The 86,282-nt window shown below is 39.7% G+C and carries 63 protein-coding genes and 1 riboswitch; of the genes, 29 read left to right on the forward strand and 34 right to left on the reverse strand.

Going from position 1 to position 86,282, the window contains the following annotated elements:
* Positions 1-381 precede the first annotated feature (381 nt).
* The 6 genes from ACFSKL_RS17630 (at position 382) to ACFSKL_RS17655 (ending at position 10,350) form a co-directional block, all read left to right on the forward strand.
* The gene (locus tag ACFSKL_RS17630) at positions 382-1,371 is read left to right on the forward strand and encodes a hypothetical protein (RefSeq protein WP_376887831.1); all 990 of its coding nucleotides are present in this window, start codon (positions 382-384) and stop codon (positions 1,369-1,371) included.
* Between the two features lie 93 nt (positions 1,372-1,464).
* Positions 1,465-4,014: a DNA gyrase subunit A gene (gene gyrA / locus ACFSKL_RS17635; RefSeq protein ID WP_376887834.1), complete on the forward strand. Its 2,550-nt coding sequence runs from the start codon at positions 1,465-1,467 to the stop codon at positions 4,012-4,014.
* A gap of 13 nt (positions 4,015-4,027) precedes the next feature.
* Positions 4,028-5,236: a tetratricopeptide repeat protein gene (locus ACFSKL_RS17640; RefSeq protein ID WP_376887836.1), complete on the forward strand. Its 1,209-nt coding sequence runs from the start codon at positions 4,028-4,030 to the stop codon at positions 5,234-5,236.
* 177 nt (positions 5,237-5,413) lie between these two features.
* Positions 5,414-7,873, forward strand: coding sequence for a PIG-L family deacetylase (locus ACFSKL_RS17645; protein WP_376887837.1), 2,460 nt, complete (start codon positions 5,414-5,416; stop codon positions 7,871-7,873).
* A gap of 87 nt (positions 7,874-7,960) precedes the next feature.
* Entirely contained in the window at positions 7,961-9,664 is a 1,704-nt protein-coding gene (locus ACFSKL_RS17650; protein ID WP_376887839.1) for a sodium:solute symporter family protein, read from the forward strand.
* Positions 9,665-9,912: 248 nt separating this feature from the next.
* The gene (locus tag ACFSKL_RS17655) at positions 9,913-10,350 is read left to right on the forward strand and encodes a DUF4221 family protein (RefSeq protein WP_376887842.1); all 438 of its coding nucleotides are present in this window, start codon (positions 9,913-9,915) and stop codon (positions 10,348-10,350) included.
* Positions 10,351-10,592: 242 nt separating this feature from the next.
* Here ACFSKL_RS17655 and ACFSKL_RS17660 read toward each other — a convergent pair whose 3' ends face one another.
* From ACFSKL_RS17660 to ACFSKL_RS17670, 3 genes are all read right to left on the reverse strand, one after another.
* Positions 10,593-11,933, reverse strand: coding sequence for a RagB/SusD family nutrient uptake outer membrane protein (locus ACFSKL_RS17660; RefSeq protein WP_376887843.1), 1,341 nt, complete (start codon positions 11,931-11,933; stop codon positions 10,593-10,595).
* Positions 11,934-11,945: 12 nt separating this feature from the next.
* The gene (locus ACFSKL_RS17665) at positions 11,946-14,942 is read right to left on the reverse strand and encodes a SusC/RagA family TonB-linked outer membrane protein (RefSeq protein ID WP_376887845.1); all 2,997 of its coding nucleotides are present in this window, start codon (positions 14,940-14,942) and stop codon (positions 11,946-11,948) included.
* 509 nt (positions 14,943-15,451) lie between these two features.
* Positions 15,452-16,801: a M20/M25/M40 family metallo-hydrolase gene (locus ACFSKL_RS17670; protein ID WP_376887846.1), complete on the reverse strand. Its 1,350-nt coding sequence runs from the start codon at positions 16,799-16,801 to the stop codon at positions 15,452-15,454.
* A gap of 68 nt (positions 16,802-16,869) precedes the next feature.
* Here ACFSKL_RS17670 and ACFSKL_RS17675 point away from each other — a divergent pair, with 68 nt between their 5' ends.
* The 5 genes from ACFSKL_RS17675 (at position 16,870) to ACFSKL_RS17695 (ending at position 21,780) form a co-directional block, all read left to right on the forward strand.
* Positions 16,870-17,385, forward strand: a complete 516-nt coding sequence (locus tag ACFSKL_RS17675) for a DinB family protein (protein ID WP_376887847.1) — start codon at positions 16,870-16,872, stop codon at positions 17,383-17,385.
* A 153-nt stretch (positions 17,386-17,538) separates the two neighbouring features.
* The gene (locus ACFSKL_RS17680; protein ID WP_376887849.1) at positions 17,539-19,206 is read left to right on the forward strand and encodes a DUF6909 family protein; all 1,668 of its coding nucleotides are present in this window, start codon (positions 17,539-17,541) and stop codon (positions 19,204-19,206) included.
* Between the two features lie 188 nt (positions 19,207-19,394).
* Complete coding sequence (locus ACFSKL_RS17685; protein WP_376887851.1) at positions 19,395-19,973, forward strand: YceI family protein; 579 nt, start codon at positions 19,395-19,397, stop codon at positions 19,971-19,973.
* Positions 19,974-19,980: 7 nt separating this feature from the next.
* Positions 19,981-21,246 carry a hypothetical protein gene (locus tag ACFSKL_RS17690; protein WP_376887853.1) on the forward strand — a complete coding sequence of 422 codons (1,266 nt, stop codon included), beginning with the start codon at positions 19,981-19,983 and terminating at the stop codon, positions 21,244-21,246.
* A 12-nt stretch (positions 21,247-21,258) separates the two neighbouring features.
* Positions 21,259-21,780, forward strand: a complete 522-nt coding sequence (locus tag ACFSKL_RS17695) for a hypothetical protein (RefSeq protein WP_376887855.1) — start codon at positions 21,259-21,261, stop codon at positions 21,778-21,780.
* A 153-nt stretch (positions 21,781-21,933) separates the two neighbouring features.
* On the opposite strand, the gene argH is transcribed toward ACFSKL_RS17695, so the two are convergent.
* The 8 genes from argH to ACFSKL_RS17735 all read right to left on the reverse strand — a co-directional run bounded on the left by argH (position 21,934) and on the right by ACFSKL_RS17735 (position 30,765).
* Positions 21,934-23,274 carry an argininosuccinate lyase gene (gene argH / locus ACFSKL_RS17700; RefSeq protein ID WP_376887857.1) on the reverse strand — a complete coding sequence of 447 codons (1,341 nt, stop codon included), beginning with the start codon at positions 23,272-23,274 and terminating at the stop codon, positions 21,934-21,936.
* A gap of 154 nt (positions 23,275-23,428) precedes the next feature.
* Complete coding sequence (locus tag ACFSKL_RS17705; RefSeq protein ID WP_376887859.1) at positions 23,429-24,529, reverse strand: M20 family metallo-hydrolase; 1,101 nt, start codon at positions 24,527-24,529, stop codon at positions 23,429-23,431.
* Positions 24,530-24,865: 336 nt separating this feature from the next.
* The gene (gene argB, locus ACFSKL_RS17710) at positions 24,866-25,666 is read right to left on the reverse strand and encodes an acetylglutamate kinase (RefSeq protein ID WP_376887862.1); all 801 of its coding nucleotides are present in this window, start codon (positions 25,664-25,666) and stop codon (positions 24,866-24,868) included.
* A gap of 24 nt (positions 25,667-25,690) precedes the next feature.
* Positions 25,691-26,635: a Rossmann-fold NAD(P)-binding domain-containing protein gene (locus ACFSKL_RS17715; RefSeq protein WP_376887864.1), complete on the reverse strand. Its 945-nt coding sequence runs from the start codon at positions 26,633-26,635 to the stop codon at positions 25,691-25,693.
* A 119-nt stretch (positions 26,636-26,754) separates the two neighbouring features.
* Entirely contained in the window at positions 26,755-27,885 is a 1,131-nt protein-coding gene (locus ACFSKL_RS17720) for an aspartate aminotransferase family protein (RefSeq protein ID WP_376887866.1), read from the reverse strand.
* A 10-nt stretch (positions 27,886-27,895) separates the two neighbouring features.
* Entirely contained in the window at positions 27,896-28,861 is a 966-nt protein-coding gene (argC, locus tag ACFSKL_RS17725; protein WP_376887869.1) for an N-acetyl-gamma-glutamyl-phosphate reductase, read from the reverse strand.
* Complete coding sequence (locus tag ACFSKL_RS17730; protein ID WP_376887870.1) at positions 28,851-30,050, reverse strand: argininosuccinate synthase; 1,200 nt, start codon at positions 30,048-30,050, stop codon at positions 28,851-28,853. The genes argC and ACFSKL_RS17730 overlap by 11 nt, the downstream gene beginning before the upstream one ends.
* 34 nt (positions 30,051-30,084) lie before the next feature.
* Entirely contained in the window at positions 30,085-30,765 is a 681-nt protein-coding gene (locus ACFSKL_RS17735) for a GNAT family N-acetyltransferase (protein ID WP_376887872.1), read from the reverse strand.
* A 369-nt stretch (positions 30,766-31,134) separates the two neighbouring features.
* Between ACFSKL_RS17735 and ACFSKL_RS17740 the strand changes: the two genes are divergently transcribed.
* The 5 genes from ACFSKL_RS17740 (at position 31,135) to ACFSKL_RS17760 (ending at position 37,310) form a co-directional block, all read left to right on the forward strand.
* A complete protein-coding gene (locus ACFSKL_RS17740) occupies positions 31,135-32,208 on the forward strand; it encodes a Fic family protein (RefSeq protein ID WP_376887874.1) in 1,074 nt (357 codons plus the stop codon).
* A gap of 371 nt (positions 32,209-32,579) precedes the next feature.
* Positions 32,580-33,290: a DsbA family oxidoreductase gene (locus tag ACFSKL_RS17745; protein WP_376887875.1), complete on the forward strand. Its 711-nt coding sequence runs from the start codon at positions 32,580-32,582 to the stop codon at positions 33,288-33,290.
* A 278-nt stretch (positions 33,291-33,568) separates the two neighbouring features.
* Positions 33,569-33,765, forward strand: a riboswitch (cobalamin riboswitch).
* A 247-nt stretch (positions 33,766-34,012) separates the two neighbouring features.
* Positions 34,013-36,349, forward strand: coding sequence for a 5-methyltetrahydropteroyltriglutamate--homocysteine S-methyltransferase (metE, locus tag ACFSKL_RS17750; protein ID WP_376887877.1), 2,337 nt, complete (start codon positions 34,013-34,015; stop codon positions 36,347-36,349).
* 107 nt (positions 36,350-36,456) lie between these two features.
* Entirely contained in the window at positions 36,457-36,930 is a 474-nt protein-coding gene (locus tag ACFSKL_RS17755) for a PAS domain-containing protein (protein WP_376887879.1), read from the forward strand.
* Positions 36,927-37,310, forward strand: a complete 384-nt coding sequence (locus ACFSKL_RS17760; RefSeq protein WP_376887882.1) for an acyl-CoA thioesterase — start codon at positions 36,927-36,929, stop codon at positions 37,308-37,310. Before ACFSKL_RS17755 ends, ACFSKL_RS17760 begins: the two co-directional genes overlap by 4 nt.
* Before the next feature lie 69 nt (positions 37,311-37,379).
* Here the strand turns inward: ACFSKL_RS17760 and ACFSKL_RS17765 are convergent, their stop codons facing one another.
* Both ACFSKL_RS17765 and ACFSKL_RS17770 read right to left on the reverse strand, forming a co-directional pair.
* On the reverse strand, positions 37,380-38,291 hold the full coding sequence (locus ACFSKL_RS17765; RefSeq protein ID WP_376887884.1) for an SMP-30/gluconolactonase/LRE family protein: 912 nt from the start codon (positions 38,289-38,291) through the stop codon (positions 37,380-37,382).
* 646 nt (positions 38,292-38,937) lie between these two features.
* Positions 38,938-39,834, reverse strand: a complete 897-nt coding sequence (locus tag ACFSKL_RS17770) for a TolB family protein (RefSeq protein WP_376887886.1) — start codon at positions 39,832-39,834, stop codon at positions 38,938-38,940.
* 366 nt (positions 39,835-40,200) lie between these two features.
* Here ACFSKL_RS17770 and ACFSKL_RS17775 point away from each other — a divergent pair, with 366 nt between their 5' ends.
* The 3 genes from ACFSKL_RS17775 to ACFSKL_RS17785 are packed head-to-tail and all read left to right on the forward strand — an operon-like array spanning position 40,201 to position 41,828.
* The gene (locus ACFSKL_RS17775; RefSeq protein WP_376887889.1) at positions 40,201-40,506 is read left to right on the forward strand and encodes a DUF2752 domain-containing protein; all 306 of its coding nucleotides are present in this window, start codon (positions 40,201-40,203) and stop codon (positions 40,504-40,506) included.
* Positions 40,499-40,885 carry a TM2 domain-containing protein gene (locus ACFSKL_RS17780; RefSeq protein ID WP_376887891.1) on the forward strand — a complete coding sequence of 129 codons (387 nt, stop codon included), beginning with the start codon at positions 40,499-40,501 and terminating at the stop codon, positions 40,883-40,885. Before ACFSKL_RS17775 ends, ACFSKL_RS17780 begins: the two co-directional genes overlap by 8 nt.
* Positions 40,878-41,828 (forward strand): DUF4097 family beta strand repeat-containing protein, encoded by a 951-nt coding sequence (locus tag ACFSKL_RS17785; RefSeq protein ID WP_376887894.1) that lies wholly within the window; start codon positions 40,878-40,880, stop codon positions 41,826-41,828. The genes ACFSKL_RS17780 and ACFSKL_RS17785 overlap by 8 nt, the downstream gene beginning before the upstream one ends.
* A gap of 140 nt (positions 41,829-41,968) precedes the next feature.
* Here the strand turns inward: ACFSKL_RS17785 and msrB are convergent, their stop codons facing one another.
* The 4 genes from msrB to ACFSKL_RS17805 all read right to left on the reverse strand — a co-directional run bounded on the left by msrB (position 41,969) and on the right by ACFSKL_RS17805 (position 47,153).
* Complete coding sequence (gene msrB, locus ACFSKL_RS17790) at positions 41,969-42,373, reverse strand: peptide-methionine (R)-S-oxide reductase MsrB (protein WP_376887897.1); 405 nt, start codon at positions 42,371-42,373, stop codon at positions 41,969-41,971.
* A gap of 52 nt (positions 42,374-42,425) precedes the next feature.
* Entirely contained in the window at positions 42,426-44,831 is a 2,406-nt protein-coding gene (locus ACFSKL_RS17795; RefSeq protein ID WP_376887899.1) for a penicillin acylase family protein, read from the reverse strand.
* Between the two features lie 161 nt (positions 44,832-44,992).
* Entirely contained in the window at positions 44,993-46,174 is a 1,182-nt protein-coding gene (locus ACFSKL_RS17800) for an aspartate aminotransferase family protein (protein ID WP_376887901.1), read from the reverse strand.
* A gap of 82 nt (positions 46,175-46,256) precedes the next feature.
* On the reverse strand, positions 46,257-47,153 hold the full coding sequence (locus ACFSKL_RS17805) for an RsmD family RNA methyltransferase (RefSeq protein ID WP_376887903.1): 897 nt from the start codon (positions 47,151-47,153) through the stop codon (positions 46,257-46,259).
* Positions 47,154-47,465: 312 nt separating this feature from the next.
* On the opposite strand from ACFSKL_RS17805, the gene ACFSKL_RS17810 reads away from it, so the two are divergent.
* From ACFSKL_RS17810 to ppk1, 5 genes are all read left to right on the forward strand, one after another.
* The gene (locus tag ACFSKL_RS17810) at positions 47,466-48,281 is read left to right on the forward strand and encodes a 1-acyl-sn-glycerol-3-phosphate acyltransferase (protein WP_376887905.1); all 816 of its coding nucleotides are present in this window, start codon (positions 47,466-47,468) and stop codon (positions 48,279-48,281) included.
* A gap of 12 nt (positions 48,282-48,293) precedes the next feature.
* Entirely contained in the window at positions 48,294-49,247 is a 954-nt protein-coding gene (locus ACFSKL_RS17815) for a GNAT family N-acetyltransferase (protein WP_376887907.1), read from the forward strand.
* Positions 49,248-49,410: 163 nt separating this feature from the next.
* Entirely contained in the window at positions 49,411-49,776 is a 366-nt protein-coding gene (locus ACFSKL_RS17820; RefSeq protein WP_376887910.1) for a CoA-binding protein, read from the forward strand.
* A gap of 195 nt (positions 49,777-49,971) precedes the next feature.
* Entirely contained in the window at positions 49,972-51,933 is a 1,962-nt protein-coding gene (gene gyrB, locus ACFSKL_RS17825; protein ID WP_376887911.1) for a DNA topoisomerase (ATP-hydrolyzing) subunit B, read from the forward strand.
* A 168-nt stretch (positions 51,934-52,101) separates the two neighbouring features.
* The gene (gene ppk1 / locus ACFSKL_RS17830; protein WP_376887912.1) at positions 52,102-54,222 is read left to right on the forward strand and encodes a polyphosphate kinase 1; all 2,121 of its coding nucleotides are present in this window, start codon (positions 52,102-52,104) and stop codon (positions 54,220-54,222) included.
* A gap of 318 nt (positions 54,223-54,540) precedes the next feature.
* Here ppk1 and ACFSKL_RS17835 read toward each other — a convergent pair whose 3' ends face one another.
* From ACFSKL_RS17835 to ACFSKL_RS17885, 11 genes are all read right to left on the reverse strand, one after another.
* The gene (locus ACFSKL_RS17835) at positions 54,541-55,302 is read right to left on the reverse strand and encodes a creatininase family protein (RefSeq protein ID WP_376887914.1); all 762 of its coding nucleotides are present in this window, start codon (positions 55,300-55,302) and stop codon (positions 54,541-54,543) included.
* Between the two features lie 181 nt (positions 55,303-55,483).
* The gene (locus ACFSKL_RS17840; RefSeq protein WP_376887916.1) at positions 55,484-57,616 is read right to left on the reverse strand and encodes a protein-disulfide reductase DsbD family protein; all 2,133 of its coding nucleotides are present in this window, start codon (positions 57,614-57,616) and stop codon (positions 55,484-55,486) included.
* Between the two features lie 83 nt (positions 57,617-57,699).
* Positions 57,700-59,082, reverse strand: a complete 1,383-nt coding sequence (locus ACFSKL_RS17845; RefSeq protein WP_376887919.1) for a TlpA family protein disulfide reductase — start codon at positions 59,080-59,082, stop codon at positions 57,700-57,702.
* Between the two features lie 12 nt (positions 59,083-59,094).
* On the reverse strand, positions 59,095-60,600 hold the full coding sequence (locus ACFSKL_RS17850) for an aspartyl protease family protein (RefSeq protein WP_376887922.1): 1,506 nt from the start codon (positions 60,598-60,600) through the stop codon (positions 59,095-59,097).
* Positions 60,597-61,808 carry a thioredoxin family protein gene (locus ACFSKL_RS17855; RefSeq protein WP_376887923.1) on the reverse strand — a complete coding sequence of 404 codons (1,212 nt, stop codon included), beginning with the start codon at positions 61,806-61,808 and terminating at the stop codon, positions 60,597-60,599. Before ACFSKL_RS17855 ends, ACFSKL_RS17850 begins: the two co-directional genes overlap by 4 nt.
* Before the next feature lie 114 nt (positions 61,809-61,922).
* Positions 61,923-63,434: a PKD-like family lipoprotein gene (locus ACFSKL_RS17860; protein ID WP_376887925.1), complete on the reverse strand. Its 1,512-nt coding sequence runs from the start codon at positions 63,432-63,434 to the stop codon at positions 61,923-61,925.
* Between the two features lie 19 nt (positions 63,435-63,453).
* Positions 63,454-64,212, reverse strand: a complete 759-nt coding sequence (locus ACFSKL_RS17865; RefSeq protein ID WP_376887926.1) for a DUF4843 domain-containing protein — start codon at positions 64,210-64,212, stop codon at positions 63,454-63,456.
* A 13-nt stretch (positions 64,213-64,225) separates the two neighbouring features.
* Entirely contained in the window at positions 64,226-65,689 is a 1,464-nt protein-coding gene (locus ACFSKL_RS17870) for a RagB/SusD family nutrient uptake outer membrane protein (RefSeq protein ID WP_376887929.1), read from the reverse strand.
* 11 nt (positions 65,690-65,700) lie between these two features.
* On the reverse strand, positions 65,701-69,087 hold the full coding sequence (locus tag ACFSKL_RS17875) for a SusC/RagA family TonB-linked outer membrane protein (protein WP_376887932.1): 3,387 nt from the start codon (positions 69,085-69,087) through the stop codon (positions 65,701-65,703).
* A gap of 80 nt (positions 69,088-69,167) precedes the next feature.
* Entirely contained in the window at positions 69,168-70,301 is a 1,134-nt protein-coding gene (locus ACFSKL_RS17880; RefSeq protein ID WP_376887934.1) for a FecR family protein, read from the reverse strand.
* A gap of 79 nt (positions 70,302-70,380) precedes the next feature.
* Positions 70,381-70,953, reverse strand: a complete 573-nt coding sequence (locus ACFSKL_RS17885; RefSeq protein ID WP_376887935.1) for an RNA polymerase sigma factor — start codon at positions 70,951-70,953, stop codon at positions 70,381-70,383.
* Between the two features lie 609 nt (positions 70,954-71,562).
* On the opposite strand from ACFSKL_RS17885, the gene ACFSKL_RS17890 reads away from it, so the two are divergent.
* Positions 71,563-72,063 carry a hypothetical protein gene (locus ACFSKL_RS17890; protein WP_376887938.1) on the forward strand — a complete coding sequence of 167 codons (501 nt, stop codon included), beginning with the start codon at positions 71,563-71,565 and terminating at the stop codon, positions 72,061-72,063.
* 11 nt (positions 72,064-72,074) lie between these two features.
* Positions 72,075-73,448, forward strand: coding sequence for a DUF5723 family protein (locus ACFSKL_RS17895; RefSeq protein ID WP_376887941.1), 1,374 nt, complete (start codon positions 72,075-72,077; stop codon positions 73,446-73,448).
* Positions 73,449-73,606: 158 nt separating this feature from the next.
* Here the strand turns inward: ACFSKL_RS17895 and ACFSKL_RS17900 are convergent, their stop codons facing one another.
* The 5 genes from ACFSKL_RS17900 to ACFSKL_RS17920 all read right to left on the reverse strand — a co-directional run bounded on the left by ACFSKL_RS17900 (position 73,607) and on the right by ACFSKL_RS17920 (position 79,897).
* Positions 73,607-74,197, reverse strand: a complete 591-nt coding sequence (locus ACFSKL_RS17900; protein ID WP_376887944.1) for a response regulator — start codon at positions 74,195-74,197, stop codon at positions 73,607-73,609.
* A gap of 3 nt (positions 74,198-74,200) precedes the next feature.
* Positions 74,201-77,371 (reverse strand): ligand-binding sensor domain-containing protein, encoded by a 3,171-nt coding sequence (locus ACFSKL_RS17905; protein WP_376887946.1) that lies wholly within the window; start codon positions 77,369-77,371, stop codon positions 74,201-74,203.
* A gap of 74 nt (positions 77,372-77,445) precedes the next feature.
* Positions 77,446-77,814, reverse strand: coding sequence for a DUF4260 domain-containing protein (locus ACFSKL_RS17910; RefSeq protein ID WP_376887949.1), 369 nt, complete (start codon positions 77,812-77,814; stop codon positions 77,446-77,448).
* 392 nt (positions 77,815-78,206) lie between these two features.
* Complete coding sequence (locus tag ACFSKL_RS17915; protein ID WP_376887951.1) at positions 78,207-79,193, reverse strand: bestrophin family protein; 987 nt, start codon at positions 79,191-79,193, stop codon at positions 78,207-78,209.
* Positions 79,194-79,228: 35 nt separating this feature from the next.
* Entirely contained in the window at positions 79,229-79,897 is a 669-nt protein-coding gene (locus ACFSKL_RS17920; protein ID WP_376887954.1) for a potassium channel family protein, read from the reverse strand.
* Positions 79,898-80,360: 463 nt separating this feature from the next.
* Between ACFSKL_RS17920 and ACFSKL_RS17925 the strand changes: the two genes are divergently transcribed.
* From ACFSKL_RS17925 to ACFSKL_RS17935, 3 genes are all read left to right on the forward strand, one after another.
* Positions 80,361-82,754, forward strand: a complete 2,394-nt coding sequence (locus ACFSKL_RS17925; RefSeq protein WP_376887956.1) for an ABC transporter permease — start codon at positions 80,361-80,363, stop codon at positions 82,752-82,754.
* 189 nt (positions 82,755-82,943) lie between these two features.
* Positions 82,944-84,173, forward strand: coding sequence for an ankyrin repeat domain-containing protein (locus ACFSKL_RS17930; RefSeq protein WP_376887959.1), 1,230 nt, complete (start codon positions 82,944-82,946; stop codon positions 84,171-84,173).
* A gap of 103 nt (positions 84,174-84,276) precedes the next feature.
* Positions 84,277-85,626 (forward strand): ankyrin repeat domain-containing protein, encoded by a 1,350-nt coding sequence (locus ACFSKL_RS17935; RefSeq protein WP_376887961.1) that lies wholly within the window; start codon positions 84,277-84,279, stop codon positions 85,624-85,626.
* Positions 85,627-85,866: 240 nt separating this feature from the next.
* On the opposite strand, the gene ACFSKL_RS17940 is transcribed toward ACFSKL_RS17935, so the two are convergent.
* Positions 85,867-86,103 (reverse strand): hypothetical protein, encoded by a 237-nt coding sequence (locus ACFSKL_RS17940; protein ID WP_376887963.1) that lies wholly within the window; start codon positions 86,101-86,103, stop codon positions 85,867-85,869.
* Between the last annotated feature and the right edge of the window lie 179 nt (positions 86,104-86,282).

Here is an 86,282-nt window from a genome sequence, read left to right on the forward strand (position 1 = left end):
ATAAATTTTTGAGCGATAGCTTAGGCTATCCCTCAAAAATTTGCCATGTAACTGGATATTTTTATAGATTTTGACTTAGTGATAACAATCGAACTCAGGTTAGTAGGATATTTTGAAAATAGACTGGGGACATCCTATTCTGGAAATGTTTGATAGGGCAATAGATTGTTGGATGTACGATTTGATTTATTTGGCTACGAAGAGACGCACAAGTGTGAACTGTTGTCCACGTCAAAGGCGCACAAGCTGTTGAGGATTATCCGAAATTTAATAAAGACTCTACTTAACTAAGGAGGAACATTGCGGATACTCATATTTGATAAATTCGAATATCTTCTACCTTTGCATATATGCGTTCTACTCACCAATTTTAGTAAATCTATGAATCTGAAGTCGATAATATTTACATCAACAGTTATTTTGTTGGCCACCATAGAGCTACAAGCCCAGCAGGATGATATTTTTGGTATAGATACCAAAGCCAAGAGAGGAAGGATGAGTGAAAGCAATGTGGGGAATATTTTTAGACAAGGTATCAGTAATTTCAGTTTTGAATTTTCGACTGGAGGGAGTTATCTGCAAAATGAAATGGTTTTTTCCTCCATTGCACCGAATGAATATCCAATTAGCCAATTCCAAAATTTGGACAATACGAGAGAGATCCCTGCAAATGAAATCCAGAATTTCAAAGGAGATGGCCTTGGTGTACCAGTAAATTTGGGCGCAAAACTTAATCTGTTTGACATTTTTGTAATCGGAGGGGGCTATGGTAGGGAGTTTGGAAACATGAATAATTTGGAAGGGGCAGATTTTAGATTTGATTTCGACAAGAGCGCTTACACCATTGATAAATTTTATGGTACCTTGGGATTGGTCTTGTATGATGCCAAAAAAAGAGTGAGTTTTCTGAAATGGAGATACCGGAAATACGCTTCCCAGAATGTGTACATGCAATCGGAGAAGAACCAACGTATGAGGCAGAATTATCCTTGGCGGTTTATTTTGGAGGGGGAATATGGAAGTTTGATTGTCCGCAATTCTCCTGATGAAAGAATGGCGACGAACAACGAACCATATTACGGGGTGGCATTTAGGTTGGAAAGGCAATTTTCGGAATATGCTCGATTTTTTGTGAAAACAGGTGCTGAGTTTAGGAATTTCACATTTATGGGCTCCAATATTGAAGAGTTTCAAAATATTAAACAAACTGTATATGGTGCGCAGTTGGGACTTTCCATAAGTCTACCAGGCACCAAAAGATGTAAAGTAGAAGGTTGTGGAGTGGTAATGAAGCACTTACATAATGGAGTTGAGTATAGGGGAAGCTCTATTTTCAACCTACAAAACAGGAAGGTGGGTCAATGGTATTAAAACTTATTCAAATTCACTCTTTTTGAGTGTAAAATCGTATTTCAAAACCGTTTTCTTTTTATTATCTTGCAAGCTTATTGAGAATAGATAAATATGGCTCAAGGAGAAAGAGAGAATATCATACCGATTAACATTGAAGACGAAATGCGTGGAGCCTACATCGATTATTCGATGTCGGTTATTGTTTCCAGAGCACTTCCAGATGTCCGCGACGGACTAAAGCCTGTTCACAGAAGAATACTCTTCGGAATGCAAGAACTGGGCGTTTTACACAACAAATCCTTTAAAAAATCAGCTAGGATCGTTGGTGAGGTACTTGGTAAGTATCACCCACACGGTGACTCTGCTGTATATGAAACAATGGTTCGTATGGCCCAACCATGGTCTTTGAGATATCCTTTGGTGGATGGTCAAGGTAACTTTGGTTCTGTGGATGGAGATAATCCAGCTGCGATGCGTTATACAGAAGCAAGATTGAAAAGAATCGCCGAAGAGCTTTTGATTGACATCAATAAGGAAACTGTTGACTTTCAATTGAACTTTGATGATTCCTTGAAGGAACCAGTTGTATTGCCTGCTAAAATTCCCGCACTCCTATTAAATGGTGCATCTGGGATTGCCGTAGGCATGGCTACCAATATGGCTCCACACAATCTCGGAGAAATTGTAGATGGTATTACAGCCTATATTGACAATAGAGACATTACTATCTCGGAGTTAATGGAGTTTATTGTTGCACCGGATTTCCCGACAGGAGGGATCATCTATGGTTACAATGGTGTAAAAGCTGCTTTTGAGACGGGTAGAGGAAGGATCATCGTAAGAGGTAAAGCTGGAATAGAGACCAAAGACAGTGGCAAGGAGATGATCATCATCTCAGAGATTCCATATTTGGTGAACAAAGCCAATATGATCGAAAAGACTGCCCAGTTGATTACCGAGAAAAAAATAGACGGTATTTCTGCTATCAGAGATGAATCTGATAGACAGGGTATGAGAATTGTTTATGAACTGAAGAGAGATGCCATATCCAATGTGGTCTTGAATAATCTTTATAAACAAACTCAGTTACAGACCTCATTTTCAGTCAATAATGTGGCTCTGGTTAAAGGTAGACCTTATACCTTGAATCTAAAAGACATGATTGTGCATTACGTCAATCACCGTCATGAAGTGGTCATCAGAAGGACTGAGTATGAGTTAAGGGAAGCAGAAAAAAGAGCCCATATATTGTTGGGTTATCTGATCGCTTTGGATAATCTTGACGAAGTAATTTCATTGATCAGAAGTTCAAGAGATCCTGAGACTGCCAGAAATGGTTTGATGGAGCGTTTTGAATTGAGTGAGATTCAGGCAAGGGCTATTTTGGATATGAGACTTCAGCGCCTTACAGGCATGGAGAGGGAAAAGATCCAGGAAGAGTACGATCAGATCATGCTCTTGATAGAGGAGTTGAAAGAGATCCTTGCCAATGAGGACAAGAGGATGCAGATCATCAAGGATGAGCTTGCAGAAATGAAGCAGAGGTATGCCGATGATAGGAGAACTGAGATTGAGCATAATGCGGAAGATTTCAGCTATGAGGATATGATACCAAATGAGGAAGTTGTGATCACAGTTTCCCATGAAGGATATATCAAAAGAACTGCATTGACCGAGTATAGAACGCAGAGTAGAGGTGGGGTTGGATCAAGAGGTGCAACTACGAAGAACGATGATTGGACAGAATACCTATTCACCGCATCTACCCATAATTATCTTTTGATCTTTACAGATCTAGGAAAGCTGTTCTGGTTGAAGACCTATGCGATACCGGAAGGTTCCAAAGCTTCGAAAGGCAGGCCAATCCAAAACTTGATCAATATAACGTCGGAAGATAGAATCAGGTCGATTATACAAGTTGGGGATTTGGGAGATGAGGATTATATAAACAATAATTTCCTCGTGATGGTTACCAAAAAGGGGATCATCAAGAAAACTACATTGGAGCAGTATTCCAGACCGAGAACCAATGGTATTATAGCCTTGAATATCAGGGATGAAGACCAATTGATGCAGGTGGAGATGACCAATGGAGATTCCCATATCATTATTGCTGCAGGATCAGGTAGGGCTATCCATTTCCATGAATCTACCGTAAGGCCTATGGGAAGGACAGCGACTGGTGTAAAGGCAATTAAGTTAAGTGATGTTAATGACCACGTAATTGGCATGGTATGTGCCTCAAGGGAGGATGCAACCCTATTGGTCGTATCAGAAAAGGGATACGGCAAGCGTTCTGAGCTTGATGCATATAGAATTACAAACAGAGGTGGCAAAGGTGTCAAAGCCATGAATGTCACCGAAAAAACAGGAAGCCTTGTAGCAATCAAAGAGGTTGTAGATTCCGACGATTTGATGATCATCAACAAGTCTGGGATTACGATCAGAACCCCAGTTTCAAACCTTAGGGTCATGGGGAGGGCTACCCAAGGTGTCCGATTGATTAAACTTGGAGAAAATGATGAAATTTCTTCAGTGGAAAAAATCAAAAAAGATGAAGATGCTGAGGAAGAAATAGGCTTGATTGCCCCGGAAGAAGGAGCTGATCAAGGTAATGTTTCTGATTCAGAAGACAATGTAACCGAAGAACCAAACAATTAGAAAAAAGAACAAAATGAAAAAGTTAATCTTATCATTAGCATTAGTAGGTTTTGTCACAGTGAGCTTTGCCCAGAAAAAAGTGGTGAAATCAGCTGAAAGAAACTACAAAAAAGGCGAGTTGACTACCGCATTGTCTGAAGTGGAAGACGCTTTAGCCGATCCCGAAACAAAAGATGATCCCGCGACATCCTTACTTAAAGGACAAATTCAAACAAAAATGTTTGATGCAGGTGACGAAAATGAAATGTCTACAGTCGAAGTAGGAAGAGATGCATTTGGCACTTTTTCGAAGACAATGGAAATGATCGACAATGACAAAAACAGTAAAGTAGGTAAAGACCTTTGGAAAGATGATGTTCCCGGAATGCCTGAGAACTTAAGGCCATTTGGTATTGAGACCTTGAAAAATTCAGCTTTTGCAAAAGCAATTGCCACTTATGAAGAAGATAATCTTGAGATGGCATATGAGTATTTTGCATTGGCAAGTGATATCAGCCCGACTGATACAACGATGAATTTCAATGCGGGATATTTGGCAAATCAGCTTGATAAAACTGACGAAGCTAAAATCTACTTTAACAGGTTGTTAGAAATCGAAGAATACAATAAGTTAAATACCTATTACTTCTTAATTCAAATTGCAAGTGCGATCGATAAGGATCCTGAAGAGGCTTATAGATTGGTAAAACTTGCCAAAGAGGAAGATCCAACAGATAAGACTTTGGCTGAGTTTGAAATTCAGTTTTTGTTGCAATTGGATAAAATGGACGAGGCAATGACTTCCGTTGTTGATGCTTTGAAAAATGACCCTGAAAACACAGGTATCCTATTGAGATATGGATATTTGTTGGAGCAGTCAGGTGATTTGGATGGTGCATTGGTACAATACAAGAAGTCAGTTGATGCTGATCCGGATTTCTTTGAAGGTAACTACTATGCAGGAGCGATCTATATCGAAAAAGCAAGGGCAATTCTAGCGGAAGTTGGTGGATTGTCAGATTCTGAGTGGGAAGAAAAATCCGATGCAATGAATAAGGAAGCAGAGGATCTATACAAGGAGTCTGTACCTTATTTCACCAAAGCATCAGAATTGAAACCTGATTCAACTGAGATATTGGAAACTTTATTCCAGATTCATACAAGATTGGACAACAAAGAAGAGGCTGAAAAGTACAATCAAAAGTTGATCTCAATTCTTGGAGAAGACTGGATGGAAGGTTAATTTTCATTTGTTTGTAATATAAAAAAGCTACCTGTCGGGTAGCTTTTTTTTTGTCTATATTGTTTCTCAAATGCTACTGATTATTAGTTTGGGATGTTTAAAAAACCCTTTGGTAAAAAAACATTTTTATTTGAATGAAACATCCTCTAAATTTTAGCTTCCAAATAATAGAACCATATGTTGAAACGCACAATTTTCTTAACCATATTCTTTGGCTTTTTATTTCTACAAGTTTTTGCCCAAAACCCATCTTCAAAGCTTTATCATGATTTATTGACTTTAAAGGAAACCAAAAGGATTCTATTTGTGGCAGCTCATCCAGATGATGAAAATACAAGGTTGATATCTTATCTGGCAAATGCCGAACATGCCCAAGTTGCTTATCTCTCACTTACCAGAGGTGATGGGGGGCAGAATTTGATCGGTAAGGAGTTGGGAATAGAATTGGGTTTGATTAGGACCCACGAACTGTTGAAGGCACGTGAGACTGATGGTGGTAGGCAGTTTTTTTCCAGGGCATTGGACTTTGGGTTCAGCAAAAACCCCGATGAAACACTGAATAACTGGGACAGGGAGAAATTACTCTCAGATGTCGTATGGATCGTCAGAAATTTTCAGCCGGATATCATTATCAATAGATTCAATACAATTCCAGGAACGACCCATGGACACCATACAACTTCTGCGATCCTTTCTTCAGAAGCATTTGAAATTTCGGGGGATGAAAATTTTTTCCAAGAGCAATTGAAATTGACCAATACTTGGAATGCAAAGCGACTTTTTTGGAATGCATACAACTGGGGAGGGCAGTATGAGGCTGAAGAAGGTAAAACCTATCACATATTCCCTGTTGGTGATTACAATCCATTGCTAGGGACAACATACTCCCAGATTGCGGCAAATAGCCGGACAATGCACAAATCCCAGGGTTTTGGATCGACCTCACAAATTGGCGCTGGCAATGATTTTATAGAATTGATCAAAGGTGAAGGTTTTAACGAAAGTCCCTTTGAAGGAATTCCAAATAGATGGTTACAAATAGAAAATGGTGATGAAATTGAAAAGTCGATAGTGAAAGCTATAGAAGAGTTTGATTTTATAAATCCAGAAAAAAACCTTCAAAACTTGTTAAATATCAAGGGTAAGCTGGCTGATGTAACTAGTGAGGAATCATGGTTTTTGGAAAAGAAGGTTATGATGGATGATTTGATCTTATCTTCCCTTGGAGTAAAGGCTGAATTTATAATCAAAAAGGAAATAGGATATCCTGGAGAAGAGTTAGATGCAGAATTGATCTTTAATAATCCATCCAATGCAGCAATTAGTTTAAAGGAGTTGAGAAACGTTTTTTTGCAGATTCCTTTAAACAAAAAAGCTTTTGAGAATAAGCCTGTCAATCAGGTTATGAAACTTCAAGTCCCTAAAGACTTTCCAATTTCACAACCTTTTTGGTTGGAAAACCCAATTGAAAACAGCTTGTTTGGGATCAAAAAACCAAAGCAAATTGGTCCGCCTATCAATGGATCATCGATAGGTGTTAATTTGTTTTTGGATATAGAAGGACAAGAATTATTGTTGAATCTTCCGTTAATTTATAAATATAATGACCAGGTGGATGGTGAAATCAAACAGCCATTCACATTGGTGCCAGAAGTGAATGTCAATATTGACAAGAAGAATGTATTTCTCGTAAAAGGGGCAAATCCGGAATTGACCATTGAGGTTTCATTTAAGAATAAAGTCATGGAAGGAGAGTTGGTTATGGATGGTTTGGATAAAAGTCAGTATGAGGTGTTAGCTGTAGAAAATGATGATAAAAGGAAAAAGAAGATTTATACTGTCAAGATTAAAGATTCAGATGTGGAGAAATTGGTAGTTTTGGCTTCATTTAAGACTAAAGATGGTCGTATTTTCTACCAAGACACCAAAAGGATCATCTACAAACATATTCCAAACTTAACTTATTTCATCAATGCATCCTTTGATTTGATCAAAATGGACATTGTGATGAGTGGTCAAAAAATCGGCTATATCAATGGTGCTGGAGATGATGTACCCGAAGTCTTGAAAAATTTGGGATATGAGGTAGCTTTCCTTGAGAATGGTGATTTGAGCAAACGCAAATTTGATGAGTTTAAGACCATCATCATCGGAATAAGGGCTTTCAATACAAACCAGAATTTAGCCGACAACGTTGACCAATTGATGGCATATATCGAGGATGGTGGAAATGTAATCGTGCAATACAATACATCCTCACCACTTTTGACCAGGGAATTGGGACCATTTCCTTTTTCGATTTCGAGAGATCGGGTGACAGTGGAAGGTTCAGCGGTTACTGCTGATTTCAAACACCCCGTATTGAGTTATCCCAATCAGATTACATCGAAGGATTTTGATGGTTGGGTACAGGAGCGGGGACTTTACTTCACCTCAGATTGGGATTCCAACTACACAACCCCTTTTGTAATGCAGGATCCGGGAGAAAACCCAAGCAGTGGTTCTTTGCTGTTTGCAAGATATGGAAAAGGGACTTATACCTATTCGGGAATATCATGGTTCAGACAGTTGCCGGCAGGTGTGCCTGGGGCGATCAAGATTTTTGTCAACCTAATCGAGCAATCAAATGGAAAATAAAATCAATTGGAGTAATTGGTATATTGGCTTGATTGTCACCTTGTTTGTCTTGATTGGATTGTTTTACTGGTTAACCAAGGCTTTTTCATGAGCAATCTGGATTGGTTTGTATTGTTTGGGACACTTGTCTTGATAGTTGGCTATGGGGTGTATAAAACCTATGGTCCAAAGAGCATGGATACTTATCTCCGGGGAGATAATGATATGAATTGGTGGACAATCGGTCTTTCCATCATGGCGACCCAGGCATCTGCCATTACTTTTCTCAGTACTCCAGGACAAGCTTATGAAGATGGGATGCGTTTTATACAGTTCTATTTTGGGCTTCCTGTTGCGATGATTATTTTATCGGTCACCTTCATTCCGATCTATTATCGGCTGAAGGTATATACAGCCTATGAATTTTTGGAAAACAGGTTTGATTTGAAGACCAGGACTTTGGCAGCTTTGCTATTCCTTACACAAAGGGGGTTGGCTGCCGGAATTACAATCTATGCTCCCTCTATAATCCTATCCACGCTTTTGGGCTGGAATTTGACCTGGACCAATATTTTCATAGGAACCTTGGTGATCATCTATACAGTATCTGGCGGTACCAAAGCTGTGTCAATTACCCAAAAACAGCAGATGATGGTGATGATGGGAGGGATGATCCTAGCTGGGATTTTGGTCATCAATATGCTTCCTGTCAAGTTTACTGAAGCATTGCATGTAGCCGGAAAAATGGAACGTTTAAATATTGTCAATTTTGATTTCAATTGGTCGGATCGCTACAATTTTTGGTCTGGAATGACGGCAGCATTATTCCTCTTTCTTTCCTACTTTGGAACTGACCAATCACAAGTCCAAAGATACCTGACAGGAAAATCCTTGTCGGAAAGTAGGATGGGACTGATCATGAATGGTTTGTTGAAAGTACCTATGCAGTTTGTGATACTTTTTATTGGTGTAATGGTATTTGTTTTTTACCAGTTTTTTCAACCACCGGTGGTGTTCAATAAGGTACAGACCGAAAAACTTGAAGCTTCAGAATTTAGGGAAGATTTTATCAGTCTGGAAAATCAATTTGCCAAAACATTTGAAGAAAAATCGGGAAGTATTGAGAGCTTACTCGAAGCGGTTAGGGAAAACAATGAACCAGGTATTGAAAAAGCCAAAGCAGAGATGCATGCTGGGTTTGCCAAGCAAGAGCAAATCCGGAATGATGTAAAAGCATTGATCGTAAAAAATGATGCAGGAGCAGAGACTCGGGATACGGATTATATATTTATGAGATTTGTGATGGATTACCTGCCGAAGGGAATCATAGGACTCTTGTTTGCGGTAATTTTTTCTGCCGCCATGTCATCTACCGCTTCTGAGTTGAATGCTTTGGGATCCACATCTACTGTTGATATTTACAAAAGATCTTTGAATAAAAAAGGATCTGATCGCCATTATATGCTATCCTCAAAATGGTTGACGGCATTTTGGGGGGTGTTTGCCATTCTTTTTGCCACTTATGCCACCCTCTTTGAGAACCTTATCCAAGCAGTCAACCTATTGGGATCCCTGTTTTATGGGACTATTTTGGGTATTTTCTTGGTGGGATTTTACATGAAATGGATCAGGGGAAACGCCGTTTTCATAGCAGCATTACTGGCTGAAGCAGTTATCCTGATCATCCATTGGCACAATGGAGAATCATTGTTTGGTGTAAGCATTGACATCGGGTATTTGTGGTACAATGCCATCGGATGTCTATTGGTAATGCTGTTTGCAGCTTTAATTCAAATGTTGAGATGGAAGTAATCTAACCTGGATACTGGATATTGTAAATTAATTGGGTTTAAGAGTTAAAGTTCTAAAGTATGAGTTGAAAGAAATCATTAACTTACATGCAGAGCTTTTGAGAATTCACCACATGGTAATGAATGAATTCATCAATTAGACTGAAAAGAAGATGTTCTGGTCAAAGACTGTTCGATAGATTGGTTTTTGCTGCCATCTACCCAATAGATGAAACAAGACAGTTAGACATTTAAAATAATTGCAAAAATATGAAACAATTTTTCGTCCTTTTCATAGGGTTTGGCTTAATCGTAGCATGTAATGGTAAACCAAAAAATGAGTCGTTTCCAAAAGGTTTGCAATTAGTACAAACAGGAGAATATACGATACCAATCGATTTGGAAACTTCGAATTCCAATTTATTGGCATATATAGACACTTGGGATAGCAAGGATTATCTACATTTTGTGAATCCGAAAAATAACACCTATTATTTTTATGACTTTAAGGCTAAATCAATAGTGGACAAAATTCCAATTGAAAGAGAAGGTCCCAATGGAATAGATGAAGTTTGGTCAACCCAGGCGATTTCCCTAGATACTTTGATAAGTGCTTTCTATAAAGGGTTATTTTTCCTAAATGAGAATAGTCGAACTCAGGTTATTAAGTTTGGCTGTTATGAAAAACATCCAAGCTATAACGGTTGATATAGCAAATCATATCCCAAATTATTTTACATGGGATATGATTTGCTAATTTTTTTTTCGTTTCTGTCTGTGAGTTCACGTTAGGAATCAAGAATCCAATCGTCTACTAGGCTACTGCGCACGAGTGTCAACGGATGACAATCAATGGAATGGATAGATCCTTTGTTGAAGATGTTTTATAGGGCTACCGGCAAAGAAGCGGATACCCATGCTCTAATTTATATATAAGTGAAATAGTGATTTCAATAACCAGGATTTTGTATGAGTTTATCGTTGAGGTCAAGTTCCAATTGGGGGATAGGAAACAAATAGCGGTTAGGGTCTGGCACTTCCAGGATATCTGCAGCGGCACCTGTTCTGCAATGGTCAAACCAGGTTTCAAATTCAAACATCAATTCCTTTCTACGTTCTTGCTGTATTAGCGCAATCAATTCTCCCTGGCTACCAACGAAGTCAGTTTCCAATCCAGCTCTGGTACGGATGGCACTCACTGCATTTATTCCTTCCTGAAGGTTGTCAGAGGCCACTGCTTCTGCATATATCAGGTAAACTTCTGCCAGTCTGATGATTGGGACATTCTGGGTTGGTGGGTTGAAGGTTCTGTATTTTCCGACATAGAAATTGATGTTTCCCGAGTTGTCCTCAGCTTCTCGAATGGTAAAGTCCCTTCTGGTGTCCTCCTCGTCAAATAATTCTCTGGCAGCATCTGATGCAAAAAATTCTTGCCGGGAAGAAGGATTTGCATTTTGGACAAAAGTATTGGGTACTTGCTCGTCAAATTGCAGCTCAAAGATTGATTCCTCGGAGTTTTCTATTGTCCATATATGAGAATAGTTTTGCAACAATTGAAACTGTCCTGATTGGATTACTTCATCCGCAAGATTTGCAGCATCCTGCATATTCCCCAAGTAAAGATGTACTTTGGCCAAGAGGCTCTTTGCACTCAAACCATTCGCCCTGCCTTTACTGCTTACATAGTTGTCAGGTAAATCAGTAGCCATCTCTAGGTCTGACACAATTTGGTCATAAACCATACTGGAAAGATCCCTCGGTACTTTGATATCTTCTGATGTGGTTCGGGGAGTGGTTGGTTCTGTGATCAGGGGAACATCACCCCAGGCACGCACGAGGTTGAAGTAGACCAATGCCCGAATGAAGTGTGCTTCCTTTACCATATTTTGCAGGTTTTCATTATTTGCATACTCCTCTATATTTGGGGCATAGGCAATGATATTGTTACAGGCATTGACTGTTTCATAGGAAGCTGTCCAGATATTCAGTGCCCAAGGGTTGTCAATTCGGATATTGAAGTTTTGGTATTCCAAATATTCTGGGAAATTACTGATATGGCGCATATGTCCCGCGGCAAATTCTGGTACGACTATAAATGCCTGTCCATATAGATTACTGCTTGTAAGAGTCCGATAGGCACCGATTACGGCAGCCTGGGTTGTAGCTTCATCCGTAAAAAAAGTTTCCTGATTCAGTTGATCCAAAGGTGAACGGTCGATAAAGTCTCCGCAAGATGAAAGGATGATCATCAGCAAGATCATCCATGTAGAAGTGTTGCCTATATTTTTCATGATGATTGGAAATTAGAAAGTTAGATTGATACCTCCGGTGAATATTCTCGGTTGAGGATAGTTGCTATGATCTGTGCCATAGGCGATACCATCACTGGATAATGCATTGATTTCTGGGTCAAAGCCACTGTACTTGGTAAATACAAAAGCATTTTGGACGGTTGCATAAATTCTTAAGTTGGCAATCTTCCATCTCTCCAAAAGTGTTGCGGGAAGTGTGTATCCTAATGTGATGTTCCGTATTCTGAAGAAGCTCCCATCTTCCACCCAACGGGTGGATGTGGCTGCATTGTCAAAACTTCCCGGTGAAGGTCTTGGTACATCTGTTATGTCTCCAGGCTGTCTCCACCTTCGTGTCCAAGCTACATCTCCATTGCTGCTTAGGTTGGTCCCTGACAAGCGGTAGAAAGCTGTGTAATTGTACAAATCAACTCCACCTACAAACTGCCCCATAACGCTGAGGTCAAAATTTTTGTAGAAAAAGTCATTGGTAATCCCTCCAAAAAGGCGGGGGTGGGGGTTACCGATTATCTGCCTGTCCTCCTCTCTGTTAGGAGGTCCTAATGTTCCATCGTTTTGAAGGAAATCTATCATCCCTGTTTCGGGATTTACTCCCTGTGCAACCCATCCATAGAAACTCCCCAAAGGATGACCTACTCGTGCCAAATTGAAATTACCAATACCTCCAAGAAGATCCCCCTCAGGCAGTTCGGTGACTTTGTTTTGGTTGAATGTCATATTTAGGCTGGTGTTCCAGATGAACTTACCGGTCAGGTTGCGTGAGCTGATCTCAAATTCAAAGCCTTTGTTCTGTATGGCACCGGCATTGCGGAATGCCGTGGAGTATCCTGAAGTTCTAGGCAATTGGACCATGATCAACAGATCCCGCGTATCTTTGATATAATAATCAGCCAATAAGCTGATGCGATCATTGAATATGGACAAGTCAAGACCTATATTGAATTGCTCAGTTGTTTCCCAACTTAAGTTGCCATCCCCGTATACGTTGGGTCTAAACCCAGGTAAGTTGTCATAATTGAACCCCCCGGAATACAATATTTGGTTGACATAGTTGGGGATTTCCTGGTTTCCGGTTAGTCCCCAGGAAGTTCTGAGCTTAAGATCGCTCAAGAATTGCTTGTTGGCTAAAAAATCCTCTTGCCCAAGTCTCCATGCAAAAGCAAATGAAGGGAAATTGCCATACTTATTTTGGACTCCAAAACGACTAGATCCATCTATTCTGAAATTGGCAGTAAATAAGTATTTGTCCTTCAGTGAATAGTTGATCCTACTAAAGTAGGAAACAATGCTCCATTCTTGAGCACTGGCATTGGCGCCTGAGATCACTCCCCCTGCGCTGATCAAGTCTATTTCGTTAAAGGGGAAATTACTCCTTCTGGCATCGGTGAATGAAAAACGCGAACCCTGGAAGGATAATCCAAAAAGTGCATCAAGGCTACTGTTGCCCCAGCTTTTTTCATATTGGAGTATGTTCTCGTTCAGCCATAACTGATCCCTGCTGATCCTACTGGCGCCAAGACCAATACCTTGGTTGTAACGGACTCCATTGGGTGGTAAGAAAAAACTATCCTCAATGTTGGATATGTCAGCCCCAAAGTTGGTTCGAAAGCTAAGTCCTTTTCCAAAATCGTATCTAGCCCCCACATTGGTCAGTAGGCGAAGTGTCTCAGCGGTATTGGTAGGAAGTGTCAGCCATGCAAATGGGTTTTCCCTGGAAGTCACCTGTGGGTCGAATGCAAAACTGCCTGATTCATTGTAGATAGGTAAAGTTGGAGGTGCTACCAGGCCACTTCTGATCACCGCCTCACGGCTGTTTTCTTCTTGAATACGACGGTTGAAGGCACGAGTCAAATTGATGTTGGTATTAAAACTAAGCCTCTCACTATGCTGATGGTCCAAGTTTAACCTAAAACTGATCCTGTCAAATCCAGAGTTAAGGATCGTACCTTGCTGGTTGAAATAACCAACGGAAGCATAGTATTGTGTTTTATCACTTCCCCCAGTCGCAGAAACCTCATAATTGGAGATTGGTGCTGTTCTGAAAACTTCCTCTTGCCAGTCTGTTTGGATTCCTGTATTGAGCAGTATAGGATTGATACTTCCGCCACTTGGATTGTAACTCCACAGGTCTTGGATATAATCTACGTATTGCTCTGAGTTCATAAGAGACAATCTCCTCTCCCTTGGTACCTGAGAAACTCCTTGATAGATGTTCAGGTTTATCTTGCTCTCATTGGCCCTTCCTCTTTTAGTCGTGACCAATACCACCCCATTGGATGCCCTGGCACCATAGATTGCTGTAGCAGCAGCATCTTTCAGTACTTCAACAGAGGCAATATCATTGGGATTGATGGATGCGAGGATATTGATCCCTTGATCAGCACCTCCAAAGTTGAAATCTTGTCCCCCGACAAAATTTGTGGTGCTGTTTACCGGAACACCATCTATCACGTAAAGCGGTTCGGAACTTGCATTGATAGAAGTGGTTCCCCTAACCCTGATCGAGATACCACCTCCCGGAGTTCCTGAGTTTTGTGTAACTTGGACACCACCAGCTTTCCCCTGGATTGCCTGTGAAAGCGATGGTAATGGATCCCTTTCAAGGGATTCGCTCCCAATGGTAGACACTGCACTGGTCAATCGTTTTCGATCCATTGTGCCGTAACCTATCACGACTACTTCATCCAGTTCTTCTTGGGTTTCACTCAGTATTATCTCAAAAAAACTTTGGTTGCCAACCTTTATTTCTTTGGTTGTCATTCCCAAAAATGAAATTTCAAGAATGCTGTTGCTGTTAGGAACTTCTATAGTAAAGTTGCCTTCCGCATCTGAAACTACGCCATTGGTAGTCCCCTTGACCAGTACGCTGGCGCCGGGTACGGGAAGTCCATCAACTGATGAAGTGATGTTTCCTTTTACCGAAATACCTTGCGAAAAAAGCCAAGTTGATTGTAAAATGCAGAAAATTAATATGGTAATCTTTTTCATTTCGAGCTTAGTTTTTTGGTCTATTCATATTTAAGGATATAAAAATTTTCAATATAGCTGTTCTGGCAAAGGTTTTACCAAAGTAATGTAAATTTGTATATTATACATTAAATATTTAAATAATTATATTTTATAGTTTTATTGCTATATATAGTATTGCTGTGTACATAACAAGTAATGGGTTGATTAAGTCGCAATGTGTCAAAAAATACACAGAATGATGACTACACAGACATTTTTCCCCAATCTGTGTAAACCTTCTCTTTCAACATGTTATCAGCGTAAGTTTGGATCAGGGTGAAGACTTGGAGGAAGTGATGAAATTTATTGCGTATAGAGTTTGAGTGATTGAAATAATTTGAAAAAATATTAGGCTCAGGCATGGGGGCAGTTTCTCCCCATGCCAAAAAGCAGACAAGTTTCTCAATTTGTTAGCATGAAAAACCGCCTTTATCCATTGAAGAGACCATTTTTAGAATTGCAAAACGGTGAAAAGCAAATTGGAATTATCACCTTGTAATAGGCTGCGGAAATACCGCCAAACTCTCATGACCATTCTCGCCAACTGCTTGGACTGCAAAGAAGTAATTGTCCTTTGAATATGGAATGGTGAGCGTATTTTCTTCAGTGAATATTTTCTTTGTCCACATAGGGTCACTTGTTTCACGAATCAACACATAATATCCTTTAGCCTTTCCAGTCTTAGGAGCATCCCATCTTAAGGTTGAGGTATTGCTTAATCTCCTGACATCGATACCAACCATTTGTGGTTCAGATGGGGAAGATGCCAAGTATGCCAAAGATGCCAAATTGATTCCGGTAATTTTCCGCATGTATTCGAAATCCATAAATTCAGGAAGATCGCCATATTGAATACCTTCTTCTTCACGCACATTCTCGTGTTGGGCATAGTAGTTTTCATTCATTTCGCAGACCCTAATCGCTGTAAATCCCTCTCTGGCGAATGGAGTATGGTCTCCGCCTCTCAAAAACCGATCGTTTCTGTAAATGAGTTTTACTTCAATCTGATCGACATATCGCTCACCGATTTCTTTCATAAATCTTGCGAGCTGTCTTGACTTGCTATCGTTTTCACTATTGGTATATCTTCTGATAGCAGCCATCTGGTCGGTTTCAGCCATTGGAATTCCTTCGGAAAAAATCCTAACCCTGGTATTGTCACTGATATCTGTTTGGGAGGAACGGCTATTTCCGATCATATCGTTGTTGAGGGTTGCGACCAAACTCCAGTTTTCAGCTTTTGCTTTTTTGGCTAGATACTCAGCTCCTTTTAGCCCTTGTTCCTCACCACTTACCACTACAAACTTGATTGTAGCAGGGTAGGATTTTTTGGACATGATTTTCACCAATTCGATAATTGCCGCTACACCAGAACCATCATCATTTGCACCCGGTGCATCGATTTCTGTATCCATTATATCCAAAGCCCTGCTATCAATGTGTGCCATGATGATGAAAATCCTATCATCATTGGGGTCTGTGCCTTTCAAGGTAGCAATCACATTTCCGAGCTCACTATCGGTAGGAACCCGTCTGTTATCCGCCTGAATGGTGAAAAAATCAATTTCAGAAGACAACCTTCCTCCGGCTTCTTTTTCGAAGGATTTAAAATGTTTGAGGACATAGTTTTGTGAAGCGAAAATCCCTCTATCCTCAGATTTTTGACTCAATGTATGCCTGGTTTTAAAGCCAGCCAAGTCTCTTACGTATTGTTCAAGGCTGGATGCTGATATTTCAGAGATCATTTTTTCTATTTCCGAATCCCTGTTTACAATTTGTGTTTGGGCAGAAAGCGATGCAACGATGAAATAAACGAATATTGGTAATAATTTTCTCATTTTGACATTTGGAGATTTTGAAACCATTAAATTTACATCAATACAATCCATATAAAAACAAATATTACATGAACGAAAGTATATTCCCCAATGAAAGTGAGTATGCCCCTTATTACCATACTTACATCAGCAAAATCAAAAATGAAGACCTCACCAAACTTTTGTTGAACCAGATCGAAGAGGTCCGCAGGTATTTTGAAGCCAAAGGTGAAGAGAAAAGCCTATTGGCTTATGAAGAAGGGAAATGGACCGGAAAAGAAGTACTGGGCCATATGATAGATACAGACAGGGTGATGACATTTAGGGCATTGTGTTTTGCCAGGGGAGAGAAAGCTATATTGCCTGGATTTGACCAAGACGAGTATGTGGCCAATTCGGGTTCAAATGAAGTGCCTTTGAATAATCTTTTGGAAGATTTTGAAATGTCGAGATATGCTTTGGTCTCTCTATTCAAAACCCTTCCCCAAAGTGCCTATACTAGGTTAGGGAATGCCAATGGCTATGATGTAACTGTCAGGGCATTGTTCCACATCATTGCCGGTCATACGGAGCATCATTTAAGAATATTGAAGGAGAGGTATTGATAGGATTCGAAAACTGATCCTGCATTTAAGCTTTACTCAACCCTCTCCCTAATTTTATCTATAATTTTGACCTGTTCGGAAAATTAAATTGATGTAAATCAGAAAAAATATATTATATTTGCTGAATTTATCTAATACAAAAATTTGAAAAATATGAAAAGAACAAGAGCACAAGAATCACGGGCAGCCATTGAAAGGCTATATATTACGATGCGTCATTTGTTTATGAGAGGTACATATAAGCCTATGGGTGTATCAGGTGAATCTCTTGTCAGCTCACTTTTGGTTCTAAGTCCAGAGATTTATGGACTGGTCATTGATGAAGAAAAAATTGAATTGGATGGTTTGCTGTATGTCATGGAAAGACTGCCAAAGGGAATTGAAGAATGTCGCTTTGTAAGGTTGATCAGTAGGGAGGGATATGAGAACTCTGATTTTATGACTTTGGTGCCAAGCAGAAGAAAGAGGAACTGCTACAGAGTGGACAATGATCAGATGTATGTGGAAATGACCCGTGGAAAATCTGATATTTATGATATCTTAACACACTTGACATTCCTGTACATCGAGTCGGAAAAAATCAGGGCGAACAGCACAGACCATAAAGGAAGAATCAATTTGAATTGGGAAATGCTTTCAAAAATCGTAGAAAAAGAAAGCAGGGGGGAAGATTTTGACCAAGAGGCAGCTTGTTCCTATTTGAGCCATATCACTGGGCGTACATTTGATGAAACAAACCATGCCATCCAAAAGTTTGCGGCTTCTTCGAATTCAAATAGTTTGTTCTCGATAGTATACCATTTGGGAAAACTATCCATTGATGAATTTTTGCATGAGAAAGATCGGGAAATCTCATTTTCCGCCACATTGAGGGAGAGGGTTGGACACCATGTTTATGGTGAATTGTGGGCTACACGAATCAAAAGTGTGTTGGACGATCAGGGTTTGCTTGAGAGACCTATACACATCATCTCTGCCAATCTCCATAGTATTGTCAATACAATTTTTGGCCACCAAGCACTTGGTTTGAAGAGCTATGAAGAAATTGAGAAAGTTGCAATGGATATCAGTGTCAATGATAAGAAGCACAGAGGCAAAGAAATCCAAGCATTTGCAAACAAAAATGGTTTTATAGACTTACCGGATTTGTCAGGCACAAATATCGGAGCCCAAATAATTGATACTGCCCAGATGGGTAAGGACACTATTATTCCGGGTATCAAAATCCCGAAAGAGGATAAACACAAACCTGTGATAGTAGTGATGGATTATGCTTTTGGAGAACAGGCATATGAATGCTTTGACGAACTCCTGAAACCTTATGAGAAAGATGGGAAATCCATTCCTTTGGATGTTGTATCTGCTTCCATTATGGGAAAAGCTGGGATATTGGAGGGAAATAAAGGTGATATCATGATCCCCAATAGCCATGTGTTCGAAGGAACTGCAGATAACTATCCATTCAAGAATGAACTGAAAAAGGCTGATTTCGAAGGTTTTGGACTAGGTGTTTATGAAGGACCTATGATTACGGTATTGGGAACATCATTGCAAAACAAAGATGTCTTGAGGTACTTCATGGAATCTTCTTGGAAAGCTGCTGGATTGGAGATGGAAGGTGCACATTATCAAAAAGCAATACAATCAGCAAGTAAAATAAGAAACAGTATCCGGAAAAATGTAAAAGTGCTTTATGCGTATTATGCATCCGATAATCCATTGGAAACAGGAAGCACTTTGGCTTCTGGAGCCCTTGGAATGGAAGGTGTAAGGCCAACTTATTTGATTACCTATAAAATACTTGAGAAGATATTCTCATAGAGTTTTATTGGTTTGCCGAATATTAAAAAGAAACCTGATGCGTAAGTATCAGGTTTCTTAGTTTTTAAGTGGATTTTATTTGTGATACTTTTTTGTAGTGTTGAAAATCATCAATAAAACTGACTTTGCTCATGTTTTAGGGAGCTATCCAAGCATACCTTTGATTCATCAACAAACACCCAACTATCATGAAAACAAATAGCTTTTCTATTCTAAAAATCACAATGCTTGCAGCTTTGGTTTTTCTGAACCTCACTGCATATGGACAAACAAACTACACCCTTTCGAGCAATCCAGAACTGAAGGTGACGGGGACATCCACACTTCATGATTGGGATATGAAGTCTTCTACAGCTACTGGAAAGGCACAGATTTCACTTGAGAACGGAAAGATTGATAAGATTACAAATGTAAGTATCACAATGCCTGCAGAAAGTATAAAAAGTGGAAAAGGCGGTATGGACAAAAATGCATATGCTGCCTTGAACACGAAAAATCACAAAGAAGTAAAATTCAACTTAAAAGAGCTTGTAGCAAAAGGCTCAAGTTATGAAGCAAGCGGAGACTTTATAATCGCTGGAGTAACCAAATCGGCAAAATTTCCAGTCACAGCTACAGTTTCAGGTGATAAAATAACAGTCAAAGGAAAACATGATTTCAAATTGACAGATTACAGCATCGATCCGCCAACAGCTTTGATGGGAACGGTAAAAACCGGAGACGAAGTAAGTATCCATTTCAATGTAACATTCCAACCTACTAAATAATAAAGTAATGAAAAAGCAAATTTTAACGCTGATTGCTATTGCAGGTTTATCAGTAACCGCAATGGCCCAAGGACTCCAAAGGGATATGCAATATTGGAGATCATATGACCAAAGAGGTATCAATGTATTCGAAACCGGAAAAGTCGATTCCGTAGGATACGATGGGATCAAGGTAAGGGTAGGAGGTCACTTCACCCAACAGTTTCAAAGCTTAAGCCATAGCAATGCGACAGGTTCACCAGAATTGATTGAAATCGGAAGGGGAACAAATTTGGCGACCGCAAACCTTAACATCGATGTGGCATTGGCCGATGGTGTAAGATTGAACTTGGTCACTTACCTATCTTCCAGACACCATCCAGAAACTTGGGTAAAAGGAGGATTCCTGCAAGTAGACAAATTGAGTTTCTTGAATGTTGGAAACACTGATTGGTTTGACAAATACCTGACCGTAAGGGTAGGCCACATGGAAATCAACTATGGTGATGCCCACTTTAGAAGATCTGACAATGGTAACGCCATGTACAATCCTTTCATTGGAAACTACATCATGGATGCATTTACTACCGAGGTAGGTGGTGAAGTTTTCTACCAAAACAACGGCTTCTTGGCCATGGTGGGTGTAACGGGCGGTGAAATCCAAGGTGGTATCACAAGACCGGACGATAGAAAAATGAATTTCCTAGGGAAATTGGGATATGATAAATACCTGACGGATGATGTAAGGGTAAGATTGACAGGTTCCATTTACACTACCAAAGGGTCTGCAAGAAATACATTATATGCTGGAGACAGAGCTGGATCAAGATATTACTTGGTAATGGATCCCGTTGGAGCAAGTACTGCTGCAAACTTTACTTCAGGTAGATTCAGCCCCAATCAAACTGATAATATCACAGCGATGGTCTTGAATCCATTTGTGAAAATCAAAGGCTTGGAGCTGTTCGGTAACTTTGAGCAATCCAAAGGAAAAGCTGCCAACGAGCAAACAGATAGAAAGTGGAACCAAATCGGTGCTGATGCTGTCTACAGAATCGGTGTCAAAGAAAATGTGTATCTGGCTGCCAGATATAACAAAGTAAGCGGAGAGTTGACTGGTGGTCAAGACGTGAGCATCGATAGAGTCCAAATAGGTGGTGGATGGTTTGTAACCAAAAACATCCTCGCAAAACTTGAATATGTAAACCAAAACTACAATGACTTTGTAGCGGGGGATATCCGAAATGGTGGCAAATTCAACGGTCTAATGATCGAAGGTGTCATAGGATTCTAACCAAACATAACCATGCGTGTCCTTATCATTCTTGTTCTAATATTTAGTTACCCAACTTCAAGGGAAAAGCAGCTCGTGATCACAGAGAAAGTAATCTCTGTATCTGGACAAACTTCCCTAGGTGGATTCACTTGTAACTATACGAACGAGAGTTTTAAGGACACGCTTTTTATCAATAGTTCAAAAAGCGGCAATCCTATCGTATTTGACATTCCTATTCAGGATTTTGGATGTGGCAATTTTTTGTTGAATAAGGATTTTAGGAAAACAATCAAGGCTGAAAAATATCCCCATGCCAAGGTTACTGTCAATAATCTCCGGGAAAATGGGAGTGATTATACCTGTGATGTAAGCGTCAATTTGGTAGGGAAAAAATTGGAATATAAGTCACTTCACCTTAAAACCTCCAAAGACCAGCTCACAGGAAATATCTCTATCAACTTCGATGAATTGGATCTAAGCCCCCCAAATAAACTGGGAGGCTTGATCAAAGTCGAAGAGCAACTGAATCTGGAAATCAAGCTTGGTTATTAGAAAGTACGGCTATCTGCAAATATGGCAACAAGATCTTTTGCAGGTGTTTTAATTCGGATGATTGTTATTGGTTATCAGTCGATCAGTTATTGGTATAAAATGCAAAAGATTGTTTGAACACGGGTATAAGGAGAATAAAATAACCCCGGATTGTTAAGGGATATTAATCAGACTCTCCAATGCCAAATCAACATTTTCAAATTCAAACTTGGCGATAGCCTTGTCCATTTTGGCTTTGATTTCTTTGGTGCAAAGATTCCCAATGCTTCCCTCGTGGGTATGGTTTACCTTTTCCTGATTGGGAGCAAAATCATCCTTTTCAATATCCAAGCCTACTTTTTTATAGGCATCCCTGAATGGCAATCCCTGCAATACCAATTCATTGACCACTTCCACGGAAAACACATGCTTGTAGAAGGTATCTTGAAGGACTTGTTCTTTGACCTTGATTTCCTTGAGCATAAATGTTGTCATTTTGATGCAATCAAGGGTCATCTCTACTCCAGGGAAAATAGCCTCTTTCAACAACTGTAGATCCCGATGGTAACCTGTCGTCAGATTCGTCAATAATAGGGTAACAGTATTGGGGATCGATTGGATTTGGTTGCTTTTTGCCCTGATCAATTCAAAGACATCAGGGTTTTTCTTGTGTGGCATGATGCTACTTCCAGTAGTCAATTCATCCGGAAAAGTAATAAAGCCAAAATGCTGGTTCATATAGATGCAAACATCTGCAGCCAACTTGTTCAATGTCCCGGCTATTCCTGAAATCGCAAAAGCGATTGTTTTTTCTGTTTTTCCCCTGCTGTTCTGGGCATTGATCACATTGTGGTGCAAATCCTCAAAACCAAGTAAGTTGGTAGTGAGTGTTCTGTCAAGGGGAAAGGAAGATCCATATCCGGCTGCTGATCCCAATGGGTTTTTGTTTGAAAGCTTGTATGCTGCCTGCAACAAATCCAAGTCTTCGGTGAGACTCTCGGCAAATGAACCAAACCACAAGCCAAATGAAGATGGCATTGCCAATTGGGTGTGGGTATAGCCAGGCATAAGATTATGTTGATGCTTTTCAGACAAGCTCTGGAGTAAGGTGAACAATTCCTGGACTTCCTCTACCAATTCCCTGATCACAGCTCTGTAGTAAAGCTTCAAATCTACCAAAACCTGATCGTTTCTAGAGCGACCGCTGTGTAGTTTTTTTCCTACATCACCAAACCTTTGCGTGAGCAAAAATTCTACTTGGGAATGTACATCTTCTACACCTTCTTCGATCTGAAATTCACCTTTTTCTATTTCCAGATAGATTTCCTTTAATCCTTTTCTCAAAATAGATAGGTCTTCGGAAGTCAACAATCCTATTTTCTCCAACATCATGGCATGTGCCATCGATCCCAAAACATCAAAAGGAGCCAAAAGAATATCAAACTCAGGGTCTCTTCCGATTGTAAATGATTCAACTTCTTTTTTGCTGGTTTTATCTTTTTGCCAAAGTTTCATAATTGGTTTTTGCTTCTAAAATTAAATATGGGAATTTGATTCAATGCCGTTTAGTCAAGAGACGAGACCCGTCAGGTTTAAAACTTTTAATGACCTTTCTTGCCAAATAAGATCCCTGTCAGGTTTTTTATTAAAAAAACCTGACAAGTCTTATCTAAATGACATTGGATTTTGATTCATCAAAGATATAGGAATTCAGTAAATTAATGTACCCCTTGATTCCTGAATGGATTTCTTCCAAATAGATAAATTCATCGGGTGTATGTGATCTTGCAGAATCTCCCGGACCGATCTTTATAGACGGATATGGGATCAAAGCTTGATCGGATAGGGTAGGGCTTCCGTATTGAATAAGGTTCAATTTGTTGGCGGTTTGTAGTATTTTGTGTCCATCAGGTACCCTGGAGGAGTTCAGCCGCATTGATCTTGGGGTAAGTTCAGCTTTCAGTACTGTGTTGAGCTCGTCCAAGGCCTCTGTCAAGGTATAGCTGTCGGTAACTCTTACATCCAAAGTATAGGTACAGGTATCTGGCACTACATTGTGTTGAGAACCAGCTTGTATGATGGTTGCTGACACCTTTGTATTGCCAAGAAAAGGGGATTTTCGCTCAAATTGATAGTTTTTGACTGTATCCAAGTCTTCCAATGCTTTATAGATGGCATTTTCTCCCTCATCTCTTGCAGCATGTCCAGCCCTTCCTCTGATTACGGCATCTATGACCATCAGCCCTTTTTCGGCGACAGCCATCTGCATCAATGTAGGTTCACCTACTATGGCCAGTTCTATTTTTGGTAGATGGTTGATGATGCTTTCTATCCCGTTTTTCCCTGAAATCTCTTCTTCTGCGCTTGCTACCAGGATGATGTTGTAGGGAAGTTTTTGGGAATAATAATGGATAAAAGTGAGTATCAAACTTACCAAACAACCTCCCGCATCATTGCTTCCCAAACCAAACAATTTACCTTCTTCTATACTGGCATCGAATGGGTTTTTGGTATAGCCGGAATTTGGCTTGACTGTGTCATGATGGGAATTCAACAAAATAGATGGCTTACTGTCTTCAAAATATTTGTTGTAGGCAATAATGTTATTTCCAATCCTTTGGGAGGCTATTTGATGAATATCGAGGAATGTAGCTATCGTGTCGGCAGTTGCAGATTCCTCTTTGCTGAAGGAAGGGATTTTTATCAAATCCTGTAGCAAAGAAATGGCTTTGCTGGTGTAATCATTATTGGTTAGAATATCTGATTCCATGAATTTTTGTATCTAATCTGTGTACAGAATTGCTGTAGACATTGCTGCTGTCGGCTAGTTAAGTTTCTCTAGTTTTGTTTAATGTATCAATCTGGGGAAAAATCCCTCGCCTTTAGTTGAAGAATTTAGTTTATTTTTCTTTGTGAACTTGGTGTTTTTACTTGGTGATCATTGTGGTAAGAATTATAACCACAAACACTAAGTTTTTTACAAAGAACACTAAGTCTCAGATTCACTTTAGTCGCCTTTAGGCGAAGCCAAACCTATCGGTTTTTAGCCGATAGTAGTTTAGTCTAAAATAGAGATTGTTGTGTTTAATTAATTGAAAATCAATAATTAATACAAATCATATCTGTGCTTTTCAATATTTGTTCCAGAGACTTTTCCTTTGGCTGCCAAGAGGAGATTTTCGGCTTTTCCTATCCATACTTGATTGACTCCTTGGTTCAATGCGGCAAAGGCATTGTCTAGTTTTGGGATCATTCCTGAGTGGATCACATTCTCTTTTCTCAACTCGGCATATATATCTTCATTGATAAGCGGTACGATAGAATCGTCATTTTTCTCATCGATCAATACACCTGCTTTATTGAAGCAATAGTAAAGGTTTACCTTGTGTTTTCCTGACAGTGCCACTGCCAATTCGGAGGAGATGCTATCTGCATTTGTGTTGAGCAATTGCCCCTTTTTGTCGTGTGTGATTGCACAGACTACTGGGATGATATCTCCATCCAAAAGTGATGTGATCAATTCTGTATTCACTTCTTTGATATCCCCTACAAAACCATAATCGATGGTTTTTACAGGCCTTTTCTTTGATCTGATGAGGTTTCCGTCTGCACCTGTCATACCCAAAGCGTTTTGCTTTAGTTTTTGGAGTTTTGCGACGATCTGTTTATTGATCAATCCAGCGTAAACCATGGTGACGATATCGAGGGTGTCTTTATCCGTGATCCTTCTTCCATCGACCATTTCCGGCATGACTCCCATGCTTTCCCCGAATTTGGAAGCTAAGATGCCTCCTCCGTGGATCAGGATTTTCTTTCCCGGGATTCTTGAAAACAAATAAAGGAATTCATCTAATTTTTCGGGAAAGTCGATGACATTTCCTCCAATTTTGATTATGCTGATATTCATGGTTGTGGTAGGTTTGAGCTAAAATTATCCGATTATTTTACTGAGGACTGCTTGGGCGGCATATATCCTGTTCTCAGCCTGTTTTTGTACCAGGCTTCTGTTTCCATCCAAAATTTCATCTGATAGTTCTACATTTCTCCGAACCGGGAGGCAGTGCATCACTTTCGCATTTGGGGCATTTTGGAAATGCTTTTCTGTCAACATCCAAGAAGGGTCGGTAGTATGTATTTTGCCATAATCATTGAAAGAAGACCAGTTTTTGACATAGACAAAATCAGCATCAGAAAGTGCTTTTTCCTGGTTGTATTCTATTTTGGCACCATTGGTGAACATAGGATCCAAATCATAACCCACCGGATGTGTGATGGTCAGGTCATGGCCACAGCCAATTGCCCATTCAGCAAATGAATTGGCTACTGCATGTGGAATAGCTTTGATATGGGGAGCCCAAGTGAGGACTACTTTTGGTTTTTTGCCCGCAATAATATTTTCCTGGATGGTAATCATATCTGCCAAGCTTTGGAGTGGATGCCTGATGGCACTTTCTAGGCTGATTACCGGTACTCCGGAATATTTGATGAATTGGTTGAATACAAAATCATCTGTATCCTCTTGCTTGTTGGATAATGTAGGAAATGCCCGAATCGCCAACACATCAAAATAAGTACCCAACACAGCAGCAGCGTCTTTGATATGCTCTACTGTGCCTTTGTTCATGATGGCTCCTTCTTTCATCTCCAAAGCCCAACCTTCCTTGTCCATATTCATGACAATTGGCTCCATTCCCAAATTAAGTGCTGCAATTTGGGTACTTGCCCTGGTACGCAATGATGGATTGAGGAAAATACAGCCCACTTTTTTTCCCAGACCTTTAGAAATGTGCTGTCTGGGGTCTGATTTGTAATCTAAAGCCTCTGTAATAAGTTGGTCAGCAAGACTTTTATTTTCAAATTGAGTAAAATGCTTCATGAATTTTTAGGTTATTGAAGGTCTTTACTTCAAATAACTTTTATGGATTTGTAATGAGTATTTTAAAAGAAGAAAGAACCTTAATAGTAAGATTCCTTCTTTAGCTTATTAAAATTTATTTAATTCAAAATCTTCTTCAAACTGTTCAAAAACGAAGATAAGTGATTAATTTCAATATTTAATGGTGGAAGCAAACGAATTGTATGTTTTCCAGCAGAACTTCCTGTAAATATTTTGTATTTGCTCACCAATTCGGAACGTATAGGTCCAGCCTCCCTGTCCAAGTCAACCCCAATCATCAAACCTTTTCCACGTACTTCTGTTACGCCTTCCATTTTGGACAAATTTTCAATCAAATATTCTCCTGATGCCAACGCTTTGTCCATCAACTTCTCAAATTCAATGATCTCCAAAACAGCCAAACCTGCTGCGCAAGCCAGGTGGTTTCCTCCAAAAGTGGTGCCCAAAAGCCCATAGCTAGCTTTGAAGTCTGGATGGATAAGAACACCTCCGATAGGATAGCCATTTCCCATGCCTTTTGCCATGGTGATGAGATCGGGAATGAGCCCGTCGACCCATTGGTGTGCAAAGAACTTGCCTGTTCTTCCATAGCCGGATTGTACTTCATCGAGAATCAATTTTGCCCCAAATTGCTTACACAATCCAGAAAGCTGTAACAGGAATTGCGGATCTGGAACCTGGATTCCACCTACACCTTGGATTCCCTCAATGATCACACCTGCGATGTTCCCATTTTCGAATTGTTTTTTGACAGCTTCGATATTATTCCAAGGGAGGATGTGCACATCAGACCTTTGGTTGTTTGGGGCAACGATTTTGGGATTGTCAGTCAAGGCTACAGCACCTGAAGTCCTGCCGTGAAATGCACCTGAAAATGATATAAATCCTGATTTTCCAGTTGCGAATGAAGCCAATTTCAATGCATTTTCATTGGCTTCTGCACCTGAATTGCAAAGGAATAGATTGAAATCCGGGTATCCGGACAATTCACCAAGTTTTGTCGCCAGCTTCTTTTGGATTGGAATATGTACAGAATTGGAATAGAAGGAAATCTGATCCAATTGGTCTTTGATACGCTGGTTGTAGTGAGGATGGGAATGGCCAACAGAAATCACTGCGTGGCCACCATATAAATCCAAATATTCTACGCCATTTTCATCCCAAAGCGTAGCTCCCTGAGCTTTGGTTGGGGTGACATCTATTAATGGGTAAACATCAAATAAGTTCATCTTTTCGAATTTAGAATGCTATACTTTTAAGTTTTAGCCCTGTATTTTCTTCCAAACCAAAGGCTATGTTGAAGTTCTGAACCGCTTGGCCAGAAGCACCTTTCAGAAGATTGTCAATGGTTGAGTATATGACCAGCTGCCCATTTTCTTTTTGGAGATGGATGATACACTTGTTGGTGTTGACAGCTTGCTTTAGATCAATATCCTTTCTGGATACATGGGTAAATGGAGCGTTTTCATAATAAGCTTCGTAGGCTTGATATGCTTCATCGATACTTCCTTCAAATGGAAAGTAAGCTGTAATCCATATTCCCCTTGGGAAATTCCCCCTGTATGGTACAAACAGCAGTTCTGAATCGAAATTCTGTTGGATTTGACCAAAGGTCTGTTTGATCTCCTTGAGGTGTTGATGTGTGAATAGCTTATAAACAGACGTGTTGTTATTTCTGTAACTGAAATGGGAAGTTTCTGCCAATTTTTTTCCAGCTCCGGTACTGCCTGTGATTCCGGAAATATGGACTGGATTTTGGATCCAATTATTGCTCACGGCAGGGGCAAGGGCAAGCTGGATCCCTGTAGCAAAGCAGCCTGGGTTTGCGATTTTCTTTGCTGCCTTTATTTTTTCCTTGTAGATTTCTGGAAGACCATAGACAAAACCATTGCTTTCATCCCTGAAATCAGTACTCAAATCGATGATAACTGTATCCTCCGAAAATTTGTTTTCTTCCAAGAATCCCTTTGTCTCACCATGTGGTAAACCCAGGAAAACGGCTTCTATTCCTTCTGTTATCACTTTATCAGTGAAGATCAGATCTGTATCTCCTATCAAATCAGGGTGTGTCTCAACGGCTCGTTTCCCTTTTTGGCTGTTGCTGTGGATATAAACCAATTCTACATTCGGGTGATGAACCAATAGTCTGAGCAGTTCTCCACCTGTATACCCGGCTGCACCTATGATTGCTGCTTTAATTTTCATCGTCGCTTTTGTTTACTTGATGGAAAATAGCAGTCTGGTTACCCAATATTCTTGTGAATCCTTTTACATCTTCAGCTGTATATCCTTTGTTCATTTCACCATAGCTTCCGAATTTAGAAGCCATCAAATCATGTTCGGATTCAATACCAATCAGCTGGAATCTAAATGGATGCAACGATACTTTGACCGTACCTGTAACAAACTCTTGGGTATCTGCCAAGAATGCCTCTAGGTTACGCATCACTGGATCTAGGTAGTGACCTTCGTGGAGGTGGTTGCCATAGAATTCCGAAATCTGGTTTTTCCAGAAAGTCTGCCATTTGGTAAGCGTATGCTTTTCCAATAACTGATGTGACTTGATGATGATCAAAGGCGCCGCAGCTTCGAATCCAACCCGTCCTTTGATACCAATAATTGTATCACCTACATGGATGTCCCTTCCAATTCCATAAGGAGCAGCAAGTTCATTGACCTTCAGGATCGCATCTACAGGATTTTCAAACAATTCACCATTGACACCCTTCAATTCGCCTTTTTCAAAAATAAGCGTTATTTCTTCTGGATTTGTCTTTGATGCAGGGGTAGGCCATGCAGTTTCTGGCAATGTTTGACTGGATGTCAATGTTTCCTTTCCTCCTACAGAAGTACCCCAAATTCCTTTATTGATGCTATATGCGGCTTTTTCGAAGTTCATGGAAACTCCATGCTTCTTGAGGTATTCGATTTCTGCTTCCCTGCTGAGCTTAAGATCTCTGATTGGGGTGATGATTTCAATATCGGGAATGATGGTTTGAAAAATCATATCAAACCTCACTTGGTCATTTCCTGCTCCGGTACTTCCGTGTGCCACGCATTTGGCGTTGATTTTTTTTGCATACTCCGCCAATGTTTTGGCTTGGAGGATTCTTTCAGCCGAAACTGAAAGGGGATAGGTCTGGTTTTTTAAAACATTTCCGAAAACAAGGAATTTGATTACTTCCTGATAATAGACTTTTGTCACATCAAGGATTGTAAATGACGAAATCCCAAGGCTATTCGCTCTTTTTTCGGTTTCGCTTAGTTCTTCAGGGGAGAATCCACCTGTATTGATCAATACGGCGTGTACTTCATATCCAAGGTCTTTGGAGAGGTGAAGAGCGCAAAAAGTTGTGTCCAATCCTCCGCTGTAAGCTAATACTACTTTTTTCATTTTTAGGTTGTTTTAAAAGCCTTTGGCTCTAGGTTTAAAATAAGCTAATGGTTTTATCTTTAGTTTTTTTGATATTGAGCATGACATATTTTTTCAGTCTTGTCCAACGCTCAAATAGTTTGAGGTTTTTTTTGAAGTCATTTCTCAATGCAATCTCTTCATGCTCTACTTTCTTTACTTTGGGTTCATAAAGCATGGCGGTGCAAAGACAGTTTTGACGGTTTTTACTCTGTAGGATTTCAAAATTGACACAGCTTTGGCAGCCTTTCCAGAATTGTTCGTCATCTGTAAGGTCGGAGTAGGAAACTGGGATGTAACCAAGTTCGGAGTTGATTTTCATCACGGCAGCGCCAGTTGTGAGTCCAAATATTTTGGATTCGGGGTATTTTGTTCTGCTAAGCTTGAAGATTTCCTTTTTGATCATTCTTGCCAACCCAAATTTCCGAAATTTAGGGGCTACAATCAATCCTGAATTTGCCACGTATTTTCCATGGCCCCAGGCTTCAATATAGCAGAATCCTGCCCATTCCCCATCGGTAGTGGTAGCTATGACGGCTTTTCCCTCCATCATCTTAGTGACGATGTATTCTGGGGATCTTTTGGCGATTCCGGTGCCTCGGGCTTTGGCAGACTGCTCCATTTCGTCAGTGATTGCTTCTGCAAAGGCTGTGTGATCCTGTGTGGCAGGTTTGATTATAAAAGAGTAATTGTCCATTTGGTTTGATGGGAATAGACAGAGTAAAGACTCTTAGGTTAAGATTTAAGTGGTAAGGTAGTAATGTAAACTGGTGTAGGTCGCCCACATAGGGCACCAAAAATTATACAAGGGACACTGCCCTAAAGCTGTTCCTAAATTCTCTAAGTGGAGCTAAAAATAACATAGCATACTGACCCAAATATTTTGGGTTCGTTTCGGGAAAAGTCGCTATGTTGTTTTGTTTTTTCATTTCTTGCTTATTGCGGAACAAAGGTTATAAGTATTCAAATAAAATGCAAGGTTTTGTATCAATAATTTAAAATTTGAAGAATATTTTTAATCCTGAATAAAATGACTAAATTTGTCAACAAATAAAATGTCAACAAAATGGAAACCTTGGCAAAAATGCTTTCGGAAGCAAGGAAGCAAAAGGAAATGGTCATAAGAGAAGTATCCCAAGAATGTGGGATAGATGCCGCATTGATTTCCAAATTTGAAAAAGGGCATAGAATTCCCAAAGAAGAAAATTTGGTAGCATTGGCTAGGGTCTTGGATTTACCGTTGGCTACACTACGGAAGACATGGTTGGCGGAGAAAATCTATCAAATACTGGAGTATGAAGAGCATGCCCACGAAGTGTTGGAATTGGCGGAATCCAGGGTGGAATATTTGACAAGTAAGCAAGCTTTGGCGATTGAGGCATTGAGTCCTGAAATAACCGAAAAGCTTGAAGTCTTGGATCAGTTAAAAGAAGCATGGTTTCACAAAAAGCCCTTGAACCAAACCCAACTTCATAAGTTGAAAGAGTACTTCAATATAGCCTATACATTTGAGAGCAACAGGATTGAAGGAAATACTTTGACATTGCAAGAGACACATTTGGTGGTCAATGAAGGTATTACGATAGGGGGAAAGTCCATGCGTGAGCATTTGGAGGCAGTCAACCACTCCGAGGCGATTGATTATATAGAGGGATTGGTAAAAAGTGAGATTGATTTCAGCAAGAGAGTCTTGTTGGATCTCCATTATCTGATTCTAAAAGGCATTGATAAGGATAATGCAGGTAGGTATAGAAAAGTACCTGTCAGGATATCTGGCAGCAGCCATGTGCCACCTCAGCCATATCTATTGGAGAAGTTGATGGAGGAGTATTTTATCCATTACGAAAACAATAAAAACAAACTCCATCCGGTGATATTGGCTACTGAGATGCACGAGCGCTTGGTAAGTATCCATCCATTTATAGATGGTAATGGCCGGACAAGTAGATTGGTAATGAACCTTTTGCTTATGAAGCATGGATTTTCTTTGGCTAATCTCAAGGGGGATCTGAATTCCAAGTTGCAATATTATAAAGCGTTGGAAGAAGTCCAGGTAAACAACAATCCAGAGGTGTTTTATCACTTGGTGATTGATGCAGTCCGGAGTTCTCTCGAAAGTCATTTGGAAATGGCAGGTTAGCGGGTGTCTTTTTATGGTTTTTCTTCCGAATAAGACACCTGTTCATATTTTAATAACCTGGCAGGTCTCAAATAAACTGCTTTGAATTCTCATGCGTATTTTGGGTTACATCACATTTTCTTACGGTTTGTGAAACCCTACTTGATAAGGCAAGCACTTTTAGAAAATAAAAACCAATAACAAGATAATTGCCATAATAACAGCCACTACTGTATAAACAGGGTTTCTACGCGGAAATTCAAAAGCACATATTGGGCAAAAAACCGCATTTTTATCTACTTCCATAGCACAGGAAGGGCATTCCTTTGTTTTCATGTTCGGGAACTCTCGTGAGTTAAAATTGATTAACAGTACAAGTAAATTAAAATATTATGAAAATAGAAATATGGTCAGATATCATGTGTCCTTTTTGTTATATAGGCAAAAGGAGACTGGAAGCTGCATTGGAGGATTTTGAGTATAAGGATCATGTTAAGATTGAGTGGAAAAGCTTTCTCTTGAACCCTGATATGAAAACAGACCCATCGAAATCTACTTTGGAGTATTTGTCGGAAACCAAAGGCTGGTCCATGGAGCAAACCCAGCAAATCACAAATCAGGTAGTGGAAATGGCTGAGCAGGAAGGGCTGGTTTACCACATGGACAAAACAGTAGTCGCCAATGCCAAAAATGCCCATCGCTTATTGCAACTTTCCAAAACTTTGGGGAAAGGTGATGCAATGAAAGAGAGGTTGTTGAAGGCTTATTTCACCGAAGGGAAGAATATAGATGATATGGAGACCTTACTATCCTTGGCTACAGAAGTGGGGCTTGAGAGGGATCGTGTATTGGCTTGTTTGGAATCTGATGAGTTTACTGATAAGGTAGAAAAGGATATACAGGAATCCCGCCAAATCGGCGTCAGGGGAGTCCCATTCTTTGTGTTGGACAGGAAATTTGGGATATCGGGTGCACAGCCAAAAGAAACGTTTGAAGAGACCCTCAACAAAGCGTGGAGTGATTTTGTCAAAGAAAATCCAATCCTGGAATTTGCCAAAGGAGTGGATGGAGCTGCATGTGATATTGATGGGAACTGTGATTAATCCGGCTTTGCCATTTAGTATTTGAGAGCGAAACCTGATCGGTATTTAATGTTTCACACTGGGGGAAAATCCCTTGCCTTTCAGATTTTCATAGTTGAACAGAATTTAGAAATAGTTGGCAAATAAAAATACAGCTCAAACAGAATTATATTCTGTGATTGTTCTGAATCAATCTATAAGCTGGCTAAATTTAGGAAGTTTGATTTAAATCTTAGCCAAACTGCTAGGAGGTAATGGGTTTTTGCTAGTTTTGCAGGATTGAAGTTCTTTACTATAATTCTACATCATCCGGAATTGGTTATGCTTAGCTGTGTATTAAAAGGGAATCGTGTGTAAATCACGAACTGTCGCGCAACTGTAAGTAACATTCCAAAGGTTTTTATCCCAGTATGTCCACTGTTCTTTGAAGTAAAGAATGGGAAGGATGGTAAAAGCTGTTACAAGTCAGGAGACCTGCCTATTTCGATATGACGATGCTTTCGCGAATTGAAGCTTTTAGTCAAGTGTGATTCAAATTCCATCAATGTCTTTTTGGCATTTCATAGGTCTTTGATCCAAAGTGATTTACCGATTTTGGTTTTTCATTCAAAGGAAAAGTATGCCTGATTCGTCACGTTGTATGTTTCCAGCACTTTTCTATCTTCTTCTTTCCCAAAAGCATTCTTGATTTATTGTGATGAGCTTTTAACCTATTTATTTCAAACAAATAAAGTTAAAAGACCATGCAAACGCATAATCTTGGCTATCCGCGAATTGGTAGTCAGCGAGAATTGAAAAAGTCCTGTGAAAACTATTGGGCAGGCAAAATCACCAGGCAGGAGCTGTTTCATAAAGGAAATGAAATCAAGCTGGCAAACTGGACATTACAGAAAGAAAGCGGGATAGATTTGATTCCATCCAATGATTTTTCCTACTATGACCAGGTTTTGGATATGGCTTTCAGTGTTGGGGTAATCCCGGAGCGATACCATTCGGTGATTTTTGATAAAAACAACTCAGAGATAGATCTTTATTTTGCGATGGCTAGGGGATACCAAGCCAATGGATTGGATATCAAAGCTATGGAAATGACAAAGTGGTTTGATACCAACTACCACTATATTGTTCCAGAGTTTAAGAAAAATCAAGAGTTCAAGCTTTTTTCTTCGAAAATAGTGCAGGAGTTTGCGGAAGCCAAACTGGCTGGTTTCAAAACCAAACCTGTTATTTTGGGACCTGTGTCATTTCTTTTGTTGGGAAAAGAAAAAGAAGAGGGGTTTGAGAGAATAGATTTACTTAGAAACCTACTCCCTGTTTATTTCCAAATAATAGATAAACTTATTGAGCATGGGGTAGAATGGATTCAGTTTGATGAGCCATTTTTGGCAATGGATCTTTCTGCAAAGGAAAAAGAAGCCTTCCAGAGTGTATATTCCCAAATCAGAAAGAGATATCCTCACCTGAAAACAATGGTGGCGTCATATTTTGGGGGATTGCTTGATAATCTGAGCATTGCCACCTCACTTCCAATCTGCTGTCTTCACGTTGATTTGGTTCGTTGTCCAGATCAGTTGGAGGATTTATTGGTAAACAAACCTGCGAATCTTTCCATTTCATTGGGTGTGGTCGATGGGAGAAATATTTGGAAAAACGATTACAAAAAATCTTTGACCTTGATTCAAAAGGCATTGGAAAAGGTTGATTCAGAGAAACTATTCATCGCTCCTTCCTGCTCCATGCTTCATTCACCATGTGATTTGGATAGTGAAGTGAAATTGGACGAAGGGATCAAGTCTTGGTTGTCTTTTGCAAAGCAAAAACTGGCAGAGGTGGCTGACCTGAAGCAATTGGCTGAACTTGGGGATGTTGAAAGATTGATAGGCGAGGGTGCCATCCAAAGTGAATTGCTAAGTGCTTATCAAGAAAACCAAAAAGCAGTTTCGGACAGGGCAAGTTCTGGCTTAATCCATAAAAGTGAAGTCAAAGAGCGCCTTGGGAATGTAAAGGAGTCTGATTTTGAAAGAACCAGTGTTTTTCAAGACAGGAAGACGAAGCAATCTGAATTGCTTAAATTACCTTTGTATCCAACCACAACCATTGGTTCATTTCCACAAACCAAAGATATCAGAAAGGTAAGGGCTGATTTCAAAAACGGAAGGATCAGTGAGCAGGAATATGAACAGTTTATCAAAGACGAAACCGAGAGGACGATCAGGATCCAGGAAGAAATTGGTCTGGATGTATTGGTTCATGGAGAGTTTGAACGGAATGACATGGTTGAGTATTTTGGAGAGCGATTGCATGGATTTGCTTTTACACAATTTGGATGGGTCCAAAGTTATGGAAGCCGCTGTGTGAAGCCACCGATCATCTATGGCGATGTGTACCGCTCTGAACCCATGACTGTTTTTTGGTCAAAGTTTGCACAATCCCTAACCAAAAAATTTGTAAAGGGAATGTTGACAGGTCCTGTTACGATTCTTCAATGGTCTTTTGTTCGGGATGACCAGCCTAGAAGTATTACTTGCAATCAGATAGCATTAGCGATTAGGGATGAGGTAATTGACTTAGAGAAAGGTGACATTAGAATCATACAGATTGATGAGCCTGCATTGAGGGAAGGCTTGCCGATCAGGAAGAAAGATTGGGAAGAATACCTTGGCTGGGCTATCAATGCATTCAAACTATCGGCGAGTGGGGTGGATGACAATACACAGATCCATACACATATGTGCTATTCGGAGTTCAATGATATTATTGGACATATTGCCAACCTTGATGCCGATGTGATTACGATCGAATGCTCAAGGTCACAAATGGAGCTGTTGGATGCTTTTGCGGATTTCAAGTATCCGAATGAAATCGGACCGGGGGTTTATGATATCCATGCACCAAGGGTTCCGTCAAGTACAGAGATTATCGAATTGTTGCAGAAAGCTACGGATGTCATTCCAGCAGAGCAGATTTGGGTCAACCCAGATTGTGGATTGAAGACCAGACAATGGGAAGAAACCCACAAGTCACTCGTTGAGATGGTATTGGCAGCAAAAGCAATGAGGGAAATTAAGGTTTTTGCATAATTTGAAAAAGCCACTTCAATTGGATCGACAAGTCATTTTAATTATGGCTTGTTGATCTAATTTTACAGAAAGTGAAATTGGATTGACCTGAAATAGTAAAAGAAGAAATGGAAAAGAGAAAGTCACCATTATGGTGTTGGGATGTGATTTCACTTCAGAGCAAGTTGATGTCAGGTGAATTGAGAAAGCGCCATGAATGTCGGATACTCAAAGAGCTTTCTCAGCGATTTGGGTGGGATTTTGATTGGGATGTTTTATTCAGAGAATCCTATGAAGCCATCGTGTTGACTGATATCAATCAAAGAATCATTTGGGTCAGTGATGGTTTTAAAGAGATGACTGGGTATCCGAGATCATTTGCAATTGGAAAGAAACCAAGTTTTCTCCAAGGTGAGGAGACTTTGGAAACTACACGTGTCGAGATTCGGGAAAAAATCAAACTTGGAAACACATTTACTATTACCATAGTCAATTATAAGAAAGACCAAACACCGTACAAGTGTGAAGTTACAATCCATCCGCTTATGAATGAAAATAAAGAAACAGTTGCATTTGCAGCATTTGAATCAGAAGTAATATGAGTATAGAAGAAAGAATCCAACTATCGGAAACACATATATTCAAAGCAGTATTTCCCAATACCACAAACCATTATGGGACTTTGTTTGGCGGCACGGCAATGCAGTTGATGGATGAAGTTGCGTTCATTACCGCCACTCGTTTTTGCCGGCAAAGGGTAGTAACGGTCAGCAGTGATAGGATTGATTTTACGCAACCTATTCCGGAAGGTACTTTTGTAGAACTGGTTGGGAGGGTATCCTCGATTGGGAATACAAGTCTGAAAGTCAATGTCGAAATTTACATTGAAGAGATGTATGATACCCGACGGGAAAAAGCTGTAACCGGGGTATTCACTTTTGTAGCTGTGGATCAAAACAAAAAGCCAATCAGTATTGTCTAAATAAGGATTGGCTTGAAGTGTATGTATGTTAGGAAGAACTTTATGGGCTATGTGCCCATAATTTTTGAATCAATGAGTCCCATAAACTCTCATTCGGATTTTGTAAACAGATTCTGATGCAGTGATAAAGAGTGTTTTTCTATCAGGTCCTGCAAAAGTCACATTTGCTGTCCATTTTTCAGGTACTGGGATATGTCCAATTTCCTCCGATTTTTTGTTGTAGATTTTCACTCCATCTGCACCAGTCACGTATAGGTTGCCTCTGAAATCTATCGTCATACCATCGGAGCCTCTTTCTAAGTAAACCTCCTTATTTGCCAAATACCCATCTTCTATGATGTCGTATTTGAATATTTTTTTTGCCCCTGGGTCAGCTACATAGAGCGTTTTACCATCTGGTGTACCTATTATTCCGTTTGGTCTTTCAAGTTTTTCATCCACTCTGATGAATTGCAACCTGTTAGACGAAAGAAAGTATAGATGTTCCCCATCCTGCAGTGATTCTGGATCCCTGGTCCAATAATCCCTTTTGTACAATGGATCTGTTATGTACATATCACCATTTGGTGTAATGAATAAGTCGTTTGGGCCATTCAGTTTTTTGCCTTGGTAGCTCTCTATCAATACGGTTTTATTCCCTTCAGGATCTATGGACCAAAGCTGGTTATCCATATCTGCACAAGCAATCAGGTTTCCTTCTTTATCAAAAAACATCCCATTGGATCTTCCCGCATTCTCCATGAAAACCTCTGTTTTTCCCGTGAAGAAGGACCATTTTATAATCCTGTCATTTGGTTGGTCAGAAAAATACACATCGCCCAAACGACTGACTGCAGGACCTTCTGTGAAACTGAAATCCCCTTCGATTTTTTCCAAAACGGCATTTTTTTCAATCAAATTCTTTTTATCTACTATTTGCCCTTGGCTTTTTCCAAAGAATGAAAATGCACAAAGTGTGAGAATTAACAATTTATTAGTCATACTAAATATTTTGGGGATTTATAGAATTTGAAATGAAACAGCAAGTTAATGGACTTTCTTGAAAATTTCTAATACTGTAAAGGGTAGGAGAGCTTTAATTTGATTAACAGCTTTGGGTACAAAGGTTCGTAAGGGATGTTTTTAATAAAGGCCAGTCCAGAAAATACTCAGAGTATCCATGTATTGTATGTGGTAAAGACGACAAAAATCTGTTTTGCCGCTAAGGGGCGCCAAGGTTCGCAAAGAAAATTTTTCAGACAACTAGTCCCTTCAAAAAAAACTTTGCGTACCCTAGGGCACTTTGCGGCAGAAGAATCTCCAAAATTTATGTTAACCGCAATGGGAGCAAAGGTTCGCAAGGGATGTTTTTTAAGATCAACCCAAAACAGACTTTGCGTGCCCTGGTGTTCTTTGCGGCAAAATACGCTAAAAATTTGGCTGACAGCTAAGGGGCGCCAAGGTTCGCAAAGAAAATTTTTCAGACAACTAGTCCCTTCAAAAAAAACTTTGCGTACCCTAGGGCACTTTGCGACAGAAGAACTCCCCAAATTTATGTTAACCGCAAGGGGCGCAAAGGTTCGCAAGGGACGTTTTTTAAGATCAACCCAAAACAGACAGCGCCCTTAGCGGCAATAAAAAAATAGGATTAATCTATCCTATCCATCACTACCACGATTTTTTTGAGTTTTGGGGAGTAATCTAATCTGCTGATATCTCCATAGCCATCCAGTTTTACTTCACCGATTTTTTTCCACGATGTATCGCTAGATTTTCTTACGAAAATTTCCTTGCCACGAGAGGTCAGCAAATAGTTCTTGTCAATCCATATAAAATCTTCTTTCTTCTCTAAGGTATTGCCATAAGTAACTTTTACTTTCTTTTCCAAATCAAATCCATTGATATTGAATGATTCTGTTTCAGTCTCCCGAGATCTATTATTTTTGTCAATGTAGCTGATTTCACTGGATTTGGGTCTTTTGCGGACTGTCCTCCCAATGTTTTGACTGATGGTCAATATATCGTCTTTGCTGTATGGATATACCAGTGAATTGGGGTCTCCCAAAACAAACATGGCAGCTCTATTGTCATACCAGTCATAATATCCTACAGGTAAAATGTCGTCATAAAGTAATTCGGGTTCCCCAAAATTGGTAGGATACAGCCATAGCCTTTGTTTGCCACTTTCTTCCACGGTTACGGCTGACACATACAGTCCACAGTCCGTTATTCTTGGGGAGTATTCGTTTTGGTTTGGCGTTTTTGTGAGATTGGTGAATTTGTTGTTTTCAAAATTGTAGATGATAATATCAAAATTCCCTTTTTCATCTCCTGAGGAAAATGCCAATTGCTTGTCATTGATAAAACTGGGCTGGTTATCGTAGCCTTTCCGGTCTGTAATCTTGACTTCACTGCCTGGGATCATTTCTATTTTTCCACCTGATTTGCGAACGTCAATGGCTATGATGTCCGTAGAATTTTGGGAATATCCATTTAGTTTGATTAAGAGAACCAAAAATAGGAGTAGGCAATTTTTCTTGATCATATTCATGTGTGAAATTCGAAAAACTAAAGTACAAAATGAAACCTAGAAGTAGGAGGGATATTTGGGAAATCGTTTTTTGAGATCATAGTTCTATGCAGTTTAGATAGGAAATGAAACCTGTCAGATTTATATCTTTTATGTTCTTTTTCGCCAAATAAGATACCTGTCTAATTCTATGTGGAAAACCTGGCTAGTCATAATAAAAACGGTATTGAATATTAAATTTGAAGGCTATCCTCAACCAGTAATGTTCATTATCGAACGTTTTTTTGTCCGTTTATAACAGGTTTTATATGGTGAACAGGCAAATTGGCTTCAAAATGGACTTTTTTACTCTTGGCATTCTTTTCGTACTTTTCCGGTCAAATGAAAAAGTTAATAACATCGATCAGAAAATTACCGCTAGAACTCATCTTTTGGATTGCTGCATTGATTGGCATCCTGAGGATTGATCCATATGACGCACACCATTTCAGTCTATGTCCATTGGATAACCTTGGGATCTCTTGGTGTCCTGGATGCGGATTGGGTAGGGCGATGAGTCTTTTGACTAGAGGTGATTTTCAAGCTTCATGGTCTATGCACCCATTGGCAATGTTTGCTTTCGCTGTTATTATCTACAGAATATTTGAATTAATCAGAAACAAAAAAACAACTAAACACTATGGCTAATGTATTAAGACATCTTCCGGAATTGGAAGGTATGGAATTAGGTTATATCCAAGGGATATTGAAAAACATGGATGATGATCAAGCAAATCTTTTTGCGCAGGTTTACAGAGCAAGAAGAAAGGACAATCAAATGGTTTTGATTCTTTGTCTGCTTGGATTCTTTGGTTTTGCAGGATTGCACAGGTTTATTCTTGGTCAGATAGGATTGGGGATTTTGTATATATTGACAGTAGGTTTGTGTTTTATAGGTACGATTGTAGATTTGATCAATTACAAAAGCCTTGCCTATGAATACAATATTCGAGTGGCACATGAAACGCTTTCAATGATGTCCAATGGCAATTTCCAGGCACCTCAAACAAACGATACCAATGCTTAAAAATGTATATGTAGTACTGCTTTTCTTCGGAATGGCAGTACTTTCTACTTCTTGCGATGCCCAAGGACCAATGGTCATCCATGAATATGATGAGACTTTTTCCGATATCAAGGAAATCGAAGTTTCGGGTAAGTACTTGGAAGTATCTTATGAAGGATCAGAAAATTCCTCCAATGTTTATCTAAACTCCTATTTGGAAGTCCCGGAAAGCAGTGGTTTGGATCTGGAGTTCAGAAAATCTGGCTCTAAGCTTATCATTGAAGTAACCGGTGATTCAGGTTCAATAAATTTCTTCAATATGGGGATGAGTAGAGGAGGGTTTATTAGCCTTACAGGACCGGAGAATATGAAATTAAACATTACAAACAACTCAGGTTCTGTCGATGTGAAGTATGTAAAACATGATGTGATTGACTTGAAAGTCAATTCAGGTTCTATCAAAGCATTGGCTTTGGATGTAGAAAACATAAAGCTAAAAGCTTCTTCGGGAAGTATCAGGGCAGAAGGTCTTACAGGAGAAGTGTCTGCACAAGTCAATTCTGGAAGTATTACATTGAAGGAAGTTTTGGGAAATGTTGATGCACAGGCATCTTCGGGTAGTCTGAAGCTGGAAGATGTAGAAGGAATTGTCAATGGGAAAGTCAACTCCGGCTCCATGAGATTTGATCGTATTGGTACTTTGGGTGACTTGACAGTGAGTTCGGGAAGCATCAACGCGACAAATTCCGGTTTGGGTGGACAAACCAATCTTAAATCGAGTTCAGGAAGCATCAAAGTCCAAACTCCTTCTGATCTATCCAAATTCAACTTTAGTTTATCAGCAAATAGTGGATCCGTAAAAGTAGGAGACTCAAGTGGATCAAAAAAACTTGATATTGATAATTCCAGTGATGTAACAGTTCATGGAAAAGCAAGTAGCGGAAGTATCAAGATATTCAATTGATTTGGTTTTAACCGCAAGGGGCACAGAGGTACGCAAAGATTTATTTTCTTTAGGATTGATTCATTATAAAAATCCTCTTTGCGTACCCTTGCGTTCATTGTGGTAAATTTTTCATTATAATCTTTTAGCCAATTGGAATGCTAACTTTTTTTGAAATCCATAGAGACAGAATTGATGCAATATCTAATTCCACCTTTATCCTTTGGACCATCAGGAAAACGATGTCCCAAGTGTCCGCCGCATTTTGCACAGAGTATTTCTTCCCGAATCATCATATGGGAATAATCCATCTTGACATCAATCGCTGAAGGGGAAACTGGCTCGGTAAATGCAGGCCAGCCACATCCACTGTCATATTTTGCAGAGGAATGGAATATTTCATTGCCACATCCCTTGCATTCATATATTCCTGTATCCTTATTCAGATAATATTTTCCCGTATTTGGTCTTTCCGTACCTTTTTCCCTGAGAACCCTATAGCTTTCTTCATCAAGTTCGGCTTTCCATTCTGATTCTGGCTTATCTATTGGATAGTATTTTTTCATGGTTTTGATCTTTGTAATCTTCCTTATAGAACAACATAAATTGACATAAGTTCTACCTAATTTGTTTTGGAGTAAAAAGCATGTTTCCCTTAGGCTTGTTTTTAATCTGGGATTCATTCATCAATTGTGGTCTGTATCTACCAGTTGCAAACAGTTCTGCTTGATCGCTGTAATATGGGCTAAACAAATTCCCACTTTGTCCTGTAGGCAAAACTGATTCTGAGGATTCCACATTTGCAAAATCTAGGATGATCCTCATGGCAGGGCCAGATTTTACATGGTATATTCCATCGCCATTCAAATCAAAAGCAAGTTTGTTGATGGATTCTTCGTTTGCAGATACAGCAGGCGCCTTGACATTGAAAAATCTATCCAATGGTTTTTTTGCTCCAAGTGGATGTGGGTGCTCCAAAACAACAGCATTTTTCCATTTCCATTTTTCGGTATTATTCCCAAACTGATCTTTCAATTCAGAGAGTGTTTTTACCAATGCATTTTGGATTACTTCTTCTCTATGCTCTATTTTATCAGTGTTGATATCGTCCCACCAAGGTGAATTTGCAGTTTGTATCAGATTCTGAACACTCCGTGTGTATAAAAATGTACGAAGGAAGTTTTGAAAATCAGCCTCACCCAATTCATCAGCCATCATTCCCTCAAGTGTATGGTAAAGCCATTTGTAATACACAGTAGGGGCGATGTTATCCAGATCATGGTTCCCATCCCAGTTTGACAAAGCTTCTCTTACCGCACCAAATTCCCCGAAATCTGTATCTTTAACTGCTTTGGTTAAACTTTTTGCATTGATTGGATGGGTTTCATTGACAGTTTCGAGTTGAAGGTCTTTGATGTTTTCTTGGGTCCAATCATTTCTTGAGCTTATTGTTTTTGCGATTCTATTCCATCTATCACCGGGATAATAATACCCGGGGAAAAATGTGCCGTTGGATAGCGTATCAGGTTGATTGTTGGCGGATGCTACAAATCCCGAGGCAGGATTGACACTCATGGGGTTTTCTTCAAAAGGCATCCAAGCAGTTGGTTCATCGATACTACTCGTTCCATCCAAAAATAGCTTACTGTTTACATGGCTTGGTCTAACAGGTAATTTGGCAGCTGCCCACCAAGCAATGTTTCCCGTTTTATCTCCATACATGACATTCAAACCTGGAGCATGAATAAGTCTGACAGCGCTTTCTACTTCTTGGATATTCTTGGCGTGGTTCATTCTATAAATTGCTTCCAATGCTTTGGTAGGCTCCAAAATATATACCCACCAAGAGGCAACAGGATTGGTTGTTAACCGGCCTATTTCCGGAATAACTTCATTCATGATGGGACCATGGATAGATTCTTTTATTTCAAATTCTACAGGATTTTTATCTTTTACATTTATTTTTTCTTTTCTGATAATCAATGGTTTAATTGTGTCATTATAAACTGTTTGATTAGGATTGGTTGGATCTAGTTTTTCTTCGAAAAAATCTTGATCATCATTCTCAAACATAGTAAGCCCAATGCTATGCTCTCTTGTATGACCCACCAAACCAAAAGGAACACCAGCCAAGTGATTTCCATAAAAGCTGAAACCGGGATATTCCATATGTGCTTCATACCATACCGAAGGCTGGGCAAAACCGATGTGCGTATCATTGAGAAAAAGCACCTCACCAGAAGCTGTTCTGTTTGGTCCAATCACCCATGAATTACTCCCTTCCAAGAGTGGGACTGGTAACTTTTCAAGCAATGCCGTTAGGGATTCTACAGGCATTATTTCTTTGGATTCGGGATCTCTTTTAGGGTAGTTGTTTGGGATGACATGATGTTCAGCAAGTGTATGTATAGACAGGATGTCCAAGTATTGAGGTCCAAGTTGTCGTGAAATCTTGGTGACAAGGGGATCTGTTTTCATTGCCATGGCAAAGGTAAATGACATGTAGCCTATGATACTGTGGACATCATTGATGGTAAATTCCCTTGGTTTCTCTCCCAATAAACTATATTCAATGGGCAATTTCCCATTTTGGATAAATTGATTGACTCCATTTATATATGCTTCTGTAGCAATTTTCCAGGCTGTATTTCCTTCTTTATTCCATTCTTCGGTACTCCATGTTGCATGCTTTGGAATGCCAAGTGTCCTAAAAAATTTATCTACATCTACCAGATCCTCACCTAGAAGTTCTGCCAAAGTCCCAGAACCTACTCTCCGCATCATTTCCATCTGAAATAGTCGATCTTGTGCGTGTACAAATCCAAGTGTTAGGTACGCATCAGTTTCATTTTCGGCATAAATATGCGGAATCCCAAAATCATCAAAATATACTTCAGACTCGGATTTTAGGCCGTTCAGCTCTTTTGTACCATTATATTCAGGAGCAAATTTGTATTTGACAACCTGGTAAGATCCAAACAACAGAAAAAAGATGATAACCAATACAAAGAGGAGTTTTTTCATAATCATTAGAGCTATGATGAATTTAGTATAAAGTTAAAAGAAATGCAGAGAGTGCATAGAAAACACCTATCTGAATTGGATAAAAAATCAAAAATATAAAACTGACCAAAAGTCAATTGATGCTTAGGGAATAAAGAGTTGGCGTTATGATACCAGAAAATCTAGACTTCGTTAATTGATCTGATGATAATCTCACAAGCTTCCTTTATTTGGGATTCCGTAATAACCAAAGGTGGCGCAATCCGCATAGAATCATCGCAGAACAAGAACCAATCTGTAATGACGCCCAATTCAATAGCCCTGTCGATGATAGGTTTGAGTACTTCAAAAGACTCAAATTCTATGGCCATCATCAAGCCTTTATTTCTAATGCCTTTGATTTTTGGATGAACCAGCAGTTTTTTGAACAAATCCGTCTTTTCTTCTACAGTCTCCAAAAGATTTTCCTCTTGTATGATTTTGATCGTGGCCAGTGATGCGGCTGCACTTACTGGATGCCCTCCAAATGTACTGATATGGCCAAGAAGTGGGTTGTCCTTAAATACTCCCATCACATCTTTGTTGGCAATAAAAGCGCCTATCGGCATTCCTCCCCCCATACCTTTTGCACAAACCAGAATATCTGGTTGGATACCGTAATGCTCAAAAGCCCAAAACTTGCCAGTTCTTCCGAAACCAGCCTGAATCTCATCCAAAATCAATAAAGTGCCTGTTTCATCACAGCGCTTTCTCAATGCTTGGAAATACGCAGCAGAGGCCACTTTGATCCCAGCTTCACCTTGGACTGTCTCTACAATTATTGCAGCAGTATCTTGTGTTATTTCAGATAGCTCTTCAACAGAACCAAAGGCAATATTTTTTATTCCAGGTAGGAGGGGTCTGTAGGCTCTTTTGAATATTTCATTGCCACCTACAGAAAGGGATCCATGGGATGACCCATGGTAGGCATTGACACAAGAGATAATCTCCCTTCTATTTGTGTAGCGCTTGGCAAGTTTCAGGGCTCCTTCCACGGCTTCACTACCACTGTTTACGAGGTATACATTGTCCAGATGACTGGGCAATGTGTCACATATCGCTTTAGCCAAAAGTGTTTGGGGACTTTGTACATATTCCCCATAGACCATCAGATGTAGGTATTTATCCAACTGCTCTTGAATCGCAGTCAAAACCTTTGGGTGTCGGTGTCCAACATTGCTAACCCCAATCCCAGAAATCAAATCAATGTATTGTTTTCCTTCTGGACCAAACATATAGATGCCTTCAGCTTTCTCGATTTCTATCATCAATGGAAAATCTGTCGTTTGCGCCAGATGGGAAAGGAATAGTTGTCTATTGTTCATTTTGATACAGGGTTGATTTTAATGCTTCCGATACAGTAAACCAGTTTGGTTTTTACCTATTGTCAATGATGGCAAGAGAAATTTAGAATTTCCTGAATCTAAAGAATATGCCGAGAGGCAATTTTTTCTCAAATCTGTCTACCAAATACAACTCGCCATGTTCGGCATTGTTGACTTCTTTAAAGTTTGAATTCACCAAGTTTGCAGCAATGATGGAGCTAAAACTTAAAGAATACATATTTAGGATGAGGAAATGATGTTCTGGCTCCAAAAGTTCTGCGCAGAGTTTGAGCATTTCGTTGATCTGTTCTTCAAGAATCCATTTTTCACCATCTGGTCCTCTTCCGTAGGCAGGAGGGTCAAGGATAATTCCATGGTATTTATTTCCACGCCTAACTTCCCGTTTGATGAATTTCATGGCATCATCGACTATCCAGCGGATACCCTCCATGCCGGAGGATTCCATGTTGTGTTTTGACCAAGTGACGACCTGCTTGACTGAATCCAAGTGGGTCACATCGGCTCCAGTGCCACGTGCTGCGACACTAGCTGCACCTGTGTAGGCAAAGAGGTTGAGGATTTTGGGTTGTTTTACAGGAAGCTTTTTTACCGTATCGGTGATATAATCCCAATTGACAGCCTGTTCTGGAAACAAACCTATGTGTTTGAAGGAAGTCATTGCCAGATTGAGTTTTAACTTAAGATCATCCTGATTCCTATAGCTTATCTGCCAATTGTGGGGGATTTTTTTCAGTTCATTCCAATGGCCTTTTTCAGGATTGTTTTTTTCCTTGGAAAAGATTGCATGGGCCATAGATTTCCATTCCTGTTCATCCATACTTTTATCCCAAATAGCCTGAGGTTCGGGCCTAGACAAGACAAAATCTCCAAAACGCTCTAATTTTTCAAAACCACCAGTATCAATCAGTTCGTAATCTGACCAGTTTTGAGGTGTCAAAGACAATATTGTTTCCTTCATGGTGCAAAAGTAAGGATATAACTTTAATGGGAAGAAAAAACAGTTAAAAATGAACTTGAAAGTTTATGTTCATTTCATTGAAAATTAACCACAAGAAAGTCAAGTTTGTGGGGGTATTTAGTAAAAATGAAATTCCGTAAAGCTAATTAAAACTTATTCTTTATATAAAAATTAGTATTTTTAGCCTTTTGAAAATTGGATATTTCAAAAAAATCAGAAACTTCTAATAGTTGAAGTAAAAGAGTCTTTTGAAAATCAAATTCTTAAGAGAAACTCAGAGAAGAAATCATCAGTAAACCCCGGTTTTAAATAGTGAAAACGAAAGCGCCTTTTATAGATGTAGAAAAAGTTTTGAAGGAAAAGAATGCCAACCTTCACAGGTGGCTTCCATCATTTGTATTGAAATACATCAAAAGGATTGTTCACGAAGATGATATCAACCATATCATGGCAAAACATGGGCATCTTCAGGGGATGGATTTTGTAAATGGCTTGATTGAGGAGTTTGGTGTAAAAGTAACCTTGACAGGAGCGGAGAATATTCCTTTGGATAGATCTGTTATATTTGCATCCAACCACCCTTTGGGAGGGATGGACGGGATTGCTTTTATGTATGCCTTGGGAAAATACAGGACAGATATCAGGTTTTTGGTGAATGATATCCTGACCAATATCAAGAATTTTGAACCCATGTTTATCCCTGTGAACAAACATGGTTCCAACAGCAGGGAAGTCACCAAATTGATAGAGGATACCTATGCGGGAGACAATGCTGTTTTGGTGTTTCCAGCTGGGTTGGTTTCCCGAAAGCAGGAGAAAGGGATTAAGGACCTTGAGTGGAAAAAAAGTTTTATAAGTAAGTCAAAACGTTATCAAAAAGATATTGTACCAGTCTACATAGAGGGTAAGAATTCAAGATTCTTTTATAACTTAGCCAAGTTTAGAAAAATGATCGGCATCAAATCCAATATCGAGATGTTCTATTTGGCAGATGAAATGTTTGCCCAGAGGGGTAAGAGTATAATAATCCATGTAGGCAAACCGATATCTTTTGAGTATTTTGATAGATCGAAAAGTGAAAAGGATTGGGCAGAAGAGGTAAAGGATATAGTTTACCAGATGGCCTAAAATAGTATTTATATGCAAGCAATAATACCAGCAGTTGACAAGGAAATCTTAAAAAGCGAACTCACACCAGAGCGTTTTTTGAGGTATACAAATAATGGAAATAACCATATCTATCTGATAGATCACCATAATGCCCCAAATGTTGTCCGTGAAATTGGAAGATTGCGGGAATTGACTTTTAGAGGGGCAGGAGGTGGGACTGGATTGCCTTTGGATATAGATGAAAACGATACTTGTGAAAACTGTTACCAACAATTGATTACATGGAATCCCGAGGAAGAGGAGATTGTAGCCGGTTATCGGTTGATTTATTGCAAAAATGCAAATTTTGATGATCACGGTACCCTCAATCTCTCGACTGCGCATCTTTTTGAATTTTCGAAGAGGTTTGTCGATGACTATATCCCGAATACAATTGAATTGGGAAGGTCATTTGTGCAGCCTAAATATCAGCCAAGTATAGATAACAGAAAAGGGCTTTTTTCACTGGATAATCTTTGGGATGGCTTGGGTGCGGTTGTGATGTTGCATCCTGACGTGAAATATCTATTTGGGAAGGTAACCATGTATCCGCATTACAATAGGGGTGCGAGAGATCTTTTGCTTTACTTTATGAACTATTATTTTCCAGATACTGATGCATTGGTTAGGCCACAATCGGAGCTTGCATTGACATATGAAACAGATATGACAGAAGTAGTAGATGCATTCAAAGATCTTGAATATAAAGATGGATACAAACTTCTTAACTCAAGGATCAGGGCTGCAAAAGAGAATATCCCGCCTTTGATCAATACCTACATGAACCTTTCCCCTACAATGAAAACATTTGGTACAGCCCTTAATGATGAATTTGGAGCAGTAGAGGAAACAGGGATTCTGATTACCATCGATGATATCTATGAAAGTAAGAAACACCGTCACATGGAAACTTTTGAGAGGGATAGGGTATTCGGCAGTAGATAATAAAATATATGTATTTACGGAATGATGCCAGTAAAAGAATAAAAGCTTGATTCTTTATTCAATTCGATACTAATTGATATTAGATATTTGTTGATATTGATCCAATGCAACCATTAATATTAGAATTGAAATCACTGGCAGAGAAGCGTATAGAGATTACAATATGAAAAAAACCGTAATAGTAGGAGCCACTACGAATAAAGCAAGGTATGCCTACGTTGTAGCTGAAATGTTGGAAAAATATAAGGTACCGTTTGTACCCATTGGTATAAAAAAAGGAGAGTTGTTTGGCAAAAGCATTTTGGAAATAGGGCAAAAACCACCAATTGATGATGTGCATACCATTACGCTGTATATCGGGGCGAGACACCAGCCAGAGTGGTACGAGTATTTACTTTCCTTGAATCCACAGCGTATCATCTTCAATCCGGGAACTGAAAATCAGGAGTTTGAGGATCTGGCAAAGGCTAGGGGAGTGGAACCCGTGATCGCCTGCAATTTGGTCTTGCTGAGTACTGGTCAATTTTGACCAAAACCACTTCAGGTATTTACTTTTTGGTCGCTGCAAAGGGATAAAGATTTACAATTCGATATTACTCCCACAGCATTGGTGACAAGCTTACTATTTAGGTATGTAATCTCAGATTTTTTGTGTATTATTACGGTTTGTTAGAAAGGTGAAAAAATCTCTTTTGCACATGCATGGAAGAGCTTAAAATTAGTTATGAGCGATAATAAACAAGACAACAATAAGGATTATTCAGCAGGGAATATTCAGGTTCTTGAAGGACTTGAAGCAGTAAGAAAAAGACCTGCCATGTATATCGGTGATGTAGGGGTAAAAGGACTACATCATTTGATTTGGGAAGTTGTAGATAACTCGATTGATGAAGCACTTGCAGGGCATTGTGATACGATCCATGTCACGGTCAATGAAGATAACTCCGTCACTGTAGAAGATAATGGAAGGGGAATTCCTACAGATTATCACCCAAAAGAAAAAAAATCAGCGCTGGAAGTAGTAATGACAGTGCTTCACGCCGGTGGTAAATTCGATAAAGATACCTATAAAGTATCTGGAGGTTTGCACGGTGTAGGTGTCTCTTGTGTGAATGCCTTGTCTACCATGATGAAAGCAACTGTTCACAGAAACGGTAAAGTTTTCGAACAGGAATATTCTATTGGTATTCCCCAGTATGAAGTGAGGGAAATCGGTACGACCGACAAAAGAGGTACCATCATCCATTTCAAGCCTGATGAAAGTATCTTTGCAATTACCGAGTATAAATATGAGACTATTGCGAACAGATTGAGGGAAATGTCCTTTTTGAACGCAGGAATCAGGATATATCTTAAGGATCTGCGTGAACTTGAAGATGATGGATCACCGAGATCAAATGAGTTTTATTCTGAAGGGGGCTTGGTGGAATTTGTCCAGTATCTTGATGATACCAAGGAAAAGATCATCGAAGAACCAATCTATATCGAATCAGAAAAAAATGGAGTGCCGGTACAGGTAGCCATGAGTTATAATTCCTCCTATTCTGAAAATGTGGTTTCCTATGTGAATACCATCAATACATATGAAGGAGGTTCCCACGTTTCAGGATTTAGAAGGGCGTTGACTAGGACCTTGAAAAGTTATGCCGATAAATCAGGGATGCTTGACAAGTTGAAGTTGGAGGTTTCCGGTGATGACTTTAGGGAAGGTTTGACAGCTGTGATCTCAGTGAAAGTAGCAGAACCACAATTTGAAGGACAAACAAAAACCAAACTTGGAAACTCTGATGTAGTAGGAGCAGTAGATAGCTCTGTTTCGGAAGTTTTGCAAACATGGTTGGAAGAGCATCCTAAAGAGGCTAAGATCATAGTTGGGAAAGTGGTGCTTGCAGCACAAGCAAGACATGCCGCCAGAAAAGCCCGCGAGATGGTGCAGCGGAAAAATGTGTTGGGTGGTGGTGGACTTCCCGGCAAATTGGCTGATTGTGCCAATTCAGATCCCACAGTTTGTGAGTTGTACCTCGTCGAAGGTGACTCTGCAGGTGGATCTGCAAAGCAAGGGAGAGATCGTGATTTCCAGGCGATTTTGCCCCTCAAAGGTAAAATCTTGAACGTGGAAAAAGCCCACGAACACAAAATTTACGACAATGATGAAATCAAGAATATCCTTACAGCATTGGGAGTCAAGTTTGGGACGATCAATGGAGATAGAGAGCTTGATTTGACTAATTTGAGATATCACAAAATCATCATCATGACGGATGCGGATATCGATGGATCACATATCAGGACATTGATCTTGACATTGTTCTTCAGATATCTGAGATCATTGATCGAAAATGGTTATGTCTACATTGCACAGCCACCACTTTATCTCCTCAAGAAAGGGAAGGATGAAAGGTATGCATACGATGAAGATGACAGGAAAAAGATAACAAGAGAGATGGTGGGAGATACAGGAAAAGAAGATAGTATCAATCTCCAAAGATATAAAGGTCTGGGTGAGATGAACCCGGAGCAACTTTGGACAACTACCATGGATCCAAATACGAGAACCCTGAAACAGGTAACCATCGAGTCAGCAGCAGAAGCAGATCATTTGTTTAGCATGTTGATGGGTGATGAGGTTCCTCCTAGAAGAGATTTTATCGAAAAAAATGCGAAATACGCCAAAATCGATACCTAATCAATTCCTACAAATTGTTGAAGGGAGCCACAAGCTCCCTTTTTTTGTTCCTAGGTTTGAGGACGATTCTTCAATGTTATTTTATCTGATTTTGTATTAAGATTGTTGGCAAACGCTAGGTAGGAACATAAAAAATTAATTAGATTTGGTCAATACGTTTGTATAGTTATGAATATAGCAGCTAAAGATAAATATGAAGGAGTCATCAACTCCAGTGACTTGGTCAGCAGAGATTTGAGTTGGTTGAAATTCAATGAAAGGGTATTTGATCAATCCAAAAAAGAAAATAGATCGATTTTTGAAAAACTGAAGTTTTTGGCAATCACTGCCTCCAATTTGGATGAGTTTTTTATGATCCGGGTTGGGTCTTTGTATAACTACCTTGATTATGACAAGGAGCGGGTGGATTATTCTGGATTGAGAGAAGAGCCTTTCAAGATGAAATTGATGTTGGAATGTCAAGAATTCCACAAGAAGCAGCAGGCACATTTCCAGAAAAACCTGCTACCCAATATGTCTGAGTCGGGTTTTATCCTCAGCAATGTCAAAAACCTGACACCCGATGAACAGGAATATATCAGGGCTTATTTCAATAAGGCAATCTACCCCATGTTGACGCCCATGGTTTATGACGGATATAGGACATTTCCGATTCTGATGAATAAACTATTGGTTTTTGGGGTAGTCACACTAGCCCCAGGTGAGAAAAAGGAAAACAGGAAATTGTCGTTTGTACAGATTCCAGCCAATATCCCAAGGTTCTTTGAAGTGGAAAGGGAAGATGTGGTGATTTATATTCCAATAGAAGAGGTGATTCGGGAGAATCTTATTTCACTGTTCCGAAATGTGAATATCGAATCCGTCAACCTGTTTAGGATTACCAGAAATGGGGATTTCACTTTGGAAGAAAGCGAAGACATGGATGCCAACTTCCTGGAAGAAGTGAAACGTAAACTCAATGAAAGAAAGACTGGAAGGGTAGTAAGGATAGAAATAGAAGAAGGTTATAGCAAATGGATGATCAATTTGCTCAAAGAACGCTGGAATATCCAAGATGATAGTATTTTCAAGGTAGAAAAACGAAGCATGTTGGATTTTACGGGATTGTGGCAGGTTATTGGAAACAAAAGATTCAAAGACCGACTCCCGCAAATGCCAAGCCCTGTACATCCGCTTTCCTATCCAGAAGAAGGAACAGAGGATATTTTCCAAGTATTGAAGAACAGGGACATTCTACTCCACCATCCATATAACAACATCGATCCGATTTTGGATCTGGTGGAAAAGGCAGCTGAAGATAACAATGTCATGGCAATCAAAATGACAATTTATCGATTGGCTAGCGATTCAAGGATCACAAAGGCATTGCTGAGAGCTGCCGAAAATGGAAAACACGTTTCGGTATTGTTTGAAGTTAAAGCAAGGTTTGATGAGGAAAACAATATCAGGGAAGCCAAGAAGCTTCAAAAAGCTGGTTGCTTTGTAATCTACGGAATCTCAAATGTGAAGACCCATACCAAATTGATGCTTATCGTCAAGAAAGACGAGAATAAAATCACGCGCTATGTTCATTTGGGAACTGGAAACTATAATGAGGATACGGCAAGACTTTATACGGATATAGGCTTGCTTACCACCAATGAAGTATTGGCAAATGATGTCTCTGAATTCTTTAATGTAATCACGGGGCATTCAATTCCAGACACCTATGAAAGCCTGATTACAGCTCCAAGGGATATGAGAAATCAGTTGATTGACTATATTGAACAAGAGTCAGAAAATGCTCGGAATGGACTTCCTTCCGGAATTTTCATCAAAGTAAATTCCTTGGAGGATTCAGAGATTATATACGCACTTTACAGAGCCTCACAATCTGGCGTTCCGGTAAAATTAATTATCAGGGGGATATGCTGTTTGCGACCTGGTAGAGAAGGTCTGAGCGAAAATATTGAAGTGTTGTCTATTGTGGGTGATTTTCTGGAGCATTCCAGAATCTACCATTTCCACAACAATGGAAAAACCAGAACTTACGCCGGAAGTGCTGATATGATGGTGAGGAGTTTTGACAAGAGACTGGAATCATTGTTCAAAGTTGATGCCCCTTTGTTGGAAAAGCAATTGATGAATATCATTTCATTCAATCTCCGTGACAATGTAAATTCCTACACCATGCAGGAAGATGGTACCTATATCCCAAAAGTACCCAAAGAAGATGAGGAGGAATTTAATATCCATAAAGAGTTCTTCAACCTGAATGTGGATGAAGTGATGGAAGTCAAATTGATATGAGGACGGACAATTGAGCTGGTAGGTAAAAGCAACTAGATTTTAACCAAACTCGATATAGGGCGATATTTGATAGTATGGATATTGGTTCGAAAAAGCGCTTTGTGTATTGGGCAGAAAACTGCTTCTAATAATCCCGAAACGAGCAGTCTCAGAGGTCTGGTCATTTTGGGATTCTCTTGTCTGTGAAAACATTGGTCTGTGTCACACAGACCAAGGGGAGTCAAGAAAATTATGAGCTAAAAGCCAGTTCCCTGCTATAAAAACTGTTGGGATTTTTACTTTTCTTAGGAAGAAAGTATGCCCATTTTCCATATTAGGCTATTCATAATGGTCATTCCCTTTTACTTTGAGGATATCCATGATCAGGTCACTGATTTTGGTGGTAACTTCCTCAAAGCAATCTTTTCCTTTTTCTGCTGATGCTTCCTTGGGATTTCCAATTCCGGTATCTTTTGTCACTTTAGACCATTTTCTTTCTGACCAAGCCCAACCTTCCCTGATCCCTTTGATCTTGGAATAGATTTCTTTTCCTTCTCCAGCCTGATCAAGTGGCAATACAAGGTCAGGATATAGGTGCATGATCAAACTGGTCTCCATTTCATCGGCATGGTCACCTGTATTGCTGAAGAATTTTGTCTTGGGAATGGATTTGAACCAATCACAGCTAAGCAATAACATATCTGGAAATTCCAGACCCAACTCCCTCAACATCCATTTGAAATCATTTCCACCATGGCTGTTCAGGATAAGGAATTTTTTGATTCCCTGACGGCTTAAGACTGTCAGCAAATCCCTGATGATAGACAATTGGGTGCTTGGCATGATATTCATATCAAGGTAAATGTCCGATTGACCTGTGTTGACACCGTAGGGAATATTTGGAAGCACTACAATTTTGCCTCCTTTATCCCATGCTTTCTTCGCCGAGTATTCAGCTATTGAACTGGATTCAAAATTGTCTGTTCCGTATGGTAAGTGATAATTGTGTGCCTCAGTGGCTCCCCAAGGTAATATGGCGAGATCATACCGAAAGTCTTTCAGCATTTCCCAATTGACTTCACTTAGTAGGTAAGGTTTCATTTTATTGGCTTTTGGATTGAGGGATTTGATGTGTTGGCCTTCCATGTTTTAACATAGTCGTATCCCAGGTTCATGATTCATCAATTTCCGGAACAAAAGCAATATCTGAAATTCTGGACTCACATTCAAGTGTGGGTTTTCAATGGTTGAGTATCTGAGTGTGGTTTACACAAGTTGTGGATCACTTGGTGTGGTCAAAATTTTGCAGCGCCTCAAGCAAATACTGTTTGTATTTTTCAACATTGTACTCTGCACCGATGGGTTTTTTAAGAAGTTGCCCATCCAAATCCAAAGTGACATAATAAGGTTGGGAATTGGCATTGAAGGTTTGGGCTTGGAAGTCGCTCCATTTTTTGCCAATGGTGTTGATGTTTTTCCCACTGAAGTTGGAAATGTAATGTTCCTCTATCTGGAGTAGGGTTTTGTCATCCACATAAAGCTGGATCAATACATAATCATCCCTGATGATTTTCAGTATTTCAATGTCAGGCCATACATTGGCTTCCATCTTACGGCAATTGACACAGGCATGTCCGGTAAAGTCAATCAGCACTGGTTTGCCTGTTTTTTTGGCATAGGCCAGCCCTTCGTCGTAATCAAAAAATGGGTCTAAGTTCAAGGGTGCGTGAAATAAATCCCCATATTTTCTATGCTTACTTTTCTGTCCAGAATTTAATGCATAATAGTTTCCACCTCCCAAAGTTGGGGTATAGATATCAAAATCTTGGGTATGCTGTGGAGGGAGAAATGCAGAAATGGATTTGAGTGGGGCACCCCATAATCCGGGTATCATATAGATGGTAAACCCGATGACAACCACGCTCAAAAAGATACGGGTGGTGCTGACATAGTGGGTAGGGCTATCATGTGCAAACTTGATTTTCCCAAGTAGATACATCGCCAGTAATCCAAATATTGCTATCCAAAGCACAAGGAACACTTCTCTATCGAACCAATTCCAGTGATAGGCCAGGTCTACATTGGAGAGGAATTTCAGGGCAAGAGCCAGTTCCAAAAATCCCAATACGACTTTGACGCTATTGAGCCATCCTCCGGATTTGGGGAGGGACTGTAGCCAAGATGGAAACATCGCAAATAATGCAAATGGAATGGCCAAAGCCACAGAGAAACCAAACATGCCAATAGCAGGTCCCAAATATTCCCCCATACTTGCTGCCTGTACAAGCAAGGTGCCAATGATCGGGCCTGTGCACGAGAAAGAGACGATTGCCAATGTTGCCGCCATAAAAAACAGGCCTGCCAATCCTCCCTTATCTGATTTTTTGTCAAGCTTATTGGCCCAGGAGTGTGGCAGTGTCAGCTCAAACGCACCGAAGAATGAAGCTGCAAATACAACCAATAGCAGAAAGAAAAAGAAATTGAAAACGCCATTTGTAGAGAGGGCATTGAGCGCATCGGCTCCGAAAACAATGGTTATGCAAAGTCCCAGAAGAACATAAATCACCACAATTGAAATTCCGTAAATCAAGGCTTTTCCAACTGCGGAGCCCTTATTATCACTTTTGGTAAAGTAGCTCACAGTCAAGGGAAGCATTGGGAATATGCATGGCATCAATAATGCGGCAAATCCACCTAGAAATCCAGCGATCAAGATTGCCCATAGGGATTTTTTGCTTTCAGTTTCTTCCGTCAAAAGTAGTTTTTTTTCAGATGGATCATTTCTGGCAATGGTATCGGTAATTGGTTTGTCTAAAGGTCCAAGCTCAGAATTCTCCACTGCAATATTTTTATCAGATAGGTCAGCTACTTGGTTTTCTATCTGTTCAGAAATTACTTTATCAACTTTTTCTAAGGATTCTGATGAAGGAACTTCATCAGATTTTGATACAGTATTGGGAAGCACTGTATTGAATTCTATATCAAATTCCACTTCATTGGGGGGAAGACATTGGTGATCATCACAGACCATAAAGGTGACGAAACCTTTGATCCTACCAGACCTCTGGTTTACTTTGATGACCTGGGTAAATACTGCCTCGTTTTCGAAATAGGGGACATCCATCCCAAACATTTCTTCGTAGGAAACGGTGGCTTTGCTTTCTTCATTGATTTTTCCTTTGCTTGTAATGGCAGGATTGTCAGCTAGCTCAAAAGTTGTGGGAATAGGGCCTCCTTCATTGATATTAGAGCCATATAGATGCCAATTGGCTTCAATACTGGCGGTGTACCGTAAGGTGATTTCCCCTGCTGTATTTGATTGGCTTTCAAAGGACCAAGTGACAGGTTCGTGAAATTGGGCAAAAGCATTCCCTCCCAAGAAAAGGAGGATCAATGCCAAAATGGTATACTTCATAAATACTTAGTGTAAACAAAAAAAGGCGGGGGAGTTTCGGTAAACCAAACCAAAATACATGAGGACTCCCCCGTTTTACCTTTTTATTTTTTCAATAATTCTGTCAATTGGATTTTGAGTGCGGACTCGGAAGGACGCATGGCATCGGTTGATATGATCATACCATCCTTGTCAAACAGCATAAACCTCGGGATGCCTTTGATCTCGTAGTTTTGCACCAAACCTGATTTCCAAGCACCATCCGCAAACAATTGAACACCGCCCAATTCTTTTTCTTCAATGAATTTTTTCCATTTTTCATGGTCTTTTTGCTCATCAATAGACACGCTTAGAAATACGATGTCTTGTCCATGAAATTCCTCTTCGAGCTTTTTCAAATGGGGTATTTGCTGAATACATGGACCGCACCAAGTTGCCCATACGTCCAAGTAGACAATCTTGCCTTTCAGGGAAGAGAAAGAAACCTCTTTGCCATTGGGATCTTTGTATGTAAAGTCGTATCCTTTTTGGCCTTTCTGGGATTGGCTGAGTTTCTCGAATTCCAAGATGAGTGATTTAGAGCGTTCTGAGATAAATTTATCTTTGTGGGGTTTGATGATGATTTCATATTCCTCAGGCTTCAACTTGAATCTGTTCACTTCGGTATATAAGAAGTTATCTAGCAAAATTGGATCTTTGATATCTTTCAAGGCACTGTTGAAATAGGAAGATTTGGAGTATCCATTTTCTTTGGAATAGTAGAAGAAATAATTGCCCATCATCCTCAAACCATTGTATAACTCCAAAAGCTGTGGGTTGTCGAATGCTACTTCGTTTCGGAAAGTTTCATAAAATTTTGGAGTTTGCTCTTCAGTCGGATGTACAGATCTTGGAAATCTCCAGAAATTTAACGCCTGGTCATATACATCTGTCTTGATTGTCATGCTGATCAAGTCATCAAGAGCAGGGTCTCCTGTATTTACTTTTTTCAAAAACTGATCTCTACTTGGTATGATTTCATTCTCTACCAAGGGGAAAAAGTCCACATAAGTCATGTTGGAGCCTAAAGAATTGATGCTTTCCATTTTTTGGACTAGGTTGTTCCATTCGGTAAGGAGCTCGTTGACACGGTCTGTTTTTATGTCTGACTGAAGTCTGTAACCTGATTCATCTATATCCAACTTGTAGCTTCCAGCTTCCTTTATGTAAAGCCTAAGGATATGGGATGATTTTTTGTCCGTGAGTTTGATATGGTAGAAGCCGGCTTTTTCAGGATCAAATAAGAATCCAAACTTTCCCTTTTCCGAGATGTTGCTGCTACCTATCTGTTTGAGTTCCCCAAGGGCAACCTCATATAGTTCCACCTGGTTGTTTGTCAGATCAAAATGTACCTGAGCCTCAATTTTGATGAAGTCTTGGGACTGGGCGTTGACCAGACCAGTCCATAGACTACAAACCAATAATAATTTCATTGTGATAGTTTTCATTATTTTCTTTTTTTAAATGGATAATTCAATTTGTATTACCTGATCAGGCTTAATAATCCTGAATGTCAGTTCCTTGCCTAGGAAAGGGGTTGGTTTATTGAGGAAATCTATTGGGTCTTCACCATCTATATGCATGATGATGTCGCCAATGGAGATCCCTTCTTGGTCTGCTGCCGATCCACCGATGACTTGGTTGACTTTGAGGTCTCCGGTAGCATCAAATCCAAGAAACATCCCTGCAAGTGCCAAGTCAGCAGGATATTGGGAGTATTGGTTTGGTTCCAGGTATAGTTTTTTGTGAAGTAAATCAATCGTGAAGTTGTATCGCTTGATGAGACCAATTCCCCAAGAGCCGTCATAGTTGCCGATGCGACGATTTCCTGCTGCTGGAAGCTGTAGGGAAATCAGAAAATTATTGATTTCTTCCCCATCAAGTCTCAGCCCATTTAGGTTTCCCATAAGGGTAGGAGTGACGATGTCAAAGCTGGTATTGGTGGAACTTGCTGCTGTTTTGAAATTTTGGTGTACTTGGGTACGGGCTACAAAATCACTGAAGAGGATCAAGTTGTAAGAAGCCCCTGTGTCCATGATTAGATTTGTGGGAATCCAATCTTTTTGGGAATCAAACTGTGTTTGGAGTTTGACTGCCGGTAGACCGGATGAATAATCCAATGGAACACAGATGGCTTCTGGCGATGGGGTATAGCTATTAAAGTCATACAATTCCATCACAGAGCGGTCAAAATCTACTTTCGTAGTGAAGTTCCGCAATATATTTCCGCCCAGAAGTCCGCCATTGGTATCTTTATACTCTGGAAAAACGACTAGATTTTGGTTTTTAAGGATGATATCTTCACCCAGGATCAAGGTGTTGCCTTTGGATAGCTGAACTTTCTTCGTTCCGCCAACGACGCTTGATTCATGATCTTGAGTTTCATTGACTCCTATATTTTTGGCAGTTCCAGAACCAACACCTATACCATCTGCACCTGTATCAAACAACATATGAATCGGGTTTTCATAGTCGTTCATTTTTATTGGTATGGTGATAGATCCACTAGAGAAATCAAATGGGATACTGGCAACGAGCCCTTTGTCTGATTTTCTATCTATGCCATAGGCTTTGTCAAAAATCTCCAGGTACAATATTTTACCATACTGGTCTAGGGCATACCATGTGTTTTTCGATTCCCCATTTTCCAATTGGACATCAATATAGACTCGTTGTTCACCTTTTTCCTCTTTTGATTCAACATAGGTTACTTTGGATATTTTAGGATACAAGTCTAAAAGTGATGCAAGCATGGAGGCTGTAGACTTACCTTCATACACCCCAATGCCAAAATCGTCTGAAATAAGTTCTTTAAATTTGCCCAAGTCTTGCGACTTTAGGGCGACGGCCAAAGAGTGCGTGGTTTTTTTATGATTGGCGTTTTTAGGGGAGAATGAACTCACCAAGCATAGTGTGATCAATGCAATCACCAATCCATATATAGCTGTGCTGCGTTGGATAATCATTTGGAGTAGTTTTTATGTGCTTGCAGTGGTTTGATAGCCAATTCCATAGGTGCTGAATCTGATAGAATTGCCTCTCTTAGTGAATTGATAGAAGATAAGTTTATTGGGGTTTGGTGTGTACCTTCGGTTAAGGTTTCGAATTCCCTGAATCTATCTTGGGCAAGCTTATTTTGCTTAGCATAGTATGCTGCCATTGCTGCATGAAAATAGGAATTGGGATGGGTATTGAGGTTTTGGCTTAGCCATGATTGGACTTCTTTAACCATTGATGGAGAATCCATGATTCCTTTTAGACAGAGTATTTCTCCCATTGCATTGATTTGGTCTATAGGATTTAGGGCCGTTTCTTGGGTTATCCGATTGAAATACCAAGTTGGATTATTGGTTTGGATGAAGAAGGTTTTCAATATAACTGGGAGCATCCTTTCTTTTTCGTGGGAAGAAATATGGTCAATGTATGATTGTAGCTTGGCCTCAAATCCATCAATGTCATCTTTGTCCCCATGTGTTTTTGCATAGCGTGACATGATAGCAAGCAACTTTTTGTTGATGATTTCCTGTCCATATTTTTTCGTTAATTCTTCTTTGTGTTCGAAGATAAAGTCATGGTCTTCTTGTGTATTCCCGAAAGCTGCCAAGACAGCAAAGCTTACTTCATCTTCCAACGGGCTAAGGGAAGAGGAAAGAAATGTAGAGATTGTTTCCTGACTGATTTTCCTTTCTGCTTTCAGGTAAGCATTTGAATAGAATTCGGGATAGCCATTGTCAAGGGTAGTGTTGAAAGCCAGGTATTGCTTGTTTTTGTTTCTTTCCAATGCTGTATCCAACCATGTTTGAAGTTCTTCCGCTGATTTGTATCCAGATACTATATCGATAGTATGGCCTTCGGGACTCAGGATATAGAAAGTCGGAAATCCGGATGTGGCATATTTTCTGGCAAGTTTCATAGCAGGGAGTTCTTTGAAAACATCACCCTTGAAAGCCACAAAGGGACCATTGAGATATGCTGCAACTTTTTCATCGGGGAAAACATCCCGGTCCATCTGCTCACAAGGATGGCATCCTTCGAAGTATAAGTCGATGAATAAAAGCTTGGACTCAGATTTGGCCAGGCTTCTGGCATGATCAAAATCCGCAATAAAATTTGTCTGGGAACTGGCGTATGTTGCCAATAACATGGCCAACATTGTGATACTTAGAAATCTCATTGTATTGGGTTTTTCTGAATAATTGGGTAATAGCATTCCAGTCCTGAGGTTTTCAGGAGGTTGGGAGGTATTCCCTCCCCATTGTTGGGAGAGGGAATAGAAATGGAAATTGAGTTATCTTTCTCTGTAGGAAAGGCTTATTATTTTTCCTAAACCTTCGTATTTGTTGCTTAGTGTCAAGGGACCATTTACAGGTGGGACATTGTAAAACTCAATCGTACCGGAATTTTCTGTTGCATTGTCATAAGTACTGACGATAAGCTGGTGCGGTATTTCTGCATTGTATGGTCTCAAAACCTCAAACTGTTCGAATTTCAACAAGCTAATTTCCCTATTTCCAAAGTCGAGCATTTCGATGGCAGTTTTGGCAAACATATCATATTCATATACTTTGTTTCCGATACTATAAAACAGATAGCCTAGACTTGGGTGAAAGGATATATTTTTGGCCAAATGGAAATTTGGTGCCGCTATCTCTTGAAAGTAAGTCTGCACAATGTTGTTGTTTCTGGTTTGTGTCATCCTGGCCAGATAGAACTTACCTGAATTTTGGTCTGACAATACTGCTACCGTTTCCCCACCATTATAGGGAGTATATGACATGTACACCAAATCCTTTCCTATTTGGTAGTCAAACAAAGTACCTTCAGGAAGTGGGGCAGATTCTAAAATATTAGAGCCTACATGTCTTACAAACCTTTTGTTGTCTTCATCAAATAGGATTGTATGTGTACTCCAGTCATTTCCTGTACTGATATATGGAGATATTTTGAAGTTTTGTGTTTCAGTATTCAGCTTGTTGATAGGTACACTATATCTGATATTGAAGATCCTCAAGTAGTAATACAAATTATCATCCTCCCCAATGATATAGGAAGAATTGGCTCCGTTTCTATACATTGCTTTGGCGGAGAAGTCTAACGGGGCATTCGCAATCATCTCAAAACTGAGCCTTTGGGTATCATCCCAATCGAATGTTTCTGGATCTATTTTGGTTGTGCCATTGCCGGTAGTAGTTACATAAATTCCATATTGCTGTGGGTGGTACCTATAGGTAAAAGTTTCCACCGGATTCCCCTCCAATGAAAGGGATGATCCAGTGAAACCCAATACATCATTGATGACTCTGGTATCATCTTCAATAAAGGAAACCATGTCTAGCCTTGCCTTACCTTCTACATCACACAGGGCAAGCCAACCTTCATAAATACTCGTGATAACTTGAAACTCAAACTTTTTGGTGAATTTGATTCCGGTTTTTTTGTCTTTGACCCGAAAGTACCCGTCATAGGAGTTTGGAGGAAGGGTTACATTGATATCTAGAATCCTTTCATTGCTTAGAAATTTCTCCACGTCACCTGGCAGAAGATTGCCCTTGCCATGTGCAAACCATTCATATTCATAATTTTCGGGATCAAATGAATTGTCCATTGTCAATATCAAATCTGGTTCTAACCTGAAGTTTTCTCCAACTCTCAAGGTGTAGGATTGACCTTCTTCCAGAAACCCACCAAAACCAATTTCATTGATTTCATTGTATTCATAATTGCCCAAGTCTTGATAACATCCTGATGCGAAGAGAAACAGGAGGGCAAAGGACAGCGTGTTTATATAATTTTTATTCATCGTTGCTTTTTTTAGAAAATTAAATAGCTGAACCCATGATCATTTCAGAACCATCTTCCTCGTAAATCGTATTCCCCAGTTCCTTTTGTAGTAGAAGGTATCTTTTCATAAAAACACCTATGTACATGACTTCCGCTAATTGTGGAGGAGAGAGAAACATTATCGGGTTAACATTCATTACTTCCGAAATCAACATCAGCTTTTTGACGGAGAAAGTACCCAGGTAAGGATCAAACCAAAATTGGGGTCTGCTCACTGCTCCGGTCACATAAATCGAAAAGATGTCGTGTTTTCTAACCGTTACCCCTGAGCTATTGATCAATTCATTCATATTCACATCGAAATGCTCGTTGGGAAGGAGCTGCATCACCAGTGACACGGTGTCAGATGCAATGGCTTCAGACTTGATCAAGCTAATAGGGATTCTTGCGATGAATTCCCCTGCCTTTAAGACTGCAGGTTCCAGCATGCGGTAATGAAGATCAGCTGTTGCTGTGGTACCGTTGATCAGCTGGAGATTTACCGGACGGTCATAATCAGTTGCATTGCCAGTGAGTCCGATTTCTACTGTAATCACCGAATCGATCAAGTCAGGTCTTGTCAAGCCCAGTGAATAGAATAGGCTATCTGTAGCCAGATTTGTATTGGTACCAAAGACAGACCTCCTGAAATAAACGGCGTCTTTTTCTGAATAAGTCATCAATTGTTCCTCTACACAACTGCTGGCCAATAGCAGGAATAGTATGGCAAATTTTATATGTATAGTTAATTTTTTCATGGCTTGGAATTGATTAATTGTTTCTGAATTCAAACTCCACTAATGGGATTGGGATCATGTAAGTGGTAGTGCTCATAGCCCTATTTCCACTATTGGCTGAGCCGTTGGGTATTGCTGTGATTCCTCGACGCTTGTAATAGAAAAACAATTGTCCTTCACCATAAAATTCTTTTTCATATTCCCTTTGGATTTCCGTCTGTAGGTTCACTCCAGAAGCAAGCTCTGGCAAACCTCTGTTGAACCGTACAGTATTGATGAGTTCCAATGACTGTTCGGGATCAGATTCTGCCAAAACCTCCGCAGCTATATAATACATTTCAGATTTCCTTATCATAGGTATGATATACCTGTATCGTGCAGCTATATCATTGGTTCCTGGCACTATAGGCTCAGCATATTTGAAGAAGGTCCTGAATGGTTTTGTGGCAGGGATGACCCATGAGGAGTTGAATCTGTAGTCATTCTCGTTGGCTTGGAAGGTGTTGGTGAGACGACTAGGTCTAGCAGCAAGAATGGTTAGTTCTGTCAATTCGCTTGAGAAAAAGTCCCTTTGAAGATTGGTTCTTTGGAGGTTTTGCAGCCCGAATATGATTTCCGTTGAGAATAACCTGTCCGGTGCCTGTGGACGGTTTAGGATATGGGAAGGGTCTGTCCAAGGAAACCATTGAGATGCTTCTTTGATTACGCCTTGTGCAGCTTCCAATGCAGCACTTTTCTCTCCTGCATAGAGCAGAGTCCGAGCTTTGAGGGCTTTGACCGCATAATAATTGAGTCTGTAATTCCTATAGCGGAAGAAATTGCTTCCTCCCAAATCAGGTTCTGAAAACATCACCCCTTGGGATCTGATGGGATCATCGGAGAGAAGGGATTCAGCTTTTTCGAGATCCATTATTACCTTGTTTAGGAATTGGATTCCACTAAGCAGAGGTGCTGGCTCGGTAACCACCTGATCATAGTAAGGTAGACTGGTATCTTCAAGGTTGTTTCCTGGCATAGGACCATAAAGTCTGAACAAGTCGAAATGCAACAATGCCCTTAGTCCGATGGCTTCACCTCTGACTATAGCTTCATGTGCTGGAGATAAGACTGTTGGGTATTCGTCCAATCCTTTTAGAAGTGCATTGATATTGAGTATGTTGACAAATGCTCCAGTCCAAATGTTTTCGAATTTGGTGACTGCCGAAGGATCTGTGTATCTAAGGAATCCATAGTTGTAAAATGGATGCCTGCTATCTGCCACATCATACCTTTGTGCGATGGCTTCTACGGTAGTCATCGTTAGGTCTGCACCATATGATGTTCTATTGTTCATAGCTAGGTAGACCCCATTCAGGGCATTGTGTATTCCAAGTTCATTGGTGAAAACCTGCTCTTCGAGAAGCTTGTCCACCGGGGTGACATCTAGAAAATTGTCACATGCCGTTATGTTGATCGCCAACAGAATGGCAGAAGTATATGTTAAAATTCTTTTTTTCATCTTTAGTGGATTTAGAAGGTGGCATTTACACTCAAAGAGACTGTTCTTGCAAATGGATATTGGATACCTCTTTCTACCCTGACAGTGGATAGCCTGAAGATGTCATTCATATACGCATTGACCCGGAGTCTTTGCATCCCCATTTTTTGTATGAAGGGGCTGTTGGCTGGCCATTGATATCCAAAGGATATAGATTCTCCAGAGATGATATTCTCACGTTGGACAAATCTCGACGACATAGGGGTAAAGTCATTGAGCCTGATGCTTTTGAATTGACTCACATCCCCCGGTTCCCTCCAACGTTCTGTAAGGGCACGTCTATCTTGGTTTTGGGTGATTTCCAAATTGCCAATATTCTCTACCTTGTTGTATAAGGCAGAATTGAATACATCTCCACCAACCCTATACCTAAGGAATGCATTGAATAGGAAACCCTTGTAGGAAATGTTGGTGCTGATAACCCCTTCAGAAACGGGTCTGGTATTTCCCACCCTCACGATATCCTGTGCGTCAAAATAGTAAGTGGATTCACCGAATCTATTCTGAAAAACCTCCCTTCCCGTAGCTGGGTCTATACCCAAAGACTTTACAGCCCAGATATCAGTAGGAGAGAACCCATCTCGATACCTGACAAGGCTACTGGAGTTGAACTGTTCTTCATTGAGTTGATCCAGTTTGTTGTCAAAGCGGTCATATTCCTGGATGATGAAATTCCCCATCCACCCGACGGTCCATACTATCTGCTCCCTTGGCCTGAAGATAGGGGAGAACCTGAAGTTGGTTTCTACCCCTTTGCCATCAAGCATTCCGATATTGAGTGGTACTCCTTTGATCCCTGTGGATGCGGGTTGGTCCAAAATGATGATCAATGGGTCGGTGATTTTGCTGTATACATTTAGGAAACCAGAGAAGCGGTTGTTGAACAACCCAAAATCCAGGCCTATGCTTGTGTCTCTGGTACGTTGCCATTGGAGGTCAGGATTGCCAAGGGTGGACAAACCTATTCCCTGTCCAAATACATTAAGCTGTGAAAAATAATTATAGACAGACATCGAGGTAATATTGCCAAAACTCTGGTTGCCTGTGATGCCTATATTTCCCCTTAGCCTGAGGTTGTTGATCGCCGAGTTTCCTTTAAGGCTTGGTTCATTGTGCAAGTTCCAGCCGGCACCGATTGCCCAGAAAGGAGAATAGGGATTGTTTCTTCCAAATGCAGTAGATCCGTCAAGTCTGTAAGTGGCATCAAAAAGATATCGTTGGTCGAAACTGTAGTTGATGCTGGCCAATACATTGACCCTTCTGAAGTCTCTATAGCTGGCTGTTGGCCGGGAGTTTGGTTGATAGGAAAAGGAAAATGCAGGGTTTCCAATTACGCCAACAGGGAAGCCTACAGCCCTGAATGATTTTCGGCTATTGGTCTCACTCTGGATTTCAGCTCTTGCATTGGCAGTGAAACTGTGTTTGTTGATCACTTTTGAATAGACTGCCATGATATTGGATCTGTATAGAAACTTGTTCGTCTGAGCATTGTTGTACCTGCCTCTTTCCAATACATCCACTATGTCAAAGGCTGAATTTAGGGGGCTTAGGAAGTCCTCTTGCTCAGATTTCTCTCCCAATAATTGCACCATGCCCTGTAGACGGAAGTTGTCAGCCAATTGATAGATCAACTGGAGGTTGTTTTGTACATTGAAATTGCTTGTGGTATTGAATTGGTGATCAAGCAAGGCATTGTAAAGTGGGTTGGGAACACCAGGTCCGTCGTAGGGAATACCACTTACAGTACCACTTTCAAGGTATTTGTTTACTCCACCATCAGCATTATACTTTCTGAAATATGGATTGGTGTTCACAAAATCAGAAAAGTTTCCATAGGGTGATTCCTCTGCTTTGAAACCATTTACAAATAGTTTGTTGCTGATGTTAAGCTTGTTTTTTCTATAAATCAAATCTACCGCACCTTGCCAAGTTTCCCTGCCTGATCCTTTGAGAACCCCTTGGTTGTTTCTATAGTTGACAGATACACCAAAGCGTAATTCTTCTGTTCCCCCATCTGCGTACAGGGTGTGGGAATTGGTGATGCCAAGCCTTACAGGCTCAGAAAGCCAATAGGTATTCACACCTCTTCTCACTTCTTCCAGCCTCTGGTGGTAGAGGTTGTCTAAGCCTAGTTGTAGTTGGGGACTGCTGTAGTAGGGGGTGTATCTACCAGACAATCTTTCGAATTCCAGTTTTTCTTCGGCATTCATCATGTTGTACTGGCTGAGATCTGGCATGTCCAATCTGTAATCCCCTGTGTAGGTTAGGAGGATTTTACCTACTTCCGGCTGTTTGGTTTCTACCACTATGACACCGTTGGCGGCGACTGATCCATAGAGAGCTGTGGAAGCGGCATCTTTTAGGATCGTAATGGATTTGATCCTGTTGATATCAAGATCAACAATTGTCCGGAGATTGGTCTCGAATCCATCCAAGATAAAAAGTGGTTGGTTGGGGTCAGCTCCGAATTCATCTCTTAGTTGTTCGGTGGAGATACTGGTTTGTCCCCTTACTTCTATATTAGGCAATACATTGGGGTTGGAACCGAATTGGTTGTTTTCAAAAATCACTACTGAGGGATCCAGGGATTTGATCGCATCGATGGCATTGCTGTTGGTGATGGCCTTCAATTCTTCACCTGTAAAGGAAGCAACAGCGCCGGTGAAGCTTTCCCTTTCCCGCTCCACAATACCAGTGACTACAAATTCATCCAACCCAGAGACGGATACTTTCATCCTGACATTGATGGTCGATTTGCTGCCTATGGGGATTTCTTGTGTCTCATATCCCAAAAATCTAAAAATCAGGACTGTTTGAGAGCTTTCTTCTGGGATATTGATTTTGTAAACTCCGTCATTGTCTGTTACAGTACCTTTGGGGGAGCCTTTGATGCTTACTACAACACCAACCATGGGGTCGCCTGATTCATCAAGTACTTTTCCTGTGATCAGAATGTCAGCTCTGGTACTATTTGTTTCTTCTGTCTTATTGGAATTGCCTACTGAAGGCTTCTGTGGTTTGAGTACAATTGTTTCATTGACGATTTCAAATGTGATTCCAGTGTTTTTAAGATATTTATCCAATAGGTGATCTACCGCAATATTGGATTCGTTGATGTTGAGGTTTTTCACCTTTTTTATCTCTTCCAAGCTATAGAAAAACCTATATTCTGTCTTTTTTTCTATTTCCCTGATCAAAGAACGGAGCTCTATGTTCTCTTTATGGATGTCCAACCTGACCTGGGAATACCCCGCAGCGGCAAGCTGAAATGTGAAAGCGATACTTAATATCAAAGTGAGCTTCATGATTTTTGAAAATATATCCCCCTTGCAGGGATACCTGGTTAAATGTTTTTTCATAAATTGTTGGTGGAAAGTTGAACATTCATTTGTTTGATGATCGGGGTGTAGTCTGTTGGCGCAGACGGCACCCCTCTTTTTTACTCGACTGTTAGTTTTTTACCATATTTTTTGATTTTGATTTTATTGGTTTTTGCAATGATATCCAGTATTGGTTCTAGGCTTTCGTAGCGGTTGATCCATCCTTCGAAAAGGATTTCTTTGGCGTGTGGGCTTTTGAATTCTGTCTCAAAGTCATACCATCTCGATAGATCTTTGAAAATATCTTCCAGTCGGGCTTCTTCAAAGTAAAACTGCCCCCGTATCCATGAGGTGGATTTGACTGCATCGACTTCCTCGATTTTGTATTGTTTGGTCAGGGGGTAGAAAGTTGACTTTTGGTCAGGGACCAGTGTTTGTGTAAACTCAGCTGTGTGGACATGTACCGAGCCATTGACAAGTACGGTTTCTTTGTAGTTTTCGTCCTGGTAGGCTTTGATATTGAAGGATGTTCCGAGTACTTTTACTTCCATATCGTCGACCTCAACTATAAATGGCATGTCGGGATTATGGCTTACCTCAAAGAAAGCTTCGCCATTGAGCTTTACACGGCGCTCATTGCTATTGAAACTGACTGGATAGGTGATGGCTGACATGGAGTTTACAAATACCTTTGTTCCATCAGCTAACATGACTCCATATTCCTGGCCTCTTTGGGTTTCCAGTGTGTTGAAGACCGTTTCCTTATTTTCCTTCCTGTCCAAGTCTTTGTAGGATATAAAATTGTCAATGTTGGAGATTAGCCCTTGTCCAGCCTCTTCTTTGCGGAGATCCTTATTGAGATCCAGGTTGATTTTTGAACCGTCAGCCAAAGTCAAAGTAGCATGTTGGCTACCTGGTGAGATTGGGGCATTGAAGTTCAAATAGATGAAATATCCCGCTCCGATCAGAAGAGGGATAAATAGGGAGGCAGCCCATTTGAGATAGGTTTGGATTTTCCTTTGTGGTGTTTTTTGGAATAATTGCCCAGAAACGTTTACCCAGGCAGAAGCTTTGTCAAACTTAGGAAAGCGCTCTTTGTAGGATTCCAGACTCTGGTTTTTTATTTTATGGTAAAGTGCTTTGTTTGTGTCTGATGCATTTATCCATTGGTTTAGCGTGTTGGTTTCTTCTTCGCTGATCTGACGAAGGATTTCTTTGGCTATTAGGTTTGATATATTGGAATTGTTGGTCATACCAAAAGTTTATTTGGTATTAAAACAACCACACCTTAGTAAAGGGTGAATGGAATTATGAAAAAGTTTAAAAAAATTTTTATTGAAGAAAATCCTTGAACAAAACCACCAATGAAATGTTTGATGCAAGGGTTTTCCTTAATGATGTGTAAATGTTCTTTTTTAGTGTTTTTACGGTATTTATTGAAACCCCGAGTTGATCAGCAATTTCCTGGTTTTTAAAGCCCTGGAGATAGAGATCTATGATTTTTTTGCTTTGTGGTGGTAGGTTGGAAAGTGCCATTTCCAATTTACGATACACTTCTTCCTCAAGTACTTTATCTTCAAAGTCTGTGTCCAGATCTAGGTGGGAGTCGTTTATTTCAAGCGTATTATTTCTTTTGTTTTTGAGAAAGTTAAGGCATTTGTTTTTGGTGATGGTATAAAGGAAGCTTTTCAGTGCAAGTGGTGAAATAATTTTCCCTCTATTTTTCCATAATACTATAAATGTATCCTGGACTATATCTTCTGCATTGGACTCATCATGCAAATACGTATAGGAAAACCTACACAGCGATTCATAGTAGATGTCAAAAATCTGCCTATAAGCTTCCTGATTCCCTTTTTGAAGATGGTTGATGATTTTTGAATCTATAGATTGATAGGGCTGCACTAACTTCTTTGTTTAACGCTTTCTTAGGTATGAAACCTTTTACATAAACTGTAATGTTCGAAATTTAATAGGTAATTCCAATAAAAACCTACAATCCACAATAAAACTTATAGCTAGGTGATGATCTCGTGAAAAATACCTGTTTTTGATTTCTTAAGACTAGTAGCTTTTTTTCAGTACTCGGTATTAGTAACCTGAGTTCGACTATTCTCACTTTGTCAACCTGCCTGCCGGCAGGCAGGAACGGTTTTAAATGGTGAGAACTACGAAAAGAAGGTGCGTGAAGTAAAATTGGGATATTGTGGATTGAAAAAGTGAAGTAGATTGCCGTTTAAAACCGAATAGTCGGCTCAGTCAATAAAAACAACCATTTACTGCGTTAAATTTCTGAGCGATAGCTTAGGCTATCCCTCAAAAATTTGCCTTGTAACTGGATATTTTTATTGATTTTGACTTTGTGATAACAATCGAACTCAGGTTAGTACATATTCTCCATTTAATTTGACTCTTAACAGGTTTTTTGAGACAATATACATGTTTTCATGTATTTACTTCGATTATATGATTAGGTAATTTTGACTTGTTGAATTTTAACTAAACACAAAAATCATGAAAAGAATTAGACAGGTTTTGATGGGGTTATTGATAACATTTGTACTGGTAGGCTGTATGGATGATGGCCAGGATGATATCATTGAAGATGGTGATGTAACTGAAGCATCCTTGATCGGTAAGTGGAAATATGCTGGTTTTCGAATAGAATATTATATCAATGGTGTCCTAGACGATGTTGAGGAAGGTAATGAAAATGGAGATGATGGTGAGTATTCTATCACCTTCAATTCCAACAAGACTTACAAAGTCATTGATGGAGATTATACATCCGAGGGGACATATGCTTTTGAAAATGGAAAGCTAATGATAACCTACACAGAAGAAGTAGATTTAAATGGAGATGGTGAAGTTGAAACGGTCACCTATACTGAAGAAGTGGATGCTTTTTTTGAGGCTGGGAAGCTTGTTTTCAAATACGAGGATCCTTTATCTCCTCCTGGCTCTGCTGATGAACATCTAGAAGTAGGTTATGAATATTTTGAAAAAGTATCATAAGCCAAAATTCAATGAAACAATTTTACTTAACATATTTGTTGACTATCCTTTCCCTTTCGGCTATTGCGCAGCAGAGCTTTGTCGGGATACAGAACACTTCCCGAAGAGGTGTCCTACATGCAGTAATGAATCCTGCTGAAGTGGCCAACCTTTCCAAAAATGTAGATGTAAATCTATTCTCAGTAAGTGCTGGAGTTGGCAATGATGTCCTTTTTTTCAATGAAATAATAGGAGAGGAGGATATTGCCGATCTATTGTTCGACCGAGTAGACAATGCTCCAGTAAACCTAAATGCCGAATTAAATTTCTTAGGTCCTTCTTTCGCATTCAAAGCGGGAAAATGGGGCTTTGGAATTTATTCACAAGTCGTGGCCAATGTTGGTGTTATGGATTTGAACTCGGAATTGGGAAGGGCATTTACAGATTTTGACGTTGCGGGAAGCAGGGAACTCAGGATACAATCACCCACCAACCAGCGGGTCAATGTAGTTGGATGGGGAGAAATAGGAGGGACTGTAGGAAGAAAGATCTATAGCAATGGGCAACATGAGGTTTCAGCTGGAGTGGCTGTGAGATTGTTGATGCCGGTAGCTTATGTGAATGCCGGTATTGCTGATTTGGATGGTACTATCCAAATAGATGAAAATGAAGGGGTAGCATTGACTGATGCCACAGGCGTATTGAACCTCAGTTACTCTCCGAGTGCCATTGATGAAGATCTGTATGGATTGGGATTGGACAATCTATCTCCAGCTAACATGTCAGGATTAGGCTTTGATTTGGGTCTTAGTCATGTATATTATGTAGAGGGTGTGGCAAAAGCTCATTCAGGGATTTCATTGAAAGGGCTAGGAAGTCTTGATTTTGGCGATTCCCAGATGAGCAGTACCTTGACTATGAACATTCCAAGCAACAATAGTTTTCGATTGGATGAATTGGAGGGTGATATTGATGAGATAGAGGAGCAACTTCTGGCAAGTGGATATTTTTCGAAAGTGACGGAAAGTGGCCATATTGCCAGGTTGCCTAAATTATTGACTGCCTATACAGATGTGCGGGTGACAAAGGTATTTTATCTCAGCCTTTTTGGTCAATGGGGTTTGTCTGGAAGAAATGACAATCAGCAGATAGCCTCCCAAAACATATTTGCAGTTACCCCTAGGTTAAAATTGGGCGGATTTGAATTGTATTCACCCTGGGCAAGATACCAGGTGTCCGGATTTACAGGTGGGTTGGGACTTAGGTTTGGAGGGTTCTTTGTAGGCAGCAATTCCGCTATTACGGGATTGTTGGCAGAGACAAAGCAGGCGGATGTCCATCTTGGATTAAACTTGGGTTTTGGCAAGTCCAAGAGGAAAAGTACAACTGAAATTCCAGGGTTTTAAAAGAACGGACTTTTTGAATCTCACAGGCACAGATCTTAATGGGAATTTGTTTCTCTTTGAGGTCTGTGCATTTTTATAAGATAGCTTTTTAGTTCCGAATGCCTTTGTGATCATTTAGTTCCGAATGCCTTTGTGATCATGGTGATGTTTGGCGTTGGCTAATCAGAGAACAGGATTTTGATCAGTTCGGAAGTATTCTTACATCCGGTTTTTGCCAATATATTATTTCTGTGTTTGGCTGCCGTTTTTGTACTGATAAATAGTTTATCTGCGATTTCTGAGCTGGTTTTTCCATCTGCAATCATCAGAATAATCTCTTTTTCCCTGTTTGTTAGCTTGTTGTATGTAGGGTTTTTCTCAAGATTGAAACCCTTTTTCTCAAAGTTTGAGATAGCTAGGTTTATGGCGATTTTCAAGGTTTTCTCATTGTATGGTTTTGTCAGAAAAGCAGAAGGAACAGTTTCAATGGCTCTATTGACCGTTTTTTCGTCTGAGTATGCGGAAATATAGATAAATGGAACTTCCCTGATCGATTTGATTTGCTCCATAAGAGAGACTCCATCAAGCTCACCGCTCAGATGTATGTCGCATAAAATGAGCCCAATATTTTGGTGAAAATGAAAGAGTTCCAGCGCTTTTTTTCCGGTCGATGCTGTTCCTATGCAATTGAACCCCATCTCATCTATCAAGTAACACAGATCCTTGGCTATGAGAATTTCATCTTCTATTATCAAAACATTGTTTGGCATGGTCTAGTCTGTTTTTTTAAACTGGATTACGATCTTCCTTGTACCATTTTCCCTGATTGCCATATTTCCCTCAAGTTGTTCCACCAGGGATTGCACCATGGTGAGCCCAAAAGTGTCAGAGTTTTGGATCAATTCATTGCTGATACCGGGGCCATTGTCACTATAGACAAACTCGACAAGTCGACCCATTACCTGGATATGGACCTGGATAAGAATTTCTTTTTTATGGATATGCTTGAATGAGTTGGTGATCAATTCATTCAAAATCAATCCCAAAGGGATAGATTGTTCAAGTTTCAATTCAAATTCTCCTATTTCAAGCTCATAGTCAAAAGTCTTCGTTTCCGGTTTGAATGCAGTCTCAATATTTTCCACAAGCTCCACAACATATTCCTTACAATTGACGTCCATCATATCGTTTTTCATATATAGCTTCTGGTGGAGCAATGACAAAGCCTGCATCCTCATTTTTCCATCCAAAAGCGCATCTTTTGCATTTTGGTCTTTTACGGTTTTGCTTTGGAGGTTCAAAATACTCGATACCAACTGGAGGTTGTTTTTGACCCTATGGTTCAATTCTTTCAACAAGCTTTCTATCCGCTCGTTTTTTTGTTGGAGGGCTTCATGTTGGGCTTCAATCTCTTCCTTTTGCCAAGCTATTTCAGAAGTCCTTTGTGCCACGAGGTTTTCTAGGTGGTTTTTCTTCTTTCTATACTTATTGATCTGAAAAACCCCCACAAACATAACGAGACCCAAGGTCATGCCCTTAAACCACCAGGTAGCATACCAGGGTGGTAGGACCTGAATCTTCAATTTGGCGATTTCATTGGACCATATGCCTTCATTGTTTGCAGCCATGACCTCGAATACATAATTGCCATGTGGAAGACTGGTGTAGGTAGTGACTCTTTCGGAAGTTTCGGGACGCCAATCTTTATCGTATCCTTTCAGTCTAAACTTATAGCTGTTTTTATTGCCATTGATAAAATTGATAGCACCAAAATGGATGCTGATCACTGATTGGTCATGATGGAGGGTAACTTTCTCTGAAAAGTCTATGGATCTTTGCAACAACCCGGAGTCATCACCAATTCCAACGGGACGATTGAACAAGTCAAACCCAGTGATTTTTACTTTAGGAGGAACTAGATTGGACATGATTTTTTGTGGCAGAAAATATTCTAAGCCATTTGAAGAACCAAAAAACAAGTTTCCCGACATATCCTTGAATGCAGATCTGAAAATGAAATAGTTATCTTGAATGCCATCCTGATGGTCATAACTTTGGAACATACCATCTGCCACCATTTTCGCAATTCCTTCTGAAGTAGATACCCATAGTGTTCCTTGATCGTCTGTCAGGCTTGCACTGATGGTATTGGAAGGCAAATGGTTATTGCTAAAGTATTGGGTGAATTCACCGTTTTTTCTGTCAAACTTGTTTAATCCCAGTTCAGTACTTATCCATAGATGGCCTCTGTCATCTTCTGAAATATGGTTGATTTTATTGTTGCTGAGACCTTCGTTGGAGTTTTGTTGTTTTTCATACTTTGTGAAAGTACTGTCTTGGTTGAGCTTGTTCAGCCCCCCATGTGTACCTATCCAGATATTCTGTTCGCTGTCTTCAAAAATAAAAGATATGAACTCATCGTGGAGGGATTCTGTAGTCAGGTTCTCTGAAATCGGAAAATTTCGAATTTCCAGACTTGATTTATCAATCGAAAACAAGCCCCTTTCACTATTCCCAAGCCATACCCTTCCTTTGCTATCATGAAGAATTGTGAGGTTGAAGGCTGGGATGTAACCATCCTCTGGGTTTTTCAGGTTCAACCTTGAGAATTTTTTGGTAGCATGGTTCCATTCATATATCCGATGTCCCCAGATGGATACCCAATAGATATTTTCGGAAATTTTGGTGATGTTGGTGATCCTGTTTCGACTAGTGGGATTGTCACCGGGAATTTTGTGTTGTGTTACTTTTCCACTTCTAAGGTTTTTTACAAACAGACCTGAATACGTACAGAATAAATATTCATCATCATTATGCTGAAGTATGCTTGTCACCCGTTTGTAGTATTTATCATCAGTTTCCATTACCAATTCCAGGGAGTTGAACTTAGAGAACTGCTGGTGATGCTGGAATACGCCTTCATTGTTCACACCTACCCAAATGCTACTATCCAAGCCAATAGCAAGAGCATAAATATTGTCTCCTCTTAAGGATTTGGGATCATGTTTTTTTGATAATATCCTTTCAAATTTTTCTTCTTCTAAATCAAAAATATTCAATCCGTTCATTGTACCAACCAGTAATTTGTTCTTATTGGTTGGACTTGGAAGTATATTGAAAACAACGTCATTGCTGATGGAACTTGGGTCGGAAGAGCTGAAGTAATATGTCATTTCATTGCTTTCAAGATCCAGTCTGTTAAGCCCCTTGCCGGTTCCTATCCACAATGTACCTTCAGGATATTCCAAAAATTCATAAATAAAATGGTGGCTCAACCGGTTGTTTTTGGATGGGTTAGGCTGAAAATCCAAAAATGTTTCCTTTTCAAAATCGTAAAAATTCAATCCATCTGCTGTTCCGATAAATAGCTGACTTTTATCCTTAGACAAAAGGATGATGCGGACAACATTGGACTTGAGGCCATCTTCGACCAAGAATACTTCAAAAGTCCCGGTTTTTGGATCGAATTTATTGAGTCCATTGTTGGTGCCAATCCATAAATTCCCCTTAGCATCCTCGTCAATTGCCCGGACATAATTGTCCGATATGGAGTTTCCTGAGTTTTTGATAAAACTGAAATTCCTAAAACAATCAAATACAGGGTCATACTTGCTTAAGCCACCACCATATGTACCCGCCCAAATATTGCCATCCGAATCTTCAAAAATAGTCCAGACGAAATCATAGACGAGTGAAGTACTATCATTAGGGTCATGTAGATATTGTTTAAAAATACTACCATCATACTTCCATAGCCCATTCTCACCAGCGATCCATAAATATCCACTTTTTGCATGGATGATATGATAAGGAAATGGTTGATTTAAGCCTTGGTCTATACCTATGTTCCTAAAATTCAATCTATTTTGCTGTGCATATCCAAGGCTACTCAAGGAAATGGTCAACAAGTATAATGGTAGTAGAAAAATCAGTTTCTGGAACATTCACAAAGCTTATCAATTCTTGGGAACAGGTCAATACACTAAAATATGTATTTTTCACTGAAAAATGCCATGTTTTATTGGCTTTCCAACTTGTTCTTTCCAATCAATCCCAGATGGGTGTTGTTGAAACTGTCATCAAACTTCAGTCCATAGCCAAACATCCTATCCATAGCCGAATGCCCAAACAGAAGAACTCCCGACAATGTCAAAAGAGGAGTGTTGAAGTAAAATCCCAGCATCAATACGATCACTGCGAGCAATTTGTGGTGGAAAAAATTGTAAATCCGTGCGCCAATTTTGGGCCCTGCCAAATAGCCAAGCATTGATAAATCCGGAATCAGAATACATGCTGGAAAAATCCACCATGCAAATTCCAATTGGCTGAATAGGATTATGGAAAGTAAAAACTGTCCCAATTCTTCAAGTTTAATAAGTTTTTCCATTTTCTTGCCCATATTTTCTGACTATAATCTGTACCACACAAAGGTCAGAAATTTTAATACAAATGCTCTTGTATTAGATCTTTCAATGTATGTTTTTGTAAAAGAGTTTATTGAATAATTATTGCTATTGCATAGCATTTTTCAGTTTTGCTCAATGCCTCACTCCGGGGGAAAATCCCTCGCCTTTAGGCGAAGACTTTAGTGTTTTTTTCTTTGTGAATTTGGTGTTTTTACTTGGTGATCTTTGTTGTAAAAATTATAACCACTAAGATCACCAAGTTTTTCACAAACACTAAGTCTTGGATGCACTTTAGTCGTCTTAAGACGGGACCAAACCTATCGGTCTCTAACCGATAGTAGTTTAGTTTTTTCATTTTCCCTTTTTTTCGAACTTACATTAATATGCTGTTCACAGGTGTAACGGGTTCAGGTAGATTGCTTTCATCTAGCATATCTCTCAAATCAATTTCTATGGTACGGCTGAGTGCGGCCATTGGAATATCGTTTGCCCCTCCTTCAAATGGGTTTTCGGTAGCTTCACCCACTTTTTCCATGGATGTGAAAACCCATGAAACAATTACAGAAAAGGGAATGGTTAGCCAGACGAAAATTTCGCCAAGTTTTTGAAATTCATTGAGCATACCAAATGGCAGCATCAAAACCAAGAGCCAAACAAAAAATAGATTAATGCTGGCAAATTGTCTGGGATAGGGAAAGTTTTTGATACGTTCGGCTTTACCTTGATGGTCGTAAAGAAAGGACAGTTGCCGCTCCATTTCTACATATTCGAATGGGTCTATTTTACCTTCTGATTTCAAAGACTTTAGGTGTTTTGACTGTAAGGATATGAGTTGCGTAGCTCTGTTCTTTTTGGATAATACATAAGTATGTTCTTCTGCTGAAAGGTATTTTAATAGTTCTTCTTCCAATTTTCCTTCCCATTCTGGAATGGAAAAATAACTGCGGTATTCTTTGAAATGGGCTTTGTTGGTGTTTTCCCAAGATTGTGGTTTCCGCAACTGAAAACGTAAGGCTGTAAGCCAAGCACAATGTCTGTAGATGAGTTGTTGGATTTCGGATTTATCTGCATGCACAAAATCTTTGCTCATAATTCCCCAAGTGCGGCTGGTGTTTACAATGGCTCCCCAAATTTGTCGGGCTTCCCAAAGCCGGTTATAGGTTTGGGTGTTTTTAAACCCCACTATAAAAGCAGCAGCTGTGCCCACCAATGCCACAGGTACCCAAGGTATAGCAATCCATTTTAAATCAAATACTTGAAATAAGATTGTAGGAATGGCGGACAATAAAATCAAAACATAAATATCTCTTCTTGTCCAGAGTAAAAATTCACTGATTTTGTAATGTGTTCCTGTATGCATTTTTTGATTGATAATGGTTGATTAGTTGCTGTAATTCATTTATTGTTAGAGGTGAATTTACTAATTAAAATTCCCACTAAAACTACAGAATAAAATTGACCTGCGACTCCTATGAGCGAGGTGACAAGTTTGGTATAATATGCATTAGGTGTTATGTCACCATATCCAATGGTGGTCAACGTAATGAAACAAAAATATACAAGGTCAATGAATGTGTGTGCTGGGCTTGAAAAGTCTATTCCATTGAATGAATTGGGATCATTGTATATCCAAATCTGAAAAAGAAACACAAAAGATTCTATGAGCAAGAAGAAACCACAGGCAGAAGCCGACATAAGGTCTTTGTTGATGTAACTAGGTTTGAGTAGAAATTTGAATACTTCCAAAAATATGAAAAGAAAGAAAACCACATAACTCACATTGAGCATACACATAAAAACTGGTATATGGTTAAAAACTGGCAACAACACTGGAAAAAGTATCACAATAATTGTCAGAACGTTTTTGATAATATTCTTTGCCTTTCCCTTTTCTATAAATACACCCACACTTGCCAATCCCAAAATCACCATATTGATAGGCCAAAGAATTTCTATATAAAATGGCATATCACGTACCACAATACCAATATATAGATGTTGTATAAGTGCTGCGAGCAGCAATTCATATTTATACTTTTGAAAATTTCCCTTTATTTTATTCACGTATGGGTTCTTAAATATTTTAGTATGTATATCCGCTTTCTTACCAGTAGCCATTTAAAATAATGTATCCATATTGTTTCCGGGGCAAGTTGACTGTCAACCGTCGACAATTATCCGCATGATTACATATGCATAATTTAACTACTGGTGTCATTGCGGATAATCATTTATTTTAGTTTTAAGTCATTAACAACAAATGCATATTTCCCCCTGTCTAAATCCAATCTTGTGATTTTCACTTCATCGTTGAGAGTAAAATTAAAAAAAACTTTGAATGTACCCCATCAGCGTGAATAGATTTGCCCGTCTGCGGTCATTTATGTTCGATATTGTATAGCTTATTTTTCTAAAAAACTCGAATACAGTTAAATATAGACTTTTTTTGGTTGGCACACAGCTTGTCAATCATGGTTTAACCGACTTTACAAAGTTGGGATATTGTATCATCATTCTGCAATTTCCTATGCTTAAAAACTATATCAAAATTGCTTGGCGAAATTTATACAAAAACAAGACTGCTACCGGAATCAATCTCGTTGGCTTGATTACAGGTATGACATGTTGCCTGCTGATGGTGCTATATCTCCAGCATGAATTGAGCTATGATAAGTTTCAGGCAAATGCCAATAGAATAGTGAGGGTGATCATGGAGTATAGCATAGGGGATACCCAGCCTCAAAAAGGTAATTTCACAAGTACGAAGGTGTTGCCTGCCTTTAGACAAAATTTTCCTGAAGTAGAGAATGGTGTCAGGATGACAAGTTCCAATGCATTGGTGAAATTGGATGAGGAAATATTCATGGATCAAAAGTTTCTTTTCGCAGATTCGACATTTTTTCACGTATTCCCTTCATTTAGATTGCTTTCAGGTTCAGAAAATGATGTCTTGGATGCACCTAAACAGGTTGTTGTTTCGGCTTCTACAGCCAAAAAATATTTTGGCAATGATGATCCAGTAGGGAGAATACTACAGATTGGTGCCAATCAGACCGATTACATAGTTACTGGAGTTGTTGAGGATAGTCCTTCCAATTCCCAAATCAAATTTGATTTCCTTGCTTCATTTTCTAGCCTTGGGCCTGCCCAAGAAAGTACCTATTGGAATGCAAACTATACGACCTACCTCTTACTGAATGACGAAAATTCCATAGCAAGTTTGCAGCAAAAGATTGGGCCATTTATGGAAAAGGAAATGGCTGACTATCCAGGCGTCTACTTGAACTATGAATTGGAACCTTATTTAAAAGTTCATCTTTATTCCCCACACAACGGTTTTGAACCCAATGGAAACATCACCTACCTGTATATTACCGGGGGTATAGCATTGCTCATCTTGTTGATAGCATGCTTCACCTATATCAACTTGGGGACAGCCCGTACATTGGAAAGAGCCAAAGAAGTTGGGATCAGAAAGGCAACTGGGGCTGGTAGTGGACATGTTTTCTGGCAATTTATTGGTGAATCTGCTTTTTTAACCACTTTGGCACTTTTGATAAGCATCTGTATGGTTTGGCTCCTGCTTCCATCTTTCAATGACTTGGTCAATAGAGAATTGCCTTTTGCAAGTCTTTTCCAGCCAACCATTGTGCTGAGCATGTTGGTCTTAATGCTCTGTATTTCTTTGCTTGCGGGAAGCTATCCAGCTCTTGTCCTTTCCAAATTCAATCCTGTAAAAGTTCTGAAAGGAAATTTTCGGGGTTCACACTCAGGTGTTTGGCTGAAAAAATCCCTGTTTGTCTTTCAGTTTGTAGTGTCTGTTTTCTTGATCATAGCCACATTTATCATGCAGGGACAGATGAATTTTATCCAAAGCAAAAATTTGGGGTATGATCGGGAACATAGCATATTGTTGGGGGTTGATCAGAAAATCAACGAAAAAAAGGATTTGGTCAAGACAGTGCTAAAGCAGCATTCAGACATCAGGGCAGTATCATTTGCTTATGAAACCCCCGTCAACATCAATGGGGGCTACTCCATGTATAGTAACAACATGACTCCTGACCAATCACTCAGTGTGACTGCCAACCCCATTGATGAAGAGTATATACAGGCTTGTGGCTTGGAACTCGTTGCAGGACAAGATCTTTCGATTCAGGATATCCTGGATGTATCACATGAAGATTATACAAAAAACCACTTCAAATTTATCATCAATGAATCTGCCGCCAAAGTCTTGGGCTGGACAGCCGAAGAAGCTATAGGCAAAAAACTCTTTCTAGACCAAACCCGTCCCGGAGAAGTGAAGGGAGTAGTCAAGGATTTCCATTTTGCTTCCCTGCATAATCCAATTTCACCATTGGTTTTGTTTCCCGAAGGCTGGTCCAATGTGGCTATCATCAAGACTTCGGGACATAACTTGCCAGCAACCCTTTCCTTTCTTGAAGATAAATGGAAGGAAATCGCTCCCTATCGTCCATTTTCATACCAGTTTATGGATGAAACTTATGCGAGCCTGTATTCAAGTGAACTTCGAATCAACAAGATCCTCAGGATTTTTTCTGTCATCACAATTCTCTTGGCTTGTTTGGGATTGTTTGGCTTGGCTTCCTATACGGCAGAACAGCGCACCAAGGAGATAGGGATCCGAAAAGTCCTTGGGGCATCTGTCACAAGTGTCGTGAGTCTGCTTTCCAGAGATTTCATCAAACTGGTGCTTATCGCAATTGCACTTGCAACTCCACTCTCTTGGTATGCGATGAACCGCTGGTTGCAGGATTTTGCTTATAGGATTGAGGTAGAATGGTGGCTGCTTGTTGCAGCAGGATTTGTGGCTGTTGTGATTGCTTTACTGACTGTTGGTAGCCAAGCACTCCGCTCGGCTGTGGCTAATCCAGTGAGGAATCTGAGAAGTGAATAGTTGTTTTGGTGTGTATTCCAGCTCTAGTAGGTAAGTTTTTTTCATGATAAAGAGCTGGAAGCTAGAATTGTACTGCTGCTTTGAAAGATTGGGGAGTTAAAAATTATCTTTTTGTAATGATAATTTTTAACTGTTCAGTTATTTTTACTTTTGAAAAGAGATTTTTCCATACCCAATTATGATTTAACCATGAGTGAAGCAGTGATAAAAGAGGCTTTGAAGCAGCGTGATTTTTTAAAGTTGGAAGTGTGTATTAAAGAAGACCCCAATAGCTTTGACACCCTTTTAAATTATGAAAAAGATTCTTTGATCCAAGGCGCGTTGAAACAAAAAGCATTCTCCTTGATTTTGGTTTTGATGGAAAAAGGGTTGGTAATAACCGATGTATTTGAGTTGGATAAATGGATGGGAAGCTTTATTTTCACTGTGCTTTCGAATACTCCATTTCTTCCAAATACCAATTCCTTCCAGAACCATAGGCAGAGACAAACAGTGGAAAACATGGAAGAGATGGATGAAGAAAGCCTGGGTTTTTTCCGGTCTTTTATTTCTGTGATCGAGAATATTGATGAATCGGTAGAAAACCAGACCATGCTAGAGTTGGCGATATCCAAGAATCTGCCAATACCGGTATTGCAAGTTATAGTTGATAGCGGTTGTCCGGCAAACAGGATAGACCATTCGGAAAACACATTGCTTTTCCAAAAGCTGTCTCCGCAGGTGGGGAGTTGGCTAATCGGGCAGGGCTTGGATGTGAATCATAAAAACAAAGGAAATGTGACTCCTTTGGAAAAGGCAATTGATAATGATTGTATCGATTTGATCAAGGTTCTTTTGGAAAATGGGGCTGATCCCCAACACAAAAACAAGGTTGGAAATTCGATGTTTTGTTTTGCGTTGGTAGATAAGGTTTCCTATGAAGTCTTTGATTTATTGTGCGAATATGATGCACCAGACTTTGGGGAAACCAATAAAACAGGCGGCTCTCTTCTTTTTGAATTCATACATAGAATAAGTTATGTTGGAGATAAGGGATTGCAGTACCTGAGTAGGCTTCTCGAAATGGGAGCTGACCTTAACCAGATCTGCACTACTGTATATGGTGAAGAAAAAACACCACTGGAAGCAGGGATATCCAAAGACTTCAAGGTTTTCGAAATATTGCTTAATCACTTACCCGATGATATAAACCAAACAGATAATGATGGCAATACGCTTTTGCATAAAGTCTGTGCCTATGATTTGAACTTTGATCAGGCAAAGGCCAAAGAACTTTATCAAAAAGTAAAGCTTTTGCTAAGCAAAGGAGCAGATCCAGGGATAAGAAATACAGCTGATAAAACAGCCACCGACTTGGCTACCACTGACAATTTAAAAGAAAAAACAGTTGCATTGCTTTTGAAAAACCAGGTAATGTGAGTCATTCGGAAGATTAAGATAATTAACTTGAACTTGACTGCGTAGCTAATTAGTAGAATGGATGATAAAGTTTACGTAAACAATATTTTAAACTGTAAAAATTATGAGCAAATCATTTTTAATAGCCTGCGAAAATGGCAACAGGAAAATAGCTGAATTGCTGCTAGAGCAAGAAGTTACGGATGTCAATTATACCGATGAGAAAGGCAGAACAGCATTGCATTATGCAGCGCATAGAGGATATAAGGAAATCTGCGAAAACTTGATTGCCAAGGGGGCTGATATCAACTATGAAGAACACAATGGTGAGACCCCACTGTTTTTTGCTGTGCTTCAGAATCAAATCCAAGTGATAAAACTGCTTTTGGACCATCAGGTAAAAACCAATATTACAGATAGGCAGGGGAATAGTTTGCTGCATATAGCAACTAAAAATGGGCATAAACCAATTTGTAAATTGTTTTTGGAGCATGGTTTTGATGTGAATGTCACCAATAATGCTTCAGAAACTCCCTTGATGTTGGCTCTTGTTTATGGCAAAAATATATTGGTTGATTTTTTTATCGAAGAAGGTGCTGATGTATTGGCGAAGACCAAAGAAGGAAACAATCTGCTTCATTTGGCACTTCCATCAGGTAATCTCCCTGTGATCAAAAAAATGTTGGCAAATGGGATACCGGTAGATGAGGCAGATCGCAATGGTGTCACACCATTGCTGCAAGCTTGCTATAACAACAACGTAATGCTCATCCGCTTATTCATGGAAAATGGGGCTGATGTTTTCCAAATCAGTCCGAATGGGCTTTCACCAATCTATTATGCCTGTGCTTACAACCAGAAGCAAATCTTAAAATCCCTGCTGGATCAAGGTTTGGATGTCAATTTTCAAATCCCTTTTCAAGGAGCGGGGGCTATGGGAAGCTACTTGGATTTTGTGGAAACAGCACAAAATATCTCTTCTGATAATCTATTTAAAATCAACAATAACTATACGGCTGGTGGAGAGAGTCTGCTTCATATTGCAGTAAAAAATGGACATCTTTTTATGGTAGAATTGCTGCTGGAGAAGGGTGCCAATGTGAATATTCAAGATGAATCAGAGAATACAGCGCTGCATTATGCTGCATCCAATGGAAGCAAAGATATCGTCCTTCTATTGATCAAAAATGGTGCAGATGTCAACCTTACGAATTCGAGAGAACAAAAAGCCATAGATTACGCCAATATCAAAGGATATAATGAAATATCCGCATTGATTCTTGGACAAACTTCAGGTTCCCAGCTAACAAGCCAATCAGACAATCCGCAAAGTACCCATGTGAATAAGGGCAAAAGTCTAGAAAAAGATGACATCAAGTCCAAATTAAAAGAACTGAAGAGCCTTTATGAAGAGGACTTGATTTCTGAAGATGAATTCAAAGAGAAGAAAACAGAGTTGTTGAAATTCCTTTAAGCTAGATGCTACAATCGAGCTGAAAAATACTCGGTGAATATAAATTGAAGGCTTTTGCGGTTAATTTTTATGTGTGTCCGCTTTCTTGCACGTAGCCAATCAATAGGATGCTTGATGAACGATTTGAGGTTCTGTGGACTGTTGACAGTTGTCCACGCCACAGGCGCGCAAGTTGTTGACGAGAATCCGCAACACATAAAGCCTCTTCATACCCAACGTGCAACATTGCGGATAATCATATTACTTTTTCTTGTTTTTATCTTTTTCTTCATTGTCAACTTCCTGGCCTCCTGATTCTGGTGAATCTTTTTTCTTTTTGCCTTGGCTATTTTTATATTCCTCTTTTTTGGGTGGCCTTGCACCATCTGAATCACCAGGTGTCTTCCTGTTTGAACGTTTGTCTACATCATCATCTTTCTTTTTCCCGAAATCCAAAAGTGGTAAAATTCCCGTCGGTTTATTATTTATCGTAAGCATCGTTGATTGTTTAAGGTCTGCGATATTGCTGATTCAAACTGTCCAACAATCATTCCATTTAACGGATGTTACACTTTATAACCTGAGTTCGATTGTTATCACAAAGTCAAAATCAATAAAAATATCCAGTTACAAGGCAAATTTTTGAGGGATAGCCTAAGCTATCGCTCAGAAATTTA

This window comes from Belliella marina (genome assembly GCF_042682445.1).
Taxonomy (GTDB): Bacteria; Bacteroidota; Bacteroidia; order Cytophagales; family Cyclobacteriaceae; genus Belliella; species Belliella marina.

Bases quoted from the DNA above. Each gene is read 5' to 3' on its own strand.
- ACFSKL_RS17630 (WP_376887831.1), top strand. From the start codon at position 382: ATGAATCTGAAGTCGATAATATTTACATCAACAGTTATTTTGTTGGCC.
- gyrA (WP_376887834.1), top strand. From the start codon at position 1,465: ATGGCTCAAGGAGAAAGAGAGAATATCATACCGATTAACATTGAAGAC.
- ACFSKL_RS17640 (WP_376887836.1), top strand. From the start codon at position 4,028: ATGAAAAAGTTAATCTTATCATTAGCATTAGTAGGTTTTGTCACAGTG.
- ACFSKL_RS17645 (WP_376887837.1), top strand. From the start codon at position 5,414: ATGTTGAAACGCACAATTTTCTTAACCATATTCTTTGGCTTTTTATTT.
- ACFSKL_RS17650 (WP_376887839.1), top strand. From the start codon at position 7,961: ATGAGCAATCTGGATTGGTTTGTATTGTTTGGGACACTTGTCTTGATA.
- ACFSKL_RS17655 (WP_376887842.1), top strand. From the start codon at position 9,913: ATGAAACAATTTTTCGTCCTTTTCATAGGGTTTGGCTTAATCGTAGCA.
- ACFSKL_RS17660 (WP_376887843.1), bottom strand. From the start codon at position 11,933: ATGAAAAATATAGGCAACACTTCTACATGGATGATCTTGCTGATGATC.
- ACFSKL_RS17665 (WP_376887845.1), bottom strand. From the start codon at position 14,942: ATGAAAAAGATTACCATATTAATTTTCTGCATTTTACAATCAACTTGG.
- ACFSKL_RS17670 (WP_376887846.1), bottom strand. From the start codon at position 16,801: ATGAGAAAATTATTACCAATATTCGTTTATTTCATCGTTGCATCGCTT.
- ACFSKL_RS17675 (WP_376887847.1), top strand. From the start codon at position 16,870: ATGAACGAAAGTATATTCCCCAATGAAAGTGAGTATGCCCCTTATTAC.
- ACFSKL_RS17680 (WP_376887849.1), top strand. From the start codon at position 17,539: ATGAAAAGAACAAGAGCACAAGAATCACGGGCAGCCATTGAAAGGCTA.
- ACFSKL_RS17685 (WP_376887851.1), top strand. From the start codon at position 19,395: ATGAAAACAAATAGCTTTTCTATTCTAAAAATCACAATGCTTGCAGCT.
- ACFSKL_RS17690 (WP_376887853.1), top strand. From the start codon at position 19,981: ATGAAAAAGCAAATTTTAACGCTGATTGCTATTGCAGGTTTATCAGTA.
- ACFSKL_RS17695 (WP_376887855.1), top strand. From the start codon at position 21,259: ATGCGTGTCCTTATCATTCTTGTTCTAATATTTAGTTACCCAACTTCA.
- argH (WP_376887857.1), bottom strand. From the start codon at position 23,274: ATGAAACTTTGGCAAAAAGATAAAACCAGCAAAAAAGAAGTTGAATCA.
- ACFSKL_RS17705 (WP_376887859.1), bottom strand. From the start codon at position 24,529: ATGGAATCAGATATTCTAACCAATAATGATTACACCAGCAAAGCCATT.
- argB (WP_376887862.1), bottom strand. From the start codon at position 25,666: ATGAATATCAGCATAATCAAAATTGGAGGAAATGTCATCGACTTTCCC.
- ACFSKL_RS17715 (WP_376887864.1), bottom strand. From the start codon at position 26,635: ATGAAGCATTTTACTCAATTTGAAAATAAAAGTCTTGCTGACCAACTT.
- ACFSKL_RS17720 (WP_376887866.1), bottom strand. From the start codon at position 27,885: ATGAACTTATTTGATGTTTACCCATTAATAGATGTCACCCCAACCAAA.
- argC (WP_376887869.1), bottom strand. From the start codon at position 28,861: ATGAAAATTAAAGCAGCAATCATAGGTGCAGCCGGGTATACAGGTGGA.
- ACFSKL_RS17730 (WP_376887870.1), bottom strand. From the start codon at position 30,050: ATGAAAAAAGTAGTATTAGCTTACAGCGGAGGATTGGACACAACTTTT.
- ACFSKL_RS17735 (WP_376887872.1), bottom strand. From the start codon at position 30,765: ATGGACAATTACTCTTTTATAATCAAACCTGCCACACAGGATCACACA.
- ACFSKL_RS17740 (WP_376887874.1), top strand. From the start codon at position 31,135: ATGGAAACCTTGGCAAAAATGCTTTCGGAAGCAAGGAAGCAAAAGGAA.
- ACFSKL_RS17745 (WP_376887875.1), top strand. From the start codon at position 32,580: ATGAAAATAGAAATATGGTCAGATATCATGTGTCCTTTTTGTTATATA.
- metE (WP_376887877.1), top strand. From the start codon at position 34,013: ATGCAAACGCATAATCTTGGCTATCCGCGAATTGGTAGTCAGCGAGAA.
- ACFSKL_RS17755 (WP_376887879.1), top strand. From the start codon at position 36,457: ATGGAAAAGAGAAAGTCACCATTATGGTGTTGGGATGTGATTTCACTT.
- ACFSKL_RS17760 (WP_376887882.1), top strand. From the start codon at position 36,927: ATGAGTATAGAAGAAAGAATCCAACTATCGGAAACACATATATTCAAA.
- ACFSKL_RS17765 (WP_376887884.1), bottom strand. From the start codon at position 38,291: ATGACTAATAAATTGTTAATTCTCACACTTTGTGCATTTTCATTCTTT.
- ACFSKL_RS17770 (WP_376887886.1), bottom strand. From the start codon at position 39,834: ATGATCAAGAAAAATTGCCTACTCCTATTTTTGGTTCTCTTAATCAAA.
- ACFSKL_RS17775 (WP_376887889.1), top strand. From the start codon at position 40,201: ATGAAAAAGTTAATAACATCGATCAGAAAATTACCGCTAGAACTCATC.
- ACFSKL_RS17780 (WP_376887891.1), top strand. From the start codon at position 40,499: ATGGCTAATGTATTAAGACATCTTCCGGAATTGGAAGGTATGGAATTA.
- ACFSKL_RS17785 (WP_376887894.1), top strand. From the start codon at position 40,878: ATGCTTAAAAATGTATATGTAGTACTGCTTTTCTTCGGAATGGCAGTA.
- msrB (WP_376887897.1), bottom strand. From the start codon at position 42,373: ATGAAAAAATACTATCCAATAGATAAGCCAGAATCAGAATGGAAAGCC.
- ACFSKL_RS17795 (WP_376887899.1), bottom strand. From the start codon at position 44,831: ATGAAAAAACTCCTCTTTGTATTGGTTATCATCTTTTTTCTGTTGTTT.
- ACFSKL_RS17800 (WP_376887901.1), bottom strand. From the start codon at position 46,174: ATGAACAATAGACAACTATTCCTTTCCCATCTGGCGCAAACGACAGAT.
- ACFSKL_RS17805 (WP_376887903.1), bottom strand. From the start codon at position 47,153: ATGAAGGAAACAATATTGTCTTTGACACCTCAAAACTGGTCAGATTAC.
- ACFSKL_RS17815 (WP_376887907.1), top strand. From the start codon at position 48,294: ATGCAAGCAATAATACCAGCAGTTGACAAGGAAATCTTAAAAAGCGAA.
- ACFSKL_RS17820 (WP_376887910.1), top strand. From the start codon at position 49,411: ATGAAAAAAACCGTAATAGTAGGAGCCACTACGAATAAAGCAAGGTAT.
- gyrB (WP_376887911.1), top strand. From the start codon at position 49,972: ATGAGCGATAATAAACAAGACAACAATAAGGATTATTCAGCAGGGAAT.
- ppk1 (WP_376887912.1), top strand. From the start codon at position 52,102: ATGAATATAGCAGCTAAAGATAAATATGAAGGAGTCATCAACTCCAGT.
- ACFSKL_RS17835 (WP_376887914.1), bottom strand. From the start codon at position 55,302: ATGAAACCTTACCTACTAAGTGAAGTCAATTGGGAAATGCTGAAAGAC.
- ACFSKL_RS17840 (WP_376887916.1), bottom strand. From the start codon at position 57,616: ATGAAGTATACCATTTTGGCATTGATCCTCCTTTTCTTGGGAGGGAAT.
- ACFSKL_RS17845 (WP_376887919.1), bottom strand. From the start codon at position 59,082: ATGAAAACTATCACAATGAAATTATTATTGGTTTGTAGTCTATGGACT.
- ACFSKL_RS17850 (WP_376887922.1), bottom strand. From the start codon at position 60,600: ATGATTATCCAACGCAGCACAGCTATATATGGATTGGTGATTGCATTG.
- ACFSKL_RS17855 (WP_376887923.1), bottom strand. From the start codon at position 61,808: ATGAGATTTCTAAGTATCACAATGTTGGCCATGTTATTGGCAACATAC.
- ACFSKL_RS17860 (WP_376887925.1), bottom strand. From the start codon at position 63,434: ATGAATAAAAATTATATAAACACGCTGTCCTTTGCCCTCCTGTTTCTC.
- ACFSKL_RS17865 (WP_376887926.1), bottom strand. From the start codon at position 64,212: ATGAAAAAATTAACTATACATATAAAATTTGCCATACTATTCCTGCTA.
- ACFSKL_RS17870 (WP_376887929.1), bottom strand. From the start codon at position 65,689: ATGAAAAAAAGAATTTTAACATATACTTCTGCCATTCTGTTGGCGATC.
- ACFSKL_RS17875 (WP_376887932.1), bottom strand. From the start codon at position 69,087: ATGAAAAAACATTTAACCAGGTATCCCTGCAAGGGGGATATATTTTCA.
- ACFSKL_RS17880 (WP_376887934.1), bottom strand. From the start codon at position 70,301: ATGACCAACAATTCCAATATATCAAACCTAATAGCCAAAGAAATCCTT.
- ACFSKL_RS17890 (WP_376887938.1), top strand. From the start codon at position 71,563: ATGAAAAGAATTAGACAGGTTTTGATGGGGTTATTGATAACATTTGTA.
- ACFSKL_RS17895 (WP_376887941.1), top strand. From the start codon at position 72,075: ATGAAACAATTTTACTTAACATATTTGTTGACTATCCTTTCCCTTTCG.
- ACFSKL_RS17900 (WP_376887944.1), bottom strand. From the start codon at position 74,197: ATGCCAAACAATGTTTTGATAATAGAAGATGAAATTCTCATAGCCAAG.
- ACFSKL_RS17905 (WP_376887946.1), bottom strand. From the start codon at position 77,371: ATGTTCCAGAAACTGATTTTTCTACTACCATTATACTTGTTGACCATT.
- ACFSKL_RS17910 (WP_376887949.1), bottom strand. From the start codon at position 77,814: ATGGAAAAACTTATTAAACTTGAAGAATTGGGACAGTTTTTACTTTCC.
- ACFSKL_RS17915 (WP_376887951.1), bottom strand. From the start codon at position 79,193: ATGCATACAGGAACACATTACAAAATCAGTGAATTTTTACTCTGGACA.
- ACFSKL_RS17925 (WP_376887956.1), top strand. From the start codon at position 80,361: ATGCTTAAAAACTATATCAAAATTGCTTGGCGAAATTTATACAAAAAC.
- ACFSKL_RS17930 (WP_376887959.1), top strand. From the start codon at position 82,944: ATGAGTGAAGCAGTGATAAAAGAGGCTTTGAAGCAGCGTGATTTTTTA.
- ACFSKL_RS17935 (WP_376887961.1), top strand. From the start codon at position 84,277: ATGAGCAAATCATTTTTAATAGCCTGCGAAAATGGCAACAGGAAAATA.
- ACFSKL_RS17940 (WP_376887963.1), bottom strand. From the start codon at position 86,103: ATGCTTACGATAAATAATAAACCGACGGGAATTTTACCACTTTTGGAT.